This is a genomic window from Streptomyces sp. WMMC500, from assembly GCF_027497195.1.
GTDB lineage: Bacteria > Actinomycetota > Actinomycetes > Streptomycetales > Streptomycetaceae > Streptomyces.
On record NZ_CP114905.1, the window covers coordinates 6,850,512 to 6,965,854 of the forward strand.

Annotated in this window: 95 protein-coding genes, 1 other RNA gene, 4 pseudogenes and 1 riboswitch (2 of these 101 cut by a window edge); of the genes and pseudogenes, 47 read left to right on the top strand and 53 right to left on the bottom strand. The window is 72.7% G+C overall.

Annotated elements, in window-relative coordinates; all coding sequences use genetic code 11:
- The 3 genes in view from O7599_RS29510 to O7599_RS29520 are tightly spaced (at most 48 nt apart) and all read left to right on the top strand, a layout consistent with a single transcriptional unit that may run on beyond the window.
- A protein-coding gene (locus O7599_RS29510; protein ID WP_281618648.1) for an MFS transporter crosses the window boundary here: on the top strand, positions 1-327 show its final stretch. It extends 846 nt beyond the left edge of the window; the window shows 327 of its 1,173 coding nt (coding positions 847-1,173); the start codon falls outside the window, past its left edge; the stop codon is at positions 325-327.
- A 48-nt stretch (positions 328-375) separates the two neighbouring features.
- Positions 376-1,272, top strand: a complete 897-nt coding sequence (locus O7599_RS29515; protein WP_281618649.1) for an NAD(P)-binding domain-containing protein — start codon at positions 376-378, stop codon at positions 1,270-1,272.
- A 25-nt stretch (positions 1,273-1,297) separates the two neighbouring features.
- Positions 1,298-1,882: a histidine phosphatase family protein gene (locus O7599_RS29520; protein WP_281618650.1), complete on the top strand. Its 585-nt coding sequence runs from the start codon at positions 1,298-1,300 to the stop codon at positions 1,880-1,882.
- A 251-nt stretch (positions 1,883-2,133) separates the two neighbouring features.
- Here O7599_RS29520 and O7599_RS29525 read toward each other — a convergent pair whose 3' ends face one another.
- A complete protein-coding gene (locus O7599_RS29525; protein WP_281618651.1) occupies positions 2,134-2,544 on the bottom strand; it encodes a DUF2000 domain-containing protein in 411 nt (136 codons plus the stop codon).
- Positions 2,545-2,598: 54 nt separating this feature from the next.
- Here O7599_RS29525 and O7599_RS29530 point away from each other — a divergent pair, with 54 nt between their 5' ends.
- A complete protein-coding gene (locus O7599_RS29530) occupies positions 2,599-3,447 on the top strand; it encodes an AraC family ligand binding domain-containing protein (RefSeq protein ID WP_281618652.1) in 849 nt (282 codons plus the stop codon).
- Between the two features lie 70 nt (positions 3,448-3,517).
- Here the strand turns inward: O7599_RS29530 and O7599_RS29535 are convergent, their stop codons facing one another.
- The 9 genes from O7599_RS29535 to O7599_RS29575 all read right to left on the bottom strand — a co-directional run bounded on the left by O7599_RS29535 (position 3,518) and on the right by O7599_RS29575 (position 15,401).
- A complete protein-coding gene (locus O7599_RS29535; RefSeq protein WP_281618653.1) occupies positions 3,518-5,047 on the bottom strand; it encodes a UDP-N-acetylglucosamine 1-carboxyvinyltransferase in 1,530 nt (509 codons plus the stop codon).
- 47 nt (positions 5,048-5,094) lie between these two features.
- Complete coding sequence (locus O7599_RS29540) at positions 5,095-5,850, bottom strand: ECF transporter S component (protein WP_281623568.1); 756 nt, start codon at positions 5,848-5,850, stop codon at positions 5,095-5,097.
- A 317-nt stretch (positions 5,851-6,167) separates the two neighbouring features.
- A complete protein-coding gene (locus tag O7599_RS29545; protein ID WP_281618654.1) occupies positions 6,168-8,078 on the bottom strand; it encodes an ABC transporter ATP-binding protein in 1,911 nt (636 codons plus the stop codon).
- Positions 8,075-9,496 carry a CbiQ family ECF transporter T component gene (locus O7599_RS29550; protein ID WP_281618655.1) on the bottom strand — a complete coding sequence of 474 codons (1,422 nt, stop codon included), beginning with the start codon at positions 9,494-9,496 and terminating at the stop codon, positions 8,075-8,077. Before O7599_RS29550 ends, O7599_RS29545 begins: the two co-directional genes overlap by 4 nt.
- Positions 9,493-10,242 carry an SCO2322 family protein gene (locus O7599_RS29555; protein WP_281618656.1) on the bottom strand — a complete coding sequence of 250 codons (750 nt, stop codon included), beginning with the start codon at positions 10,240-10,242 and terminating at the stop codon, positions 9,493-9,495. The genes O7599_RS29550 and O7599_RS29555 overlap by 4 nt, the downstream gene beginning before the upstream one ends.
- On the bottom strand, positions 10,239-11,567 hold the full coding sequence (locus tag O7599_RS29560; protein WP_281618657.1) for a prenyltransferase/squalene oxidase repeat-containing protein: 1,329 nt from the start codon (positions 11,565-11,567) through the stop codon (positions 10,239-10,241). Before O7599_RS29560 ends, O7599_RS29555 begins: the two co-directional genes overlap by 4 nt.
- A gap of 167 nt (positions 11,568-11,734) precedes the next feature.
- Positions 11,735-11,810: riboswitch (cobalamin riboswitch) on the bottom strand.
- Positions 11,811-11,978: 168 nt separating this feature from the next.
- A complete protein-coding gene (locus tag O7599_RS29565) occupies positions 11,979-13,049 on the bottom strand; it encodes a prenyltransferase (RefSeq protein ID WP_281618658.1) in 1,071 nt (356 codons plus the stop codon).
- Positions 13,046-13,771: a methyltransferase domain-containing protein gene (locus tag O7599_RS29570; protein WP_281618659.1), complete on the bottom strand. Its 726-nt coding sequence runs from the start codon at positions 13,769-13,771 to the stop codon at positions 13,046-13,048. The genes O7599_RS29565 and O7599_RS29570 overlap by 4 nt, the downstream gene beginning before the upstream one ends.
- Positions 13,772-14,066: 295 nt before the next feature.
- The gene (locus tag O7599_RS29575) at positions 14,067-15,401 is read right to left on the bottom strand and encodes a glycosyltransferase family 4 protein (protein ID WP_281618660.1); all 1,335 of its coding nucleotides are present in this window, start codon (positions 15,399-15,401) and stop codon (positions 14,067-14,069) included.
- Between the two features lie 161 nt (positions 15,402-15,562).
- On the opposite strand from O7599_RS29575, the gene O7599_RS29580 reads away from it, so the two are divergent.
- Both O7599_RS29580 and O7599_RS29585 read left to right on the top strand, forming a co-directional pair.
- Positions 15,563-16,228 carry a TetR family transcriptional regulator gene (locus O7599_RS29580; protein ID WP_281618661.1) on the top strand — a complete coding sequence of 222 codons (666 nt, stop codon included), beginning with the start codon at positions 15,563-15,565 and terminating at the stop codon, positions 16,226-16,228.
- 100 nt (positions 16,229-16,328) lie between these two features.
- The gene (locus O7599_RS29585; protein WP_281618662.1) at positions 16,329-17,123 is read left to right on the top strand and encodes a maleylpyruvate isomerase family mycothiol-dependent enzyme; all 795 of its coding nucleotides are present in this window, start codon (positions 16,329-16,331) and stop codon (positions 17,121-17,123) included.
- Positions 17,124-17,238: 115 nt separating this feature from the next.
- Here O7599_RS29585 and O7599_RS29590 read toward each other — a convergent pair whose 3' ends face one another.
- From O7599_RS29590 to O7599_RS29600, 3 genes are all read right to left on the bottom strand, one after another.
- Positions 17,239-18,144: a hypothetical protein gene (locus O7599_RS29590; RefSeq protein WP_281618663.1), complete on the bottom strand. Its 906-nt coding sequence runs from the start codon at positions 18,142-18,144 to the stop codon at positions 17,239-17,241.
- 175 nt (positions 18,145-18,319) lie between these two features.
- Positions 18,320-19,237, bottom strand: a complete 918-nt coding sequence (locus O7599_RS29595) for an N-acetylmuramoyl-L-alanine amidase (protein WP_281618664.1) — start codon at positions 19,235-19,237, stop codon at positions 18,320-18,322.
- A gap of 30 nt (positions 19,238-19,267) precedes the next feature.
- Positions 19,268-19,864, bottom strand: coding sequence for a class I SAM-dependent methyltransferase (locus tag O7599_RS29600; RefSeq protein ID WP_281623569.1), 597 nt, complete (start codon positions 19,862-19,864; stop codon positions 19,268-19,270).
- Positions 19,865-20,142: 278 nt separating this feature from the next.
- On the opposite strand from O7599_RS29600, the gene O7599_RS29605 reads away from it, so the two are divergent.
- The gene (locus tag O7599_RS29605; RefSeq protein WP_281618665.1) at positions 20,143-21,585 is read left to right on the top strand and encodes an MFS transporter; all 1,443 of its coding nucleotides are present in this window, start codon (positions 20,143-20,145) and stop codon (positions 21,583-21,585) included.
- Positions 21,586-21,699: 114 nt separating this feature from the next.
- Here O7599_RS29605 and O7599_RS29610 read toward each other — a convergent pair whose 3' ends face one another.
- Entirely contained in the window at positions 21,700-22,890 is a 1,191-nt protein-coding gene (locus O7599_RS29610; protein ID WP_281618666.1) for a CapA family protein, read from the bottom strand.
- 309 nt (positions 22,891-23,199) lie between these two features.
- Here O7599_RS29610 and O7599_RS29615 point away from each other — a divergent pair, with 309 nt between their 5' ends.
- Complete coding sequence (locus O7599_RS29615) at positions 23,200-24,096, top strand: MaoC/PaaZ C-terminal domain-containing protein (protein ID WP_281618667.1); 897 nt, start codon at positions 23,200-23,202, stop codon at positions 24,094-24,096.
- A 69-nt stretch (positions 24,097-24,165) separates the two neighbouring features.
- Here O7599_RS29615 and O7599_RS29620 read toward each other — a convergent pair whose 3' ends face one another.
- Positions 24,166-25,479, bottom strand: a complete 1,314-nt coding sequence (locus O7599_RS29620) for a hypothetical protein (RefSeq protein WP_281623570.1) — start codon at positions 25,477-25,479, stop codon at positions 24,166-24,168.
- A 429-nt stretch (positions 25,480-25,908) separates the two neighbouring features.
- Here O7599_RS29620 and O7599_RS29625 point away from each other — a divergent pair, with 429 nt between their 5' ends.
- The 5 genes from O7599_RS29625 to O7599_RS29645 all read left to right on the top strand — a co-directional run bounded on the left by O7599_RS29625 (position 25,909) and on the right by O7599_RS29645 (position 31,060).
- Entirely contained in the window at positions 25,909-26,832 is a 924-nt protein-coding gene (locus tag O7599_RS29625) for a Nif3-like dinuclear metal center hexameric protein (RefSeq protein ID WP_281618668.1), read from the top strand.
- Entirely contained in the window at positions 26,829-27,572 is a 744-nt protein-coding gene (locus tag O7599_RS29630) for a C4-type zinc ribbon domain-containing protein (RefSeq protein ID WP_281618669.1), read from the top strand. Before O7599_RS29625 ends, O7599_RS29630 begins: the two co-directional genes overlap by 4 nt.
- Positions 27,572-28,789 (top strand): bifunctional RNase H/acid phosphatase, encoded by a 1,218-nt coding sequence (locus tag O7599_RS29635; protein ID WP_281618670.1) that lies wholly within the window; start codon positions 27,572-27,574, stop codon positions 28,787-28,789. The genes O7599_RS29630 and O7599_RS29635 overlap by 1 nt, the downstream gene beginning before the upstream one ends.
- Positions 28,790-28,922: 133 nt before the next feature.
- On the top strand, positions 28,923-29,522 hold the full coding sequence (locus tag O7599_RS29640) for a TetR family transcriptional regulator (protein ID WP_281618671.1): 600 nt from the start codon (positions 28,923-28,925) through the stop codon (positions 29,520-29,522).
- Positions 29,519-31,060, top strand: coding sequence for an MFS transporter (locus O7599_RS29645; RefSeq protein WP_348652572.1), 1,542 nt, complete (start codon positions 29,519-29,521; stop codon positions 31,058-31,060). Before O7599_RS29640 ends, O7599_RS29645 begins: the two co-directional genes overlap by 4 nt.
- Positions 31,061-31,096: 36 nt before the next feature.
- Here the strand turns inward: O7599_RS29645 and O7599_RS29650 are convergent, their stop codons facing one another.
- Positions 31,097-31,705, bottom strand: a complete 609-nt coding sequence (locus O7599_RS29650) for an XRE family transcriptional regulator (protein WP_281618672.1) — start codon at positions 31,703-31,705, stop codon at positions 31,097-31,099.
- 89 nt (positions 31,706-31,794) lie between these two features.
- On the opposite strand from O7599_RS29650, the pseudogene O7599_RS29655 reads away from it, so the two are divergent.
- A pseudogene (locus O7599_RS29655) lies at positions 31,795-33,321 on the top strand (MFS transporter); the annotation flags it as partial.
- A gap of 13 nt (positions 33,322-33,334) precedes the next feature.
- Here O7599_RS29655 and eda read toward each other — a convergent pair.
- Both eda and yaaA read right to left on the bottom strand, forming a co-directional pair.
- Positions 33,335-33,976, bottom strand: coding sequence for a bifunctional 4-hydroxy-2-oxoglutarate aldolase/2-dehydro-3-deoxy-phosphogluconate aldolase (gene eda / locus O7599_RS29660; protein WP_281618673.1), 642 nt, complete (start codon positions 33,974-33,976; stop codon positions 33,335-33,337).
- Positions 33,977-34,129: 153 nt separating this feature from the next.
- Positions 34,130-34,927, bottom strand: coding sequence for a peroxide stress protein YaaA (gene yaaA, locus O7599_RS29665; protein ID WP_281618674.1), 798 nt, complete (start codon positions 34,925-34,927; stop codon positions 34,130-34,132).
- 232 nt (positions 34,928-35,159) lie between these two features.
- On the opposite strand from yaaA, the gene O7599_RS29670 reads away from it, so the two are divergent.
- Positions 35,160-37,106, top strand: coding sequence for a right-handed parallel beta-helix repeat-containing protein (locus tag O7599_RS29670; protein WP_281618675.1), 1,947 nt, complete (start codon positions 35,160-35,162; stop codon positions 37,104-37,106).
- 109 nt (positions 37,107-37,215) lie between these two features.
- On the opposite strand, the gene O7599_RS29675 is transcribed toward O7599_RS29670, so the two are convergent.
- A complete protein-coding gene (locus tag O7599_RS29675) occupies positions 37,216-38,238 on the bottom strand; it encodes a chitinase (RefSeq protein WP_281618676.1) in 1,023 nt (340 codons plus the stop codon).
- Positions 38,239-38,366: 128 nt separating this feature from the next.
- The gene (locus tag O7599_RS29680) at positions 38,367-39,122 is read right to left on the bottom strand and encodes a chitinase (RefSeq protein WP_281618677.1); all 756 of its coding nucleotides are present in this window, start codon (positions 39,120-39,122) and stop codon (positions 38,367-38,369) included.
- 646 nt (positions 39,123-39,768) lie between these two features.
- Between O7599_RS29680 and O7599_RS29685 the strand changes: the two genes are divergently transcribed.
- A complete protein-coding gene (locus O7599_RS29685; protein ID WP_281618678.1) occupies positions 39,769-42,009 on the top strand; it encodes a hypothetical protein in 2,241 nt (746 codons plus the stop codon).
- A gap of 441 nt (positions 42,010-42,450) precedes the next feature.
- Here O7599_RS29685 and O7599_RS29690 read toward each other — a convergent pair whose 3' ends face one another.
- Positions 42,451-43,527, bottom strand: a complete 1,077-nt coding sequence (locus tag O7599_RS29690) for a LacI family DNA-binding transcriptional regulator (protein WP_281618679.1) — start codon at positions 43,525-43,527, stop codon at positions 42,451-42,453.
- A 210-nt stretch (positions 43,528-43,737) separates the two neighbouring features.
- On the opposite strand from O7599_RS29690, the gene O7599_RS29695 reads away from it, so the two are divergent.
- The 5 genes from O7599_RS29695 (at position 43,738) to O7599_RS29715 (ending at position 52,093) form a co-directional block, all read left to right on the top strand.
- The gene (locus O7599_RS29695; protein WP_281618680.1) at positions 43,738-44,901 is read left to right on the top strand and encodes an extracellular solute-binding protein; all 1,164 of its coding nucleotides are present in this window, start codon (positions 43,738-43,740) and stop codon (positions 44,899-44,901) included.
- Positions 44,902-44,981: 80 nt separating this feature from the next.
- Positions 44,982-45,872, top strand: coding sequence for a sugar ABC transporter permease (locus tag O7599_RS29700; RefSeq protein WP_281618681.1), 891 nt, complete (start codon positions 44,982-44,984; stop codon positions 45,870-45,872).
- Positions 45,869-46,759, top strand: a complete 891-nt coding sequence (locus O7599_RS29705; protein WP_281618682.1) for a carbohydrate ABC transporter permease — start codon at positions 45,869-45,871, stop codon at positions 46,757-46,759. Before O7599_RS29700 ends, O7599_RS29705 begins: the two co-directional genes overlap by 4 nt.
- Entirely contained in the window at positions 46,756-49,164 is a 2,409-nt protein-coding gene (locus O7599_RS29710) for a hypothetical protein (RefSeq protein WP_281618683.1), read from the top strand. Before O7599_RS29705 ends, O7599_RS29710 begins: the two co-directional genes overlap by 4 nt.
- 64 nt (positions 49,165-49,228) lie before the next feature.
- On the top strand, positions 49,229-52,093 hold the full coding sequence (locus O7599_RS29715; protein WP_281618684.1) for a discoidin domain-containing protein: 2,865 nt from the start codon (positions 49,229-49,231) through the stop codon (positions 52,091-52,093).
- Positions 52,094-52,151: 58 nt separating this feature from the next.
- On the opposite strand, the gene O7599_RS29720 is transcribed toward O7599_RS29715, so the two are convergent.
- The 3 genes from O7599_RS29720 to mdlC all read right to left on the bottom strand — a co-directional run bounded on the left by O7599_RS29720 (position 52,152) and on the right by mdlC (position 55,072).
- Positions 52,152-52,556: a tautomerase family protein gene (locus O7599_RS29720; RefSeq protein WP_281618685.1), complete on the bottom strand. Its 405-nt coding sequence runs from the start codon at positions 52,554-52,556 to the stop codon at positions 52,152-52,154.
- A gap of 106 nt (positions 52,557-52,662) precedes the next feature.
- The gene (locus tag O7599_RS29725) at positions 52,663-53,424 is read right to left on the bottom strand and encodes an SDR family oxidoreductase (RefSeq protein ID WP_281618686.1); all 762 of its coding nucleotides are present in this window, start codon (positions 53,422-53,424) and stop codon (positions 52,663-52,665) included.
- A 37-nt stretch (positions 53,425-53,461) separates the two neighbouring features.
- Positions 53,462-55,072 carry a benzoylformate decarboxylase gene (gene mdlC / locus O7599_RS29730; protein WP_281618687.1) on the bottom strand — a complete coding sequence of 537 codons (1,611 nt, stop codon included), beginning with the start codon at positions 55,070-55,072 and terminating at the stop codon, positions 53,462-53,464.
- A 702-nt stretch (positions 55,073-55,774) separates the two neighbouring features.
- On the opposite strand from mdlC, the gene O7599_RS29735 reads away from it, so the two are divergent.
- Positions 55,775-56,323, top strand: a complete 549-nt coding sequence (locus O7599_RS29735; protein ID WP_281618688.1) for a hypothetical protein — start codon at positions 55,775-55,777, stop codon at positions 56,321-56,323.
- A 302-nt stretch (positions 56,324-56,625) separates the two neighbouring features.
- The gene (locus tag O7599_RS29740; protein ID WP_281623572.1) at positions 56,626-58,014 is read left to right on the top strand and encodes a CoA transferase; all 1,389 of its coding nucleotides are present in this window, start codon (positions 56,626-56,628) and stop codon (positions 58,012-58,014) included.
- Between the two features lie 302 nt (positions 58,015-58,316).
- Here O7599_RS29740 and O7599_RS29745 read toward each other — a convergent pair whose 3' ends face one another.
- The 6 genes from O7599_RS29745 to O7599_RS29770 form a co-directional block, all read right to left on the bottom strand.
- Positions 58,317-58,982: an ATP-binding cassette domain-containing protein gene (locus O7599_RS29745; RefSeq protein WP_281618689.1), complete on the bottom strand. Its 666-nt coding sequence runs from the start codon at positions 58,980-58,982 to the stop codon at positions 58,317-58,319.
- Positions 58,970-60,667: a phosphate ABC transporter permease subunit PstC gene (gene pstC / locus O7599_RS29750; protein WP_281618690.1), complete on the bottom strand. Its 1,698-nt coding sequence runs from the start codon at positions 60,665-60,667 to the stop codon at positions 58,970-58,972. The genes O7599_RS29745 and pstC overlap by 13 nt, the downstream gene beginning before the upstream one ends.
- A 111-nt stretch (positions 60,668-60,778) precedes the next feature.
- The gene (locus tag O7599_RS29755; RefSeq protein WP_281618691.1) at positions 60,779-61,651 is read right to left on the bottom strand and encodes a phosphate ABC transporter substrate-binding protein; all 873 of its coding nucleotides are present in this window, start codon (positions 61,649-61,651) and stop codon (positions 60,779-60,781) included.
- A 770-nt stretch (positions 61,652-62,421) separates the two neighbouring features.
- Positions 62,422-62,934 carry an RICIN domain-containing protein gene (locus O7599_RS29760; RefSeq protein WP_281618692.1) on the bottom strand — a complete coding sequence of 171 codons (513 nt, stop codon included), beginning with the start codon at positions 62,932-62,934 and terminating at the stop codon, positions 62,422-62,424.
- A gap of 134 nt (positions 62,935-63,068) precedes the next feature.
- Positions 63,069-66,116 carry a BTAD domain-containing putative transcriptional regulator gene (locus tag O7599_RS29765; RefSeq protein ID WP_281618693.1) on the bottom strand — a complete coding sequence of 1,016 codons (3,048 nt, stop codon included), beginning with the start codon at positions 66,114-66,116 and terminating at the stop codon, positions 63,069-63,071.
- Positions 66,117-66,260: 144 nt separating this feature from the next.
- Complete coding sequence (locus O7599_RS29770; protein WP_281618694.1) at positions 66,261-66,821, bottom strand: hypothetical protein; 561 nt, start codon at positions 66,819-66,821, stop codon at positions 66,261-66,263.
- 505 nt (positions 66,822-67,326) lie between these two features.
- Between O7599_RS29770 and O7599_RS29775 the strand changes: the two are divergent.
- Positions 67,327-68,771 (top strand): annotated as a pseudogene (locus O7599_RS29775) (alpha-amylase family glycosyl hydrolase).
- Positions 68,772-68,875: 104 nt separating this feature from the next.
- The gene (locus O7599_RS29780; RefSeq protein ID WP_281618695.1) at positions 68,876-69,310 is read left to right on the top strand and encodes a DUF5959 family protein; all 435 of its coding nucleotides are present in this window, start codon (positions 68,876-68,878) and stop codon (positions 69,308-69,310) included.
- Positions 69,311-69,677: 367 nt separating this feature from the next.
- Here the strand turns inward: O7599_RS29780 and O7599_RS29785 are convergent, their stop codons facing one another.
- On the bottom strand, positions 69,678-70,472 hold the full coding sequence (locus O7599_RS29785) for an SAM-dependent methyltransferase (RefSeq protein ID WP_281618696.1): 795 nt from the start codon (positions 70,470-70,472) through the stop codon (positions 69,678-69,680).
- Between the two features lie 74 nt (positions 70,473-70,546).
- On the opposite strand from O7599_RS29785, the gene O7599_RS36925 reads away from it, so the two are divergent.
- A complete protein-coding gene (locus tag O7599_RS36925) occupies positions 70,547-70,996 on the top strand; it encodes an SAM-dependent methyltransferase (protein ID WP_348652573.1) in 450 nt (149 codons plus the stop codon).
- 178 nt (positions 70,997-71,174) lie between these two features.
- Here O7599_RS36925 and O7599_RS29800 read toward each other — a convergent pair whose 3' ends face one another.
- Positions 71,175-72,644, bottom strand: coding sequence for an ATP-binding protein (locus O7599_RS29800; RefSeq protein WP_281618697.1), 1,470 nt, complete (start codon positions 72,642-72,644; stop codon positions 71,175-71,177).
- Positions 72,645-72,772: 128 nt separating this feature from the next.
- Here O7599_RS29800 and O7599_RS29805 point away from each other — a divergent pair, with 128 nt between their 5' ends.
- Together O7599_RS29805 and O7599_RS29810 are read left to right on the top strand one after the other, a co-directional pair.
- Entirely contained in the window at positions 72,773-72,925 is a 153-nt protein-coding gene (locus O7599_RS29805) for a hypothetical protein (protein ID WP_281618698.1), read from the top strand.
- Between the two features lie 75 nt (positions 72,926-73,000).
- Positions 73,001-73,528: a hypothetical protein gene (locus O7599_RS29810; RefSeq protein ID WP_281618699.1), complete on the top strand. Its 528-nt coding sequence runs from the start codon at positions 73,001-73,003 to the stop codon at positions 73,526-73,528.
- Positions 73,529-73,711: 183 nt separating this feature from the next.
- Here the strand turns inward: O7599_RS29810 and rnpB are convergent.
- The 3 genes and pseudogenes from rnpB to O7599_RS29825 form a co-directional block, all read right to left on the bottom strand.
- An RNA gene (gene rnpB / locus O7599_RS29815) (RNase P RNA component class A) lies at positions 73,712-74,111 on the bottom strand.
- A gap of 155 nt (positions 74,112-74,266) precedes the next feature.
- Positions 74,267-75,046 (bottom strand): annotated as a pseudogene (locus tag O7599_RS29820) (DMT family transporter); the annotation flags it as partial.
- Positions 75,047-75,113: 67 nt separating this feature from the next.
- Positions 75,114-75,944: an AraC family transcriptional regulator gene (locus O7599_RS29825; RefSeq protein WP_281618700.1), complete on the bottom strand. Its 831-nt coding sequence runs from the start codon at positions 75,942-75,944 to the stop codon at positions 75,114-75,116.
- Between the two features lie 68 nt (positions 75,945-76,012).
- Between O7599_RS29825 and O7599_RS29830 the strand changes: the two genes are divergently transcribed.
- Positions 76,013-77,488 (top strand): pyridoxal-dependent decarboxylase, encoded by a 1,476-nt coding sequence (locus O7599_RS29830; RefSeq protein WP_281618701.1) that lies wholly within the window; start codon positions 76,013-76,015, stop codon positions 77,486-77,488.
- Between the two features lie 75 nt (positions 77,489-77,563).
- Complete coding sequence (locus tag O7599_RS29835) at positions 77,564-78,442, top strand: MerR family transcriptional regulator (protein WP_281618702.1); 879 nt, start codon at positions 77,564-77,566, stop codon at positions 78,440-78,442.
- Between the two features lie 922 nt (positions 78,443-79,364).
- Here the strand turns inward: O7599_RS29835 and O7599_RS29840 are convergent.
- The gene (locus O7599_RS29840) at positions 79,365-80,837 is read right to left on the bottom strand and encodes an RNB domain-containing ribonuclease (RefSeq protein ID WP_281618703.1); all 1,473 of its coding nucleotides are present in this window, start codon (positions 80,835-80,837) and stop codon (positions 79,365-79,367) included.
- Positions 80,838-80,920: 83 nt separating this feature from the next.
- Positions 80,921-81,463: an MOSC domain-containing protein gene (locus O7599_RS29845; RefSeq protein ID WP_281618704.1), complete on the bottom strand. Its 543-nt coding sequence runs from the start codon at positions 81,461-81,463 to the stop codon at positions 80,921-80,923.
- Between the two features lie 140 nt (positions 81,464-81,603).
- On the opposite strand from O7599_RS29845, the gene leuE reads away from it, so the two are divergent.
- A complete protein-coding gene (gene leuE / locus O7599_RS29850; protein WP_281618705.1) occupies positions 81,604-82,275 on the top strand; it encodes a leucine efflux protein LeuE in 672 nt (223 codons plus the stop codon).
- 184 nt (positions 82,276-82,459) lie between these two features.
- Here the strand turns inward: leuE and O7599_RS29855 are convergent, their stop codons facing one another.
- Complete coding sequence (locus O7599_RS29855; RefSeq protein WP_281618706.1) at positions 82,460-83,617, bottom strand: beta-1,3-glucanase family protein; 1,158 nt, start codon at positions 83,615-83,617, stop codon at positions 82,460-82,462.
- Complete coding sequence (locus O7599_RS29860) at positions 83,614-84,567, bottom strand: glycoside hydrolase family 16 protein (protein WP_281618707.1); 954 nt, start codon at positions 84,565-84,567, stop codon at positions 83,614-83,616. Before O7599_RS29860 ends, O7599_RS29855 begins: the two co-directional genes overlap by 4 nt.
- A 143-nt stretch (positions 84,568-84,710) precedes the next feature.
- On the opposite strand from O7599_RS29860, the gene O7599_RS29865 reads away from it, so the two are divergent.
- Positions 84,711-85,817: a LacI family DNA-binding transcriptional regulator gene (locus tag O7599_RS29865; RefSeq protein ID WP_281618708.1), complete on the top strand. Its 1,107-nt coding sequence runs from the start codon at positions 84,711-84,713 to the stop codon at positions 85,815-85,817.
- A gap of 153 nt (positions 85,818-85,970) precedes the next feature.
- On the opposite strand, the gene O7599_RS29870 is transcribed toward O7599_RS29865, so the two are convergent.
- The gene (locus O7599_RS29870; protein WP_281618709.1) at positions 85,971-86,444 is read right to left on the bottom strand and encodes a DUF3574 domain-containing protein; all 474 of its coding nucleotides are present in this window, start codon (positions 86,442-86,444) and stop codon (positions 85,971-85,973) included.
- Between the two features lie 177 nt (positions 86,445-86,621).
- Between O7599_RS29870 and O7599_RS29875 the strand changes: the two genes are divergently transcribed.
- The 3 genes from O7599_RS29875 (at position 86,622) to O7599_RS29885 (ending at position 89,609) form a co-directional block, all read left to right on the top strand.
- Entirely contained in the window at positions 86,622-87,803 is a 1,182-nt protein-coding gene (locus tag O7599_RS29875; protein WP_281618710.1) for a hypothetical protein, read from the top strand.
- 668 nt (positions 87,804-88,471) lie between these two features.
- On the top strand, positions 88,472-88,732 hold the full coding sequence (locus O7599_RS29880; protein ID WP_281618711.1) for a hypothetical protein: 261 nt from the start codon (positions 88,472-88,474) through the stop codon (positions 88,730-88,732).
- Between the two features lie 136 nt (positions 88,733-88,868).
- The gene (locus O7599_RS29885) at positions 88,869-89,609 is read left to right on the top strand and encodes a DUF2382 domain-containing protein (RefSeq protein ID WP_281618712.1); all 741 of its coding nucleotides are present in this window, start codon (positions 88,869-88,871) and stop codon (positions 89,607-89,609) included.
- Positions 89,610-89,787: 178 nt separating this feature from the next.
- On the opposite strand, the gene O7599_RS29890 is transcribed toward O7599_RS29885, so the two are convergent.
- The gene (locus tag O7599_RS29890; RefSeq protein ID WP_281618713.1) at positions 89,788-90,738 is read right to left on the bottom strand and encodes a Ku protein; all 951 of its coding nucleotides are present in this window, start codon (positions 90,736-90,738) and stop codon (positions 89,788-89,790) included.
- A gap of 31 nt (positions 90,739-90,769) precedes the next feature.
- On the opposite strand from O7599_RS29890, the gene ligD (O7599_RS29895) reads away from it, so the two are divergent.
- Together ligD (O7599_RS29895) and O7599_RS29900 are read left to right on the top strand one after the other, a co-directional pair.
- Positions 90,770-91,696 (top strand): non-homologous end-joining DNA ligase, encoded by a 927-nt coding sequence (ligD, locus tag O7599_RS29895; protein ID WP_281618714.1) that lies wholly within the window; start codon positions 90,770-90,772, stop codon positions 91,694-91,696.
- A gap of 45 nt (positions 91,697-91,741) precedes the next feature.
- Positions 91,742-91,945 carry a hypothetical protein gene (locus tag O7599_RS29900; RefSeq protein WP_281618715.1) on the top strand — a complete coding sequence of 68 codons (204 nt, stop codon included), beginning with the start codon at positions 91,742-91,744 and terminating at the stop codon, positions 91,943-91,945.
- Between the two features lie 167 nt (positions 91,946-92,112).
- Here the strand turns inward: O7599_RS29900 and ligD (O7599_RS29905) are convergent, their stop codons facing one another.
- The 3 genes from ligD (O7599_RS29905) to O7599_RS29915 all read right to left on the bottom strand — a co-directional run bounded on the left by ligD (O7599_RS29905) (position 92,113) and on the right by O7599_RS29915 (position 94,609).
- Positions 92,113-93,117: a non-homologous end-joining DNA ligase gene (gene ligD / locus O7599_RS29905; RefSeq protein WP_281618716.1), complete on the bottom strand. Its 1,005-nt coding sequence runs from the start codon at positions 93,115-93,117 to the stop codon at positions 92,113-92,115.
- A 27-nt stretch (positions 93,118-93,144) separates the two neighbouring features.
- A complete protein-coding gene (locus O7599_RS29910) occupies positions 93,145-93,501 on the bottom strand; it encodes a group 1 truncated hemoglobin (RefSeq protein WP_281618717.1) in 357 nt (118 codons plus the stop codon).
- A 100-nt stretch (positions 93,502-93,601) separates the two neighbouring features.
- Positions 93,602-94,609: a DUF4429 domain-containing protein gene (locus O7599_RS29915; protein WP_281618718.1), complete on the bottom strand. Its 1,008-nt coding sequence runs from the start codon at positions 94,607-94,609 to the stop codon at positions 93,602-93,604.
- A 130-nt stretch (positions 94,610-94,739) separates the two neighbouring features.
- On the opposite strand from O7599_RS29915, the gene O7599_RS29920 reads away from it, so the two are divergent.
- A complete protein-coding gene (locus O7599_RS29920; protein WP_281618719.1) occupies positions 94,740-96,362 on the top strand; it encodes an alkaline phosphatase D family protein in 1,623 nt (540 codons plus the stop codon).
- Here the strand turns inward: O7599_RS29920 and O7599_RS29925 are convergent.
- The 3 genes from O7599_RS29925 to O7599_RS29935 are packed head-to-tail and all read right to left on the bottom strand — an operon-like array spanning position 96,283 to position 100,874.
- Positions 96,283-97,764, bottom strand: a complete 1,482-nt coding sequence (locus tag O7599_RS29925) for a hypothetical protein (protein ID WP_281618720.1) — start codon at positions 97,762-97,764, stop codon at positions 96,283-96,285. The two genes, O7599_RS29920 and O7599_RS29925, sit on opposite strands and share 80 nt — an antisense overlap.
- The gene (locus O7599_RS29930) at positions 97,765-99,444 is read right to left on the bottom strand and encodes a lipopolysaccharide biosynthesis protein (protein WP_348652636.1); all 1,680 of its coding nucleotides are present in this window, start codon (positions 99,442-99,444) and stop codon (positions 97,765-97,767) included. It abuts the gene before it with no gap.
- 47 nt (positions 99,445-99,491) lie between these two features.
- Positions 99,492-100,874 carry a glycosyltransferase family 4 protein gene (locus tag O7599_RS29935; RefSeq protein WP_281618722.1) on the bottom strand — a complete coding sequence of 461 codons (1,383 nt, stop codon included), beginning with the start codon at positions 100,872-100,874 and terminating at the stop codon, positions 99,492-99,494.
- 121 nt (positions 100,875-100,995) lie between these two features.
- Here O7599_RS29935 and O7599_RS29940 point away from each other — a divergent pair, with 121 nt between their 5' ends.
- Positions 100,996-101,499 carry an adenylyltransferase/cytidyltransferase family protein gene (locus O7599_RS29940; RefSeq protein WP_281618723.1) on the top strand — a complete coding sequence of 168 codons (504 nt, stop codon included), beginning with the start codon at positions 100,996-100,998 and terminating at the stop codon, positions 101,497-101,499.
- Here the strand turns inward: O7599_RS29940 and O7599_RS29945 are convergent.
- The gene (locus tag O7599_RS29945) at positions 101,459-102,187 is read right to left on the bottom strand and encodes a CDP-alcohol phosphatidyltransferase family protein (protein WP_281618724.1); all 729 of its coding nucleotides are present in this window, start codon (positions 102,185-102,187) and stop codon (positions 101,459-101,461) included. The two genes, O7599_RS29940 and O7599_RS29945, sit on opposite strands and share 41 nt — an antisense overlap.
- 179 nt (positions 102,188-102,366) lie before the next feature.
- Between O7599_RS29945 and O7599_RS29950 the strand changes: the two genes are divergently transcribed.
- Positions 102,367-103,347: a hypothetical protein gene (locus O7599_RS29950; RefSeq protein WP_281618725.1), complete on the top strand. Its 981-nt coding sequence runs from the start codon at positions 102,367-102,369 to the stop codon at positions 103,345-103,347.
- An 87-nt stretch (positions 103,348-103,434) separates the two neighbouring features.
- Here the strand turns inward: O7599_RS29950 and O7599_RS29955 are convergent, their stop codons facing one another.
- A complete protein-coding gene (locus O7599_RS29955) occupies positions 103,435-104,175 on the bottom strand; it encodes a bifunctional DNA primase/polymerase (protein WP_281618726.1) in 741 nt (246 codons plus the stop codon).
- Positions 104,176-104,631: 456 nt separating this feature from the next.
- On the opposite strand from O7599_RS29955, the gene ddaH reads away from it, so the two are divergent.
- Entirely contained in the window at positions 104,632-105,450 is an 819-nt protein-coding gene (gene ddaH / locus O7599_RS29960; protein WP_348652574.1) for a dimethylargininase, read from the top strand.
- A gap of 129 nt (positions 105,451-105,579) precedes the next feature.
- Here ddaH and O7599_RS29965 read toward each other — a convergent pair whose 3' ends face one another.
- Both O7599_RS29965 and O7599_RS29970 read right to left on the bottom strand, forming a co-directional pair.
- A complete protein-coding gene (locus tag O7599_RS29965; protein WP_281623575.1) occupies positions 105,580-106,551 on the bottom strand; it encodes a small ribosomal subunit Rsm22 family protein in 972 nt (323 codons plus the stop codon).
- A 93-nt stretch (positions 106,552-106,644) separates the two neighbouring features.
- Complete coding sequence (locus tag O7599_RS29970; protein ID WP_281618727.1) at positions 106,645-108,291, bottom strand: hypothetical protein; 1,647 nt, start codon at positions 108,289-108,291, stop codon at positions 106,645-106,647.
- 140 nt (positions 108,292-108,431) lie between these two features.
- On the opposite strand from O7599_RS29970, the gene O7599_RS29975 reads away from it, so the two are divergent.
- The gene (locus tag O7599_RS29975) at positions 108,432-109,574 is read left to right on the top strand and encodes a glycosyltransferase (RefSeq protein WP_281618728.1); all 1,143 of its coding nucleotides are present in this window, start codon (positions 108,432-108,434) and stop codon (positions 109,572-109,574) included.
- 18 nt (positions 109,575-109,592) lie between these two features.
- Here the strand turns inward: O7599_RS29975 and O7599_RS29980 are convergent, their stop codons facing one another.
- Complete coding sequence (locus tag O7599_RS29980) at positions 109,593-109,973, bottom strand: MmpS family transport accessory protein (RefSeq protein WP_281618729.1); 381 nt, start codon at positions 109,971-109,973, stop codon at positions 109,593-109,595.
- A 289-nt stretch (positions 109,974-110,262) separates the two neighbouring features.
- Positions 110,263-110,676, bottom strand: coding sequence for a MerR family transcriptional regulator (locus O7599_RS29985; protein ID WP_281618730.1), 414 nt, complete (start codon positions 110,674-110,676; stop codon positions 110,263-110,265).
- Between the two features lie 80 nt (positions 110,677-110,756).
- Between O7599_RS29985 and O7599_RS29990 the strand changes: the two genes are divergently transcribed.
- From O7599_RS29990 to O7599_RS30010, 5 genes and pseudogenes are all read left to right on the top strand, one after another.
- Positions 110,757-111,941, top strand: a complete 1,185-nt coding sequence (locus tag O7599_RS29990; RefSeq protein ID WP_281618731.1) for an MFS transporter — start codon at positions 110,757-110,759, stop codon at positions 111,939-111,941.
- A gap of 37 nt (positions 111,942-111,978) precedes the next feature.
- Entirely contained in the window at positions 111,979-112,593 is a 615-nt protein-coding gene (locus O7599_RS29995) for a zinc-binding dehydrogenase (RefSeq protein ID WP_281618732.1), read from the top strand.
- A 107-nt stretch (positions 112,594-112,700) separates the two neighbouring features.
- Positions 112,701-113,697: pseudogene (locus tag O7599_RS30000) on the top strand (IS481 family transposase).
- 394 nt (positions 113,698-114,091) lie between these two features.
- Positions 114,092-114,295 carry a hypothetical protein gene (locus O7599_RS30005; protein WP_281618733.1) on the top strand — a complete coding sequence of 68 codons (204 nt, stop codon included), beginning with the start codon at positions 114,092-114,094 and terminating at the stop codon, positions 114,293-114,295.
- 291 nt (positions 114,296-114,586) lie between these two features.
- On the top strand, positions 114,587-115,343 hold the 5' portion of the coding sequence (locus O7599_RS30010) for an FG-GAP-like repeat-containing protein (RefSeq protein ID WP_281618734.1). It continues 677 nt past the right edge of the window; the window shows 757 of its 1,434 coding nt (coding positions 1-757); it begins with the start codon at positions 114,587-114,589; its stop codon lies off the right edge, out of view.

Below are 115,343 nucleotides of genomic sequence, written 5' to 3' on the forward strand. Positions count from 1 at the left end.
ATCCCCTATGTGACCGGCGGTGCGGTTTCCGCCGCGCTCGTCGCGGCGTCCGTACGCCTGCGCTGGCCGCTACTGACGGGATCGCTGGCCGCCGGAGCCGCCGCGGCACTCCTGTCGATCACGTGCGGCGGCTCTGCGACCCCGCTGCTCTTCGCGGGGATGCTGCTCGGCTCCCTGGCCGCCTCCACCGGCCAGGGAGCACTCGGCCACCGCGCGGCGGCTGCCGTGCCCCTCTCCGCCCGGGCCACCGCCCTGGGCCTGTTCAGTGTGTGCTTTCTCCTCGGCGCCGCCTTCGGGCCCGCCATCGCGACGACGACCACTTCGTGACGCACGGCCGACACCCCGGCTCGGGGGTCCGGCAAGGAAAGGAACGTCATGACGCAGGCAAACCACCGTCCTGCCGGTACGGCAGGCCGTATCACCGTGCTCGGTCTCGGCGACATGGGATCGGCGATCACCAGGGTCTTCCTCGACCACGGGTATCGCACGACGGGCTGGAACAGGACCGCGAGCAAGAGCGCCCCCCTGGCCGCTGCCGGCGCCACGGTGGCCGCGACGGCCACCGAGGGAGTCGCGGCGAGCCCGCTCGTCGTGATCTGCCTGCTCGACGGCACGGCCGTCGACGAGGTCATGGGTTCGGTCGAGGCCGCGGTCGCGGGCAAGGTGCTGGTGAACCTCACCAGCGGCTCCCCCGGACAGGCGCGGGCGAACGAGCGCTGGGCGAACGAGCACGGCGCCGAGTACCTCGACGGCAAGATCATGGGTGATCCGCCCTACGTGGGCACGCCGCATGTCGTGCTCCCGTTCAGCGGATCCCGCAGCGCCTTCGCCACCCACGAGCAGACGCTGCAGGTGCTCGGCAGCATCGCCTACCACGGCACGGATGCCGGCATGGCCGCCGTGGAGTTCATGGCCCAGGTTGCGGTCGCGTACGAACTTCTCATCGGTTTTCTGCACGTGCTCCGCCTCGTGCAGGCGGAAGGAGGCGACGTGGCGGAGTTCGCCGAGCGGATCGCCGGCTCCGCGGCGGCCTACCCCCCGCTGCTGACCTCGATGGGCAAGGCGGTCAGGACCGGCGACCACCCCCCGGACCTCGGCTCGCTCGACGTCCAGGCCGCGCTGATGGACGACATGATCGGCCACCGCGAATCCGTCGGCGTGGAGGCGGTGCGGATGCGGGAGGTGAAGGAGCTGATGGAGCGCCGCATCGCGGGCGGGCACGGCGCACAGGGATTCTCCAGCCTGTTCGAGCTGCTCGCCGGGCGATCGTGACGTCTGCCCCCGCCTCCGACGCGCCATGACCGTAGAGATCGTCTACGAGACCCACGCCACCACCACGGACAACGAGGCCGGCATCGCCACCGGCCGGCTGCCGGGCCGCCTCTCCGCCCGGGGCCGCCGCGAGGCCCGCGAACTCGGCGAACGGCGCCGTGGCCAGGACATCGCCGCCGTGTTCACCTCCGACCTGCACCGCGCCGTGGAAACCGCCCGTCTCGCCTTCCCGGACGGCCGGCCCCCGATCCACCGGGACCGCCGCCTGCGCGAGTGCGACTACGGCGACCTCAACGGGCACCCGGCCCGCCTCCTCGCCGCCTGGCGCACCCGGCACATCGACACCCCCTTCCCCGGCGGCCAGAGCTACCGGCAGGTCCTGGCCGCCACCGACGCCTTGCTCCGCGATCTGGCCCGGCAGTGGAACGGCACCCGCATCCTGCTGATCGCCCACACGGCGAACCGGTGGGCGCTGGACTGCCTCCTCACGGGGGCGTCCCTGCACGACCTGCTCGGGGAACCCTTCGCCTGGCAGGCGGGCTGGTACTACACGCTCCCCGCAGGCTGGGGCGCCGCCCGCCCCGGCGACGCCCCTGCCCACCCTCGGTGACGCGCGCATCCCACCGTGGGCACCGCCATGTCAGGCGCCGGAGGGCTGCCGGGTTCCCGGGACTCCGTGCAAACCGACTGCCGGGGGGACCGGGTCGCCTTGCGCCCGGCTTGTACCTGACGCGATCGTGAGGTTCTGTCGTGGCGACCACTTCAGCCCGCCCAGCGCGCGGTGGCCCGGGGCGCCACCGTCATCGGGACGGCCGGCAGGATCGTGGTCCGCATCTGAGCCGCCGGCGCGGGGGGCGTGGCTCAGGTGTGCAGGGACAGGCCCTTGACCGTGCGGTCGACGGCGTTCCTCGGCCCGTAGACCGCGAGCCCGGCCAGGGTCAGGTCGTCGGCGGCGACGTCGCGCACGGCGGCGCGGTTGTCGTCGTCGTTGCCCGTGGCGAACAGCTCGTCGGTGTAGACGGCGGTGGCCAGGCCGCGGGAGAGGGCGCGGGTGTGCGTGCGGGTCAGGCCGGCGGCGTCGGCGGCGAAGACGAGGACGGGCTCGCGGAACATCGGCAGGTAGGTGTTGCCTGAGGCGTCCTCGTACGGCTTGCCCATGACGTCGTCGGCGGCGTGGGCGACGCCGCTGCACAGGAAGGCGGTGACGTTCAGCCGCTGCCAGGCGGCCAGGTCGTGCCGTACGATCACGGCGATCTTGGTCTCGAAGCGCATGCCGCCAGCGTCCCCCGCCCGGGCCGCGCCGGTCTTGAACGCTCGTGCGGCACCATGGAGGGCGTGAGCGACTGGGTTTCCTACTGGCGGGACGCGCAGCGGCCGGTCGAGGCCATGCGCGCCCACTTCGAGGAGCACGTCTTCCACCGCCACAGCCACGACGCGTACTCCTTCGGCCTCACCGAGACCGGCGCCCAGCGTTTCGTCTGCCGCGGCGGCTCGCACACCTCCGCCGCGGGCCTCGTCATGGCCTTCAACCCCGACGACCCGCACGACGGCGAGTCGGCGACCGAGCTGGGGTTCACGTACCGGATGGTGCACATCGGCCCCGACGTCGTCAGGGAAGTCCTCGCTGACGCCGGCACGCGCCCGGGCGCCCCGGTCGCCCTCCCGCTGTTCACCGACCCCGTGCACCGCGACCCGCCGCTGTGGCGCGCCCTGCTGCGGCTGCACGCCGCGCTCACGGAGGACGCGGGCCCGCTGGTACGCGACGAACGGCTGACCGCCGCCGTGACGGCGATGGTCCGCCGCGCGTCGACGGCCCCGCCGCGCGCCCGCACGCTGCGCCCCGGCGGCCCCCGGTCCGGCGCCGCGCGACGGGCGCGGGCGGTGCTCCGGGAGCGCTTCGCCGAGGAGGTCCCGGCGGCGGAGCTGGCGGCGGCGGCGGGCTGCAGCCGCTACGCGCTGTACCGGGCGTTCCAGGCGGAGTACGGCATGTCCCCCAGTGACCTCCAGCGCCTCCTCCGCCTCCGCGACGCACGCCGCCGCCTGACGGCGGGGGAGAGCGGCGCCGAGGCCGCCGCGGCGGCGGGCTTCGCGGACCAGAGCCACCTGCACCGCTGGTTCGTCCGCAGCTACGGCATCACACCCGGCGAGTTCGCCCACGCCGCCCGGCGGCGGTGAGCCCGGAGTCACCGCGGGAGCACACCCGCGCCCCTCGACGTGCCCGGCCCTCGCGGCAGAGGTACCGGAGTCAGATGTCGCGGAAGGTTTCGATGCGGGCGCCCACCGAGTTGAGGCGGTCGGCGAGGGACTCGTAGCCGCGGTTGATGACGTAGACGTTGCGGAGCACCGACGTGCCTTCCGCCGCCATCATCCCCAGCAGCACCACCACCGCGGGGCGCAGCGCCGGCGGGCACATCATCTCCGTCTCGCGCCAGCGCGTCGGGCCCTCGACCAGGACGCGGTGCGGGTCGAGGAGCTTGACGCCGGCGCCCAGGCGGGTCAGTTCCGTGAGGTAGATGGCCCGGTTGTCGTAGACCCAGTCGTGGATGAGGGTCGAGCCCTGGGCGGAGGCGGCGATGGCCGCGAAGAACGGGACGTTGTCGATGTTGACGCCGGGGAACGGCATCGGGTGGATCTTGTCGATCGGCGCCTGCAGCTTCGAGGGGCGTACGGTCAGATCCACCAGCCGCGTACGGCCGTTGTCGGCGGTGTACTCCGGGGTGCGGTCGAGGTCGAGGCCCATCTCCTCCAGCACCGACAGCTCGATCTCCAGGAACTCCACCGGCGCCCGGCGCACCGTCAGTTCCGACGACGTGACGACCGCCGCCGCCAGCAGGCTCATCGCCTCCACCGGGTCCTCGGAGGGGGAGAAGTCGACGTCCCGGTCGATGTCCGGCACGCCGTGCACGCGCAGCGTGGTGGTGCCCACGCCGTCCACGCGCACGCCCAGGTGGTCCAGGAAGAAGCACAGGTCCTGGACCATGTAGTTGGAGCTGGCGTTGCGGATCATGGTCACGCCGGGGTGCCGGGCGGCGGCCAGCAGCGCGTTCTCGGTCACGGTGTCGCCGCGCTCGGTCAGCACGATGGCCCGGTCGGGGGCGGCGTCCGGGACGACCTCGCAGTGGTAGACGCCCTCGGTCGCCGTCACGTCCAGGCCGAAGCGGCGCAGCACGGCCATGTGCGGCTGTACGGTCCTGGTGCCGAGGTCGCAGCCGCCCGCGTACGGGAGTTTGAAGCGCTCCGTGCGGTGCAGCAGCGGGCCGAGGAACATGATCACGCTGCGGGTGCGGCGCGCCGCGTCGTGGTCCATGGAGTCGAGGTCCAGCTCGGCCGGCGGTACGACCTCCAGGTCGGCGCCGTCGTTGATCCAGCGGGTCCGCACGCCGATGCTGTTCAGCACCTCCAGGATGCGGAAGACCTCCTCGATCCGCGCCACCCGGCGCAGCACCGTGCGCCCGGAGTTCAGCAGGGTGGCGCACAGCAGCGCGACGCAGGCGTTCTTGCTGGTCTTCACGTCGAGTGCGCCGGACAGCCGGCGGCCTCCGCGGACCCGCAGATGCATCGGTCCCGCGGTGCCCAGGGCGACGATCTCGCTGTCCAGCGCCTCGCCGATGCGTGCGATCATCTCCAGGCTGATGTTCTGGTGACCGCGCTCGATGCGGTTGACGGCACTCTGACTGGTGCCCAGCGCGGCGGCGAGCTGACTCTGCGACCATCCCCGGTGCTGCCGGGCGTCACGGATGAGTCTGCCGATGCGCTCGAGGTAGTCGTCTGCCATGACTTTGACGCTATCTCACATATGAGATGTACGCGCATTCAGGGGGTTCACGTCCTGAATGTGACTGGTGTATCGAATGCGGCCTTTCGGGTGGCCCGGCGCAGCGCCGCCAGCACGGCCCGGCCCAGCGTGAGCGTGCAGACCGCGGTCACCACCGCGCGCGGCAGGTCCCAACCCAGCGAGGTGGCCAGGCAGTACGCGACGAACCGGGCGAGGTTCTCCGGCAGCGGGTCGCCCGCCACGAACGACACGCCCGACGACATGCCGCTCAGATACGGCCACCCCTGGAGGTTCATGATCGTGCCGTAGAGAACCGAGGCGATTGCTCCATACGAGGCAAGCAGCCACAACTCCCGCCGCCCCCGCAGCCGCTCCGCCCCCGGCAGCAGCCCGGCGCCCATGGCGACCCAGCCCATGGCCAGCATCTGGAACGGCATCCAGGGCCCGACCCCGCCCGTGAGCAGGGCGGACGCGAACATCGTCACGGCCCCGAGGACGAACCCGAAGCCCGGCCCCAGCACGCGGCCGGAGAGCACCATGAGGAAGAACATCGGTTCGATCCCCGCCGTCCCGGCCCCCAGGGGCCGCAGTGCGGCGCCCACGGCGGCCAGCACGCCGAGCATGGCGACGGCCTTGGCGTCGAGTCCGGAGTCGGCGATGGTCGCGCCGACCACGGCGACGAGGAGCGGGAGGAGCGCGGCGAAGAGCCAGGGGGCGTCGCCGGAGTGGGCGAGGCCGGAGTCGGGGGCGGCGAGCAGCGGCCAGCCGAAGGCGGCGCCGCCGATGGCGGAGACGAGGAGCAGGGCGGCGGCGGAGACGGGACCGAGGCGGACGGCGCGGAGGGCCTGCGGCCGGCGGAGCGGGGTGGGGCGCGCGGAGTTGCTGCTCGTGCGGCGGGGGGTGGGGCGCGCGGGGTCTTCGGGCGGGGTGTCGTCCTGCGGGCGGCTCGCGTCCGGCTTGCCGGAGTTGTCTGCGTCGGTGGCGTCGGTGGCGTCGGTGGCGTCGGTGGCGTCGGTGGCCGGGGCGCGCGCGCCTTCCCGGTTCGCGGCGTCGGCGTTCTGGTGCGCGCCGCCGGGTACGCCGGCGTCGCCCGCGGGCGCGCTGCCGGGCTCGTCCGCGCTCATGCCGCCGCCTCCAGCGCGTGCCGGACCTGGCTGACCGTCAGCCACGTCGTACCCTCCGCCGGCTCGCCCGCCGGGCTCAGGATCTTCGCCACCTGCGGTGCGAACGACGGCGAGGCGACGACGACCTCGGCGGTCGGCCCGTCGGCGACCACCTCGCCGTCCGCCAGGATCACGACCCGGTGCGCCAGCTCGGCGGCCAGCTCCACGTCGTGCGTCGCCAGCACGATGGCGTGGCCCGCCGCCGCCAGCCCGCGCAGCACGCCGACGAGGCGGGCCTTCGCGGCGTAGTCGAGGCCGCGGGTCGGCTCGTCGAGCAGCAGCAGCCGGGGGCGGGCGGTGAGGATCACGGCGAGGGCGAGCGCGAGCCGCTGGCCCTCCGACAGGTCGCGCGGGTGGGCGTCGTCCGGCACGCCGGGCAGCAGCTCGGCGACCAGGGCCCGGCAGGTGCCCGCCGCGGCCCGCGCGTCACCGTCGGCGGCGGCGCACTCCGCGGCGACGGTGTCCGCGTACAGCAGGTCCCGCGGATCCTGCGGTACGAGCCCGGCGTGCCGCAGGAGTTCGGCCGGGCGGGTGCGGTGCGGCGCGAGGTCCCCGAGCCGTACGGACCCGGCGGCCGGCCGGTGCATGCCGGTGAACGCGGCCAGCAGCGTGGACTTGCCGGCGCCGTTGCGGCCCATGACGGCGACGGTCTCACCCCCCGCGACGGACAGCGACACCCCGCGCAGCACGTCGGCCCGCCCGCGGCGCACGGTGAGCCGCTCGGCGACGGCGGCGGGGCCGGCGGTGGGTTCGAGGGCGGCCCGGGCCGGTGCCGGTGCGGGGGCCCGGTCCGCGGCCGGCGGGCGGGCGGCGTCGGGCCCGGGGGAGAGAGGGGCCGGGGCCGGGAGACCGGCGGGCGGGGGCGCGGTCGTGGACTCGGGTGCGTCGGCGGGCGGTGTAGGGGCCGGCACCGGGAGACCGGTGGGCGCGGTCGCGGTCGTGGGCGGGGACTCGGGCGCGGGCGAAGGAGCGGACACAGGCGCGTCGGCGGACGGCGTACGGGTCGGCGCCCCGCCCGGCCCCGGCAGCCCGCCCGGCGTTCCCGGCGCCAGGCCGACCAGGCGCTCCCGCAGCGGCGCCGCGCGCCGCCGCGCGTCCCGTACGGTCAGCGGCAGCGGGGACCAGCCCGCCAGCCGGCCGAGCGCGACCACCGGCGGCCGTACCGGCGAGACCGCCATCATCTCCGCCGGCGCGCCCGCCGCCGGCGCCGCGCCCGGGGACGGCAGGACGATGACCTGGTCCGCGTACTGCACCACCCGCTCCAGCCGGTGCTCCGCCAGCAGCACCGTCGTACCCAGGTCGTGCACCAGCCGCTGCAGCACCGCCAGCACCTCCTCCGCCGCCGCCGGGTCCAGCGCCGACGTCGGCTCGTCCAGGACCAGCACGCGCGGGTGCGGCGTCAGCACCGAGCCGATCGCCACCCGCTGCTGCTGGCCGCCGGAGAGCGAGGCGATCGGCCGGTCGCGCAGTTCGGTGAGGCCCAGCAGGTCGAGCGTCTCCTCCACCCGCCGCCGCATCGTGTCGCGCGGCAGGCCCAGCGACTCCATGCCGTACGCGAGTTCGTCCTCGACGGTGTCGGTGACGAAGTGGGCCAGCGGGTCCTGGCCCACCGTGCCGACGACGTCGGCCAGTTCGCGCGGCGGGTGCGTGCGCGTGTCGCGGCCGTCGACGGTGACGCGGCCGCGGAGGGTGCCGCCGGTGAAGTGGGGCACGAGCCCGCAGACGGCGTTCAGCAGTGTCGACTTGCCGACTCCCGAAGGGCCGACGAGCAGCGCGAGTTCGCCCTCGGGGACGGTCAGGTCCACGCCCCGGATCGCGGGCTCCGCGGCGCCGTCGTAGACGACGGACACGTCCTCGAAACGGATCACTGGGCGGTCTCCTCGGCGGTTCTCGGATACGGCAGTTCTTTCTGAGCCCGCTGTGCTTGCCGGGCCGGGCCCGGCCGCCGCGGTACGGGCGCGACGAGCGCCGGCAGCAGGCCGAGCAGGCAGCTCGCGGCCGGCCACAGCGGCAGCCCGGGCGCGGTCAGCGGGACGACCGTGGGGTGCAGGGCGTCGGGCCCGTACGAGTTGGCGTAGATCATCAGGCCCCCGACGGCCGCGCCGGAGGCCGCGACCAGCCAGGCGCGCGGGCCGAAGCGGTCGGGCCGGTAGCGGCTGCGCACCGCGCGGCGCCCGCCGAGCCACAGTCCGCCGGCCGCGGCGGCGGCGCCGAGCGCCAGCACGGGCGCTCCGTAGCCCGCGCCGGAGGCGGCGAGCAGCCCGTACGCGCCGGCGCAGACGCCGAGGAGCCCGCCGAGGGTCAGCGCCGCGGTGGTGACCCGGACGGCGCGGGGGAGTTCGGCCGTACGGCCGTAGCCGCGGGCGTCCATCGCGGCGGCCAGCGCCACCGAACGCTCCAACGCGCCCTCCAGCACGGGCAGCCCGACCTGGAGGAGCGCCCGCGGCCCGCGGTCGTCCCGGCCGCGCAGCCGGCGGGCGCGGCGCAGCCGGGCGACGTCGGCGACGAAGTGCGGGGCGAAGGTCATCGCGACGACGACGGCGACGCCGAGCTCGTACAGCGCTGCGGGCAGGGACTTCAGCAGGCGGGCGGGGTTGGCGAGGGCGTTGGCGGCGCCGACGCAGATGAGGAGCGCGGCGAGCTTCATGCCGTCGTAGAAGGCGAACGTGAGCTGCTCGGCGGTGACCCGGCCGCCGAGGCGGACGCCCTGCGCCCACTCGGGGAGGGGGACTTCGGGGAGGGTGAAGAGCGTGTGGGTGCCGGGGATCGGCGAGCCGAGGAACGTCGCGAAGAGGAGGCGGATGACGATGACGAGGAGGCCGAGCTTGAGGAAGAGGCCGTAGGAGCGGGCCCACGGCGCGTCGGTGCGGCGGGCGGCGACGACGTAGCCGGCGACGGCGACGAGGAGGGCGAGGAGAAGGGGGTTGGTGGTACGGGAGGCGGCGGTGGCGAGCCCGAGTGCCCACAGCCACCAGGCCCCGGCGTGCAGGGCGTTGGCGCGGTCGGCGAGCGGTGGCCGCAGGGCGCCGGGGACGCCGGGGGCGGCGGCGGGGTGGACCGGCTTGTGCCGCCGGCCGGCGGGCGGCGGGGCGCCGGCCGTGGTCGGCGCGGTGGCTTCGCGGTCTGCCGCGTCACTCCCGAGGGCCGGCGGTGCGGCGGGGGTGTCCGCCGGGGCGGTACGGGACCGGGGGTCCCCCGCGCCGGGGCCGTCGGCCGCCGCCGCGGGCGTGCCCCGCGCCTCGGTGGCGCGCGGGCGGTCGGGGCGGTCGGGGGCGGCGGGGGTCATGTGCGGCGGCGGCGCAACTGCCAGACCGCGAGGCCGGCGAGGACCGCGACCACGGCGATGCCGCCGACCGTGCCCGTGGACGGGCCGGAGTCGCCGTCGTCGGCGGCTTCGTCGGCCGGGACGGCGTCGACGGTGATCTCGGCGCGCGGCTCGCCCCCCGCGTCGCCGTCGCCGCCCCCGCTGCCGGAGGCCGGCTCGGCGCAGCCGGTGCGCGGGTAGCCGTCGATGGCGCAGAGCAGGCCGTCGGAGTCGTAGCGCAGCGGCTCCGCGACGGCGGCGAGGGCGTCGCCGAGGGTGGCGTCCTCGGGGACCGAGGCGCACTCCGTACGGGCGGGGGGCGGCGTCTGGCCGTCGGGGGCGTGCGCCGCGGTGCCGAAGTCGAGGACGAGGGCGACGCGTTTGCCGCCGTCGCCGGGCTCGGTGCCGCCGCAGATGGCGGCGAAGCCGGCCGCCCCGCGGGGGCGCGGCCCGCCGCCGGACTCCTCGCTGACGGCGAACCGCACGCCGTGCACGTCGCCGTCCGCGGGCCGCTCGATCCCGGGGCCTTTCGTCGCGTAGACCCACGCGTCACCGTCCCGGTCCCAGAAGGACCAGTACCGGTACCCGTCCGCCGCCGGCCCGGCCTGCGCCGCGGGCGCGGCCACCCCGAGGGCCAGCAGCGCACCCGCGGCACCGCCGACGAGCGCCCGCCGTACGGCCCTTCGCGGCGCCGGCCGTCCCCTGCGCGGCGCGGCGGCGCGGGTCATGCGCTCTTCTTTCTGCGGGCGCTCACCAGCAGCCCGATGCCCGCACCCGCCGCGAGGCCCACGCCCAGCAGCGTCCACGTCGCCACGCCCGGGCCGTCGTCGTCCGACGACTCCTCGTCCGCCGCCGCGGTGTCCGCCACCGGCTTCTCCGCCGTCGGCTGCGGTCCTGTGGCGTTGAGGCGGGCCACCAGGTCCGTGTCGCCGGCGAAGGCGCTCGGGTCGGCGTCGACCGCGGCGGCGGCGAGGATGAGGGTGGCCAGGGCCGCGGGGTTCTCCTTCGACCAGGCCAGGGTGCTCTTGTCGCGCTCCAGCCAGCCGTACGGCTCGCGCGCCGCGCTGGCGTGGCCGCCGGCGGCCAGCGCGAGGGCGGCGACCGCGGTGGCGTTGTGGTCGGGACCGTCGCCGGTCATCGCCGGAAGGTGGGCGTCGCCGGCCGCGAGCTTCTGCGCCAGGTACGCCGCGCCCGCCTCCGCCGCCTGCGCGGGCGACGGGTCCTTCGTGCAGGCTCCCGCCTCGACCGGCTCGTCCTTGCCGTTCCCCGCACCGTCCTCCGCCAGGCTGAACCCGAGGCCGTTGCCCGTGCCGGCGAGGACGGCGGCGGCGGTGGCGTAGTCGTTGGGGAACAGCGCGCCGTCCTCCTCCGGCTGGTACGCGTACGCCCCCCGCTCCGCCTTCTTCGCGTCGCAGCCGAGTTGCAGCGCCGCCAGCGCGTCGTACGGATTGCCGCCGTCGGCCGTCGTCCGCTCCGGCCGCTGGCCGACCGCGGCCAGCGCGCCGACGACGACCGCGGTGGAGTTGGCGTCCGTGGGGCCGCCGGGGTTGAAGCCCCAGCCGCCGTCCTCGTTCTGGATCTTCTTCAGCCAGGCCACGCCCTTGTCGATCGCCTGGTGCTCCCCGCCCGCCGCGGTCAGCGCCTGCACCGCCGCCGCGGTGGCGTTGGTGTCCTCGGTGGCCTCGTCGCAGGGCTTGGCGACATCCGCGCGGTACGCGGCGAAGCCGCCGTCCGCGCACTGCTGGCCGGTGAGGAAGGCGACCGCCGCGGGCGCCGGGCGCAACCCCTGGGTGCGCTGGGCGAGGATGGCCAGCGACTGCCGCCAGACGCCGTCGAACTTGGGGTCCGCGGTGCCGTACAGCCCCTCGGGGAGCTTCTTCTGCGCGGGTGCGGCGTGCGAGGCAACGTGCGATGCGGTCTGCGGCGCGGTCTGCGCGGGGGCGGCCGGGGCCGCCGTCGCGGTCGCCGAGCCGGCGACGGTCAGGGGCAGCAGCACGGCGGCGGCGAGTGCGGCGCGCGTGCCGCGGGCGGCGGTCCGGCCTATGGGAGCCATGGCGGAGCGGGGGCCTTTCGTGACGGGGCGGCCGGCACAGCCGGCCGCGGCCGCCCGTCCGCGCGCCGTGCGCGCCGGGGGTGCCGGGCTCAGCTCCGCGTACCGCGACGGACGGGCCCGGGCCGGCGTGGGTGCCGGGCGGGGCCCATGAGCCTGCCGCGCCCCGCGGGTCCTCCGGCTCGCCCGGCCATGACGGCCGCACTCACGGTTGCGGGTCAGCGCCGGATTCGCACCGGCTTCCCCCGAGGGGCACGGTTGAAGTTGTCGCCGCTCACCTTACCGCCCCGTACCCGCGGAGGTCAGCGCCGGTCCCGGGCGGGGGGCGCCTGACGAGGGACGTTGCGTACGGGCCGGCGCTCCCGGATCCGGTGCGGACCTCCGGTACGCACCGCGCCCCCGGCCCGTACCCCCTCAGCAGCAGTCCGGGTCCAGCCCCCGCGGCAGCCCCGCCCCGCCGAAGACCGCCCCCGTCGCCTCCTCGCCGGCCAGGGCCGCGAGCGCGAGCAGCAGCGCCCCCGCCGTCCACGACGTCCGCTCCGCGGGCCAGATCGCGTCGTCCTCGAAGACGTACCCCGTCCAGTACATGCCGTCCTCCGCCCGCAGGTGCTTCAGCCAGCGCAGCACCTCCAGCGCCCGGTCGCCCTGGCCCGCCGCCCACAGCGCGAGCACCAGCTCCGCGCTCTCGCCGCCGGTCACCCACGGGCGGTCGCCGACGCAGCGCACGCCGAGCCCGGGGACGACGAAGCGGTCCCACTCGCGGTCGAGGCGCGCCACCGCGGCCGTGCCGGTGACCGCGCCGCCGAGCACGGGGTAGTACCAGTCCATCGAGAAGCGGTCCTTGTCGAGGAACCGCTCCGGGTGCCGGCGGATCGCGTGCGCGAGCCGGCCGAGGGCCAGCTCCCAGCCCGGCTGCGGCTCGCCGAGGTGCTCGGCGGCGGCCAGCGCGCAGCGCAGCGCGTGGTGGACGGACGACGAGCCGGTCAGCAGCGCGTCCGCGCGGACTTCCCCGTCCGCCGCCTCCCGCTTCCAGCCGACCTGCCCGCCCGGCTGCTGCAGCCGCAGCACGAACTCCGTCGCCCCCCGCACCACCGGCCACATCCGGCGCAGGAACGCCTCGTCGCCGGTGGCAAGATAGTGGTGCCAGACGCCGACCGCGGGGTACGCGCAGAAGTTCGTCTCCCGGCCCCGGTCGGTCGGCCGGTCCGCGTCCCCGTCCGCGTACGCCGCGTACCAGGAGCCGTCCGTGAGCTGGTGCCGGCGCAGCCACTCGTACGCCGCCTCCGCCCGCGCGTGCTCGCCCGCGGCGTCCAGCGCCATCGCCGCCTCGGTGTGGTCCCACGGGTCGAGGTGGTGCCCGCGGAACCACGGGATCGCCCCGTCGTCCCGCTGCACCGCGGCGATCCCGGCGACGGTCTGCGCCACCTCGGCGGCGTCCAGAACGCCGGGCAGGACGAGGAGTTCGGTGCGTTCGGAGCGCGTCACCGGCCGCCCTCGCGGGGCTTGGTCGCGTAGACGACGACGCTCTTGCCGATCACCGGGTCGAGCAGCCGCTCGGCGAGGCGGGTCGCCAGCGGCTTCTTCATGATGTCCCAGACGAGCAGTTTGTGGTACGCGCGCACGGCCGGCGACCGGTCGTTGTCGACGCCGACCGCGCACTTGATCCACCAGTACGGCGAGTGCAGCGCGTGCGCGTGGTGGAGGCCGTACGGCCTGAGGCCCGACTCGCGGATCCTGCCGACCAGTTCGTCCGCCTTGTAGATGCGGATGTGGCCGCCCTCGACCTCGTGGTACGCGTCCGAGAGCGCCCAGCAGACCTTCTCCGGGCCGTAGCGCGGGACGGTGACCGCTATCCGGCCGCCGGGGCGCAGCACGCGCACCACCTCGGCGAGCACGCCCTTGTCGTCGTGGATGTGCTCCATCACCTCGGAGACGATGACGACGTCGAAGGCGTCGTCGGGGAACGGCAGCGCGAGCGCGTCGCCTTCGAGGGCGGTGGCGGTGGCACCCGCCGGGGCCTCGCCCGCCTCTTTCATCGCCGCGAACCAGCGGGCGACTTCGCGGATCTCGCCGCCGTCGCGGTCGAGCGCGACGACGCGGGCGCCGCGCCGGTAGCACTCGAAGGCGTGCCGCCCCGCGCCGCAGCCCAGGTCGAGCACGCGGTCGCCGGGCGCGAGCGGGAAGCGGGTGAAGTCGACGGTCAGCAAGTCTCCTCCGGAGGGGTCGGCGGGAGGCGGCGGCGTGTTGGCGCGGGTGGAGAGGGGAGGGGAGTGCCGGGCGCGGCGACGTTGCCGCGGGGCGGGGGAGTACGGGGGGTGGGGCGGCGGCGCGGCGTCGCGGCGCGGCCGGACGCGGCCCGGCCGGGCGCGCCGCCGTCGCGGACCGATGACCGTAGCCCGCCGCGGCCCGGCGCGGGGGTGACGAGGTCATCCGGCCGTGTCCGGCGATGCGTTGGTGGTGGGTCCGGCCGCCGCGCGCGGTCGCGCGCCGAGGGCCCGGGTGTCACCTGTCACCGCCCGCGGTGGGCAGGCTCGCCCGGGCCGGGCCGGTTGCCGTCCGGGGGCGCCTGCCCGCCGCCGCGGCGTGCGCCGCGATCGCCTCCCGGTAGCGTTCCGCGGTCTGCTTCGCCGCCTGGGCCCAGGTGAAGCGCGTCAGCACCCGCTCCCGGCCCGCCGCCCCCAGGCGGTCGCGGAGGCGGGCGTCGGCGAGCAGCCGGGTGAGGGCCGTGGCCAGGGCGCCCGCGTCGCCCGGCGGGACCGCCAGGCACGTGTCGCCGTCCGGGCCCGCGACCTCCGGGATCGCGCCGCCGGTGGTGGCGACCAGGGGCGTGCCCGTCGCCATCGCCTCGGCGGCGGGCAGCGAGAAGCCCTCGTACAGCGAAGGCACGCACGCGACCTGCGCACTGCGCAGCAGGCCGACCAACTCCTCGTCGCTGACGCCGGTGACGAACCGGATCGCGCCGCCGAGCCCGAAGCGCTCGACGGCCTGCGCGACCGGCCCGTCCTCGGCCCGCTTGCCGACCACGACCACGTGCGCGTCCGGCTGTTCGGTACGGATCTTCGCCAGCGCCTCGACGAGGTGGACCAGCCCCTTCAGCGGCACGTCCGCGCTCGCCGTCGTGACGATCCGGCCCGGCACCCGCGGCACCGCGGGGTCGGGGGTGAAGAGCGAGGTGTCCGCGCCGATCGGCACCACGTGCACCCGCTCCGGCCGCACCCCGAGCTGGTCGGTGATCTGCGTACGGGACGAGCCGGATACCGTCAGCACCGCGGGCAGCCGGCGGGCGACGCGGCGCTGCATGCGCGTGAACCCGTACCAGCGGCGCACCGAGTAGCGCCGCCGCCGGTCGGGCGCGGCGGCCAGCTCCAGGTCGCGGTCGACGGTGACCGGGTGGTGCACGGTGGTGACGAGCGGGGCGCCGAGGGCGCGGGTGCCGCCGAGGAGGCCGTAGCCGAGGGTCTGGTTGTCGTGGACGACGTCGAAGTCGCCGCGCCGGGCGGCCAGATGGCGGCGGGCGCGGAGGCTGAAGGTCAGCGGCTCGGGGAAGCCGCCCGTCCACATCGTGCCGACTTCGAGGAGGTCGATCCAGTCGCGGTACTCGCCGCGCGCGGGGGTGCGGAAGGGGTCGGGCTGCCGGTACAGGTCGAGGCTGGGCAGCTCGGTCAGGGTGACGCCGGGGTCGAGTACGGGGTAGGGCTGGGCGCCGATCACCTCCACCCGGTGGCCGAGGCGGGCCAGTTCGCGCGAGAGGTGGCGGACGTAGACGCCCTGTCCACCGCAGTAGGGGTTGCCCTTGTAGCTGAGCAGAGCGATGCGCAGTGGCACCTCGGCGGTCACGTACGGCCCCCTTCTCACTGCAGTTTCGCCGGAGCGTAACCGCTCGCGCTAATCTAGAACAAGTTTCAGGCGGACGTGCGACGGCTTCGAATCTACCGGTTGGTAGCGACGCCTGTGCGCGCGGTCCGCCGTCGGGGGAAGCACGGCACAGATCGGGACACATGACGACAACATCGAGGGGCGGCGTCCCGGCCGGGCCCGGCCGGGGCCACGGCCGGCGCGGCCCGGGACGGTCGCAGCTCAGCGAGCGGCAGGAGGAGCGCCGCCGCCGCATCCTGAAGGCCACCGCGGAGCTGGCCGCCCACGGCGGCTTCGACGCGGTGCAGATGCGCGAGGTCGCGGAGCGGGCGGGCGTCGCGCTCGGCACGCTGTACCGCTACTTCCCGTCCAAGATCCACCTGCTCGTCGCCACCCTCCAGGACCAGTTGCGGCAGTTGCACGAGACGTTGCGCACGTGCCCGCCGACGGCCGCCGAACCGGGCGCCCGGGTGGCGCAGACGCTGACGCGTGCCCTCGGCGCGCTGCAGCGCGAGCCGCAGCTCGCGGACGCGATGGTGCGCGCGCTGGGCTTCGCCGACCGGTCGGTGCGCCCCGAGGTCGAGGCCGCCTCCCGGCTGACGTCGGCGATCATCCTGGACGCGATGGGCGCCGGGGGCCGGGCGACGCCGGAGCAGTTGTCGGTGGCGCGGGTGATCGAGCACACCTGGCACTCGGCGCTCACCACCTGGCTGTCGGGGCGCGCGTCGATCGCCCAGGTGCGCACCGACATCGAGACGGTCTGCCGGCTGGTCGACGCACCGGCGGACGGGGTGCGCGGCCAGGGCTAGCGACCGCGGCCGGCAACCGCGGAGCAGCGGTGGCCGGGCGGCGGACGGCGCGGGAAACGGGCGGCGGCGGGCGGGGTGTGCGCCCGTAGAGTGCGGCGGCATGAGACTCCCGTACGACCGCTACTGCGGCGAAGTCGTCGCGCAGACCGACCTGCTGCGCCGCACCGTGCGCGGCGCCGACCCCGGCACCCGCGTGCCCACCTGCCCCGACTGGGACGTGGGCGAGCTGGCCGTGCACGTCGGCGGCGCACACCGCTGGGCGGCCGAACTCGTCCGTACGCGCGCCACGGACGAACTCGCGGAGGAGGACGTGCCCGGCTTCACCGGCCCCCGGCCGCGCACGGCCGCCGCGCTCGACGGCTGGCTGGCCGAAGGTGCGGACCTGCTCGCCGCGGAACTGCGCGCGGCCGGGGCGGACGCCCGGGTGTGGACGTGGGCGGCGGAGCGGCGGGCCGCGTTCTGGGCGCGGCGGATGACGCACGAGACGGTGGTGCACCGGGCGGACGCGGAGGGGGCGGCCGGGGTGGAGTTCGCCGTCGCGGCGGACGTGGCCGCCGACGCGGTCGACGAGTGGCTGGAGATCCTGGAGTTCGCACAGCGCGGCGGTGACGCGGACCTGGCGGCGCTGCGCGCCCCGGAACTCGCGGGCTCGGACATCCACGTACACGCCACCGACACGCCGCCGGACGTGGCCGCGGAGTGGCTGATCGAGCTGGGGGCGGCGGGGTTCGGCTGGCGCAGGGAGCACGCGAAGGCGGCGGTGGCGCTGCGCGGGCCGCTGGCGGACCTGCTGCGGGTGCTCTACCGGCGGCTGCCGCCCGACAGCGACCGGGTGGAGGTGCTGGGGGAGCCGGAGCCGCTGAACAGGTGGCTGGCGGCGACGGCTTGGGGCTGAGCGGAGACGGCCGGGGCTGAGGCGGGGGGCCCGGGGCTGCGCGGGCGGCACATGCGGCGGCCCCCGCCCGAGGGTTCGGGCGGGGGCCGCCGGGGGACGTGCCGGGCGCGGCCGGTCAGGCGCCGCGCTGGATGCCCGTGGTGTCCTGCAGCACGCCGCGGCGGCCGTCCTGGGTCTGCGCGACCAGCGCGGGACCGCGCTGGTCCACCGCCAGGTACCAGATGCCCGGGGTCAGCTCGGCGATCTGGGCCGACGAGCCGTCCTCCGCGAACAGCGGCCGGGCCGCCGGCACCGCGAACCAGAACGGTGCGAACGAACCGCCGGCCGGCGCCTGCGGCGCGGCCTGCGCCTGCTGCGGCCGGGCATCCGCCCGCGGGCCGCCCGCGCCGGGACCGGCGCCGAACGGCTGCTGCTGACCGCCGAACGGGGCGCCGCCCTGCGGGCCGCCGGGCTGCGGGGCACCCGGGCCGGGCTGGCCGCCGCCGGGGTAGCCGTAACCGGGCTGCGGCTGACCGCCGCCGTACGGGGCGGCCGGCTGCGGGGCACCCGGGCTGGAGAGCAGGTTCGCCTTGAGCGCCGGGACGGTCTGGCCGAGGATCGCGCCCGCGGTCATCGCGAGGTTGGCGATGAGCCCGAGGATCAGGCCGAGGCCCATGCCGAAGACGTCCGTGCCAGCGGCGTCGTTGGCCAGGTTGCGCGCACCGCCGAAGAGCATGAAGACGGAGCTCAGGAGCGCGGCGGCGGACAGCGCGGTCCCCCACTGGTCGAGCCGGAGCCCGCCGAACTCGCGCTCGCCGGTCTTCGTCCGGCCGACGAAGATGAGCGCCGCGGCGATGATGCCGGTCAGGAATACCGCGGGCAGCAGGGGAAACTGGTCGGAGTCCCAGCCCGTGGGCACGTCCCCGCAGTCGGCCCCGCTGGGGCAGTCAACCGAGATGCTGCCGAGGAACGAGGCGATAATCAGCAGCAGCGCTGCTCCGATCACTACGCCGTCGCCCCGAGTGAGTGAGCGGATGTTCACGAAATGTCCCTTACGTATTGGTCGTTGTCGCTGTTGCCGGTGCAGATCCCTGCCCTGCGGGGCGCGAAATGCCGCCCCATCGTACGGGTCGGCGGATCGGCCGCATCGGGCCCCCTGGCCACGAGTCCCCCTTGTTCCCCCGGTGTGCGTTTCCCGGCCTGTCGGCGGCTTGCGCCTACCCTGCCAGGAAAGCCCCGATGCCGTTCGTGATTCCGAGCGCCGCCCGCTGCCGCCATGCGGCGTCCGTCAGCAGGGCGGCGTCCTTAGCGTCCCGCATGTTGCCGCATTCGATGAAGACTTTGGGCACAGTCGAGAGGTTCAGCCCGCCTAGATCGGTGCGTACCGTGAAGCCTGTGTCGTTGCCCACATAGTTGGAGGGCTTACTTCCGGTTGTCTTCGCGAAGTGCGACTTCACCTCTTCGCCCAGCTTTCGCGACGGCTTCACGATGGCGGTGGTGTCCGCCTTTCCCTCGTCCACCCGGCCCGGCAGGATCACGTGGAACCCGCGGGCGCCGGGACCGTTGCCGTCCGCATGGATGGAGACGACCGCGTCGGCCCCGGCCTTGTTGCCGGCCTCGGCGCGCTCGTCGATGCACGGCCCGTACGCGCGCGATCCGTCCTGCGTCAGCCGCACCTCCGCGCCTTGTGCGCGCAGCAGGGTGCGGGCGCGCCGGGCCACGTCCAGGGTGAAGTCGGCCTCGGCGTAACCGCCGTTGGTGGCGGTGCCGGTGGTGTCGCACTCCTTGCGCACGGTGCCGATGTCGACCTTGCGGTTGATGTCGGCGGCGTGGTCGCGGTTGTTCGGGTTGTGCCCGGGGTCCAGCACGATCACCTTTCCGGCCAGCGGCTTCTCGCCCACCTCCGGGTCCTTCGCATCCTTCGAGTTCTTCGAGTCGTTCGAATCCTCGGGATCCTCGGCGGTGGGCCGGGTCGGGGAGGAGGACGCCGGCGGGGCCCCGCCGGGTTCCCGCCCGTTCGCCGCGGAGCCGTCGCCGTCCACCGACTGCCACACCAGTACGCCGGCGAAGGCCAGCGGTGCCACGGGTGCGAGCAGAAGATAGGCGCGGAGAGGCCGACGGTTCTGGCTGGACATCCGTGCGACCGTAGCAGAATTATCGGGGGCTCAAATTCCGGTGCCGGTACGGCGCAGCACCCTGAGGCTCCCGTGGGCGGCGGTCTCCGCGAACGCCCCGGAGCCCAGCGCGCGCCGGTAGATCCGGTACGGTGCCTGCCCGCCGTCCGCCGGGTCGGGGAACACGTCGTGCACCGCCAGCAGGCCGCCCGGCGCGACGTGCGGGGCCCAGCCCTCGTAGTCGGCGCCGGCGTGCTCGTCGGTGTGCCCGCCGTCGACGAAGACCAGCCCCAGCGGCCGGTTCCACAGCGCGGCGACCCGCGGCGAGCGGCCGACGACGGCGACGACGTGGTCTTCGAGGCCGGCCGCGTACAGGGTGCGGCGGAACGTCGGCAGGGTGTCCGTCAGGCCCGTCGCCGGGTCGACGAGCGCGGGGTCGTGGTACTCCCAGCCGGGCTGCTGCTCCTCGCTGCCGCGGTGGTGGTCGACGGTGACGGCGACGACGCCGGGGCGGGCGGCGGCGCGGGCGGCGGCGGCGAGCAGGATCGTGGAGCGCCCGCAGTACGTGCCGACCTCCAGCAGCGGGAGCCCGAGCCCGGCGGCCTCGGCCGCGGCGGCGTGCAGGGCGAGGCCCTCGTCGCGGGGCATGAAGCCGGGGGCGGCCTCGAAGGCGGCCAGGTCCTCGGGAGACAGGACGCCGGGGGAGAGGACGCCGGGGGAGGGGACTGCGGGGGAGAGGACGTCGGGGGAGGGGTGGGCCGGCTCCATCGGCGGTGCCCTTCTTTCGGTCGGTGGTCGTGGCCGGGGCGGCGCCGCCGGTGCCGCGTACCCGCCCGATCCTCCCCCATCGGCCTACGACCCGAGTCGCATGGTCCGTACACCGATATGCCCGTGCGGGTGTCGGAGGCCGGTGGGATCATGACGCCATGCACCATTCACCACCCGCCACCCGGCCCTCCGCGGCGGGGCGCCGTGCCGCCGCACCGCTGTGGGTCGTCGTGCTCACGGCGTGCGCGGGGCAGTTCCTCGTCGTGCTCGACGTCTCCGTCGTCAACGTCGCGCTGCCGTCCATGCGCGCGGACCTGGGGATGAGCGCGACGGGCCTGCAGTGGGTGGTGAACCTGTACACGCTGGCCTTCGCCGGCCTCATGCTGCTCGGCGGCCGGGCCGGTGACATCTTCGGCCGCAAGCGCGTCTTCGTTCTCGGCCTCGCGCTGTTCACCGCCGCGAGCCTCGCCGGGGGCCTCGCGCAGGAGCCGTGGCAACTGCTCGCCGCGCGGGCGGCGCAGGGCGTCGGCGCCGCGGTGCTGGCGCCCTCCACCCTGACGCTGCTCACCTCGGCCGTGCCCGAGGGCCCCGCGCGGGTCCGCGCGATCGCGACGTGGTCGGCGACCGGCGCCGGCGGCGGGGCGGCCGGCTCGCTCGTCGGCGGGGTGCTGACGGACGCGCTCTCCTGGCGCTGGGTGCTGCTGATCAACGTGCCGGTCGGCGCCGCGGTCCTCGTCTGCGCGGTGCTGTGGCTGGCGGAGAGCCGCGGCGGGCCGCGGCGGCGGCTCGACATCCCCGGCGCGGTCCTGGTCACCGCCGGGATCGGCGCCGTGTCGTACGGGATCGTGCAGACCGAGAGCCGCGGGTGGACCTCGCCCGCCGCGCTGCTGCCGCTGGCCGGCGGGCTGGCGCTGGTCGCGGCCTTCCTGGCGGTGGAGGCCAGGACGCGGGCGCCGCTGATGCCGCTCGGGCTGTTCCGGCTGCGCTCGGTGTCCGCGGCCAACACGGCGATGTTCGTGACCGGCGCGGCGATGTTCTCGTCCTGGTACTTCCTGTCGCTCTACATGCAGAACGTCCTGGGCTACACGCCCATCGAGGCGGGCCTCGGCTTCGTGCCGCACTCGCTGACGATCGTGGCCGCTGCGAAGCTGGCACCGCGGGTGCTGGCCCGTACGGGCGCGAAGGCGCTGGCGATCGCCGGCGTGCTGCTGGCGGCCGGCGGTTATCTGTGGCAGAGCACGGCGGGCGTGGGCGGCGGGTACGTGACGGACGTCGCCGGGCCCGGGATCCTCATGATGGCGGGGGTGGGCTTCATGATCACGCCGCTGGCGCACCTGGCGACCTCCGGGGCACCCGCGGCCGACGCGGGACTGGTGTCCGGGGTGATGAACACGTCGCGGACGATGGGCGGTTCGCTGGGTCTCGCGGTGCTGTCGACGGTGGCCGCCACGCGCATCGGCGGCGAGTCCGGTCCCGCGGTGCTGGCCTCGGGGTACTCGCTGGCGTTCCAGACGGGCGTCGGGATCCTGCTGGGCTGCGCGGCGCTGATGCTCATATCCCTGCCCCGCCCGGCCGCCGTGCCGGAGCCGGCGCGGGCGTGATCCGGGCGGGGGTTCGGGGCGTGGCGGATGCCTTCCCGCGGGCTCGGTACTGCTCTGTGCCCCTCACTACGGCACCCCTGGGTGCGGCGCCCCCGCGTGCGGTGCGCCGCGGGTTCAGCGGGGCGTGATCAGCCCGTCGTCGCCCGCGCCGCGGCTGAGGACGACGTCGCTGATGCGGTCGCGCACGCTCCGGTAGCGCTCCGGGGCCTCGCCGTCGGCCATCTCCGCGTCGAGGTCGACGACCCTCGGCGGCCCCGCGCCGTCGTGGTCCATCAACTGCGGCAGGTACTCCGCCTTCGTCACCCGCCAGCGCGCGCTGTCCCGCGCGGGCGGGGTGAAGGTGAAGCGGGCGATCGTGCCCTGGTTGCCGCGGGGGTCGCGGGCGCCCGCGTGGTTGATCATGCGGCCGGCGATCTGGTCGCCCATGCCGTAGACGACCCAGGTGCCGTTGACCTTCTCGTACGCCTGCGGCACGTGCGCGTGCGTGCCGAGGATCAGGTCGACGTCGGGCGCCCCGGCCGAGCGCGAGGCGGTCAGCTCGCGGGCGAGCCGCCGCTGCGTGGCGTCCGGCGCGTCCTGCCACTCCGTGCCCCAGTGCAGGCTGACCACGACGATGTCGGCGCCCGCCCGGCGGGCGCGGCGCGCGTCCTCGACGATCCGCTCGGGGTCGGTGATGTTGACCGCCCACGGCTGGTCCGGCGGGGCGGGAATGCCGTTCGTGCCGTAGGTGTACGCGAGTTGCGCCACCGTCGCGCCGCCCGCCTCCAGCATCGCGGGCCGGCGCGCCTCGGCGGGGGTGCGCGCGGAGCCGGTGTGGGCGACGCCCGCGGCGTCGAGGGCGTCGAGGGTGCGGCTGACGCCGGGGAAGCCGGCGTCGAGGGTGTGGTTGGAGGCGGTGGAGCAGGAGTCGTAGCCGGTGGCCCGGGCGGCGGCGGCGAGTTCGGGCGGCGAGACGAAGGAGGGGTAGCCGGTGTACGGGCCGCCGGCCGGTCCGTAGACGGTCTCCATGTGGCAGATCGCCAGGTCGGCCCCGGAGATGACGGGCTTGACCCCGGCCAGCATGGGGCGGAAGTCGTGGCCGTCGCCGCCGGCGTCCAGCTTCGCCTGGGCGATGACCGAGTCGTGCGGGAGGATGTCGCCGGTGGCGACGAGGGTGAAGGGCGCCCGCGCCTCCTTGCCGGGGGCCCTGCCCTCGACGGGGGTGGTGCCGACGGGGCCGTGGGCGCAGGCGGTGGCGGCGGCGAGCAGGGCGGCGGTGAGCGCCAGCGCCGCGGTGGTCGTACTAGTCGTTTTATATCCGCGCATGGGTCGAATGCACAGGAGCGGAAAAGGGCATACAAGAAACCAGGCCGGGACTGTCCCCCGAACGGCGGCCCGGGATCGCGCGGATGCATCGCCGACCGCCCGTGCCCGACTGCTGACGGAGTGTCAGTAAGGGGGCCTTACGGTCTTCCCATCCGCGGGGGAGTGGGTTATACATGTATCCGACGGCTAGAACGTGTTCCTGTCGCGGTTCCGGCCGTCTGCCCCGAGAGCGACCCCGGCGTGCCGACTGGTGCGGACGGCACGCCGGGGTTTCTCGTGCTCTCGGCCGGTGAAGGAGCCAGCGCCGCCATGCCCCTCGACGCCGCCCGGGCCCTCGCCGCCGCCCCCCGCGAGACCCGGATCGCCTGGACCCCCAAGGACGTCCTCCTCTACCACCTGGGCATCGGCGCCGGCCGCGCCGCCACCGAACCCGCCGAACTCCGCTACGTCCTGGAGGACCGGCTGCGCGTGCTGCCCAGCTTCGTCACCGTCGCCGGTGACGGCGGCGTGGCCGGCGAGGGCGCCGGACTCGACGCCCCCGGCGTCGACGTCGACCTCACCGCCGTCCTCCACGGCGCCCAGCGCATCGCCCTGCACCGCCCGCTGCCGCCCGCCGGCGAGGCCGCCCGCACGTCGCGCATCGCCGCCGTGTACGACAAGGGCAAGGCCGCCGTGCTGGTGCTGCGCACCGAGGCGGCCGACGGGGACGGCCCGCTGTGGACGTCCGACACCCAGCTCTACGTGCGCGGTGAGGGCGGCTTCGGCGGCGAACGCGGCCCGTCGCCGCGCCTGCCCGCGCCCGCGGGGGCGCCGGCGCACGTCGTCGACCGCGGCATCCGCGAGGACCAGGCGCTGCTCTACCGGCTGTCCGGCGACTGGAACCCGCTGCACGCCGACCCGGACTTCGCCGCGCTCGCCGGGTTCGACCGGCCGATCCTGCACGGGTTGTGCTCGTACGGGATGGCGCTGAAGGCGGCGGTGGACACGGTGCTGGACGGGGACGCCGGGCGGGTGCGGTCGTATGCGGCGCGGTTCGCGGGGGTGGTGTACCCGGGCGAGACGCTGCGGATCCGGATGTGGCCGGAGCAGGGTGAGTCGGCGGGGCCGGCGGGGCCGGCGGGCGGCGGGCGGATCCGGCTGACCGCGAGCGCCGTGGAGCGGGACGAGGCGCCGGTACTGGCGGACACGGTGGTCGAGTTCGCCTGAGCGCGGGCCGGCCCGCGGGTGCGGGTGCCGGGTGCGGGTGTGGGGCGTCGCGTGTCGTTCGCCGGAGGGTCAGAGCGGGGCGTGCCGGAGCGGTACGGGGCGCGTGTGGGTGTCCTCCTCGCGGGCGCCGCCCGCGTCGTCCGGGGCGGGATCCGTCGCCGGGTACGCCCCGGTCCGTTCCTCCGCCGCCGTCGCCTCCGCGGGTTCCGCCGCCGGGTCGGGGACCGCCAGCCGGGCCAGGCCGCACGGCTGCGCCGGCGTCGCGTACGGCAGCCGCAGCTCGCCCCCCTGCGTCCACAGCCCGCTGCCGGTGATCCACCCCGGCAGCGGCGGCAGTTGGACGAGCCGCCGCGCCACCGGCCGCCACACCCCGAGCCGGCAGCCGCCGGGCCCGTCGAGCCGCAGCGCCACCCCGCACTGCTCCGGCGTCAGCACCTGACCCGGCTGCACCGCGAACGGCGTCACCGCCGTCTCCGGCGGGCACAGCGCCTCGGGGAACCGCACCGGCCGCCCGCTGCCCACCACCCCCCACCCCAGCCGGTCGTGCCCCGGGGCGTCCGAGCACAGGAGCAGCAGCCCGCTGTCGGGGTCGGCGAGCAGCAGGCGGTCGTTGCTCTCGGCGGTGAGCTGCAGCAGCGGGCTGACCTCCACCCCGTCGTGCAGCACCACCGTCACGGCCTTCGTCCGCCCCGCCAGCTCCTGGTCGACGGCCAGCACCCGGCCCGTACGGTCCAGCCAGCCGCGTGCCGCGCACCGCCCCGGCAACTCGCCGACCCGCTCCGGGCGTGCCGTGCCGGCGCCGGCGAACCCGCCCCCGTACACCCGCCACACGGCGGTGGTCTCGCCGCCGGGACCCGGGGGCGCCAGCGCGTACACCTCGGGGCTCTCCGGCGCGGGCGGCACGAGCGCGAGCCGGGGCGCGGTCACGGAACCGAGGGACTGCTCGGTGGTGTCGGGGCCCGAGGGGTGCAGGAGGGAGAACGTCTGCTCGGTGCAGCCGACGAGCCGGCGGATCAGCACGCGGCCGTCGGCCAGGGGCAGGACCGTGGTCCCCGGCTCCTCCGGCTGCGCGCAGGGGAGCGGGACGGTGTACGCCTCGGGGCCGTGGAGGGTCCAGCGTTCCGGGAACCAGTTGCCGTCGGCGTCGGTGGCGAGGCAGGCGCCGTACGTGCCGTCGGCGGTGAGGGTGAACCCGGCCCGGCCGACGGGGCGTCCGGGGGCGGCGGCGGGGAGCATCCGGGTGGCCGGGGCGGGCTCGCGCGGCGCGGCGGTGGAGGAGGCCGCGGTGGAGGAGGCCGCGCCGGGGGAAGCCGCGCTGAGGGAGGCCGCGCTGGGAGAGGCCGCGCCGGGGGAGGACGGTGGCGTCGCGGAGACGGCCACCATCGCGGGCGCCGCCCCCGCGGCGGCGGGCGCTTCCGCACCGGTCGGCACCGCCGTGTCCGCCGGCCCCTCGGAGCCCGCAGCCCCGGCGCCCCGGTCTCCCGCCCCCGCGCCCCGGTCTCCCTCCTCGGGGTCCGCTACCGCATCCGCCGCCGCCGTCGCACCAACCGTCGCATCCGCCGCGGCGGGCGCCGGGACGGTCGCCGCCCCCGCCCCCCTCGTCGCCGACGGAATCGATTCTGCACTGGGCCTCATCCGGTCCCCTCACCTCCGTACCCGAAGGTAGTTTTCGCACGTCAAAGCCATCGGCGCGGCGCCGGTGACTTCACACGTACGGGTGGCGGATCCGCCGTTCCGCTTCGCCGCCGCGCCCCGTTGTGCTTTCGAGCGGGCGCCGCGACCGGGCCGTGTCGGCGGGGGTAGCCTTGCCCCGTGCCCGCACTCGCCGACGTCGTCGCCGCGCTCGAAGCCCTCTGGCCCGCCGGCCGCGCCGAGCCGTGGGACGCGGTGGGCACGGTGTGCGGCGACCCGGACGCCCGGGTGCAGCGCGTGCTGTTCGCCGTCGATCCCGTCCGGGAGGTCGTCGCGGAGGCCGTCGAGTCGGACGCCGACCTGCTCGTCACGCACCACCCGCTCTACCTGCGCGGTACGTCGACCGTCTCGGCCGGGACGTTCAAGGGCCGCGTCGTGCACACGCTCATCAAGAACGACGTCGCGCTGCACGTCGCCCACACCAACGCCGACCGCGCCGACCCCGGCGTCTCCGACGCCCTGGCCGGCGCCCTCGGCCTGCGCGTCACCGGCCCGCTCGTGCCCGACCCCGACGACCCCGCGGGCCGCCGCGGCCTCGGCCGCCTCGGCGAGCTGGACGCCCCCGTGACGCTGCGGGAGTTCGCCGACCGCGCCGCCGCGTCCCTGCCCCGTACCGCCACCGGACTGCGCGTCGCCGGCGACCCGGCCGGCCAGGTCCGTACGGCCGCCGTCTGCGGCGGCTCCGGCGACGGGCTCTTCGACGCGGTGCGCGCCGCAGGGGTCGACGTCTACGTGACCGCCGACCTGCGCCACCACCCGGTCTCCGAGGCGCAGCAGCACGCCGCCCTCGCCGGCGAAGGCCGCCCGTACCTGATCGACGCCGGCCACTGGGCCACGGAGTGGCCCTGGTGCGAGCAGGCCGCCGCGCAGTTGGACGCCATCTCGGACCGGAACGGATGGGGTCTGCGCACGCGGGTGTCGCGTATCGTGACCGACCCCTGGACCACGCACTCGCCCGCCCCGGCCGCGCCGAACGGGCCGAGCCCGGGAGCCCCGGCCCCCCACGCCAGCCTTGCCCCTACGAGCCCGGAGCAGCCAGCTTGAACGCCGCCCCCGCCGACCAGATCCGCCTGCTGGACGTCCAGGCCCTCGACGTCCGCCTCACCCAGCTCCAGCACCGCCGCCGCACCCTCCCGGAACACGAGGAGGTCGCCTCCCTGGAGGCCGACCTCGCCCAGCACCGCGACCTGCTCGTCGCCGCCCAGACCGAGGAGGGCGACACCGGGCGCGAGCAGACCAAGGCGGAGAAGGACGTCGACCAGGTGCGCCAGCGCGCCGCGCGGGACCAGCAGCGGCTGGACTCCGGCGCGGTGACCTCGCCCAAGGACCTGGAGAACCTGCAGAGCGAGATCGCCTCGCTGGCGCGGCGCCAGAGCGACCTGGAGGACGTGGTCCTGGAGGTCATGGAGCGCCGCGAGACCGCGCAGGAGCGGGTGACCGAGCTGACCGGGCGGGTCGAGTCCGTACAGGCCAAGATCGCGGACGCCACGGCGCGGCGCGACGCGGCGGTGGGCGAGATCGACGCCGAGGCCGCCACGGTCACCAAGGAGCGCGCGGACGCCGCCGACGAGATCCCCGCCGACCTGCTGAAGCTCTACGACAAGCTGCGCGAGCAGCAGGGCGGCGTCGGCGCGGCCCGGCTCTACCAGCGGCGCTGCGAGGGCTGCCGGCTGGAGTTGAACATCACCGAGATCAACGAGGTACGGGCCGCGGCCCCCGACACCGTCGTACGGTGCGAGAACTGCCGCCGGATCCTGGTCCGTACACCCGAATCCGGCCTCTGATGCCCGGCCCGGCCCGGCGCGTGTTCGTCGTCGAGGCGGACGGCGGCTCGCGGGGGAACCCGGGGCCCGCGGGGTACGGGGCGGTGGTGCGCGACGCGGACGGCGGGGTGCTGGCCGAGGACGCGGCGTACGTGGGGGTGGCGAGCAACAACGTCGCGGAGTACCGGGGGCTGATCGCCGGGCTGCGGGCGGCGCGGCGGATCGATCCGGACGCGGAGGTCCGGGTGCGGATGGACTCCAAGCTCGTCGTCGAGCAGATGTCGGGGCGCTGGAAGATCAAGCACCCCGGGATGCGCGAACTCGCCGCCGAGGCGCGGGAGGTCTTCCCGCCGGGGCGGGTCTCGTACGAGTGGATCCCGCGGGAGAAGAACAAGCACGCGGACCGGCTCGCCAACGAGGCGATGGACGCGGGCAGACGGGGCGGGCGGTGGCGCCCCGAGACGTCCCGGGCGGAACAGGACGCGGCGGACGCCGCGTCCGCGGCCCGCGCGGGCGGCGCGGTACGGGCCGAGGGCGCGGCACGGTCCGCCACCCCCGCCGTGGGCTGGGGCGCCGGCCTCGGGACGCCCACCACGCTCCTCCTGCTCCGCCACGGCGAGACGGACCTCACCCCCCAGAAGCGCTTCTCCGGCACCGGCGGCAGCGACCCCGCGCTCTCCGCGACCGGCCGCGGCCAGGCCGCGGCGGCCGCCGGGCTCCTCGCCGCCCGCGGCGCCGGCCAGGCCACCGCCGGCCGGGACGCCGCCGCCGTCCAGGACATCGTCAGCTCCCCGCTGCGCCGCTGCCGCGAGACCGCGGAGGCGGTCGCCGGGCGGCTCGGGCTCGGCGTCCGGGTCGAGGACGGCCTGCGCGAGGCGGACTTCGGCGCGTGGGAGGGGCTGACGTTCGCGGAGGTGCAGGAGCGCCACCCCGACGACCTCGCCGCCTGGCTGCGTTCCACGAAGGCGGCGCCGAGCGGCGGCGGGGAGTCCTTCGCCGAGGTCAGCCGGCGCGTCGCGGTCGCCCGCGACAAGATCCTCGCCCGGTACGCCGGGCACACGGTGCTGCTCGTCACGCACGTGACGCCGGTCAAGACGCTGGTCCGGCTGGCGCTCGGCGCGCCGCCCGAGTCGCTGTTCCGGATGGAGCTGTCGCCGGCGGCGCTGTCGGAGGTCGCGTACTACGCGGACGGGCACGCGAGCGTACGCCTGCTGAACGACACGTCGCACCTGCGCTGAGCGACTCCCACCCCTTCCCCGGGCGACCCCTCCACGGGCGGGCACCGCCCGGGGTCCGTGCTGCCCGCCATCTGGTACGGATGTACATGTACACTCGTACTAGTACATGCGTACAGCTACGGGAGGGATCTCCATGGCAGCCTCGCCCGCGGAGAAGGAACAGCCGGCCGCGCGCACCCGCCGCGACCCCCGGGCGCGCCGCCGGGCGATCGTGCGCGCCGCCGCGGACCTGCTGGTGGAGGGCGGCGGCGGCGACATCACCCACCGCCGGGTCGCCGAGCGCGCCGGGGTGCCGCTGGGCGCGACCACGTACTACTTCGCCTCGCTCGACGAACTGCGCGAGGCCGGGCTGCAGGTCCTGGTGGACGAGATCGAGGAGTTCGTCGACTACGCCCGCCGCATCTCGGCCGGCGTGCCGCGCGAGCCGGAGGCCCTGGCCCGGCTCTTCCACGACTACTTCAGCGACCGCGACAAGATGCGCGCCGACCTCGCGCTCTACGGCGCCACGATCCACCGCCCGGAGCTGCACGCGCTCGCGCTGCGCTGGTTCGACGCGATGGTCGAGCTGCTGACCGACTGGACCGACCCGGCCACCGCGCGGCTGCTCGCCGCGTTCACGGACGGCATCGGCCTGCACGTGATGCTCCGCGGCGAGCCGGTCGAACTGGACGAGCTGACCCGGGCGATCACCGCCCTGATGCGTTCGGCTCCGGGCCGGGAGGAGGACGGGTGAAGACGGAGCAGGCAGTGGCGGACCGTGCCGCCGGGCTGAGCCGCGGGCGGCGCTGGGCCGCGCTGGCGGTGCTGTCCGCCAGCCTCCTCGTGATCGCCATGGATATGACGATCCTGAACGTCGCCCTCCCGCACATCACCGCCGACCTCGCCCCCTCGGCGGCGCAGCAGTTGTGGATGGTCGACGTCTACGCGCTGATCCTGGCCGGGCTGCTGGTCCCGGTCAGCGCCCTCGCCGACCGCTACGGGCGCAAGCGGATGCTGCTCACGGGGTACCTGTTCTTCGGCGGGTTCTCCCTGGCGATCCTGGCCGTCGACGGCGCGGCCGGGGTGATCCTCGTCCGCGCGCTGCTGGGCCTCGCCGGGGCCATGATCATGCCGACGACCCTGTCGATGGTCCGCGTGATCTTCACAGACCCGAAGGAGCGCGCCACCGCCCTGGGGATCTGGGCGGCGATCTCCGCCGTGGGCCTGGCGGTCGGGCCGGTCGTCGGCGGGCTCCTCCTGGAGCACGTCTCGTGGCACTCGGCGTTCCTCATCAACGTGCCGCTGATGGCCGTGGCGATCGTCGCGGGCCTCTTCCTGCTGCCGGAGTACCGCACGGCGGTCCGGCCGCGCTGGGACCTGCCGGGGACGCTCGCCACGATCGCGGGGATGGTCGCCCTGGTCTGGTCGATCAAGCACTTCGCGAAGGAGGGCTTCGGCGACGCGGCGTCGTGGGCGGCCCTCGGCGCGGCGGTGCTGCTGCTCGGCTGGTTCGTACGCCGCAGTCTGCGCCGCCCCGACCCGATGCTGGACCTCCGGCTCTTTGGCCGGGCGCCGTTCACGGCGGGGATCGTCGCGGCGCTGGCGTCGATGTTCGCGCTGGGCGCGCTGCTGCTGCTGGTCGCGCAGTGGCTCCAACTGGTCGACGGCCGCACCCCGTTGCAGGCCGGCGTCGCGCTGACGCCGGCGGCGATAGCCATGACCGTCGCGTCGCCGCTCGCGCCCGCGCTCGCGGCGCGTATCGGTGCGCGCGCGGTCCTGGCCGGGGGTCTGGCGATCGCGGGGGCGGGGTTCCTCGTCATCCACCTGGCGCCGAGCCCGATCGGCTACCCGTGGATGGCGGTGGCGCTGGTGCTGCTGGGCGGGGGCGGGAGCTCGCTGGCGGTCGCCTCGGGGATCATCATGGCGGGCACCCCGCAGGAGAAGGCGGGCAACGCCGCGGCGCTGGAGGAGACTTCCTACGAACTGGGCAGTGTGCTGGGGGTGGCGGTCCTCGGCAGCGTCGCCGGGGCAGCGTACCGGTCACACCTGGGGGAGGGGGTGCTGCGCGCGCTGACTCCGGCGCAGGCGCACGACGCGCGCGAGTCCCTGGCGGGGGCGCTGGAGGCGGCGGAGCACACGGGCTCGGGGCGGCTCGCCGCGCGAGCGGCGGACGCGTTCGTCGACTCACTCGCGCTGACGGGGCTGGTCGGCTTCCTCACGCTGCTGGGCGCGGCGGTGCTCACGGCGGTGCTGGTGCCGAAGGACCTGGACCTGACGAAGCAGGCGCACTGACGCGACGGCGCGCCAACCGGACCTCCTCCGAGGCGGTCATGCACCCGGGCCGTCCGTGTCGCGGTCGCCGGCGGGCCGCCCGGCACTGTCGCGCTGGTGGCTGCGGCGGGCGTCGCGGTCGAAGATGCCGAGGATCTCACAGGGGCCGCCTTCGGCGCCGAGTGCGTGCGGGAGCATGGTGGGGAACTCGGCGGCCTGGTGCGTCTCGACGCGAAAGCGGCGGTGGCCCAGCATGAGGCTCGCGGTGCCGGACAGCACGACGATCCATTCCCGCCCCGGGTGCGCGCGCATGCGTGCGGGGTCGTCCGGCGGCGGATCGGTGATCCGCTGACGCATGACCGTCAAACCGGGGTCGCCTTTGACGGGCCAGCGCATCAGCCCGTGCGCACTGTCGATCATCGGGCTGGTGACGACGTCGTCGGACGCCGTCTCCACGAGCTGGTCCAGCGAGGTGTCCAGGGCGCGGGCCAGGGTGACGAGCTGATCCAGCGCGAGGCGGCGCTGGCCGTTCTCGATTCGGGAGAGCGTGGACTGGCTGACGTTGGCGCGGCCGGCCAGCTCCTCCAGGGACCAGCCCTGCGCCACCCGCAGGGCGCGGATGCGCTTGCGTACGAGGCCGTCCAGATCGCCGTCGTTTTGCGTCATAGGCAAGATTGTATGCCCAGGATGCAAGTCAGGGTTAGCGTGCTGAGCAGAGCCCGGAACAGGGGGCCACGCCCTTCTGAGAGGATCCGATGAGCACGAACCCTCCCGTACCCACCGCCGGCCCCAGCGGTGCCGGGGTACCCGATGCGCGTCAGCTACGCGGCATCCTGATCGCCGTCTCCGTCGCCCTGATGGCCGTGATCGCGTCGGTGTCCGGGCTGGGCGTCGCGCAGACCCACATGGCGGTCGAGTTCGGCGCCTCGCAGAGCACCGTCCTGTGGATCATCAACATCTACACCCTCGCCCTGGCCGCGCTCCTGCTGCCGTTCGGCGCGATCGGTGACCGCCTGGGCCGCAAGCCCATGCTGATCGCCGGACTGATCGTGTTCGCCGCCGCGAGCATCCTGGCGGGCCTGGCCCCGACCGCGGCGGTCATGCTGGCCGCGCGCGTGGCCGCCGGGGTCAGCGCGGCGATGATCATGCCGATCACCCTGGCCGTCATCACCTCCACCTTCCCCGAGGAACGGCGCGGCAAGGCGATCGGCGTGTGGACCGGTGTCGCGGGCAGCGGCGGCGTCCTCGGCATGTTCCTCTCCGCGCTCCTGGTCGACGTCGCGGACTGGCGCTGGCTGTTCGTGCTGCCCGTCGTGCTGAGCGTCGTCGCCCTGGGCATGACGCTGAAGTCGGTTCCCGACTCCCGCGAGAAGCCGGCCCATCGCTTCGACACCGTCGGCGCACTGGTGTCCAGCGTCGCCGTGAGCGGCCTCGTCTTCGTCCTGCAGGAAGGCCCCGAACGCGGCTGGACGGCCCCCGCGACGGTGACCAGCCTCGCCGTCGGCCTGACGGCCGCCGCCGGCTTCGTGGCCTGGGAACTACGCCGCCGGGACGCCGCGCTCCTGGACGTACGGCTCTTCCGCGAGCGGGGTCTGGCGGGCGGCTCGCTCACACTGCTGGCCGTCTTCGGCGTCCAGGCGGGCATCGCCGTGGTCCTCTTCCCCTTCTTCCAGGCCGTCTTCGGCTGGTCGGGCCTGCTGTCCACACTGGCGCTGATGCCGATGGCACTCACGATGATGCTCGCCTCCGGCCTCGCTCCCAGGCTCGCCGTACGCGCCGGCTCCCGCGCGACCATGGCCGCGGGCGTTGCGCTGGCCGGGACCGGGCTGGCCCTGATGGCGCTGTTCGTCTCCGCCGACGGCTATCTGAACATCCTGCCCGGCCTGCTCGTCATGGGCATGGGCATGGGCCTGTCGATGACCCCCGCCACCGAGGCCATCACCGCCTCCCTGCCGCGCCGGAAGCAGGGCGTGGCCTCCGCGCTCAACGACGTCACCCGGGAGCTCGGCACCGCCCTCGGCGTCGCCATGCTCGGCGCGCTCCTGTCCGCCGGGTACCGCAACGCCATCGACGGCCGGCTGAACGGCATCCCCGAGGGCGCCGCGGACACCGCCCGGGAGGGCGTCGCCAACGCCGTCGAGGCGGCGGGCGGCGCCGGCCCGCACGCACCGGACCTGCTCCACGCCGCCCGGCAGTCCTTCGTCGACGGCTGGCAGCAGGCCATGTGGGCGGGCGTCGCCGTCATGGGAGTCCTGTTCCTTTACCTCCTGGCCCGCGGCCCCGGGAACACCGGCCCTACGGCGCCAGCGCCGCGGCCTCCGCGGCGAGCTTCTCCACCGTCGCCCAGTCCTTCGTCGCCAGCGCCGCCTTCGGCAGCATCCACGTGCCGCCCACGCAGCCGACGTTCGGCAGCGCGAGATACCCCGGCGCCGACTCCGCCGTGATGCCGCCCGTCGGGCAGAACCGGGCGCGCGGCAGCGGGGAGCCGAGGGACTTCAGGTACGCGATGCCGCCCGACGCCTCCGCCGGGAAGAACTTCATCTCCGTCACCCCGCGCTCCAGCAGGCCCATCGCCTCCGACACCGACGACACCCCCGGCAGGTGGGGCAGGCCCGAGGCGGCCATCGCGGTCAGCAGCCGGTCCGTGGTGCCGGGGCTGACGAGGAACCGGGCGCCCGCGGCGGCGGAGGCGTCCACCGCCGCCGCGTCCAGCACCGTGCCGGCGCCGACCACCGCATCCGGCACCTCGGCGGCGATGGCCCGGATCGCGTCGAGCGCCGCGGGCGTGCGCAGGGTCACCTCGACCGCCGGCAGCCCTCCGGCGACCAGCGCGCGCGCCAGCGGCACGGCGTCGGCGGCGTCGTCGAGGACGACGACGGGGATGACGGGCGCGAGGCCGAGGACGGAGGCGGGAACGGAGGCGGAGTCAGTGGTCACGCCGCCATCGTGCCTCTGCGGACAGGCGGGTGCAACGCCCGTTGCGTACCGTGCAACTGCCTGCGCGCGGGCACTCTCAGCCCTGCCCACGGGCGCTCCGGCTGGAACGGCGCGTACGGGCACCGGCCCCGGCGCCCGTACGCCGCGCCGGCTCTACAGCTCCGTGACCACCACGTCCAGCTCCCACGGCTGCCCCGCCCGCCGCGGCGCCTCCCCCTCCACCCGGTACCCCAGGTCGCGCAGCGCCGTGACCAATTGCTCGGGAGCGCGGGGCTTCGCGCCGGAGGTCAGCAGGTCGCGGAGCAGCCGGCCCTTCGTCGCCTTGTTGAAGTGGCTGACCACCGACCGCTTCTCCACCCCGTCCACCACCGTCGCGTGCAGGACCCGCACCGCCGCGGTGCGCGCCGCCAGTTCGCCGCGGGGCCGCCAGGCCGTCGCGTACGCCGACGAGCGCAGGTCGAGGACCAGCCCGCGCCCCGCCGCCGCCGGCAGGGCGGCGTCCAGCGGGCCGCGCCAGTACGCGCCGAGCGCGCCGGCCGCGGGCAGGCGGACGCCCATGGAGCAGCGGTACGCCGGGATGCGGTCGCCGATGCGCACGGCGCCCCACAGGCCGGAGAAGACCAGCAGCGACGCCGACGCGCGCCGCTTCGCCGCGGGATCGAGCGTGGCGAGGCCGAGGGCGTCGTAGAGCACGCCGGTGTAGACCTGCCCGGCGGGGCGGGTGGGCGCCGTCCGCAGCCGGGCGTTCCGCGCCACCTCGCCGCGCAGCCCTTCGGTGAGGCCGAGCACGTCGGCGGCCTTCTCCTCGTCGGCGGCGCAGAGTCCGACCAGCTCGTCGAGGACGGCCTCGCGGGCGGCGGTGAGGCCGGGCAGGGAGAGCGCGTCGAGCTTCAGCGGGGCCCCGCGCCTGCCCTCGGCCTTGCCCTCGGACGGTGGCAGCAGTACGAGCACGAATCCTCCCGCGGTGACGTATCGGTCCCCCTCCGCCCTCCGGCAGCCTACCCGCGCGGCGCCGGGGGTCCGGACAAGGCGCCGTGCGCGGACCATTGACAAACCCGCGACCTGCCTCAAAACTCTGACTGCCAATCAGCAAGACATCGACTCAGTTACGCAAACGTACGTTGATTTCTTGCAAGAGCACGGCATGCGCACTCTGTCAGCCCCCCACAGAACAGAGGACACCATGAAGTGGAAGCAGCTCAGACGGCGCGTGGCCGTCGGGATACCGGCGCTCGGCCTGGTCGCGATCGGGGTCCTCCCCCTCTCCGGCTCGGCCATCGCCGGCATCGCCCCCGAGGGCGGCAGCACCGGAAGCACCCGCTCCGCCGGCAACGCGGCGGTGGCGGCCGGCGCGGAACTGCCGTACGTCGCGTACGAGGCGGAGGCCGGCACGTACGACGGCACCCTGCTGGAGGCCGACGCGAAGCGGACCTTCGGGCACACGAACTTCGCGTCCGAGTCCTCGGGCCGCCAGTCGGTGCGGCTGGAGAACACCGGTCAGTACGTCGAGTTCACCTCGACCTCCCCGACCAACTCCATCGTCGTCCGCAACTCCATCCCCGACGCCCCGGGCGGCGGCGGCGCGGAGGCGACCATCAGCCTCTACGCGAACGGCGAGTTCGTGCAGAAGCTGGACCTGTCGTCCAAGCACAGTTGGCTCTACGGCAACACCGACGACCCCGAGGGCCTGACCAACAACCCGCAGACCGACGCCCGGCGGCTCTTCGACGAGTCCCACGCGCTGCTGGAGGAGAGCTACCCGGAGGGCACCACCTTCCGCCTCCAGCGCGACGCCGACGACAGCGCCGCGTTCTACATCATCGACCTGATCGACCTGGAGCAGGTCGCGCCGCCGGCCGAGAAGCCGGCCGCGTGCACGTCGATCACCGAGTACGGCGCCGTGCCCGACGACGGCAACGACGACACCGAGGCGCTGCAGGCGGCCGTCACCGCCGACCAGAACGGCGAGATCGAGTGCGTCTGGGTCCCGCCGGGCCAGTGGCGGCAGGAGCAGAAGATCCTGACCGAGGACCTCGCGGGCGGCCAGTACAACCAGGTCGGCATCAGCGATGTCGACATCCGCGGCGCCGGCATGTGGCACTCGCAGTTCTACACGCTGACCCCGCCGCACGAGGCGGGCGGCATCAACCACCCGCACGAGGGCAACTTCGGCTTCGACATCGACAAGAACACCAAGATCTCCGACCTCGCCATCTTCGGCTCCGGCACCATCCGCGGCGGCGACGGCGGCCACGAGGGCGGCGTGGGCCTCAACGGCCGGTTCGGCGTCGGCACGGAGATCTCGAACGTGTGGATCGAGCACGCCAACGTCGGGGTCTGGGTCGGCCGCGACTACTCCAACAGGCCCGAGCTGTGGGGCCCGGCCGACGGGCTGAAGTTCAGCGGCATGCGGATCCGCAACACCTACGCCGACGGCATCAACTTCACCAACGGCACCCGCAACTCCGAGGTCGTCAACTCGTCCTTCCGTACCACGGGCGACGACTCGCTCGCGGTCTGGGCCAGCAAGTACGTGAAGGACCCCGCCACCGACATCGGCCACGACAACCACTTCCGCAACAACACCATCCAGTTGCCCTGGCGTGCGAACGGGGTCGCGATCTACGGCGGCTACGGCAACACCGTCGAGAACAACCTGATCTCCGACACGGCGAACTACCCGGGCATCATGCTCGCCACCGACCACGACCCCGTGCCGTTCTCGGGCGAGACGACGATCTCGGGCAACTCGCTGTACCGCTGCGGCGGCGCGTTCTGGGGCGAGGCGCAGGAGTTCGGCGCGATCACGCTCTTCCCCGCGGGCCAGCCGATCCCGGGCGTGACGATCAAGGACACCGACATCCACGACTCGACGTACGACGGGATCCAGTTCAAGACGGGCGGCGGCGAGATGCCGAACGTGAACATCTCGAACGTGTCGATCGAGAAGTCCAACAACGGCGCCGGCATCCTCGCCATGGGCGGCGCCCGCGGCAGCGCGAACCTCACGAACGTCACCATCACCGACTCGGCGGAGGGCGACGTCGTCATCGAGCCGGGTTCGCAGTTCGTGATCAACGGCTGGCCGGGCGCGGAGAACGGCACCCCGGCCCGTAGCAAGGAGGGCTGACACCGGCACCACCCTCATGCCATCCCCGAGGCGGGGCCGGCCGGGACGTCACGTCCCGGCCGGCCCCGCCGCCTTGCCCCTGCTCTTGTCCTTGCCCTTGCCGGAACGGTTACGGCAGCCCGTCGACGTGCGGGCCCACCGTGTTCGACCACCCGTTGCCGTTGCTGGCGTCCCAGTTGGTCGACCAGGTCATCGCACCGCGCAGACCCGGGTAGGTCTTGTCCGGCGTGAACGAGCCGCAGCCGGTGCCCCGCGTCAGGCAGTCGAGCGCGTCGGTCACCACACCCGGATCCACGTACCCGCCGCCCGCCGCCTGCGGCGAGGCGGGCAGTCCGAGGCCGACCTGCGAGGGGTCGAGCCCGTTCTCCAACTGGATGCAGGCCAGCGCGGTGAGGAAGTCGACCGTGCCCTGGGAGTAGACCTGGCCGTCGCAGCCCAGCATGGAACCGCTGTTGTAGTACTGCATGTTGACGACGGTGAGGAAGTCCTTGATGTTCAGCGCCGTCTTGAAGTACTCGTTGGACGGCGACTGCATGTCGATGGTCTGCGGCGCCATCGTCACCACCAGGCCGTCGCCCGCGCCCGCGTGGATCGCCTCCAGGGCCTGCGTCATGTACGTGGAGTTGAGCCCGTTCTCCAGGTCGATGTCGACGCCGTCGAACCCGTACTCCTCCATGAGCGACAGGATGCTGGTGGCGAAGGCGTCCGCGGACGCCGCGTCGTTGACGGAGACCGCGCCGCGCTCGCCGCCGACGGAGACGACGACGGACTTGCCGCTCTCCTGCTTCGCGGCGATGTCGGCCTTGAAGGCGTCCTCGCCGTAGTTCAGCGCCGGGTCGAGGGTGAAGTCGACCTGGCCGGGGGTGCCCGTCGCGTCGGCGAAGGCGACGGCGATGATGTCGTACGCCTCCGGCACGTCGGCGATGGTCTGGACCGTCGCGCCGTTGTCGAAGTTCTGCCAGTAGCCGGTGACCGCGTGCGCGGGCACGGCGGCGGTGTCGGCGGCCGGCTCGGGGTCGGCGGCGGCCTCGCTGACGGCCACGGCGGCGAGCCCGCCGGCGGTGAGCGTCGCGGCGGCCACGGCGCTGACGAGGCGTGTGCGTGTCTTCCGGAACTTGTGTGTACGTGCCACAACTGCCTCCGGGTGGGGGGTGGTCGTTTCGGGGTACGGCCGGGCGCGGCACCCGCCCCGGGAAGGGCGGAACGGGCCCGCGCCCGGCCGGGTCGGCCGGGTCGCTCAGGTTGCGTGGCCGACCCGGGTCAGCAGCTCAGGTTGTCGCCGGGGGTCGTGCCGAGGATCCCGGTGAACTGCGTGTACTTGTCGATCCGGCTCTGCACCTGGGCGGGGTTGCCGCCGTTGCACTCGATCGACCCGTTGATGGCCCGGATGGTCTCGCCGAAGCCGTGCCCGCCGACGATCGCGTCGTGCGCGGGCATCGACCCGGGACCGGACTGCGTCATCCAGTACCAGATGCCGGTCTTCCACGCGACGGCCGCGTTCCGCTCCACCTGCCAGGGGTCGTTCAGCAGGTCGATGCCCAGCGCGTCGCCGGCGGCCTTGTAGTTGAAGTTCCAACTGAGCTGGATGGGCCCGCGCCCGTAGTACGCGGCCTGCCCGGCGGGACAGCCGTACGGCTGCGACGCGTCGCAGTAGTGCGGGTAGTTGTCCTGGTTCTGCTCGACGATGTGCACGAGCCCGCCGGTCTCGTGGCTGACGTTCGCCAGGAAGGCGGCGGCCTCGCGCTTCTTGGTGGTCTCGTCGCCGGTGTTGGCGAACGCGGGGTACGCGCTGAGCGCGTCGGTCAGCCCCTGGTACGTGTAGAAGGCGTTCCGCCCCGGGAACATCTGGTTGAACTGCGCCTCACTGACGATGAACTCCGCAGCCACCGCCTTGTCCGCGCCTCCCTCGCTCTCCTCGCCCGCCGACGCGGTCACGGGCAACACGACGGCGAGCGCCGCGGCGAGTGCGCCGATCGCGAGCAGGGCCTTGACCTTTGTTCCGAGTTTCCTCAGCACCTCATCACTCTCCTGGTGGGGGGTCACCGGCGCGAACGCCGACGTTGGAGTTTGACGCGCCGCAGTCAATCACCTTGGTCTGCACCAAGACAAGGTGTAGACCAATGTCTTCCGATCAGGTCGACTTGTCGGCATCCCCCGGGCCTCGCCCGCCTCGTCGACTGCCGGAAGTCGTGGTGCACCGCCCCCTCCACCGACGCCGCCCGCGTCCGGTCCAGCCGCTCCAACTCCGCCCGCTCCCGCGCGGGCTCCCCCCGCCCCGCCGACCGAGCCACCCGTCCCCGCAGCCCGTTCCACGCATCGGTCCCGGCGGCCTGCACCACGGCCGCGCCACCGGCCCCGGCAAGCACGGCCGTCCGGGTCGACGGCCGCTTCGGGGAGTGTGGCGAGAATCCGCGTGACCCGGCCGAGGAGAAAACGTTGTTCCGCGTGCTTTGCGTGGTCGCCCCAGGTTCTGCGCGGATCGAGTGGGCCGTAGTCAAGGGGGAGACGGGAACCAGACCTTGACACGCCGTCACGCTCGCCAGCATTCTCTCGAATAACGTTATCGGTGGTCTTCGGCAGCCGCCGGTCTCTCTCGGCACCCCCACCCTTGTGAACTGAGAGGTCCGGATCCATGGTTCTTCCCGCACGGTTCCCGCGAGCCTTGAGCGTCGCGACCGCGGTCGCGCTCGCCTGCACCGCACTCCCCGTCCTGACCGTCCCGGCGCCGGCCGCGCCGGCCGCATCCGCCGGCTCCGTGTCCGCGGTGGCCTCGTCTGCCACCGCCGACGAGGCGTGGCGCATCGTCCAGCAGTACACCGGCACCTGGACCAGCCCTCCCAGCAGGCTGACCGGCGGGGGAGCGGTCGACGCACCCCTGCTCGGCAATGGCGACGTGGGTGTCGCGATCGGCGGGGAGATCTCCCAACAGACCCTGTACCTGGGCAAGAACGACTTCTTCTCCGGCCAGAGCCATGCCATCAGACCGCTGGGCCGGATCGTGTTCGACGCCCCCGGGCTGGCTGGCGCGTCGTACCGGACGGAGCAGGACATCGCGGAGGCGGAGGTCCGCGGCACGTACACCCTCGGCGACCAGACGCTCACCACCACGAGCTGGGTGGACGCCAACAGGGGCATGGTCGTGACCTCGTTCACGCTGAACGGGGGCGGCGCCCAGACCATCGACATCCGCCTGCAGGACGGCGCCGGCCGCACACCGGGCGTGTCCACGACGGGCCACACCCTCAACGCCGACGTCGCCGCCGACACCGGGACCGGGTCCGATCCGCGGGCGCGGATCGCGGCCCGCACCGTCGGGCAGAGCCAGCAGCTCACCGGCAACACCATCCGGCTGACGCTGTCCCCCGGGGGCACCTCCACCCTCGTCGCGGGGGTCGTCTCCAGCATCGACAGCGGGAGCTGGCGGGAGGACGCCACCGCGGCCGTGGCGAACCTCGACGAGCAGGACATAGCCGGTCACCTGGAGTCGCACCGGAACTGGTGGCGTGACTTCTGGTCGAAGTCGTACGTCGAGATCCCCGACAAGGCCGTCGAGAAGGGCTGGTACGGCTCGCTCTACCTGCTCGCCTGCGCGGCACGGGAGGGCAAGTACGCCCCCGGACTCTGGGGTAACTGGATCACCGGGCCGATGAACTGGAACGGTGACTACCACACCAACTACAACTACCAGGCGCCGTTCTACGCAGGTATGTCCTCCAACCGCGTCGGGCAACTGGAGCCGTACGACCAGCCCGTCCTCGACTGGCAGTCCCGCGCCGAGCAACTCGCCGCGGAACACGGCTTCACCGGCGTGCTGTACCCGGTGGGCCTGTCACCCAAGGGCACGAGCGCGGACCTGAACCTGCACAACCAGAAGTCCAACGCGGCCAACCTCGCCAGCGTCATGGTCATGCGGTTCCAGTACACCCGGGACGCGGCCTACGCGGCCAAGGTCTACCCGTGGCTCAAGCAGGTCGGCCGGTTCTGGCAGGACTACCTGGTCTGGGACGAGGCCGGCAACCGGTACGTCATCACCAACGACGCCCCGCACGAAGGCCAGCCGTACCCCCAGACCAACAGCGGCATGTCCCTCGGCCTGGTGAACCTGCTCTTTCGTGGCCTCGTCGACATCAGCGCGACCCTCGGCCAGGACTCCGAACTCCGCGACACCTGGCAGCACATCCTCACCCACCTCAGCGACCTGCCGACGATGACCCTCGACGGCAAGCGGGTGCTGCGCGAGACCGAGGTCGGCAGCGACTTCCACAACGACGGAAACGACATCGTCGCGCAGCCGATATTCCCCGGGAACATGATCGGCCTCGACAGTGACCCGGACCGGATCCAGACCGCCCGCAACACGATCGACGCCCTGACCAACGCCTGGCACGGCGGCAACGCCCCCGCGACGTTCTACGCCGCCGCGGCCCGGGTGGGCTACGACCCCGCGAAGATACTTGCGAACCTCCACGAGGAGGCCACCGGCCAGAGCTATCCCAACATGGCCGTCCACCACAACGGCGGCGGAATGGAGAACGTCAACGTCCTCACCTCGGGGGTGAACGAGATGCTGCTCCAGTCGTTCCAGAACGACGTCAAGGTGTTCCCGACCTGGCCCACCGGCACGGACGGGAAGTTCGGCGACCTGCTCGCCTACGGGAACTTCCTGGTCTCCAGCAGCAAGGAGTCCGGCAGCGTCCAGTACGTGCAGGCCGTCAGCCGCAGCGGCCGTGAGTTCACCTTCACCAACCCCTGGCCGGGAAGCGTCCAGGTCTTCCGCAACGGCGCCGACGAAGGCACCGTGTCCGGGGCGAAGATCACCATCCCGACCTCGGCGGGAGACACCCTCCAGCTCGCCCCGGCCGGGACACCGCTTTCGAAGATCCGGTCCCAGCTCGTCGAATAGGCGGGCGCCGGCAGATCAGTCCACCCGACTGCCGGCGACGTCTTCCGTCCCTGACCGGCACACACGGCCCCTCGAACCCCCCGCCCCTGGAGCAGGACGCGAGCCGTCCGGCCCCCGGGGGGCCGTTCGTCGAATACGCGACCGCGGCCGGCACGGACGACATCGGTGAATCCGTACAGAAGTGGCTCCAGGAGTGGAGCGACAAGGCACGGGCAGGCGGCGGGCAGCACCACCAGGGCGACTGCGGCCTCGACGTGCCCCGACCGGAAAGTGACCACACCGATCTCGCCAGGACCAACGCCGAAGGGCGGCTTCCTCAGCTCGGGGCCGCGGGTGAAGCGCGCACCCGAAAGGGTTAGATAACGTTATCGTGGCTCGCCGGCTCCATGGACACCTCTCCTCTGACGGAGAGCCCGGAGTGGAGGGCGCGGGCCCGCGGACTCAGGGGCGGATCTCGCCCGAACCGCGGATCGTCATCGACACCGGGACGACGACGCTCTGCACCGGTCGCGCAGGGTCCGCAATCCGGGCACGAAGCAGCTCGACGGCCGTCGCACCGATGCGGGCGGTGTCCTGTGCGACGACGGTGAGGGCGGGGCTCAGCAGGTCGGCCAGGGGCACGTCGTCGAATCCGACGATCGGCAGCCGGGCAGCCTCGGGGCCGAGCCGCCGCAACACCGCCAAGGTGGTGTCCATGTTGCCTGTGACCAGCGCCGTCGCAGGGTCGGGACCGTGGAGTGCCGCGTCCAGTGCCGCCCCGACCCGTTCGGCGGTGAGCTCACCGGGGTGGATCAGGCCGTCAGTCGGCCCTCCGTGGGCGAGGAGGCATGCCCGGAAGGCGGCGGCGCGCTCATGCCCGGAGAAGACACGCTCGTCGTCGCCGATGTAGGCGACGCGCTTGTGCCCGTGCTTGCGAAGGTGATGGAAGGCCATGCCGATTCCTCCGGCATTGTCTGACATCACCGTGTCCACCGAGACGCCGCTCATGGGCCGGTCCATGGCGACCAGGGGCATCCCCGCGGCAAGCTCCGACTCCAGGTAGGAGTGGCTCTCGCCGATCGGTTCGACGATGACTCCGTCCAGCCGCTGGCGGCACATGGAGATCAGGATGTCGTGCTCGCGCTGTTCGTCGAAATCCGTGGAGGAGGCCAGCAGGGTGAGTCCGGCGGCGCGGGCCGTCTGCTCGATGGCGGCGAGTGCGGGGTTCGTCTCGGCGATCCGTCGCACCGCGGCGCCGATGGTGTCGCTGACACCGGTGCGCAGTTGCCGGGCCCGTTCGTCCGGGCGGAAGTTCAGCGCCTTGATCGCGGACTGCACCCGCGCCACGTAGTCGGGGCCGACGGTCGGGTCGTTGTTGACCACGCGGGAGACGGTACGCAGTGCGACGCCGGCCTCCCGGGCCACGTCGATCATGGTCGGTCGTTTGGCCCTCGACCGGCCGTTGCCTCCCGGCGCTGTCCGCATCTGTCCTACTTCCCATCCGAGAAAACGTTGTTTCGACCCTTGACGCAGAGCCACACGCTGATCATACGCTTCGGGATAACGTTATTCCTGCGCTACCCCGGCGTCGAGCCCCCACCCTTGCCGGGGTCGCGCCGAACGTCTTGGAGAAGCTCCATGAGACGCAATCGTATGCTCGCGGCCTGCCTCGCATCCGGCCTCGCACTCCTCGCAGCGTGCTCCGCACCGTCCACCGGGGGACGGGACGGTGACACCTCTCTTACGTACATGGTCTTCGAGACGCCGCATCTGACGGCATCCTTCTGGGACGGCTCGATCGAAAGAGCCGAGAAGCAGGTCCCCGGCGTGGGGATCAGGAAGCTCACCGCTCCGAGCACCGACCGGGACGCGTACGCCAAGCAACTCCAGGCGTCGGGCCAGTTCCCCGACCTGCTTCAGTCGATCTCTCCGTCGACGTTCGCGTCCGCCGGACTGCTCCAGCCGTACGACCAGACCTGGGTGGACGCGAACTTCCTGCTACCACTCGGCAACGCCGTCAAGGGCAAGGTCTATATCCCGCCCACCAACTCACAGGTCATTCCCGAAGTCTTCTACAACAAGAAGCTGTTCGCGAAGGCCGGCATCACGGCTCCGCCGACGACATGGGCGGAGTTCACGGACGTCTGCGACAGGCTGAAGGCCGCCGGTATCACCCCGATCGAGCTGGGCGGCGGGGACCCTTTCGCCGCTTCCATGCCGCTGGTCGGCATCCTCTCGGCCGACGTGCTGGGCAAGAACCCGAACTGGCTCCAGGACCGCTACGCCGGCAAGGTCAAGTTCACGGACCCGGACGTGGTGGCCGCCGCGACCAAGTATCGCAAGATGGCGAAGAGCGGCTACTTCCAGGACGGTGCCCTGGGGGTCAAGTACGCGGACTCGATCACGAACTTCACCTCGGGGAAGGCCGCCATGTACGTCATGGGGAGCTGGTTCCTGGGCTCGGTACCGAAGGACCGTGCCGACGACTTCGCCGCGTTCCTCGTGCCCACCGAGGACGGTTCACCGGTGGTGCCGTTCGCGGTCGGCGGCTCGATGGCGGTCAGCAGCAAGGCGCCGGACAAGACGAAGGCGACGGAGTTCGCGAAGGCGTGGTCGCTGGACCCCGGCAACTACAAGGCGCTGATCGAGGGCGACGGGGCGTTCCCGATGCTCAAGGGCAAGACGCTCGACGACTACAACGTCGACGTCCCGCAGGTGTTCGAGGACTCCTACGCCTACGTCACCGACAAGAACACCAAGGTGTCGGCATTCGGCTGGGCCACCAACGACGACGCCATGCCTTCCGGGCTCAACGAGGCGTTCTACGCCGCAAGCCAGGCCCTGTTCACCTCCGACGACGTCCGGGGGCAGATGGCCAAGCTCGACTCCGCCTGGGACGCGGCCACCAAGTAACCACGATCTCTCGTGACGGGGGCCGCGGCCGCCCCCGTCACACGTCTGCCGCAAGCACCCGACCAGCAAGGAATGACGTCATGCCGACCCGATACCGCGGACTGCGTGGTGACCCAGGACTGACCGCAGTCGCCCTCACGGCGATCGCCCTCTACGCGTGCTTCATCATCCTGCCCGTACTGATGAGCGCGTGGCGCAGTCTCACGAACGAGAACCCCCTGCTGGCCCGGTCGGACTTCGTCGGACTGGCGAACTACCGGCAGATGCTGCATGACGACGCGCTCGGCTCCAGCCTGCTGTTCACCCTCACGCTGGCCTTCGCGGTCACCGTCGTCGCCAACGCCGCGGGCATCGGGTACGCGATGCTGCTCAATCGCACGTCGCTCAGCTACCGGACGATGCGTACCCTCGCGTTTCTGCCCCAGGTCGTGTCCGGGGTCATCGTCGGCTTCGTGTGGCGCACGATCCTGTCGCAGGACGGCCTGCTCAACAGCGTGCTGACGAGCGTCGGCCTGGTCGATGAGCCGATCACGTGGCTGGGCACCCCCGGCCTGGCGATGTTCTCCGTCGGTGTCGTCGTCGCCTGGGTGCTCACCGGTTTCACCACCGTGGTCCATCTCGCCGCGCTGCAGACCATCCCCACGGAGCTCTACCAGGCCGCCACCGTCGACGGTGCCGGGCGATGGCGCAAGTTCACCGCCATCACCTTCCCGATGCTGGCGCCCGGTACGACGATCAGCGTCACCATCTCGCTGATCACGGTGCTGAAGCTCTACGACGTGATCGTGCCCCTGACCTCCGGCGGGCCGGCCGACGCGACACAGTCCACCCCCCTCTACATCATCCGGCTCGCCTTCACCAACAACCAGTTCGGCTACGCCTCAGCCGTCGCGGTGCTCCTCCTGCTGGTGTCCGTACTGGTCTCCCTTGTCGTGACCGGGCTGCTGCGCCGCCGGGAGGTCGACCTGTGAGCGCCGCGCTGGAACGAAGCAGAACCCTCGCGACGCCGAAGCCCGTCGGCCGTTCGCTCCGCCGCTCCCGCGGCTCACGGCTGCGTCTGGCCGCGGCTGCTGTGCTCACCCTCGCCTTCGTGGCGCCCCTCTACCTGGCGCTGGTCAACGCCTTCAAGACGAACGACCAGATCAGCCAGAGCCCACTCGCGCCGCCGGCCCCGCCGACAGTGTCCAACCTGGGCGATGCGCTGAACCGCCCCGACCAGATCATCCAGGTCGGACTGGTCAACACCACCGTCACCGTCCTCGCCTCGGTCGCGCTGATCGTCCCGCTGGGCGCCGCGTTCAGCTTCTGGCTGTCACGGCGCGGGCCCCGTCTGCGCAGGGCACTGCTCGCGGTCTTCGCGGCAGGACTGATGATCCCGCCAACGGTCGTTCTGCTGCCGACCATCGAGATCCTCGAGGTGCTGGGCCTGAACCACAGTTACCCCGGACTGGTCCTGACCAACGTCGGCGGCGGATACCTCTCGTTCGCGGTCTTCGTCTACTCCGGCTTCCTCCGCGCCGTCCCCGCGGAGGTCATCGAGGCCGCCGAGATGGACGGCGCCACCGCGCTGCGCGCCTGGTGGACCATCGTCATGCCGCTGATGCGCCCGGCCACCGCCACGGTGACGATCTTCCTGTCCCTGTGGATCTGGAACGACTTCATGAACCCCCAGTTCATCCTCGGGCCTCTGCGCGGCCAGACGATCACCACCGGCCTCTATCTGTCCCTGGGGCAGTTCTCCACCAACTACGCACAGATGTTCGGGGTCATGTTCCTGGCCGCCGTCGTTCCGGTTGCCGGTTACCTCTTCCTGCAGAAGCAGTTCATCGCCGGCCTCACTTCGGGAGCCACCAAATGACGACGGGCAGCCGGCACATCGAGGAGATACTCGTTCTGCACCACAGCCATCTCGATATCGGCTACACCCACTCGCAGCCAGTGCTGTGGCGGTTGCAGAACGAGTTCATCGACCAGGCCCTCGACTGGCTGGAAGAGACCGCGGATCGCCCCGAGGACGCCCGGCCCACGTGGGTCTGCGAGGCGACCGAGCCCGTCCTCCGGTGGATGAAGGAGGCGTCGCCCCGGCAGATCGCCCGCTTCCGGGCACTGTGCGAACAGGACCGCATCGGGTTGGCGGCACTGCGCTGGCACGTGTCGGCTCTGGTGGACGCGCGGGGCATCCAGCGACTGCTGGACGGTAAGAGCCGCCTCGAAGACGTGGTCGGCAAGCCCGTCCGGATCGCGTGCCAGCACGACGTCAACGGTGTTCCGTGGCCGCTCGCGGACGCACTCCTCGACGCCGACGTGGACCTGTTCGTCATGGCGGTCAACGGCCACCTCGGAGGTCCCGTCCGACCACGTCCCGGACTCTTCCGGTGGGAAGCACCCTCCGGACGGGCCCTGCGCGTCTTCAACGGCAACCACTACACGATGTTCGACCAGATCTTCCACGCCTGGGACGACTCGGTCGGACGGATGCAGGAAGGCTGGCAGGAGTACGAGCAGCAGTTGCGCCAGATCGGATACGCACTGCCGTTCCTCTACCTCACCTCCACCTGTTCACCGATCATGTGGGACAACGCACCGCCCAACCCGTACATGCCGGACCTGATCCAGCGGTGGAACGACCGGCAAGCCGGCCCCGTGATCCGCTACGCGACCTTCGACGACCTGCGCGAACGCGTCCTCAAGGTACCCGAAGAGGACATCCCCCTCCTGCGCGGCGACTGGACCGACTACTGGAGCTTCGGCTACGGCAGCACCCCCGTGGCCACCGCGCTCAACCAGCGCTCCAAGCCGCTGCTGGTCACCGCGGAAGCCCTCGGGGCCGACGCCCACACTGTCCGAGAGGCCGCCGACCACGTCGACACGTTCGACGAGCACACGTGGAGCTACTGGAACACCGACCCCGCCAACCTCCAGGCCCAGTCCATCGAGGCCATCAAGCAGACCGCCGCCCACCTCGGCCACGAACTCGCCTCCCTGGCGGTGATGGACTCCCTGGAACAACTCGCCGGCAACCCGCCGGCCGACAAGGGCATCAAGGGAGTCCTGGTCTGCAACCCGACCCCGTACCGGATCGAAACGGCTCTCGACCTGCCCGCAGCCTGGTTCGACGACACGACACCCGCCACCGAGCGGACCTACCGGGCGAGCCGGATGATCCACGAGAACCGGCCCTGGCGGACACCGTCACCGGACGAGGAGCGACGCTTCATCGGAACCGTCGCCCTCGAACCCCGCTCGTGGCGGATCATCAGCAGTGCTGAACTGCCCGCACCGGGCTCCCTCGGTCAGCCCACCCACGAGATCATCGAGGAAACCGGCTCGGCCCGCGAACTGAACTTCGCGGCGGCGACGAGCCGGACCACCACGACCGGCCGGATCGACTCGCCGTTCCACACGCTCACCTACGCCCCGGACTCCGGCCGCATCACCTCCCTCGTCGATCGACGCACGGGGCGCGAGATCCTCTGCCCTCGCCCCGGCACGGACCTGCTCTCCCCTATCCGAGAACGCCCCGACCCGCTGATCGACGGCACGCGACGCGCGTACTACCAACGCAACCTCGACAAGGAGAAGATCGACGAGTCCTGCTGGCAGGACTGGGCGCGCACCTTCGACCACGCCACCCGCGTGACGGCCTGTGCGGTCAGGGAACAGCCCGGACGGCTCCGCTTCGAACGCCGCCTTCAGGCGCCCGGACTCAGCCATCTGGTCCAGCGGCTCACCTTCAACGCCGCGGATCCCGTCATCGGCGTCGAGACGGAGATCGAGTTCGCCGGAGACGCGTCGCCGGCGGGTGTCTACCTTGCCCTGCCGCTGGCGATGGACGGTGGCTGGAGAGCCGCATTCGACACGGCCGGCCGCAGGGTCGAGCTCGACGCCGACCAACTCCCGGGCGCCTCACGAGGGTGGGTGACCACGGAGTCGACGGCGACGATGTGGGACGAGCACGGCGCGGTTGCCCTGCTCACTCCCGACGTGCCGCTGGTCCAGTTCGGCGAGTTCTCCTTCGGCCCGCCACCCGGAGCCGTCCCCCGCCCCGGCAACCCCCTGCTGCTCAGTTGGGTGTCCAACAACTACTGGGACACCAACTACCCGCAGGTCCAGCGCGGCCGGATCACCCTCCGGCACGGGCTCCTCAGCCTCGCCACCCCGGACTTCGCCGCGATCGACGAGCAGTCGGCGAAGATCCGCAACCCCGTCCTCACCTGGCCGGTGACCACGGGCGGCCGTCGGCCGTCGGCAGGGACTCTCTGACGCGTCCGGGCACTGCCTCGTATCGCTTCACCACCCGCATCCGCCCTCCACTCGGGAGACACAGATGTCAGATCAGAACGCACTCGATCACCAGCGTCACCCCGGCAGACGCTCCGTCCTCGCCGGAGCGATCGCCGTCGCGGGCACGACCGCCCTGACGGCGATCCCGGCACCGGCGATCGCCGCACCCGCCGGAAGCAGCAGCCCCGGTGGAGCGGCCGGACCGCTCACCGAGGACGAACGCTGGCGGCGGCTGCGGGACAAGCTGTCGGAGATCACAGCAGAGTGGACGGACCAGACCTATCCCGGTGCGATCTCGACCGCCATGCCGAACACCGCCCTGCTCGGCAACGGCGATGTCGGTGTCACCTCTGGTGGCCAGAGCGGAGTCAAGACGTTCTACGTCTCCAAGGGCGACTTCTGGACCGCCGGCCCTGACATCCGCCCCCTGCCGATAGGTGGCGTGACCCTGAGGTCCACCAACGTGCCGCCCACCGCCGACCTCGCGCTGGGCGCGAACGCGACGGCGAGTTCGACGCACGAATCCTTCACCCCCGACCGCGCCGTGAACGGTCTGTGGACCTCCGGATACGAGGGCTGGGTCTCGACTGTGGGCAAGCCGCAGTGGATCGCGCTCGACCTCGGCACGGAGCAGACCATCGCCCGGTACGTCATCCGCAACGACGTGGCCGCCCGTGAGGGTACCGAGGCCAACACGACCAAGGGCCTCCGGATCCAGACCAGCGACGACGGCACCACGTGGACCGACGCGGACACCGTGACCGGCAACAGCGACGCCGTCATCGACCGCAACCTGTCCACCCCGCTGACCACCCGTCACGTCCGGCTGTACCTCACCGAACCGACCCAGGGCACCACGGAAGACTCCGTACAGAACCCCCGGGCACGCATCGGTCAGATCCAGCTCTTCGCCCAGCCCGGAAGTGCACAGGAGCAGGACGCCGTCTCCGAGGCGGAGCCCTTCCGCGAGGTCCAGCACGTCCTCGACGCCCGGATCACCACCGCGGTGGAGATGGACGGCGTTCCGCTGAACCTGGAAACCTGGCTGTCCGCGGAGGAGAACCTCCTGGTCACCACCGTCACGTCAGCGGGCGCGGAGCCGGTGGACCTGGTGGTGCAGACCTGGGCGGGTGCCGGGGGCGGGGCGAGCGCGGCCTACCCGTCAACCTCGGGCGTCAGCGCCGGCACCGCGTGGGCGAAGCGCTCCACCAGGCCCGGCGGCGCGTGGGTCTCGACCGGCGTGCTCGCCACCCGGGTGCTCGGCGCCGCAACGAAGCCCCCGACCTCGTCCGGCTCCACCGCGAGCACCGAGTTCACCCTTGCGGCCGGCGGCACCGCGACCATCGTCACCGTCGTCGCCGGCGGCGGACAGAACCCCACCGGCGTGCGGGCCGACGCCGTCCGTGCGGTCGACGCCGTGAAGGCGTCCGCGCTGGCCGGCCTCCGCAGCAGGCATGCCCGCTGGTGGAAGCGATACTGGCTGGCCTCCGGCATCGACATCGGCCGGCCGTTGCTCGAGCGCTACTACTACGCCGCCCAGTACTTCATCGGCGCCTCCAGCCGTGCCGGGAAGGTGGTCCCCGGTCTGTACGGGATCTGGACCACCACGGACCAGGCCCTGTTCCACGGCGACATCCATCTGAACTACAACGCCCAGTCCCCGTTCTACGGTGTGTACTCCAGCAACAGGCCCGAGCTGGCGCTGCCCTTCGTCGACGTCATCCTCGACTACGTGCCCGAGGCCAGGCGCCGTGCCCGGCAGGACCTGACGCGGGTCAAGCCCGACTACGTGTCGAAACGGTTCCCGGAGGGAGGTATGCCGGACGGCGTACTGTTCCCCGTCGGTATCGGACCGTTCGGATCCACCACCGACGACGGCTACTGGCAGCAGGTCGCGAACTCCCTCTTCTCGGCCACGCAGTTCTGTGCGTACTGGGAACACACACGGGACCTCGACTTCCTGCGGGACAAGGCGTACCCGTTCCTGAAGCTGGTGGCGACGTTCTTCGAGAACTGGCTGGAGTGGAACGCCGGTTCGGGGCACTACGAGCTGTGGGCCGGCCCTCACGAGGGCACCTGGGGCAAGAACTCCTCGCCGGACGTCAGCCTGCTCAAGCTGACGCTGCACACCCTGATCGAGGCCAGCCACGCGCTGGACACCGACGCCGGTGAGCGGCGCACATGGCAGCACATCCTGGACCGGCTGTCGCCGACGCCGACCACGGTCCACCAGGGCGTGAAGGTGTACGCGCTCGCCGAGCCGGGGTCGATGCAGGGAGACGACACACGTGAGATCCGGCCCGGCGACAACACGGTGAACCTGGAGTTCATCCACCCCGGAGAGGCGCTGGGGATCACGTCCCCGGCCGCTGAACGGAAGACCGCGGTGGACACCCTGGACGTGATGAACTCCTGGGCGCAGATCAACAGCTTCCCGAAGGTGTTCACGCAGGCCGCCCGGGTCGGCTATCCGGCAACGTCTCTGATCCAGCGCTTCGAGGAGGTCCTCGCGGACACGCTGGCGCCGAATCTGAGTGTCGACGACCTGTACCACGGCATCGAGAAGAGCGGCTCCACGGAGGCGGTGCACAGCATGCTCGTGCAGAGCTTCCGCGGCACTGTGGTGCTCTTCCCCGTGTGGCCGCTCGATCAGGACGCGTCCTTCGACAGGCTGCTGCTCCCCGGCGCCTTCGAGGTCTCCGCCGCACTGGCCGACGGAGCCGTGGCGTACGCCCACGTCACCAGCCGGGCCGGGGGCACCCTGCGCCTCAGGAACCCGTGGGGCCGGAAGGGCCCGAGGGTGACCACCGCCGACGGCCGGGCGGTCGAGTTCTCCCTCCGGGACGACACCATCTCCCTGCGCACCCGGCCGGGCACCGGTTATCGCTTCACCCCCGGCCCTCGCTGAAACCGGCACGACGGAGGACCCCGTCGCCCGACGGGGTCCTCCGTTTCCCAAGCGCCGTTCAGGCGGTTCCGTTCCTGCGCAACCACTCCTCTTCCTCACCCGGTTCGGGTAGCACGCGCCCTCCTTCGACGGCGGACCGGGCGGGGCCGTCCTGGAGCACCACCATGGTCTGGCTCTCGTCCATGCCGGAAATCCGCACGAGCGCCGAGGACAGTCCCCGGGCCAGTCGCGTCGCCTCCTCCTGCGGGTGACCCCGCCGCACCCAGCCGGTGAGGATCAGCGGTGTCGCCGGCTCGCCGCCCGCGAAGACGCTGTCCGCGGGCAGCTCGGAGAAGACCACGTTGACGTAGGCCGGTGGCACGTGGTTGATGTCCACGTGGATCCGGGTGATCTCGGCTGCCAGCAGGGCCTTCACCTCGCTGGTCAGCGATCCCTGGGCCGCCGTGCAGGTGTAAGTGGGCATGAGGGCTCCTCAACTGTGCGGGGAACATGGCTGATTGACGTGCGGGCGGTGAGCAGGGCAGTGGTCGTTGACGGCCCGGGCAAGGGCTGTCGGGCTGTGGTCCCTGTCAAAAGCTTCTGCGCACGCCGCCGTCGATCTGGACCATCGCCCCCGTCAGGTACGACGCGGTGGGCGACATGAGGAACGCGGCGACGCGGCCGAACTCGTCGGGGGCTCCGAAGCGCCGCAGCGGGATGCCGGCGCTCGCCCGCTCGAAGGCCGCTTCGGAGTCTCCGGAGCGTCCGTAGAGTTCGCGTGCCCGGTCAGTTGCGATGTGGGCGGGCACGAGGCCGACGACGCGGATGCCCGTGGGGCCCAGTTCGTCGGCGAGACCCTTCGCATAACCGGCGAGGGCCGGCCGGAGGGCATTGGAGGTGGCGAGGCCGGGAATCGGCTCGTACACGGACGTGGAGAGGACGAAGCCGATGACACCGCCCTCGCCCAGTTCCGCAGCGACGGCGCGGGAGAGGCGTACCGCACCGAGGAAGGCCGACTCGAACGCGGCGCGCCACTGGTCGTCGCCGATCGTGTCGGAGGTACCCGTCGGTGGCCCGCCGACACTGATCAGCGTCCCGTCGAGTCGGCCGAAAGCGTCGCGGGCCGCGCTGACGAGGCGGTCCGGCGTTCCGTCATCGGCGTTGTCGGCCACCACCCCGATCGCCTGTCCGGGACCGCCGAGCTCCTCCGCGGCAGCGGCGACCGATTCCTCGCCACGGCCGCTGACGACCACCCTCGCGCCCTCCGTCACCAGCTCGCGGGCGGCTGCCCTGCCCAGCCCGCGGGTGCCGCCGGTGACGATGTACACCCGGTCCCTCAGTCCGAAGTCCATGACTGCCGTTCCTCGTTGATGGTGTGGACCGTGCGCCTTACAGCGAGGCCTTCTGGGGTTGTGTTTCGACGACGATGACGGTGGGGGCGTCGGCGGTCAGGGCCGTCATGAACTCCCGCTCCAGGTCTTCGGTGGTCTTGACCTCGACGGCCCGGCAACCGAAGCCGCGGGCCACGGAGGCGATGTCGATTCCGGGCAGGTCCAGGCCGGGTACGCCCGGGGTCTCCTCCAGCACCGCGAACGATTTCAGGATCGAGTACTCGTGGTTGCGCATGACCACGTAGACGACCCGGAGGTTGTGCTGGGCCGCCGTGTAGAGGGCCTGCACGGAGTACTGGAGGGACCCGTCGCCGATCAGACCGACCACCGGCCGCTGCACGCCCCGCTCCCGGTCGCCGAGCGCGACGCCGACCGCGGCCGGGGTGCCCCAGCCGATACCGCCGCTGGCCGTGGCGAAGAACGATTGGGACCGCGTGGTGGGGAGCCACTCGATCTGCTCCGCCATCGTCGAGGTCGACTCGTTGACGAACACCGTGTCCGGCGGCCGGACCCTGCTCAGGGCGGCGTAGACCTCGGCCGGGGTGAGCGGGCTGTTCGGCTCCTTCGGCAGCGCGCGCGGTCGCGGCATCGGCTGCGGTGCGGTCCTCGCGGATCCCTCGGCGACCATGTCCAGGAGCAGCTCGATCGCCAGCCCGGGATCACCGAGCAGGCTGTCACCCATCCTCGCCGCAGCCGCGACATCGGGACTGCCGGTGATCTGCAGCAGCTCGGTGCCCTCGGGGAGGTACTCGCCGGGCACGTAGGGGTAGTAGCGGAACACCTCCGCGCCGATCACGACCACGAGGTCGTGCCCGCGCAGCCGGTCGCCGACGGACTTCACCGACATGCCCAACGGGCCGCCGAAGAGAGCATGATCCTCGGGGAAGGAGGCCCGGTCCAACAGCGGAGACCCGTAGACGACCGCGCGCAGCTTCTCCGCGAGGGCCACAGCCTGGTCCCAGCCGCCGGCGCGATCGACCTCGGGCCCGAAGACCAGAGCGGGACTGCGACTGGCGGAGACGCGCTCGGCGAAGGCGCGCAGCCGCGCTGTGTCAGGCGCCACCCGGTCGCTCAGCGTGCGCACCCGGTCGAAGCCGGCCAGCGGGTGGTTCCAGTCGTCCATGGGGATCGACATGTAGACCGGTCCCGCCGGCGGCTGCAGTGCCATCGCATAGGCGCGCATGAAGGCCTCGGGGACATCTTCCGCGCGGACCGGCTCGTAGGACCACTTCACCCACGGCTTCGGCAGCTCCGTGGCCTCCCGGTTGCCCAGGTACGGATCCCCGATCACCAACTCCCGGTGCTGCTGCCCGGAAGTGATGATCAGGGGCGTGTTCCCGTGGTAGGCCGCCACGAGGTTGCCCACCGCGTTGCCCACCCCGGCCGAGGAGTGCAGGTTGACCAGCGCAGGACGGCCGGTGACCTGTGCGAAAGTGTCGGCCATGGCGATGACGGACGCTTCCTGCAACCCCAGCACATAGGTGAAGTCCTTGGGGAAGTCCTGGAGAAACGTCTGCTCGGTGGAGCCGGGATTACCGAAGACGGTGGTGAGTTTGAGCGTGCGTAGCAGGTCGTAGGTCACGCTGTGCACGGTGGACTGCTCGGTCATGGCTGCTACCGACTTTCCTGAGGTGGCGGGCAGCAGGTCATGACCGCTGCCGGAGAGTTACGGAACTGTGGGAGAACCCGCGTACGTGTGTGTCCCCGGCAAGCTCGTTTTCCGGGGTCTCAGGGGGCGCAGGGGCGAGTCTCGGTCCAGTCGGCCAGTAGCCGGCACGGCGGTGTGGGAGAACATGTTTCTACCTGCTGCACAGATACTGGTCACATGCATAAGAGCATGTGCTCCGGCATGTCTGCAAGCGACACGAAGGGGGACGCAGAGGTTGATAAGACTGCGAGCGGAAATCACGTTCCCCGGCATCACCCGGATGGTCGCCGCCTTGCGGCAGGCCGTGGTGGAGATCGCCGCTCAGCAACCTGGCTCCGCCACTCGTCAATGAATTTCCGATGCGTTTCAGTTGCTGCTCGCATCTTGGCGGAGCGGAACTGAACCCGGGCAGAAGTGGAAAGCCTCGAATCCCGCAGGATGGACCTGGTGTCCTGGCTCAGACACCAGCCGCAAAGTAGGTTTCGGGTAGCTGGACGAGTCCCGTTTCCCCGTCCTGGGCGCCGTCGTTGGTCTGATCGAGTGATCGAGGCCAAAGGGGCGTGCGTGCGGCAAGAGTGGTCGCCGGAGGAGCTGTTGGCGAACTGGACGCTGGTCGGCCGGACTGCCGAGTACCACCGCAAGTAGATCCGTGAGGCCCCGGGGTTGAGGCCGTCGGCGGTTGCGGACGAGAAGGCGCCGGCCGAGTGGCCGGCCGTGGAGGTCTGTCCGGTCGAGCTGGTGGAGGACCGGCAGCGCGAGACCCTGCTGGTCGAGTGCCGGGCGCGGAAGATCCAGCCGCCAGGCCGTACCCGGGTCGAGAAGGTACTCGTCGCGGCGCGGGGCAAGTGGGAGAAGACGTTCTGCGCCCGCACGATCGGCCGCCTGGGCCAGGCGGGCACGGCCCGGCTGCTGTCGCTGGTAGCCGAGGACAACGAGGCGGGTACCGCCCTGGTGGCCGCGCTCAAGCACGACCCGGGCGCGGTCGGCCTGGACTCCTTGCTGACGGAAATCCGGGCACGTGCGATCAAGCTGTACCCCTCGGACTTCCGCGACACGAGCGAGGACGTACTACGGATCACCTGCTCGCGGCGCTGTGCTCGTCCCGGCAGGCGGAGATCACCGACGCGCTGGTCGACTTGCTGGTCGCTCTGGTCCACAAGATCAACGCACGCGCCGAGCGGCGGGTGGAGAAGCAGCTCACCGCCGAGTTGAAGAAGGTCCGCACCACCTTGCGCTCCTCCTGCAGCTCGTACTACCGGCAGATGCCGCCGCCTGCTGAACACCCGAGCTTCGAGTGCAACAACACCGCCTCCCGGCCGGTGATGGACGCGATGAAGCTGCTGAAGAAGTCCGCCGACGTCGACGGCAAGACTCGCTTCCACGACGCCGGCGACGACGTGCCCATGGACGGCCGTGGTGCGCAAGGACTGGCGCGAGGCGGGGCCAAGCCAGGTCCCGGGTGCGTGGCGCCCGGGACCCTTCCCGAAGATGGCACTCAGTGCCATATTGGGAGTGTGAACTCTCTAATCTCCGCAGGTACGTCGCAGGCTTGGGCAGCACTGGGTGCCGATTCTTCTCTGCTCGACCGGGTGACCTACGGCGGTCCCTCCGGAGGACTGCCGGCGCGGCTGCCCGTCATGGAGCTGGCGAGGGCCACCGTCGCGGTGTGCTCGCTCGCGGCCGCCGAGCTCACTTCAGTACGCACGGGGCGGCCCGTGCCCCGGATGCGGATCGACGACGAGTCGGTCGCGACGGCGTTCCTCAGCGACCGGCTGATGCGGGTCGACGGGCAAGCGTGGTCGACCTTCGCGCCGCTGTCCCGGTTCTGGCGGGCGGCCGATGGATGGGTTCGTACGCACGCCAATTACCCGCACCATCGGGCCCGATTGCTCGCCGCTCTCGGGGTGCCGGGCGACGCTGGCGAGCAGGCGGTGGACGCGGTGGCCCGGGCGATCGCGGGGCGTACCGCGTTGGAGGTGGAGGAGACCGTGTACGCGGTGGGCGGTCTGGCCGTCGCGGCACGCAGCCCCGAGGAGTGGGCCAAGAGCGAGCAGGGGGTCCTGGTCGCGGGGCAGCCGCTGCTGACGACGGCGCGCGTCGACGACGCCCCGAACCGCGTGCTCGGTGACGCCGCGCTGCCGTGCGCAGGGCTGCGCGTCCTGGATCTGACCCGGGTGCTCGCCGGACCGGTCGCCACCCGAACGCTGGCGCTGCTCGGGGCGGACGTGCTGCGGATCGACGCCCCCCAGCTACCGGAGAGTCAGGAAGCCCACAACGACACGGGGATCGGGAAACGCTCGACCACCCTGGACCTGGGTGACGCCACCGGCCGCCGGGTCTTCGAGGAGCTGCTCGACGAGGCGCACGTGGTGGTTACCGGTTACCGGCCGGGCGCGCTGGACCGGTTCGGGGTGACGCCCGAGGCGCTCGCCGGGCGTCGTCCGGGTCTCGTGATCGCCCAGCTCTCCGCGTGGGGCCGTTACGGGCCGTGGCACGAGCGGCGCGGCTTCGACAGCCTGGTCCAAGTGGCCACCGGCATCGCCGAACTGGAGGGCTCGCCGGACTCGCCCGGCGCGCTGCCCGCCCAGGCGCTCGACCACGGCACCGGCTACCTGCTGGCGGCCGGGGTGCTGCGCGCGCTCACCGAACAGCACCGCGCGGGCGGCACCCGCCTGGTCCGCCTGGCCCTGGCGCAGACCGCGCACTGGCTGGTCCACGAGCTGGCCCCCGCTCCGGGCGAGGACGACGGCTTCGACGCCGGTCGCTGGTTGACCGAGACCGACAGCCCCATGGGCCGGCTGCGGCACGCGCTGCCGCCGGTGTCGTACGAGGGAGGCCCGGTGAACTGGGCACGCCCGCCGGGCCTGTGGGGCACGGACGCCGCGGTCTGGAGCGGCGCCTGACGAGAACTCTTCGGGGCGGTGCGCCCGTCAGACCGATGCGTCTGTGTCCTGCTCGGGGATCAACGGAACCGTGGTTGGCGCTGAGATTGATCACGGTGCGGGCCTGGTGGCTGTTTCCTAGGTGGTCGCTCGTGAAGACGACTTCAAGCGCGTGGAATCGCACGACTGCCCGATGTCCACCTGCGCCGCCCCCGCGGGCTCCCCGTGCCGTACCATGCCGTCGCACCGTCCGTTGTGTTGCCCGGACGCTCCTGAGGTTCGCGCACGGTCCCGGCTCGTTCCACTTCTGCCCCGGACACGCCTCAGCTCCTTAGCAGGTCCAGGTGAACGGTCGTGTCGCACAGTCGCTCCACCTGTGCCGGATCGTGCGAGACCAGGAGGACCGTCCTGCGGCCGCGTAGCGCCGCGATGGACTGCTCGACCGTGTCCCTGCTGTGCTCGTCGAGCGCGCTGGTGGGCTCGTCGAGGAGCAGTCCGGCCGGTTCCAGGGCCAGCGCGCGGGCGAGGCAGAGTCGCTGCCGCTGTCCGGCGGACAGGGTCTGGGCCGGGGCGTCGAGCCGGTCGGAGACCTCCTTCCACAACCCGGCCTCGCGCAGTGCGCGTTCCGCTCGTTCGCGCAGCACCTCCCGGGACGCGCGCAGGACGTGGCGCAGGCCGAACAGGGCGTTGTCGAGGACGCTGCCGCCGAAGACGACCGGTGTCTGGGGTACGAGGACGACTCTGGCCCTGAGATCCGCGTCTCCCTTGCCGGGTGCCACGGTGCGGTCGAGTACCTTCACGTCGCCCTCTCGGACGAGCCCGTAGGGGAGCAGGTCCACCAGGGCGCGCAGGAGGGTGGACTTGCCGGCGCCCGAGGGTCCGCACAGGCCGGTGGTGGACCCGTGTTCCAGGCTGAAGGAGAGGGGGCCGACCAGGGTCCTGTCGCGGGTGCGTACGCGCAGCCGGTGCACGGCGATCACGTCGTCCATCGTTCTCCTTCGAAGCGGTTGCGCAGCGCCATCGCGGCGCCGAGGAGTACCGCGGTGATCAGGACCAGCACCAGGGCGCTTCCCCACGCCTGGTCGACGGCCGGCGAGTCACCCGCGTCCTGGGAGAGGGTGAAGATGTGCGTCGACAGCGCCTGCACCGGGGACTCTACGATGCCGTCCGGCACCGTGGGAGCGCCGAAGAAGACGGTGGCGGTGAACAGCAGAGGAGCGGTCTCTCCCGCCGCGCGCGCCAGGCCGAGGAGCAGGCCGGTGACGGTGGCGGGCCAGGTGTAGGGAACGACGACGGACCGGATGTACTGGGCGCGCGTCAGCCCCAGTGTCAGTGCGCTCTCCTTGAGTTCGGGCGGCAGGCTCCGGATGCGTGCCGCGGTGGTCAGGGCGACGACGGGCGCCACGACGGGGACCAGCACGATGGCGCCGGCGAGCCAGGACCTTCCCCAGCCCATGGCGGTGGACAGGATGACGAACCCGGCCAGCCCCAGCAGGATGGTCGGCACTCCCCCCAGCACGAGCGTCATGGTCCGCAGGACACGAGCGGTCCGGGCGGAGGCATGGGTACCGATCAGGATGCCCGCACCGAACCCCAGCGGCAGGGCGAGCAGCCCCGTGGTGACGACGAGCACAAGGGTGCCCGCGATCTGGTCACGTACGCCGCCGCCGGCCGCTCCCGTGGCCGACGTGAACCAGAACGCCGGACGGAACGCGGCGCTTCCTCGCGTCGCCAGGAGGGCGAGCATCCCGATCAGCAGAGCGCTGGGCAGCAGCAGGGCTCCCAGCCGCCATGCCGTCACCAGTTGGTCCCGCCGGCGGCGCAGCCGCGGTGCCGGCCGGTGCCGGGCCGGGCGCGTGCTCTGGCGTCGTTCTCGTGTGCCCCAGAGCGTGGCCGCGGCCACCAGTGCCAGGAGGACGACGCCCAGTGCGCACAGGGAGGCGAAGTACGGTCCTGAGGTGCCGGCGAGTACGGGCTCGGGGCCGACGAGCTTCGTGGTCAGGGTCTGGCCGGGGTGGGTCAGCGAGTCGAGGAACGCGCCGAAGCTGTGGGGCATGCGTCCGTCGGCCCTGCCCACGACCAGGAACACCGCAACGGCCTCCCCCAGCGCTCGGGCGAGGCCGAGCAGGACGGCGGCGTGCATACCGGAGCGCGCCCGTGGCAGGACCGCCGAGCGAATCACTTCCGCGCGGGTCAGACCGAGTGAGTAGGCGGCCTCGCGGTAGTGGTCGGGCACCGCGGCCAGGGCGTCGACGCTCACGGCCACGACCGTGGGGACGATCATGACGGCGAGGACGGTACCGGCTGCCGCGAGGCTGTCCCCGCCCGGTACGCCGGCGATCGCCGCGATGACCGGACGGACGACGACGATGCCGATGAGGCCGTAGACGATCGAGGGCACGGCGGCGAGCAACTCCACACACATGCGCATCGGCCGGCCGATGCGCGGCGGGAGGTACTCCGACAGGGCGATGGCCGCCGCCCAGCCGACGGGTACGGCGAGGACGAGGGCGAAGACGCAGACCACGGCTGTGCCGTAGATCATCGCCAGGCCGCCGAAGGCGGCGTCGGGCGGGTTCCACGTGTCCTCGGTCAGCAGACTCAGCCAGTCGACGCTCCCGCTGCCGACACCGGTGCCGAGATACCCGACGACGGTCAGCAGCAGGCCCGCCACGGCGAGGGCTCCGGCACAGACCCAACCCCACACCCACCTGGACGGACGGGGGCGTTTCCGCTCCACCGGCATGACGTGTCGTCGAGCCGGTGTCCTGGTGGAAGCCACCGGTTACTTCTTGAGTTCCTCGAGCGTGAGGTAGCGGTGCTTGGTCATCAGCTCCTGGCCTTCCGGGGAAAGGACGTAGTCGATGAACTTCTTCTCCGTACCCTCCGGTTCACCATCGGTGATCAAATACAGCGGCCGGTCCATGGGGTACTCACCGGTGGCGACGTTCTCGGGACTGGGTGCGACGCCGTCCAGCGTCACGACGGCCAGGTCGTCGTGCCCTTCGACGATGCCGGTGGACAGCGGTGCCACGGCGCCGGGGGTCGACTTCAGCTTGTCGCGCGTTTCGAGATCGCCGCCGACGGTGGCGTAGTTGCCCGAATCCGGCGGGGGCGGGGCCTCTTCTTCGCCGTAGACGTACCTGTCGAGTTCTTCGCGCGTTCCGCGTCCGGGTTCCTTGTTGTAGACGAAGACCTCAAGGTCCGGGCCGCCCAGCTCGGACCAGTTGGCGATTCTCCCCTCGAACAGGTCACGTACCTGTGCCTTGGTGAGGTTCTTCACGCCGCCCTCGGCGACTTCCCTGGTGACGATGACCCCGACCGCGTCCGCGCCGACCTGGGTGGGACGGAAGTCGGTGTCGGGGTGGGCGGACTCGTCCTCCACCGCTATCGGCTTCGAACTCATCGCGATGCCGATCTGGCCGGCCGCGAGTTGGGAGATGCCGCCGGCGGAGCCGCCCTGGGTGGCCACGACGATGTCGAGACCCTTCGCCTTGAGTGCCTCAGCCGCGTCGGCGGCCACGGGAGCCACGGTGGTGGAGCCGCTGACCTGCAGAGCACCCCCTGCTCCGGCACTGTCGTCGGCGCAGCCGGCCACGGACATGAACAGCACGGCGGTCGAGGCGAGACAGGCGGCACGGCGCGTGTGAGTGAACACGGTGGGGGCCCTTCCTTCTGCAGGCGTGCTTGTGAGGTGCGCGCTGGGTGTGGGGTCCAGGACGAACTCGGCCTCTTCGGGCGGTCACCGGCGCAACGGTCGGCGACGGCCCCGCTGGGTCGAGAGGTACCGCTCGGTTTCCCGGAGGGAGAACCGGACGGGACACGCATGGCCGCAGAAGGTGGCAGGAGAAGGCACGAATAATCGAACTGGCTGGTCCATTGTCAGATCCTTCGGGTCGGCCGTGCCCTGAAGAGAACGCGGGGCATCGACGCCTGAAAGGGAATGCCCCGTGCAGACTGTGCTGGATCTGGTGCCGGTGTGCCGACAGCGCGTCGCTGTCGCCTGGACGAATGGTACAGGCCCGGCACCACGGCAGGAGTGTGGTCGGCCGGCTCGCGTAACGACGACTTGATACCGTCGGTGTCCGGATCGCGGACGACGTCCTCTTCGGCGAATGCGGCCCCAACTACAGGTGTCCGGGCACCGGGTCATTTCAGGAATGTGAGTCCAGGTGGTTTGCGTGGCGGCCGAGGTTCATGTGCGGCCACGCTCGGTAATTCATCTGACCGTGAATGCGGCGAAACTCGGACCATCTCTGCCCCGACACCGAGATTGCGTTTAGAGGCGGACGAGCCGGCCCGTACGCCGGGGAGAGTAGCCCGCAGAGGAGTCTCGTTGGCCGCACGACTCAGGTGTGGCCGTCGCTCGTTACGTATCCGTCCGCCCATGGCCGGGCTCCCGGCCATGGGCGGACGGTGTGATCTGGACTACCGCTGTCGTTGCCAGCGCTGGAAGAGCCCGGAGTTGCACTGAAGGGTGTAGACCCTGCCGGAAGAATCGGCGTCCAGGCAGAGGTCGCTCACCCGGTGTTGCACCCGGTTTCCGTCGGCGTTGGGAAGCCACCGCCACGCCTGGAAGGTGTTGCCTTTCTCGCATGGGCGCGCATAGACATCGCCCCTGCCGTCGCTGCCCGGCAGGTTGCTGTCCAGGCAGAGGCCGCCGTGTGAACTGACGACCCTGCGCCAGGGCTCACCGAACTCTGAGCGGTGCACGTGCCACAACTGCGCGCCGTTGGTGCGGCTGCAGTTCACGACCGTGGTGATGCGACCGTTGCCGTTGTGGTGCAGGCACTGTTGCGTCGCGTGGTTGCGGACGAGTGACGGCGTGTCTGCCGATGCGGGGAGCGGGGCCGCGACGAGAGCGGACGCGGCACAGACGAGGAGCATCAGTATGCGGGCAGAGAGTCTTCGCACGGTGACCAGTTCCTTCCTGCGGTTCATGGCACCTCCTCATGGCCCGGCCCATGCTTCCCGGAGGGGCGCCCAGATCCCGCCCAGACCCTGCCCAGATCCGCCCCGTCCCGCCCAGCGGGAGAACGCCCCGACCTCGCGCACTCCGCCCGCCCCCTGCCCGGTTACCTGACCGGGCGGTTGCGCGCGGAGGAGGCTTCCCGGCGGTCGAGGGCGGCGAGACGAGCGCGGAGATCCGTGGTGCTGATCTCTTCGATCTGCGTGGTGTTGTGGTCGGTGAGGATGCTCAGGGCGCGCTGCCAGTGGTGGCGGGCCTCGTCGCCGCGCCCGAGGGCATGGTGGCTGTCGGCCATGGCGGCATGGACGCGGGCTTCGTCCAGGCGCTGCCCGAGGACATGGGCGAGTTCGAGGGCCTGCTCGCACTCGGTGAGCGCCTCGCGCGAGTGGCCGGTCGCCTGCCTGGTGAGGGCGAGGCCAAGCAGGCCCTCGAACTGGCCGTTGGGGTAGCCGCCGGCACGCGAGAGCTCAAGGACCTGCCGGAAGCAGTTGGTGGCCGGTACGTGTCTGCCCTGCCGGCGGTACACGTGGCCGAGTGCCCACAGCACGTTGTGCTCCAGCCACCCGTGACCCACCGACCGGGTGAGGGCCAACGCCTCGGTGAGGTAGTCGCTCGCCCGGTCCAGTGTCCCCTGGATCTGGTGGAGGTGGCCGAGTCCGGCGAGCGCGTCGGCCTCGCCCGTGCGTTCACCGGACTCGCGGGCGAGAGCGCGGGCCTCCTGGTAGCAGGCTTCGGACTGCCGCACCTGCCCCTGGGTGTAGAGGACGTGCCCCAGGCCGAGCAGCGCCAGGGTCTCGCCGAACCGGTCGTCGCTCTCGCGGGCGATGTCCAGGGCCGCTCGGAGGTGACCGGTCGTCAGATCGTGCTGGCCGGTTCCGAACCGGGCGTTGCCCAGACCCACCAGCGCGTCGACCTCGCCCACGCGGTTGCCGATCCTGCGGGCGACCGCCAGAGCCCGTTCGAAGGAGTCTATTGCGGGATCTCTCCGATCCTGGCGATCCAGTGTCCATCCCAGATGAACGAGGGCCCGTAGCTCGCCGAGGCCGTCCCCGGTGCGGCGCGCGGCGTGCAGCGCGCGGTTGTGCAGGGCTTGTGCGTCGGAGTGCCGTGAACGGGTCCGCAGGTGGCGGTACAGGACCTCGGACAGGAGCACGGTGTGGGCGGCGGTGTCGGGCTCTGCCGCGTAGGCCGTGGCGAGGACATTGGCCAGTTCGGTGTCGAGCCAGACGGCTGCCCGGTCCGGGGTGTCGACCGCGGGGTTCGGGGTGTCGGGCCCGGCATGGTGCCGGCGGCGGTCGGCGTCGTGGGGATAGAGCAGGTCCACGGCGGCCGAGGCTGTGGACGCGTAGTGGTCGCGCAGCCGGGAAAGCGCTCTGTGCCGATGCGGTGCCGCCTCCTCGGCGGCGAGCTGGCCGGCGTGGGCGCGGATGAGGTCGTGGAACTCGTAGCGATCCGGCTGGTGCTGTTCGAGCATGTGGGCGTCGAGGAGGCCCTCCAGCAGCCGTTCGGCCTGCTCGACGGTCACGCCCGTGAGCGCCGCCGCGGCGTGGGAGTCGATGTCGGTCCCGGGGTGGAGACCGAGCAACCGGAACAGGCGTTGCTGATCGGAGTCGAGGTGGACGTAGGAGAGCTGGAAGGCCGCGGCGACGCTGCGCTCCCCGGCGCGCAGCTCGGTCATCCGGCGCTGCTGGTCGCGTAACCGGTCCACGAGGTGAGCCAGCGTCCAGCCCTGCCGGGTGCGCAGTCGGGCCGCGGCCAGCCGGATCGCGAGCGGCAGGCGGCCGCACAGCTCGGCGACCTCGTCGACCAGGGTGGAGCGGACGGAGGTGGCGCCGGTGAGAGCGAGGAGGAGGGCGGTGGCGTCGGCCGCGGGCAGTGCGTCGAGCGTGAGCGGCCGGGCGTGGTCGAGGCCGCTGAGCCGGCGTCGGCTGGTGACGATGACGAAGCACCCCGCCGTGCCGGGCAGCAGCGGCGCGACCTGCGCCTCACTGATCGCGTTGTCCAGCACGATCAGCATCCGGCGGGCCGCGACGCGGCTGCGGTAGAGCGCGGCGCGGGCGTCGAGCTGGTGCGGGATGCTCTCCCCGGGGACGCCCAGGGCACGCAGCAACTGGTCCAGCGCATCGGACGCGTCGACGGGGTCGACGCCCAGCGTGTGCCCGTGCAGGTCGATGAAGAGCTGCCCGTCAGGGAACCGCGGAGACAGGTGGTGCGCGGCACGTATCGCGAGCGCGGTCTTGCCGCTGCCGGCCATGCCGTCGATCGAACTGATCAGCACGACCGGGGGAGCGTCGTCCTGCAGCGGCGCGAGCAGTTGCTCCAGCTCGCTGTCGCGGCCGACGAACGTGGGCAGGTCGGCAAGGAGTTGCGCGGGACGGACGGCGGGCTCGGCGGGCCTGCCGGGCCCGGGCTCCGGGTCGTCCCGCAGGATCTCGGTGTGGAGCTGACGCAGCCGGGCACCCGGCTCGACACCCAGGTCGTCGACGAGCCGCCGCCGTGCGGCGGGGTACACCTCCAGCGCCTCGGATCGCCGGCCCGACCGGTGCAGGGCGGTCATGAGCTGGGCCCACAACTCTTCGCGGAGCGGATGTTCCGTGACGAGCCGCTGAAGGTCGTCGATGGCCGCATCGTACTGACCGAGCTGGACGCGGGCGGCGGCGGACCGCTCGACGGCCCGCATCCGCCGCTCCCGCAGCCGGTCCAGGTCAGCCCGCAGAGCGGGCCCGAGCCAGCACCCGGCAAGTGGCTCTCCCCGCCACCGGTCGAGAGCCGCCCGCAGCAGATCGACGGCGGCGTGCGCGTCCCCCTCGGCGAGCGCCCTCTCTCCCGCGTCGAGGAGCTGGGCGAAGTCGGCGACGTCCAGCTCGTCGCGGTCGGCGACCAGCAGGTAGCCACCGTCCTTGGTGACGAGCCGAGGCGTTCCGTCCGGCCGTACTCCGAGACGACGCCGCAATCCGGCGACGTACGTCCGCAGGTTGGTCTCGGGCGAGGCGGGCGGCCGGTCCCAGACCGCGTCCACGAGGTAGCCGACACTGGCGAACCTCCCGGCCCGTAACAGGAGCGCCGCCAGCACGGCCCGCTCCCGCGGCCCTCCCAGCGTGATCAGGGCTCCGTCGGACTCGACCTCCAACGGGCCCAGCAGCCGGAACTCCACGGCGCCTCCCACAACACGGTGTGACGCGATGGCCCGGAGTATAACCAGTTGGGAGGGTTTCGCTCAGTGCATGCTCGCACCGGTATCCCACACAGGATCAGAACGCTGAAGGAATACGGCAGCTCCGTGTGTGCCGCGCCGGGTTCAGTCGGTGACGAACCAGTCGTCCTTGAGGTATTCCAGGGTGCTGCTGCCGATCTCGTCCTCGCTGAAGGTGACGGAGGCCCTGACCGCCGCGGCCGGGATCTCGACCTCGGCGGGCGTGAGCACCGAGACGCCCTGCGGGTCGACCGTCGCGGTTTTCAGGGCCTCCTTCTTCTCCGGCGGGATCATCTGGAACACGGTGACGAACGTCGACGTACACGGGCCGAACCCGTCGTCTTCCGCCTGTTGGGCGGCGGGCCCGGCCACCTCGCAGACCGTGTCGATGTCCTCGCGGCCCAGGGCGTGGAGGAACTCCTCGTACCGCTCGATCGCGCCCTCCTTCGTCTTCGGCGCGGGCTGGTCACCTGCCGGTTCGGCCGACGGCTTCTCGCTCGGGGCGGACGGGGACGGCGCAGCGGAAGACTCTTCGACCTGCGTGGACGCCGATGGCTCCGAAACCTTCGCGTCCGACTCCTCCTTCGATTTGTCCGGGCCGCACGCGCACGCCAGCATCGCCACACACCCCGACAACGCCACGCTCACCATCGTCCGAGTCCTCATTCGGTCCCCCTCGCCTTCTAGCCGGCAACACAGAGACGTCACGCAGCCTCCCGCAGAACGGTTCCGGTCCAGGCGGAGCAAAGTTCGGAATCTCGCGGATCGGGGGAGCGCGCGGCGGCCGTACCTTCCGGGGCGCCGCGCTCGTTCCTGCAATTTCTTGCGGCAGTGCGTGCAGTCCCACTCTCTGTGGGTGCGATTCGGGTGATATCTGCACGTTCAGGTGAGAAGGCGGCGGCTGGCTGACGCCCGGAAGTCTTCACCCGTGACCCCTTGACCGGCTCAGGGGGTGGCTCTACGTTCCTCCACGCAATCTCTTGCGGAAAGCCTGCAAGGGCGTGCCCCGGGCTGTCGGGCATGGCGCGTTGCCTTCGCGGCCTCAACCCGTCCACTCCCAGGAGGAGCCTTGTTCGCTCGTCGTCAGCGCAGACGCGGAACTCCAGGCTGGCAGAGGTCCATCGGCGCGTTCACGGCCGGACTGATCGCCGTCTCCGGCAGCGTCCTCTCGATGACCGCCACGACCTCCACTGCCCAGGCGGCACCGCCCGGGTCCAAGGACGTCACCGCGGTGATGTTCAACTGGAGATTCGACTCCATCGCCCGCGAATGTACCCAGCGCCTGGGCCCGGCCGGCTACGGCCACGTCCAGGTCTCCCCGCCCCAGGAGCAGATCCAGGGCGGCCAGTGGTGGACCGCCTACCAGCCGGTCAGCTACCGCATCGAAAGCCGCCTCGGCAACCGCGACCAGTTCCGCAACATGGTCGACACCTGCCGCAGCGCGGGGGTCGGCGTCGTGGTGGACGCGGTGATCAACCACATGTCCGCCGGCTCCGGCACCGGCACCGGAGGCTCGAACTACACCAAGTACGACTACCCCGCGGCGCCCTACAGCGACGGGGACTTCAACGGCTGCCGCCGCCCGATCGGCGACAACTACGGCGACCGCGGCAACGTGCAGAACTGCGAACTGGTGGGCCTGGCCGACCTCAACACCGGCAAGGACTACGTCCGGGGCCGTATCGCGGGCTACCTCAACGACCTGCTCTCACTGGGCGTGGCGGGCTTCCGCATCGACGCGGTCAAGCACATCCCGGCCGGCGACCTCGCCGCCATCAAATCCCGGCTCACCGACCCGAACGTCTACTGGAAGCAGGAAGCGATCTTCGGAGCCGGCGAGCCGATCCTGCCCGACGAGTACCGGGGCACCGGCGACGTCCAGGAGTTCCGCTACGGCCGTGACCTGAAGCGGGTCTTCGAGAACGAGAACCTCGCCTACCTGAAGAACTTCGGCGAGGGCTGGGGGTACATGCCCTCGGCGGGCAGCGCCGTCTTCGTCGACAACCACGACACCGAGCGCAACGGCTCCACCCTCAGCTACAAGAGCGGCGCCAACTACACCCTGGCCAACGTCTTCATGCTGGCCTGGCCCTACGGTTCTCCCGACGTCCACTCCGGCTACGAGTTCGGCAACAACGACGCCGGCCCGCCCAACAACGGCGCGGTCAACGCGTGCTACCAGGACGGCTGGAAGTGCCAGCACGCCTGGCCCGAGATCGAGTCCATGGTCGGATTCCGCAACGCCGCCCGCGGCCAAGGGGTCACCGACTGGTGGGACAACGGGGGCGACGCGATCGCCTTCGGCCGCGGCAGCCGGGCCTACGTGGCCCTCAACCACGAGTCCGGCTCCCTCACCCGTACCTTCCAGACCTCCCTGGCCGCCGGCACCTACTGTGACGTCCAGAGCGACCGCGCCGTGACCGTCAACGGCTCCGGTCAGTTCACCGCCACCCTGGGCGCGAACACGGCGCTGGCCCTGCACACCGGCGCCCGCGACTGCGGCGGCGGCAACCCTGGGACGGGCAGACCGGCGTGACGTGGGAGTCCGGCTCCAACCGCCAGGCCACGGTCCCCAGCGGCGGCTCCCTGACCCTCAACGACACCTGGCGCAACTGACCCCCCTCGACCGGCCGGTGCCCTCCTCCCCGAGGGCACCGGCGGCCCTCTGTCGGTGCCGGCCGTTAGCCTTCGGCGACATGCGCGAGCCGGAAGGGGCAGTCATGGCTGAGGATCCGATCGACCTGATCCGCCTGGAGGGAGACGGCAACAGCGTCGTTCTCCGGATCACCGGGAACGAGGAGCGGAAGCCTCCCGCCGAGGCTGAGGCCCTGGTCGGAGAGTTCGTGGTCGATACGCCCTTCGTCCGTGGCACGCTCAGGACCTGGGTCTTCCCCGAGGACCTGCGGGAGTGGCAGCAGGCTCTCGACTCGCTCGACGCGGGCCAGGACATCGCCTGGCGCGAGGGAGCAAGCGCTGCTCCGTGGCTGTTCATCGAACTCGACGAAGACGACGACCGCTGCCAGGTCACGATCAAGGACGCTTCCATATCCCTGACGACGGTGACAGTCACCGTCCCCCTGGCCGACGCCTGGTTCGATGACGCGTACAGCCGCCTGGACCTGGTCTGGGAGACGTGGCCCATGACCGAGGACTGATTTGCCGCGCCGCGGGATCACCGCTACTCGGGAGGCCGGCACCGATCCACCGGGACCGACGACGAGGGCGGCAGCACCAACCTGACGGAACGTCAGGTGCGCGGGTGGGCCCTGGGGGTGCGCCGCGGCATGTACCGCGGCGCACCCGGCAGCCTGGAGGTCCCCCGAGAACGCGCCGGCCACGGGGTCCACCAGGACAGCCCAGCCGTCGGCCAGGGCAGCGGCTTCGTCGAGCAGCGAGGTGCCGGGGCGGGCCGCGGCGTGCGTGAGCCGCTGCACCACCTGGTAGTGCGTCACCTTCACAGAGGAGGCGTGCGGGCGATCCCCGAGGTGCTGCCGCTGGTCCGCGCTGTTCGTCGTCATGGGATCACGGGATCCGTGCCACGCCACCCCACCCCGCGCGCTCGGTGGTGCGGCCGGTATTCGCGTCGGGCCGCCAGTTCGGCCAGGACACGAAGCCAGGTTCGACCAGATCAAGGCCCTCGAAGAAAGCCTTCGTCACCTCCGGTTCGCGCATGATGTAAGGAATGGCGCCAGAGTTGTTGTATTCCTCCTGCACCGCACGATGCTTGGCATCGCTGGCGGTGGAGTGGCTCAGGCACAGATAGCTCCCCGAGGGGACCCGGGCCACGAGGCGGCGTACCAGGCCCAGGGCTTCGTCCCAGTCTACGATGTGCCCCAGCACGTCATTGATGACCACGGCGATGGGCCGGCTCATGTCCAGAGTCTTCGCGGCGCCGTCCAGGACGAGGTCGGTGTCGCGCATATCCGCGAGCACGTAGTCCATAGCACCCTCTAAGGTGCTGTCGCCCATGGCGTGCACGTGCAGCAAGACGAGGGGGTCGTGGTCGACATAGACCACGCGGCTCTCGGGCGCGATGCGCTGAACGATTTCGTGCGTGTTGTTGGCCGTGGGCAGTCCGGCACCCACGTCGAGAAATTGGCGCATCCCGCACTCTCGGGCAAGGTGGGTGACGGTGCGTACCAGGAAGTGCCGTGATTCCCGGACCATATACTTCATGTCTGGGTACTTGGTGCAGTAGGCATCGCCGGCGGCCTTGTCGGCGGCGAACCAGTCCTTGCCGCCCAGCCAGTAGTTCCAGACACGCGCGCTGTGCGGGACGGACACATCGAGCTCGTCCGGCTTTGTCGGCTCAGTCATGGCAGTTCCTCTTTCCATTTGTAGGGATGGGATGCTGTGACGGACCCCTCGTCGTCGCCCACGCCCAGGCGCTGATGACCAGCAACGCCGCCGGTGCCGTCACCTGCATGCGAGCGGACCTGCGCAACCCGCGCGCCGTGCTGAACTCGACCGAGCTGCACCGCACACTGGACTTCACCCAACCGGTGGCTCTGGTGCTGACCGCCACCGTGTACGCAGCAACCGACATCGACGCCCCCCTGACGACGCGCACACGCGAAGAGATCGCGCTTCTTCACCGGCCTGGAGCTGCTCGATCCCGGCGTGGTCCGCCTGCCCTACTGGCGCCCACACATGCCCCTCCCACGGCGCCGGATCGCCCAGATCTGGACGCCCGTCAAGTCCCGACGGTGTGCCATGGATCTCACGAGCACGCACCCGACAGAGCGGTAGGCCAGCGGGATGCGCGGATACGCCATCCCCTGTGCCGCCACCACGTGTCACCCGGCCCGGGGCAGTGGGGGACGCTGACAGTTGACCGTTGAGCAGCGTGCAGGACTCGAACCTGCGACCAAGTAAGGGGACGGGATGGTCGAGCGGCTCAACCCAGTGGCCTACGCGGGCGCAACCGCGCGGGAACTAGCGATCTGACCTGCAGAGGTGCGGTGTTTCGACGACGGCGTTACACATCCCGTGCACGGTGTGACGAGGTCCGAGCGCTCATCAGTCGCCGTGGTAGAGGCGATGCGGATCGATCAGTTGGATGGTGGGGTCGCTTTCGGCGCGGAGGCGCAGGTCGTCGGTGAAGCCGGCGGCGCTGTAGCAGTGCAGCCTCGTGGCGTCGGTAGCTGTGCCGCGTGCCATGAGCAGGGAGCGGATGCGCTGGAGGCGGTCCAGATGTCTCTGCCCCATGACGTCGTTCCACTTGACTTCACCGATGGCCAAAAGTCCCTCGCCGCCGCTTTCGGTCTCCCCGTGGACGGCGACGTCGACCTCGTGGCTGGTCTTCGCGGCAGGGTCGTTGACGGTGCCGCTCGCCACTCTGGTGGCCACCCCGCCGTGGGTTTCGGCCGACGCGTGCCAACGGGCCCACTCGCGGCAGACCTGCTCGAAGTGCGGGCCGACGACTTTGCTGCGGAACGTGGACTGGGCGCGGTGCCACACTGCACCGGCGCGTCCGGGGCGCTCCAGGTCACCCCAGGCAGGACGCATGACCGCGTGGTAGAAGGCGATGAGGGGTTCGGCGATGCGGTAGGCGGAGCGGTTGCGGCGGAAGGCGTCAGCCTCGTGCGTGATCATGCCGACGTCCTGAAGGACGCTGAGCGGGTGGGCGAGATCGGTGGACTTACGGCCGAGGTAGTCGGCGATGCCGCCGCGGGCGGTGTTTCCGGCGGCGATGGCGGCCAGGACCGAGTGATAGAGGGCGGTGTCGTGGAGTTCTGGCTCTTCGGCGAGCAGATAGCGGGCTTCCCGGAAGAGCGGGCGGGCAGGATTGAGGACTGCGCGGACGACCCAGGCGTCGAAGTCGTCGGGGCCGACGGGGGCGTCACCCTGGGTGAACTCGCGGCGATAGGCGGGAGTACCGCCGACGATGGCGTGGGTGAGCAGCGCGGTGCGCGGGTCGGCGATCTCCCAGAAGTCGGCGGCGAGACGGAAGTCCAGAGTGGGGACGACAAGCTCCAGGCCGGCGCGGCCGCGCAACGGGGCGTTTCCGGCGAGGAGCCCCCCCATGAAGGACAGCGCGGAACCGCACAGCAGGAGCCGTACGGGGGTACTGATGCGCTGGGCCGTCGGATCGAGGGCACGCTGGATGATCGAAGGGAGAGCCGGGGACGCCTTCGCGACGAAGGGAAACTCATCGATGACCGCCGTGACGGGGCTGCCCCCGTCCGCGATACGCATGAGCTCGGTGACAGCTTCACCCCAGTCGGCGAAACGGAAAGGCGTTGGCTGATCGCGATAGTGAGCGAGAGCCGCGCCGAACTGACGCAAGGCGTCAGCTTCCGTGGTCTCCGTAGCGGTGAACATGAACCCGCCGCTCGCGCGGATAAGGGCGTCGAGCAGGAAGGTCTTGCCCTGGCGACGTCGTCCGGAGACCACGCCGAGGGTGGCCCGGGATCCTGGCAGGGCTGCGAAGCGAGCCAGTTCCGACCACTCGAAGTCGCGGTCGAACATCTCGGCGGGTCTGTCCATGGAAGCACGCACCTTCGGAAGAATAATTGCGCCTATTATAACTGCAACTATTACGAGGTCGTACAGACCACTGTGCAACCGGGGGTCGGGGCCGGTCAGCATGCCTGGCCAGAAAGGAGCGCCGGGGGGTGGAAGCGCTCTCGGTGCCGATGCTCTGGACCTCGGCGTGGTCCTTTTCCTCGGTGCTGGGTGGCGTTGGCCGGGGCGCCGCCATCACCAGCCTGCTCCGCAAGGCGCTCGGCCACGGCAACTGTAAGAAGTCATCCGGATTCCGAATGTGATGGCTGGGTTTCTATCGGTCGGGCATGAACGTCGCTTGGTGGCGGGAGGGTCCGGGCGTTCGGTGGAGGTGGCTGATGCCGTCGGTGCTCGGTCTGCTGGAGGTCCGGGAGAAGAAGGTCCGCGCGGAGGTGGCCCGGTTGCGTCAGGAGGCCGAGCGGATCACGGCCGCGCTCAGCGCGGCGGAAGCACATCTGGAGCGGCTTGGCCAGGCCCGCGAGACCGTCACCGAGGTGATGGCCGAGCCGGGCGCCGGGACGATGGGGCAGGTCCAGGCCGCCGCGGTGCCGGGGGCCACGCTGCCGCACCGCGCCGAGGGCGTCAGCACGGAGGCGCTCGCGCCGGAGTGCCAGCGCCTCCTGGCGGTCCTGGCCGCGCCGGAGGCCGGCGGTGTTCGACCACAGCCGCGCACGCCCGGAATGCAGATGGCTTCTCAGGCCCCCGCCTCTTTCGAAGAGCTCTATGGCATCCCCGGCCCCGTTGGCCTACCGGCGGCGGCGTTGCTGCCGCGGGCCCAACGGGAATGGGCGGGTACGGCGTCCCCGATCCCAGAAGTGCTCGTCCGACGCGCGGGCGTACACACCGTGCCTCGCCCCGGGCACTGACTCGCGACTGAGCGCTCTTCAGCCGTCATCCAGCCTCACTGCCGCCCCAACACCAAGATCGCGTTACCCATCCATGACGCAAACGCGCGGGAACTCCCGGGAAACCACAGGTAGAGACGTGAGGCACCTTGGCGTGGAAAACGGCCCTGATCCGGGTAAACACCCAGGTCAGGGCCGTGAAGGCGGACGAGTCGGCCTGTACGCCGGGTTCTGTCTCCCGGGGGCCTTGCGGTCCGCGGGGAGGCGGTCATCCATCTGGGACCGGTGTTGCCACCGGCCTCGTGCGGTCTACCCGCGGACTCGGGCGGGCCGCCCTCGGTCGTCCGCGCAGGGTCGCTTCCGCGGCCCCTCTTGACCTTGCTCCGGGTGGGGTTTACCGAGCCGCCCGGGTCACCCCGGGCGCTGGTGGTCTCTTACACCGCCGTTTCACCCTTACCGGGGGCCTGGCCCCCGGCGGTCTGTTTTCTGTGGCACTGTCCCGCGGGTCACCCCGGGTGGGCGTTACCCACCACCCTGCCCTGTGGAGCCCGGACGTTCCTCGGCGGTCCCTGGGTGGGACCGACGCGACCGCCCGGCCGGCTCGTCCGCCGTGGGGTCCATGGTAGTCGCAGCGAGCGGCCCCGTGCCGCCGCCCGGATCGGAGGCGGACGCGGAGGAGGCGGCAGAGGAGGCGGCGGTGGCCAGGAAGGAGCCGGCCAGGATGAGGACGAAGGCGGCGGCGATCGAGCCGGTCAGGGGTTCATCGAGGAAGGCGACGCCCGCGGCGACCGCGACCGCCGGGTTGATGTACGTGAAGACCACCGCGCGCGTCGGGCCCACCTCGCGGATCAGCTCCAGGAAGACCACGAACGCCAGCGCCGTGCACAGCACCCCCAGGCCCGCGAGCGACGCGAGCACCTTGCCCGACGGCGTGGTGTCCGGCCAGGAGGCGATGCCCGCCGGGGCGTAGACGATCGCGGCCAGCAGCAGGCAGGGGGCGATGAGCTGCAGCGTCGGTACGTCCTTCAGCCGTCGGGCGATGATCAGCGGGGCGGTGGCGTAGCCGAGGGCGGTGAGCATGACCTCCGTGATCGCCCACGCCGAGCCGCCGCTCAACTCCGGTGCCGCCAGCACCGCGACGCCCGCGAGGCCGAGCCCGAGGCCCAGCCAGCGGCGGCGGCCCAGGCGCTCCTCGTCGCCGAGGAGCCGGGCGAGGATCACGCCGATCGTCGGCACCGCGGCGATCAGCAGGCCGGCCATCGCGCTGGAGAGCTTGCGCTCGGCGTCGGTCAGGGTCCACCACGGGCCGATGATCTCGATGCACGCGAACGCCAGCATCGGCGCCCAGTGCGTCCGTACGGTACGGACCAGCCCCCCGCCGCGCAGCGCGAGCGGCAGCAGGATGAGCGCGCCCAGCGCGCACCGGACGAAGACGACCCCGGACGGCGGCACCGCGTCCACGGCCACCTTGATCATCAGGTACGGGACGCCCCAGATGACGCCCATGAGGAGGAAGAGGACCCAGCCGCGTGCAGTCATGCCGTCCAGCCTCCGGGGCGCGACGGCCCGCTGTCTTGAATGCCGTTGCGGGGGAGGGCCCGGGATCTCAGGGACGGACGCTGCGGCGGTACGCCGCCGGCGTCGCCCCCAGGACCCGCCGGAACCACCGCGTCAGATGCGCCTGGTCCGCGAACCCCACGAGACCCGCCACCTCCGCCGGCCGGTGCCCCGCCTCCAGCAGGCCGCGCGCCCGCTCCACCCGGTACTGCGCCAGCCAGGCGTACGGGGGCATGCCCATGCTGTCCCGGAACGCGCGCAGCACCTGGTAGCGGGAGAGCCCCAGGTCGCAGCCGATCGCCGCCAGCGACGGCGGGTCCGTCAGCTCGTCCGCCAGCCGGTCCCGTACCGCGCGGGCGACGCCGTCCCCCAGCGCCGCGCAGGCCGCCGGCCGGGCGCGGCCGTGGCGGCGGGCCAGGGCGGCGAGCAGCCACGGCAGCCGCGACTCCGTCTCCAGAGGCTCCGCGCCGCGGCCGACCGCGACGTGCGCGGCGCGCAGCGCGGCGGCCAGGGCCGGGTCGTCGATGACGGGCTCGGCGAAGTGGGCGTCGGTGCAGGCGCCGTCGGTGAGCAGCGCCATGGAGGGGTAGAACGCCCGGTAGGCGTAGCCCTCGTCGCCCGCCGGGCCGCCGGTGTGCGCCTCGCCGGGGGCGAGGACGACGATGCTGCCGGGCCGCGCCCGGATCCGGTCGCCGCGGTAGTCGATGACCTCGGCGCCGTGCGTGCACACCCCGACGGCGAACTCGTGGTGGGCGTGCGGCGCGTAGCGGTGCGCGGTGAAGCACGCCGTCATCAGGTACAGGGACTGGCCCGCGCCCAGCGGCGTCCGCGTCCAGCGCGCGTACTCGCCGGACCCCCGCCCGCCCCCGTTGCCGTTCATGCGTCGCATTGTGCGCGATGCCGTACGCCCCTTGCCAGCGGGATTCCGCCGCTGGCTACGATGCCCTGATGTCGCAGCGAGATCTGTCCCCGGAAGAGTTCCGCGAGCTGGGCCACGCCTACGTCGACTGGATCGCCGACTACCGCGCCCGCGTCGGCGACCTGCCCGTGCTCCCCGGCGTCGAGCCCGGCTGGGTGCGCGAGCGGCTGCCCGCGAAGCTGCCGGAGGAGGGCGAGCCGCTGACGGCGGTGCTGGCGGACATGGACCGCGTCGTGGTGCCCGCCACCACCCACTGGCAGCACCCCGGCTTCTTCGCGTACTTCCCCGCCAACGCCTCCCTCGCCTCCCTCCTCGGCGACATGCTCTCCACCGGCCTCGGCTCCCAGGGCATGCTCTGGTCGACGTCCCCCGCCGCCACGGAGCTGGAGCAGCACCTGCTCGACCAGCTCGCCGACGCCACGGGACTGCCCGCCGAGTTCACCTTCGCCGGCGGTGGCGGCGGCGTCATCCAGGACTCGGCGTCCTCCTCCTCGCTGGTCGCGCTCCTCGCCGCGCTGCACCGCACCTCCGGCGGCGCGTGGCGGACGGCCGGCCGGGACGGACGCGAGGTGCTGTACGTCTCGGCGCACACGCACTCCTCGCTGGAGAAGGCTGCCATCGCCGCGGGCCTGGGCGCGGACGCCGTACGGACCGTGCCCGCGGCGGCGGGCGGGCAGGCGATGTCCGCGGACGCCCTGGCCGCGGCGGTACGCGAGGACGTGGCCGCCGGCCGCCGCCCGGTGATGGTCTGCGCGACGATCGGCACCACCGGCACCGGCGCCGTCGACCCGGTGCGCGAGATCGCCGAGGTCTGCGCCGCGTACGGCACATGGCTGCACGTCGACGCCGCGTGGGCGGGCGCCGCCGCGTTCTGCCCCGAGCACCGCGGGCTCTTCGACGGCGCCGGGCTGGCCGACTCGTACAGCACCGACGGGCACAAGTGGCTGCTCACCGCCTTCGACTGCAACCTCTTCTGGACCCGCGACACCGCCACCCTCGTCGGCGCCCTGACCGTACTGCCGGAGTACCTGCGCAACGCCGCCAGCGAGTCCGGCGCCGTCGTCGACTACCGCGACTGGCACCTGCCGCTGGGCCGCCGCTTCCGCGCGCTGAAGCTGTGGACGGTGCTGCGCCGCTTCGGCCTCGCGGGCATACGCGACCACGTGCGCCGGCACGTCGGGCTCGCCGCGGAGCTGGAGTCGTGGGCGGCGGCCGACCCGCGGTTCGCGCCGGGGGTGCCGCGGAGCCTGGCGCTGGTGTGCCTGTACGTCGCCACCGGCCGCGGCACCGACGCCGACAACGCCGCGACGAAGGCGGTCCTGGAGCGGATCAACGCCGGCGGGCGGTCGTACGTCACGCACACCGTGGTCGACGGCCGCTACCTGCTGCGGGTCGCGATCGGCGGACTGGAGACCGAGGAGCGGCACGTACGGGCTCTGTGGGACGACCTGTGCGCCGCGGCCGACGCCGTGACCGGCGCGGACGAGGGGGCACCCGCGGGGTGATCCGCCGGGGGCGCCCGCGGGGTCCCGCGGCCCGTCGCTTGACCTTGTCGCGACGTCAACGTTTCTACTGAGGTCATGCGAATCGGAGAGCTCGCCGCGCTCGCCGGGGTCACCACCCGTACGGTGCGGCATTACCACCGCATCGGGCTGCTGCCCGAGCCCGCCCGCCGCGCCAACGGCTACCGCGTCTACACCCTGCGCGACACCGTCGAGCTGGCCCGCGTCCGCCGGCTGACCGAGCTGGGCCTCAGCCTCGACGAGGTCCGCGACGCGCTCGCCGACGACGCCGGCAAGGAACTGCACGAGATCCTCGCCGGGCTGGACGCCGACCTCGCCCGCCAGGAGGCGGCGATCCGGCAGCGCCGCGCGCGCCTCGCCGAGCTGCTGCGGCAGGCGGAGGGCGGCGGGCTGCCCGCCGAGGGGCCGGTGTCGCCGGAGCTGGCGGCGGTGTTCGCCGACATGTCACGGGCCTCCGCCCGGCTCGGCGTGCCCGAGCCGGCGAGCGCGGCGAAGGAGCGGGAGCTGCTCGCGCTGCTGGACACCACCGCGGACGACGCACACCGCGGCTGGCTCGGCGCGCTGGTGCACGCGCTCAGCGCCGATCCGGAGGCGATGACCCGCGCGTACGGCATCTACGCCCGGCTCGACGAACTGGCCGACGCCGACCCCGGCGACCCGCGCGTCGGGGAGCTGGCCCGGGACGTGGTCGCCGCCATGCCGGACGAGGCCGTGGAACTGGTCGCCGCCGGGTCCCACGCGACCGAGGGCGGGGCTGGAGACGGCGGCGACGAGCGCGGGGAGGCCTTCGCGGAGATGTTCTTCGCGGACTTCCCCCCGGCGCAGGCCGAGGTCGTGCGCCGGGCGATGGCCCTGCTCGGAGAGCGGACGGGCGGGGCCGGCGAGGCGGGCGGGGCCGGGCGCGCGGGCCGGCGGCGCGGGGAGAGCGCGTCGTGAACGCTCTGCGCCGCACGGTCCGCTGGGCCCTGGCCTCGCTCGTTCCCGGCGAGCTGGTGCTCGTGCTGTGCCTCGCCTCGGGCGTGCGTATCCCGGAGCCGGTGCTGCTCGCCGTCGAGGTTGCCGTCCTGCTGGTCACCGCGGCCCTGGTCACGCTGCTGGCCGCCGACTACCGCCGCCACCGCGGCGCCGGCCTCGCGCCCCGCGCGGCCGGTCTGGAGGCCGTACGGGACAGCGTCCCGGCCGCCGTGCGCAGGCTCACCGTGCACGAGGTGAAGCTCTTCACCGCCACCCTGCGCTGGCTCGCCCGCCGCCCGAAGCACGGCGTCGGCCCCGGCGACACCGCCGTCCCGTACGCCGCCGGGCAGTCGTTCACGTTCTACGGCTTCCTCTTCGTCTCGGTGGTCGAGACCGTGGCGCTGGCCCTCGTCATCCCCTGGCCGGTGGTGCACGCCGTACTGCTGGTGGTCGACCTGTGGGGCATCTACTTCATCCTCGCGCTCCAGGCCGCCTGCGTGGTCCGGCCGCACGTCGTCGGCGGGGACGGCTCGCTGCGCGTACGGTACGGGGTCCTCCTGGACATACCCGTACCGGCCGAGCTGATCGCGAACGCCCGGCTGGAGCGCCGCTTCCCGGACGGGGGCGGGCTGCTGCGGCTGGCCGACGACGGCACGGCGGACCTGGCCGTCGGAGGGCAGACGACGGTGACGGTCGAGCTGACGGAGCCGGTCTCGTTCGTCCGGCCGCTGGGCGGGCCGGCGCGGGCGCGGGTGCTGCGGTTCTACGCGGACGACCCGCGGCCGGTGGTCGACGCCCTGCGCGCGGCGCGGGACGAGGCGCGGGAGGCGGCGCGGGAGCGGGAGGCGGCGCGGGAGGAACAGGGGGTATGGGGGGAGTCCGGCGAGGCGCCGCCGCCGGACGCTCAGGGCGCCGGCACGAACCCCACCGGGGACACCCCGGGCTCCGCCGCCGTCAGCCGGACCCGCAGCCGGTGGCCGAGCGGCAACGGCTCGCCGGCCGCGGGGCCGGGCGCCGAGTCCGCCGACTCCACGCGGCCGATGACCGCCGGCTCGTAGAGCTGCACCGTGCCCCGCGTCGGCCGGTCCTCGTCGACCTTCACCACGTGCCCGTCGAAGACCTCCCCGATCCGCCCGCTCATGAGCGCCGCCTCGACCAGGTCCACGCACTCCCGCTCCAGCCGGGCCGCCCGCGCCGCGCCCGCGGCCATCAGCTCCGGGATGCCGCCCAGCGCCTCGCGCACCCACTCCGGCGCGGGCTCGTCCGCCACCGCCGCCAGGCACAGCTCCCCGGCGTACCGGTCGGCCAGCCGGCGCAGCGGTGCCGTGCAGTGCGCGTACTCGTCGGCCACCGCGACGTGCACCGCGTCCTGGCGGGCAGGCGGCGCGCCGTCGAAGACGGTGTACCCGGCGCCGCGCAGCAGCGCGGTGCACTCCTGGAGGAACGCCGCGTGGTTGGCCATCTGCGGGTTGAGCGAGCGGATCAGCTCGGGGTAGTCCAGGCCCTCGGGCCAGTCGATGTCCAGCGCGCGGGCCACCCGGTGCAGATACGTCAGCGCGCCGCGCCGCGCGGGCGGCAGCGTACGCAGGATGCCGGTGCCGGCGGCGAGCATCAGGTCCGCGGCGGCCATGCCGGTGAGCAGGGACACCTGCGCGTTCCAGCCGTGGGCGGGCAGCGGGGCGCGGTACTCCAGCGCGTAGCCGCCGTCCCGCCGCGCCACCTCCTGCTCCGGTACGCCCAGCGAGATCCCGCCCCGCTCGCGCTCCAGCTCCTCGCGCAGCAGCCCGACGTCGCGCAGCAGCGCCACCGGCTCCTCGGCGGTGCCCTCGTCGATGGTCTGCTGTACGCCGCCGTAGTCGAGCCGCGCCCGGCTGCGTACCAGCGCGCGGGCGACCCTGGCCTCGGCGGTCTGCCCGCTGGAGTCGAGGTCGATCTCCCAGAGCAGGGCGGGGGCGGTCTGGTCGGGCAGCAGGCTGGCGGCGCCCTCGCAGAGCTGCTCGGGGTGCAGGGGAACGCGGGTGTCGGGGAAGTACAGCGTCGTCACGCGGCGGCGCGCCTCGGCGTCGAGGGCTCCGCCGGGCGTCACGAAGGCGGCGACGTCGGCGATGGCGTAGTGGATGCGGAAGCCGCCGCCGCCCCGGCGGGCGATGTGGACGGCCTGGTCCAGATCGCGGGAGCCGGGCGGGTCGACGGTGTAGAGCGGGATGTCGGTCGCGTCCCGTTCCGGCAGCCGGGGCGCCTTCGCGGCGCGGTCGGCCTCGGCGAGCACCTCGGGCGGGAAAGCGGCGGGTACGTCCTCGGCGGCGCGCAGCCGGCGGAGGGCGGCGCGGAGCGGGGCGTCCTCGGCGTCGACGGCGTACAGGATGCGTTGTGGCACGCATATCACCATAATTCGGACGACCGTCCCGGGCGCGCCACCGCGGCCGGATCAGCCCCCCGCGCCGCGGGCGGGCGGCGCGCTCAGACCTGCTGCAACGGGCGGTGCGGGGCGTCCGGCAGCACGACGACGACCGGGTCTCCGGGACGTACCACACCGCCCGTCAGCACCACGCTCATCACGCCCGCCCTGCGCACCACGTTCCCCGCCGCGTCGCGGCCCACGACCTGCTTGAGCAGCCCACCCTGGAACCCGTCGATCTGACTGCAGGGGTTGCGCAGCCCGGTGACCTCGACGACCGCCTCGGCACCGAGGTGCAGCAGCGTGCCGGTGGGCAGGCGGAGGAGGTCGACGCCGCGGGTCGTGACGTTCTCGCCCATCTCCCCGGGGCGTACCCGAAAGCCCGCCGCGGCGACCTCCGCGAACAACTCCTCGTGGATCAGGTGCACCTGCCGCAGGTTCGGCTGGGAGGGGTCGCGGGCGACCCGGGAGCGGTGCCTGACCGTGACCCCGGCGTGTACGTCGCCCTCGACGCCGAGGCCGGCGAGGAGGGTGATGGCCTCGCGGGCCGGTTTGGTGAAGGTGTACTCGCCGCTGCTGCAGACCGCCGTGACCGTGCCGTTCATGAGGTACGGACCCCCTCCGCCGTGACCGCTGCTCCGCTACGAGCCTAACCGGCGGGTGGACGGGGCGGCATCTGTCCGGCATGCGGGACCGCGGCATATTGATTCGTACGGACGGGTGGGCGCATGGCAGCCTGGCCCGCATGCTTGGAGTCACCGATCTGTCGACGTACCTCGCCGGACTGGCCCTGATCATCCTGCTCCCGGGGCCCAACTCCCTCTACGTCGTCTCCGTCGCCGCCCGCCGCGGCGCCCGGGCCGGCTACCGCGCGGCCGGCGGCGTGATGTGCGGCGACATGGTGCTCATGGTGCTCTCCGCGGGCGGCGTGGCCTCCCTGTTGCAGGCCAGCCCGACGGCGTTCGCCGTGGTCAAGTTCGCGGGCGCCGGCTATCTGACGTGGCTGGCGGTCGGGATGCTGCGCGGCGCGTGGCGGATGTGGCGCGAACGGGAGGCGCGGGCCGTCGCCCGGGCGGAGGGTGAACCGGCGGGGGCGGAGCAGGCGCGGGGGGAGATGGAGCGGCCGTACCGCCGGGCGTTCGTCGTCAGCCTGCTCAACCCGAAGGCGATACTGTTCTTCGTCTCGTTCTTCGTGCAGTTCATCGACCCGGCGTACGCGCACCCGGAGTTGACGTTCCTCGTGCTGGCGGCCTGGGCGCAGTTGTTCAGCATCACGTACCTGACGGCCCTGATCTTCAGCGGCACGCACCTCGCCGCGCTCTTCCGCCGCCGGCGGCGGCTGACGGCCGGGATGTCCGCGGCGGCGGGCACGGCGTTCCTCGGCTTCGCCGCCAAGCTGTCGATGAGCAGCGCGTAGGTCCGGCATTGCGGTCCGCGCGGCCTTCAGCGCGGCGGTCCGCCCGGCGGGCCGCGTCGCCGCGTCGCCGCGCGGGCCGTGGGCTGCCCGGCCCTGACCACCGGACAGCCCCGGCACCCCGCGGATCCCGCGGCCCCTCGGGATCCGGCGGGCTCCCGCTGCCCCCCGCCGGCTCCCGTGGGTGTCAGAAGGGCGTCAGCGTCAGCGTGAGCTGCTGCGGAGCCCCGTCCTCGATGTACGACGCGAAGCCGGAGACGTCGTCGAAGGCGAACCCGTACGCCCGGCCGTCCTCGGACACCTCGTGCATCACCCGTGCGTAGTGGTTTGAGATGTCGGTGCCGTAGAAGGCGGACGCGTCGGTGACCGGCTGGTCGGCGTGGTCGCGCAGCGTGGTGCGGTTCAGCGCCGCGCCCAGGACCGCGGCGACCGGCCCCGTCGTGCCGTCGTTCGGCGCGGCGAGCTTGCCGTCGCAGAACAGCACGTCACGGGTGGGCGGCCGGTCGAAGGCCACGTCGGCGGGGCCGGTGAAGGACAGCCGGTCACCGGCGACGCGACCGGTGAAGGTACCGGCGTTCGTCGTGACCTTCAGGTCCTTGCCCGCGTACGCCGACCAGACCTCGTCCACGTACCCGTCGAGATACGCGCCGTCGAACAGCCCGGCGTCCAGGCCGTGCCCGGGGGCGATGACGCGCAGCCCGTCCGCGTCCACCAGCCGGTCGAAGCCCTCGGTGCCGGCCAGGGTGTCGAACACCTGCTTGCGGGCGCCGTCCTTGAGCGTCCCGGTCGTCTGGTCCTTCGCGCCCGTCAGGTGGATCGACATCGGGACGCTGAACATGTCGACCATGGTGGTGTTGCAGAACATGCCGGCGTCGTTGAGCGTGAACTCCATGCAGTCGTGCACCACGGCGTAGTTGGGGTCGGTCGACACCCAGCCCGCGGGATACGCGAGCGCCGCGTTGCCGGCGCCGTCCGTGACCGCCTTCATCTTCAGCTTGCCGCCGAGGGCGACGTACAGCCGTCCCGACATGTTCGGCAGGGTCAGAGCCGTGTCGCCGCTGCCGGCGAAGGGGATGGCGTAGTCCGTGTAGCCGTCGGGGCCGTTGTCGTCGAGCGAGATCGGCGCGAGCGTCCCGTCCGGCGTGAGGCGGACCTGCCGGCCGCCCTCGTTGCCGACGACGTAGATGCTGACGGAGGAGTTCTCGTACGCCCCGGTCTTGTTGACGACGGTCACGTCGAGGGCCGCGGCGGCGCCGCCCGCCCGCGCCGCGGAGAGCACCAGAGGTGTCCCCGCGGCGGCGGACGCGACGGCAAGGCCACCCAGCAGCCTGCGTCGCGAGATCACTTGGCGGCACCTCCGGACTGCTCGACGGACACGTAGTCGACGACCATCGGCACGCCGGGCCGGGTGGCGTCGACGGGGGTGGCGTGCCCGGCGACGCCGTCGGGGAAGGCCCCGCCCATGGCGACGTTGAGGAGGAGGAAGTGGCCGTGGTGGGCGAGGTTCGCCCAGGTCTCGGCGCCCACCTGGTCGGCGTTGACGGAGTGGTACTGCTGGCCGTCCACGTACCAGCGCAGCTCCTCGACGGAGCCGGAGCGGTCCAGCTCCAGCGCGTACTCGTGGAAGCCGGACTGGCAACTGCCGCCCGGGCAGGCGCGGGAGGCGCCGAGGCCGTTGTTCTCGTTGCACGGGCCGCCGGGGGCGGTGCCGCAGTGCAGGACGCCCCAGACGCTGTCGATGCCGTTGACGTTCTCCATGATGTCGAACTCGCCGATGCCCGGCCAGTTCCAGTAGTTGCCGCGGTAGGCGTCGCCGAGCGTCCAGAACGCGGGCCAGTAGCCGAGGGCTTCCTCGCCGGTGATGTTCGGCATCTGGATACGGGCCTCGATGCGCATCACGCCGCCCGCGGGGGCCTGGAAGTCGGTGCGCTGGGTCTCGATCCGGGCGGACGTCCAGCCGCCGGAGCCGTTGCGGCGGGGGGTGATGGTGAGGTGCCCGTTGCCGTCCTTCTGGAGGTTCTCGGGGCTGTCGGTGTACGTCTGGATCTCGCCGGTGCCCCAGTTGGCGGGGCCGCCGGGGTAGGAAGTGCCGGTGTCGATGATCCAGTTGGCTGCGTCCGGCGGGGAGCCGGCGGCGCCGTCGAAGTCGTCGCGGAAGACCTCGGCGAGGGGCGCCGGGGCGTTGCCGTCGTCCTCGCCGGCCGTCGCGGAGGGCAGGGTCAGGGCGCTGACCGCGGCCAGCGTCGCGACCGCGCAGAGCAGTATCCTGCGCCACCGTCGTCGTATCGCGTGCATGTCTGGCAGCTCCTCGGGGTGTGGGGGATGAGGAGGTTCTCCCCTGGGGATGCGCCCGTTTGAGAGCGCTCTCAGGTTGTGTTGAGGCACACTGCCGAGTGGGCGGGCTACTGTCAAGGCCCACCGAGTGAAGAGGAGTTGAGGTGTCCGGGAACCGCCCCACGCTGGAGGCCGTCGCCGCCCGCGCCGGAGTGTCGCGGGCCACGGTGTCGCGCGTGGTCAACGGGGGCGCGGGGGTGCGGGAGTCGCTGCGCGAACGGGTGCACCGCGCCGTGGCCGAACTCGGCTACGTACCGAACCAGGCCGCGCGCACCCTCGTCACCCGGCGCACCGGCGCGGTCGCCGTCGTCATCGCGGAGCCCGAGAGCCGGGTCTTCGCCGACCCGTTCTTCGCCCGGCAGTTGCGCGGGATCAGCGGCGCGCTGGCCGCGGCGGACACGCAGTTGGTGCTGCTGTACGTCGCCGACCGCGAGGACTACCCGCGCATCGGCCGGTTCCTGTCGGGCGGGCACGTGGACGGCGCGCTGATGTTCTCGCTGCACCGCGACGACCCGCTGCCGGGCATGGCCGCGGCGGCGGGCCTCCCGGTGGTCTACGGCGGCCGGCCCGGCTGGCCGGGGGCCGCGGGGGAGCGGGGGCTGCTGTACGTGGACACGGACAACCGGGCGGGCGCGGAGCTGGCGGTGCGGCACCTGCTGGAGCGGGGGAGGCGGCGGATCGGGCACATCGCGGGGCCGCTGGACCAGACGTCGGCGGTGGACCGCCTGGCGGGGTACAGGGCGGCGCTGGCGGAGGGCGGGGGGACCGGGGGCGGGGGGACGGACGACGGTGCGACGGAGGGCGGGCCGGTCAGGGCCGGGGGAGGGGGCCCGTACGACGGCGGGCGCCACCCGGAGCTGGTCGCGGAGGGTGACTTCACCCCGGCCGGCGGCGAGCGGGCGATGGCCGAGCTGCTGGCCAGGGCCCCGGACCTCGACGCCGTGTTCGCCGCCTCCGATCTCATGGCCACCGGCGCCCTGCGCACCCTGCGCGCGCACGGCCGCCGCGTCCCCGCCGACGTCGCGGTCGTCGGCTACGACGACCTGGAGCCGGCGACCTGGACGGAGCCGCCGCTGACGACGGTGCACCAGGACGTCGAGGGGATGGGCGGCGTGATGGCCCGGATGCTGCTCACCAACCTGGGGGGCGGCCAGGGACACCAGGAGCCGGTGGTGACGACGCCGCGGCTGGTGGTGAGGGAGTCCGGGTGAGGTCGGGTGGCCGGGGGCCCGGCTGAGACCGGGTGGTGGTCAGGGCATCCGGTAGAGGCCCGGTGGCGGCCAGGGCATCCGGCTGAGGCATGGTGGTCAGGGCATCCGGTAGAGGCCCGGTGGCGGCCAGGGCATCCGGCTGAGGCGGCCGTCTCAGAAGCCGGCGCGGGCGGGCTCGTCGACCCGGGCCACGGACTCCTGCGCGAACCGGCGGGTGTACGCCTCCCGGATCTCCTCGATCCGGCCGTCCTGCTCTCCCGCCTCGGTCAGCGGATAGAGCAGGTAGACCTCGTACGAGCGCTCCCGCTCGATGGTGCCGTGCCGGTCGCGGTACTGGCCCCGCACCTCGTCCACCGTCAGCCCCGCCGGGAAGCGCGGCGTGACGACCCGGTCCACGAACGCGCGGAACTGCCGGTCGGTGACGTCCGGGCCGCCGTCGGGCCGTACCGTGCCGAACATCAGGTGCGTCTGCACGTACGGGTCGAGGTCCGCGGCCTGCGGCGGGGCGGCCGGCGCGGTGGTCTCGCCGTCCGCGAGGGCGGCGGGGGCGGTGGCCGCGGCGGCGCCGGCGAGCGCTGCGGCGAGGGTCAGGGCGACGAGGCGGAGGCGTGGCTTTGTAAGGTTCACGACGGGGAAACGACCGCCGGGACCGAAAGTTTCGCGGGGACCGCGGGGGTGGGGCCGCGGGGGTGTCGGGGCGCCGCGGGGGTTGTTTGTTTGCCTGTTGTTCGGCTTCACCTCACCGACGGGTGGTCATGCCGTTGCAGAATCGAGGCTCTCCTCCGGACCACGAAAGGTTCTTCCATGCGGGAAGAGCGATTCACCGAGCCCACCCCACCGGGCACGCGACTGCTCCACATCGGCCCTCACAAAACGGGCACCACCGCCCTCCAGGGCGCCTTCCACAAGGCACGACCCGCCCTCCGGAAGCACGGGGTCGTCTACGCCGGACCGGGCCGCCAGGCGAAGGACCCGGCGGTCGCGATCGCCAGGAAGGACCCGACGCCGGCGGAGCGGGAGCCGTGGGAGACGTTCTGTACGGAGGCGGCGGAGGCGGGGGACAAGCGGTTCTTCGCGAGCAGCGAGTTCTTCGCGACGGCCTCCGCGGACGCCGCGGTGCGGGCGGTGAAGGAACTGGCGGGTGAGTTCTCCGTACACGTCGTCGTGACGCTGCGCCCGCTGCGGAAGATCATGCCGTCGCACTGGCAGCAGTACGTCAAGCACGGCCTCTGCGAGTCGTACGAGACCTGGCTCGACGCCATGCTGCGCAAGCCCCCGTACGAGGAGCCGACCCCGGACTTCTGGCATCTGCAGCGGCACCACGAACTGATCGAGCGGTGGGCGGCGGCCGCGGGCCCGGAGAACGTGACCGCGGTCGTGGTCGACGAGGCCAGGCCGCTGTGGCAGTTCCGCGTCTTCGAGCAGTTGCTCGACCTCCCGGACGGGGTGATCGAACCGCAGGAGAGCGGCGGCAACTCGTCGCTGACGCAGAGCGAGGCGGAGCTGCTGCTGCAGCTCAACCGCAAGCTCCGGGACCGTAACTGGAGCACGTGGCGGCAGAGCAAGGTGATCCGCGAGGGCGTGGTCCCGAGGTTGCAGTCGTACGAACCGGCGCCGGACGAACCCCGCATCACCACCCCGCCGTGGGCGGAGACGGCGGTGGCGGAGGTCGCGGAGCGCGTGACCGCGGGCATCGCGGCGTCGGGAGTACGGGTCGTCGGCGACCTGGACGCCCTGTCCCGCCGCCCGAGCACACCGGCGGAGCCGGCGCCGGCGAGGGAGATCCCCACGGAGGCGGCGACGGAGGCGGTGCTGGGCGGAATACTGGCGTCGGCCGCCTTGGCGGCGAAGACCACGCCGCAGGCACCGGCACCGGAGGTGCCGGCGGCGCGGGGGGCGGTGGAGGACAAGGCGGTGCGGGAAGTGCCGGTGAAGGACCTGATGCGGGTGGTGGCCCGCAGGGCGGTGCGACGGATGCGGGGGTGAGGGGCGGGTGTGGGGCGGTTGGTGTGACCGTCTCTACAGGCGCGTGAACCACCGTTCATCCGGAGCGCGACCACGTACGAGCCGGACCGCGCGGGCTCTGAGGGGATCACCCCGGCTGCGCGGGGTCCATCCCGCCCGCTCGGCGCCCACCTGAGGCGACCACCCGGCACCGCCGGGGACCACCCCGGCTGCTCCGCGGCTCTCCCGCCCGCCGGGGGACCCTCCGCCCCCGCGGGGAACCACGGGCCGCGCGGGAATCATCCCGGCTGTTCGGCGACTGTCCCGCCCGGCGTCCGCCCAGTTCCCATGCCCCCGCACGCCCGCCCAAGGGTATGCGCCCGCTCTGACAGTGAGGATGGGTGATGGCGCTGCCCGGGGGTCTGGCTCTTGCTCTGACTGACGCTTCGGCTGTCTTTGTGTTGAATCGTCGGCTTGCCGGGCGGTGCCGTCCCGGCGTGTGGCCGGTCGGGCTTCTGTGACTTCATAGGAGCCCGGCCAAAGGTCCCATCACTGTCTTGTCCGTCTGCCCGACCGGTCCCACCCCCGCGCCTCGCCTCCTCCACTCGACACGCCCATCTCAGCGCGTTTTCATGGAACTGCCGGACTTCCTCTGGTTTGTACCTCCAGGGAAGGTTGCGAGTACACCTACGCGCCGGCGGGAGGCATCCGTGCACACCGACAAGCGTCCGACCGGCGGCTCCGATCGCGATGACGACGGAGGGCGCGGCGGTCATGGGCGTCGTGACGGCGTGGGGCGCGGGCGTGAGGGTTCGCGGCCCGGGTCCGATGCCGCGCGGGATGCGTACGACGACGAGCAGGATCAGGCCATCGACGCCGATCCCCAACTTCGCGAGGTCGGGCGCGCCCGGTTGCGCAAGCGTGCGAGCCGGCGGGCCGGGGGTGACCAGGGCGGTGAGGCGCGTCGTTGAGCGGCGTGCGGGCCGCTGATTACTCCCTCCGGTCGACACCTGAACGGAGGAGGCGTTACATGGTGATATGACGGTTTCGTCGCTTGAGTCGGCGGACCGCTTCTATCCCTGCACGCACCATCCAGCGGGAGGAACAGTGCAGACCGACAGGAACACAGCCAGTGGCGGAAGTGGCAAGGCCGCGCAAGCCGCGGGGGTAGGGCGCGAGACCGACGCCGCCGCTGCGGCGGGCGGCGGCGGCCAGGGCGAGCAGATGGGCCGGCGCGGTCAGCAGCCCGAGAACGCACAGCGCGGCGGTGCGGCGGAGGACCAGCGTGTCGTCGCGTATCGCGAGCGGCTGCAGGTCGAGCCCGTCGACCGGCGGCAGCCCATGGGCGAGGCCGAGGTCACGGTCCGGGTGCGGGAGACCCCGCAGCGGTTCGAGGTCACCCGCGGCCACGACGAGTGCGTCGTACGGCGCAGTGACGTCGACGGCAAGGACGGCAATCTGGTCGCCGGCGATCACCACGAGTTCGTGGAGCGCAGCGTGAAGGTGCCGCTCTACGGCGAGGACGCCGAGGTCGTCGTCCACAAGGTGTCCGAGCCCTACGCCGTCGCCGACATCGGCACCAGGCGCATCGAGGACACCCAGACCTTCGAGACCGTCCTCAAGACCGAGGAGATCGTCGAGAACGTGCCGGCCGGACAGGGCTCGTCGATGAGCGTCCGCGAGGTGCAGGAGGGTTACGACCTGCGCGAAGGCGCCCGCCGCGAGCAGCGCGAGCAGCGCGAGGAGAGCACCGGCACCTCCGGCCGGGCCGCCGCGCCCGAGAGCGCCGACACCCCCGGCGCCGCCGAGGACATCGGGGAGGGCAAGGGGCGTGGTCGCTGGTTCTGACCGCGTGCCCACCCTTCCTCCAGCGCGGGGGTCCGCCAGGGTGCGGGCCCCCGCTCGTCTGACTCCCCTCCTTGGGTCCCCCTTGCCCCTGTAGTTCCCTCGTCGGTTCCCTCGTCCTTCCTGGGTCTGATCTGGTCTGGTGCTCCGGCTGCTCCGGGCCCCGCCCGGCCCCGTCCCCTCAGGCTGCCTTGCCCGGCTTCTTCGTCGTCTTCTTCGCGGTCTTCTTGCTCGCCGTCTTCTTGCCCGCGCTCTTCTTCCCCGCGGTCTTCTTCGCCGCCGTCTTCTCCCCCGCCGCCTTCTTGCCCGCCGTCTTCTTCGCCGCCGCCTTCTTCCGCGGCGCCGTCGCCCCGCGCTTGTCCCTCGCCGCCTGCACGCTCGCCTCCAGCGCCGACATCAGGTCGATGACCTGCCCCTTCTCCTCGCCCACCGCCTCCTTCGGCAGCGGCGCGATCCCCTCCTTGCTCGCGACGAGTGCCTCGACCGCTTCGCGGTACTCGTCCGTGAACTCGTCCGGGTCATAGCCGCCCAGCGCGTCCATGAGGGAGTCGACCATGTCCAGTTCCTGCCGGCGCACCGTCACCTTCTCGTCCGGTGCCACGCTCTGCGCCGAGCGCACCTCGTCCGGCCACAGCATCGTGTGCAGGACGAGCACGTCCTCCTCCGTCAGCACCCGCACCAGCGCCGGCGCCTCGCGGTTGCGGAGCGCGACCTTGACCACCGCCACCCGCCCCGAGCGCTTCAGTGCCTCGCGGAGCAGGACGTACGGCTTGGCCGCCGCGGCGTCGACGGGTTTGACGTAGTACGCGCGGGAGAACTGGATGGGGTCGAAGTAGCCGGCGTCCTCGAAGCCCACCACATCGATGATCTTCTTGCTGGGCAGCGGCAACTGGGCGAGATCCTCCGGGGAGAGCACGACGAGTTCGCCGTCGGCCGTCTCGTACGCCCTGGTGATCTCCGCGTACTGCACCTCGCGGTCCTCCAGCTCGCAGAACCGCCGGTAGCGGATCCGGCCGCCGTCCTCGGCGTGCACCTGCTTGAAGGACACGCCGTGTTCCTCGGTGGCGGAGTAGAGCTGGACGGGAATGCTGACCAACCCGAAGGAGATCGCACCCTTCCATATAGATTTCATCCATATGTCCTCTCTCCCGGAGGTTCAGCATATGCCGGTCACCGAGGTCGAAGGACGCCGCCTGAAGCTCAGCAACCTCGACAAGGTGCTGTGGCCCGAGCACGGATTCACCAAGGGCGAGGCGCTCCACTACTACGCCCAAGTCGCCGACGTCCTCCTGCCGCACGTACACGACCGAGCCGTGTCCTTCCTGCGCTTCCCGGACGGCGTGGACGGGGAGCGGTTCTTCGCCAAGAACGCCCCCGCGGGCACGCCTGAATGGGTGAGGGTCGCCGATGTCGAGCTGACCCGGTCCACCGTGCACCACGTGCTCGTCCAGGACCTGCCGACGCTGCTGTGGGCCGCGAACCTCGCCGCGCTGGAGCTGCACGTACCGCAGTGGAAGGCGCTGGACGGCAGGGCAGGAAAGGCGAAGGTGCGGGTCAGGGCCGACGAGCGGCCCGCCGACCGGATCGTCTTCGACCTCGACCCCGGCCCGCCCGCCACCGTCGTCGAGTGCTGCCGCGCCGCCCTGCTGGTGCGCGAGGCGCTGCGCGCGGACGGGCTCGACGCCTGGCCGAAGACCTCCGGCTCGAAGGGCCTGCATCTGTACGTGCCCCTCGCGCCCGCCTCCGCCGACGCCACCAGCGCGTACGCCAAGGCCCTGGCCCGGCGGCTGGAGGAGGAGCATCCGAAGCTGATCCTGCACCGGATGGCACGTAAGCTGCGCCCGCGGAAGGTCTTCGTCGACTGGAGCCAGAACTCGCGGGCGAAGACCACCGTCGCCCCGTACGTGCTGCGCGCCAAGGCCCGGCCGACCGTCTCCACCCCGCTGACCTGGGACGAAGTGGAGGCTTGCGCCGACCCCGACGAGCTGGTCTTCCTCCCCGGCGACGTACTGGAGCGCATCGGCACGCACGGTGACCTGCTGGAGTCACTGCTGACCGAGCACTTTGACCTGCCGGATATGACTGATTAGTCCATTCGTGGGACAGTGGAGTGTGACCACGAGGAGGCGTCGGTCATGGCCAAGCACCACAAGCACGACTCCACCCGGCACCGGCAGGGCGGCAACCCCGCGTTCCAGGAGGCGATGAACGCCCGGAACGAGCGCGTCACGGAATCCAGGCGGGAAGCCTCGATGGCGGCGCACGACGACGCCAAGTCCCGGAGCAGCAGGATGACTCCGCAGGTCGAGCGGCGCGGTGCGCGCCGGAACCGCGGATAGCGAACGATCCCTGCTGCCCCGCCCGCGGGCGCGACGCGCACCGCCCCGCCGGAGGTGCGGGCGCGCCCGGCCGCGTGCCCGGCGTGCTCGGGGCGCCGGGCACGCGGCGGTGTGGGGTGGTACGCGGCCGGTGCGGCCCCGGGCGTGCTGGGGTCGGCGGTACGGGGCTACTCCTCCGGCGCGCGTGCCTCCTCCGGGCCCTTGTCCGGGCGCAGCCCGCGCCACACCGGGTGCCGGAGCACGCCCGTCGCCGTCCACTCCCCGTACGTCACCTCGCCCACCAGCTCCGGCTCCACCCAGTGCACCGCGCCCGCCGCCCGGACGTGCCGGTCCGCGACCGGGCCCGCGAAGGGGCTCGTGTCCCGGGCCAGGCCCGCCAGCCGCTCCCGCAGCACCTCCAGCGCGTGCCGGGAGAAGCCGCTGCCCACCGTGCCGGCGTAGGCCAGGCCGCCGTCCTTCGTCCACACGCCCATCAGCAGCCCGCCGACCGCGTCCGACCTGCTGCCCGCGCCCTCCGTCCAGCCGCCGACGACGACCTCCTGCGTACGGACGTTCTTGATCTTCAGCCAGAGGTCGCTGCGCCGGCCCGGCAGATACGGTGACGACAGCCGCTTCGCGAGCAGCCCCTCCAGCCCGTACCGCCTGGTCATCTCCGATGCCTCGCTGCCGTGGCCCTCCCAGTGCGGGGGAGTGCGCCAGTGCGCGCCTTCGACGCGCAGCTCTGCGAGCAGCGCGCGGCGTTCGCGGTACGGGAGGCGCAGTGTGGGCCCGCCGTCGAGGTGCAGCACGTCGAACGCCATGTAGTCGACCGGCACCTCGGCGGCGAGGCGGGCGATCACCGCGCCGCGGGTGAGGTTCATGCGGCGCTGCAACGCACCGAAGGAGGGGCGGCCGTCGGGGGCCAGCGCGACGATCTCGCCGTCGAGCACGCAGGCGTGCCCCGCGGCGGCGAGGGCCTCGCCGAGCGGGGTCAGCTCGGGGTAGCGGGCGGTGACGTCGTTGTCGTTGCGCGTGAGCAGCGTCAGCGAGCCGTCGCCCGGGGCGTACGCGACGGCGCGGATGCCGTCCCACTTCAGCTCGTACGCCCAGGAGGGGTCCGCGGCGGCCGTCGGCAGGCTGCCGGAGACCGCCAGCATGGGCGTGACGTGCGGCAGCCCGCCGAGGTCGGTCATGCGGGCAGAGTAAGTTCCCGGCCTGCGCTACGCCTCCTGGGCGATGTCCGCGCGCAGCGGCTCCAGGGTGCCGCCGATGGTCTTCACGGTCTCGTCCGGTACGCCGAGGCCGACGAGGGTGGCGGTCAGGTGGTCGACGACCCGCTCGAAGTGGGCCGGCGTGATGCCCAGCCCTTCGTGCGCCTTCCGCATGCCGCGGCCGTTGTAGGCGGCGGGGCCGCCGAGGGCGGCGCCTATGAAGGCGCGCTGGTGGCGCTTGAGGCGCGGGACGTCGATGCCGTCGAAGAACGGCTTCAGCTCCGGGTCGTCGAGCACTCGGTCGTAGAAGTTGTCCACGGCGGTCGCGACCGCCGTCTCCCCGCCGATCGAGTCGTAAATAGTCATGGGGCCCGATTATTGGGGCCAGTGGGGCTGGAGTGAAGAGCGTAGAACATTTAATTCCGGCCCAAGTTTTCGCCAACTACGGGCCGGGGGCCACACGTTGTCAGCCGTTACCGCCCATGCGCTGCAGGATTGCCCGCTTTGCGGCTGCGAACTCATCGTCCGTCAGCACCCCGGCGGCGTGCAACTCGCCCAGCTCGCGCAGCCGGCGCAGCACCGCGTCGTGGTCGTCGCCCGGAACCGCGGCCTCCGGAGCCGGCGTTCCCGGCTCCTTGCCAAGCTCCACCGGAGCCGGGCCCACCGGTCCCGGGCCCGTCGGCGCCGCGTCCGCGGGCCTCGCGTCCGCCGGCACCGCGTCCGCCGGCTCCGCCCCGGACGCCGGCAGCGCCGCGGGCCCCGCCGCCGGCGCGTGCGGGTGCGGCAGTCGTACGGTCACCGCCGCCGCCAGCAGCACCGCCGCGCCCGTCTCCTTCTTCGTGCCCCACAGCGCCAGCGTGTGCGGGTCCTTGTCCGGATCGAGGAAGACCGCCGTCCCGTGCGGCCGGAACCGCAGGCCGCCCGCCTCCAGGCCCGCGCCGCCCACCCACTCCACGCCCGCCAGCTCGGCGAGCGGGAACAGCCGGTTCCCCACGCGCTTCTTCACATCCTCGACCAGCCAGTTCCACTCCAGCCTGACCTGCTCGCCGTCGAACGTCGCGGTGCCGTCCAGCCCGCCCGCCGTCAGCGGCACCCCCGGCCCCGGCAGCAGATAGCGCTCGACGGGTCCCTCCGGCACCTCGTCCAGCAGCAGCGCCCTGCGCACCTCCTCGGCGAAGTACTCCGCCACCCCGCCACGGTCGCGTTCCGGGCGCAGCAGGTACGGGCTCGCCGCCTCCGGCAGCCGGCCCCCCGCCGCGCGGAGCAGCGGGCACGCGCCGTCGCGCAGCCGCAGCCGCAACAGCCCGCCCTTGCGCCCCGGTTCGTACGCGATCCCCGCCACCGCCGGCAGCGGCACGGCGACCTCGCCGAGCAACTGCCGCAGCTTGTGCACCCCCCGGTCGCGGCCGGGGACGATCCGTATGATGTCGCCGTCGAAATCCCAGGTTCCGTCTTTCGCGATCACCTCGGCCATACGGCGAGTCTATGGCGCGGTCACGTGAACGTCAGTTCGCCGGCCGTCCGCACGAGACGTCAACGCTCCGTCACCTGACCGACGCACAGGGTATGGACAGCGGTTGCTCCAGGCAACTGCAATACGGCGCATGACCCCTCCCCACCCGCAGGACGCCCTGCGCGCCGCCGCGGCGCACGTCACCCGCCGCCGCTTCCTCACCGTCACCGGTGCCGCCGCCGCCCTAGCCTTCTCCGTCGGCCTGCCGCAGGCCCACGCGGACGAGCCGGCGGACCCGGGGAAGATCCGTCAGGAGCCCTTCACCCTCGGCGTCGCCTCCGGCGACCCGGCGCCCGACGGCGTGGTGTTGTGGACCCGGCTCGCGCCCGCGGCGTTCGAGCCCGACGGCGGCATGCCGCCGGCCCCGTTCCTGGTCGACTGGGAGATCGCCCACGACGAAAGGTTCCGCCGGGTCGCCCGGCGCGGGCGCGAGTTGGCCCACCCCGAGTTCCACCACACCGTGCACGCCGAGGTCGACGGGCTCGCGCCGGGCCGCCCGTACTACTACCGCTTCCGGGTCGGCCGCTGGACCAGCCCCGTCGGCCGTACGAGCACCGCGCCGGCCTACGGCGCGCGCAACTCCGCCATGCGCTTCGGCATGGTCGCCTGCCAGAACTACCCGGGCGGCTACTACACCGCGTTCAAGCACCTCGCGAACGAGGACCTCGACGCCGTCTTCCACCTCGGCGACTGGATCTACGAGGGCGCCGTCGCCTCCACCGGCGGCAGCCGCGCGTACCCCGCCGGCACGCTCCCGGACGTCTTCAACCACGAGATCGTCACGCTGGACGACTACCGGCTGCGCTACGCCCTCTACCGCAGCGACGCCGACCTGCGCGCCGCCCAGGCCGCCCACCCCTGGATCCTCACCTGGGACGACCACGAGGTGGAGAACAACTACGCGGGCGCGATCTCCCAGGACAACCTGCCGCCCGAGGAGTTCCTCGTCCGCCGGGCCGCCGCCTACCGTGCGTACTGGGAGAACCAGCCGCTGCGCAGGCCGCAGCGCCCGCGCGGCGCCGACCTGCGGCTGTACCGGCGGCTGCACTACGGCACGCTGGCGCAGTTCGACGTCCTCGACGGCCGGCAGTACCGCACCGACCAGGCGTACGGCGGCGTCTGGGCGCCGCCGGGGCCGGAGGCGGACGACCCGGCGCGCACGATGCTCGGCGAGCGGCAGGAGCACTGGCTGGCGGACGGGTGGCGCGACTCGCGCGCGCTGTGGAACGTCGTCCCGCAGCAGGTCGTGCTGGCCGAGCGGCGCAGCGAACCGATCGAGGCGTACCACGTCAGCATGGACTCCTGGGACGGCTACACCGCCGCCCGCACCCGGTTCCTGGACGCGGCCGAGGCGGCGGGCGTGGAGAACCTCGTCGTTCTCACGGGCGACGTACACGTGCACTACGCGATGGACGTCAAGCGCGACTACACCGACCCCGACGCCCCCGCCGTCGCCAGTGAGATCGTCGCCACCTCGATCAGCAGCGGCGGCAACGGCGCGGAGCGCCCGGCGAACTACGACCGGCTCACGCAGGCCAACCCGCACCTGCGGTTCTACGACGGCCGCCGCGGCTACGTGACCGTGGAGCTGGACCGCGAGCGGTGCCGCGCGGACTTCCGCGTCGTGCCGCACGTCACCACCGAAGGCGCCCCCGTCGCGACCGCGGCTTCCTATGCGACGGAGGCCGGGCGGCCGGGACTGCACCGGGTGTGACGGGCCCGCCGGCCGGGACGCCGGGTTCGGCTGAGCCGCCCGAGCCGCCCGAGCCGGCCGGGCCCGACGATCTGCTGACGGCCGCGACCCTGAGCCACAGGGCCGCGGCCTTCAGCGCCGAACCGGCGCACAGGCCCCAGGCGGCGCCGAGCACGCCGCCGGCGGCGTAGCCGGTGAGCATGCAGCCGACCGAGAGCAGCGAGAACACCACCTGGATCGGCAGCGTGCTCTCCGGCCGCAGCACCCGCAGCGTGAGCAGCGCGCTGGTGCCCAGGGCTATGCCCGCGTACTGGCTGCCGGTGGCGGGCAGCAGCGAGGACGTCGACGCCCAGGTATCGCCGAGGAGTTCGCGGCCGGCGGAGTCCGGGAGGAGGACGAGCACGGTCGTCCAGGCGGCGGCGGTGCCGGCGAGCAGGGCGGCGAGGGCGGCGGCGGAGCGGAGCTTGCTGCGCAGGTTCGGGATGCGGTTCATCACCGGCGGCCCGAAGGAAGTCGCCGAGTTGTAGAGGACGTTCATGGGCCCGTACAGGGTGGTGGCGCCGCGCAGCGCGCCGACCGCGAGCTGGCTGGCGCCGAGCCCGAGGCCGATGACCGACAACTGCGTCGCGCCGTTGCCCACCGCGAACTCCACCACGAACCGGCGGCCGAGATGCCCCCGGCGCAGATAGCGCCGCCAGTCGCCGCGGGCACCGCGGAGCCGGTACCCGGCCAGGGCCAGGCAGAGCAGCAGCGCGGGCAGCGCGGAGGCCCCCCACACGGCGATGAGCCGGGCCGGGGACGCGCCGTCCGGCTGCAGCACGAGCGCCGGGACGGCGACGACGAGCCGCAGCAGGTCGGCCAGGAGCGCGTGGTGCGGCAGCCGGAGCGCGGCGAAGCAGTAGCGCAGCACGTCGTGCAGCAGCACGGCGGGCAGCACCACGCCGAGCATGGCCAGCCCGTGCGCCAACTCGCCGGGCACCAGCGCGAGCAGCAGCGCCGACGTCCCGCCGACCGCCGTGGCCGACAGCGCCGAGAACGTCACCGCCGACCGGCAGGCGGACGCGACACCGGTGGGGGGCGGGCGCGGCGCGTCGGGGTCCGGCTCCGCCCAGGACGGGATGACGGGCCCCTCCGGCCCGGTGGCGTCGGCCCCGTCGGGCCTCATGCCCGCGCCGGCCCCGTCTGCTCTGCCCCCCTTGCCCCCTGCCCTGTTCGTGCCGCCCTCGCGCTCCAGCACCAGCGCCTGGCCCACGAAGCTGCTCTGCACGCCCAGCACGACGGTGAACGTCATGTAGACGATCGAGAAGACCGCGAAGCCCTCCGCCGACGACTCCCGCGCCGCGACCACCAGCACCGCGATGTTCGTCAGCGCCGCCACGCCCTGGTCGGCGACGGAGGAGGCGATGGCCCAGCGGGCGCGCATCTACCGCCGCGAGGAGCGCACGGCCCGGCTGTCGGCCGGGTAGTCCGCCCCCGTCGCCCCGGCCGGCGGCGCCGGCGCCGCCGTGCCGGAACCCGCCTCGGCGTCGCGCCCGTCGCCCCGGGCGCCGTCGCGGCCGGTGCCTCTGCCGGACCGCCCGCGCCCGCCCGCGTCGGGCTCGCCGCTGCCGTGCGCGTGCAGCACCGCGCCGAGCACCGTGCCGCCCGCGCCGGCTATCAGCTCGCGGATCCGCGCCAGGTCCTCGCGGTGCACCTGCCGCGGGTCGCAGACGACGAGCACGCCGTCGACCCGGTCGGCGAGCGCCAGCGCGTCCGCGTACGACAGCACGGCCGGCGCCAGCACCACCACGACCGACCCCGGCGCGTCCGCCTCCGCGATCAACTGCGTGGCCGGCGCGGACGTCAGCGCCCGCGCGGCGTTGCGCACCCGGGTGCCCGGGATGAGGTCGAACGCGCCGGACTCGCCCGCGTCGATCGGTATCTGCAGGCCCGTCGGCCAGCCGCCGTCACCGCGCGCCGGCGTACGGGCCCAGCCGGGCCGCACCCCGTCGGCCGCGCTGAGCCGCGCCGACAGGCTCGGCGTACGCAAGTCGGCTTCGACGAGCAGCACCTCGTGCCCCATCTCCACGAACGACGCGGCCAGGTTGACCGACACCGCGGCGGGGATGTCTATGCTGCCGCGCGGCGCGACCACCAGCAGCCGCCGCCGGTCGGCGAAGCGCTGGTCGTACGCCAGCCGGAAGGCCATCGAGCGGTACTCCTCGGCGACCCTGCCGGTGGCCAGCAGCCCGCCGGGCCGGCGGGTGCGCGGCAGGGTGCCGAGCACCGGGGCGTGCAGCGCCCGTACGACGTCGCTCTCCGAGCGCGCCGTGGGGTCGAAGACCAGCCGCACCCAGGCGACGAGCAGCCCCAGGCCCACGCCGAACGCGGCGCCGAGGCCGAGCAGCATGAGGATGCCGGGACCCGCGGGCTCTGCGGGCGCGGTGGCGTCCCGCACGACGTGCCCCGGCGTGGTGTCGAGGGCCTGGAGCTTGGCGCGGTCGGCGGTGATCTGGCCGATGCTCTGGCTGAGGGAGGAGCGGGCGGACAGCGCCGACTCCAGCGCGCTGCCGTCGCCGAGGGACTCGATCTCCTCGTCGAGCACGTCCCGCTCCGCGATCAGGGGTTTGACCTGTTCGTCGTACGCCTCGACCATGTTGTCGATCGTGCGCTTGCTCTTGTCCTCGCGGTACGCGAGGTAGGCGGCGGCGAAGGCGTTGGAGCGCTCGGCGGCGGTGTCGGGGTCGTCCGCGCTGTAGTCGAAGCGGAGCACCAGCGTGTTCGGCGGGTTGGTGACCTGGAGGCCGTGCTGCAGCTTCTCGCCGTCCTCGGGCTGCCCGACCTCCTTGGCGACGATCCTCGCCACCGCGTTGCTCGCGGCGGTCTGGCGCTCGGTGCCGATGTTCTCCTTGATGGCCGTGGCGTCGCTGCCGGAGGCGAAGGGGTCGAGGCTGACCTGGCGGAGCGTGACCTCGCTGGACGCGATGTACTCCTCGCCGGAGGCGAGGGCGATCCAGCCGCCGCCGAGCAGCCCGAGGACGACGCCCAGGACGATCATCCCGCGGTAGCGCAGCAGTTGCCGGAACTGGTCGCGCAGCAGGTCTGGCTCGTCCTGCGGCTGCATGGCCTGGCTGTCGCCCGGAACGTGCTGTGACATGGTCTCGGCCCCCCTCAACCGGTCTTCTCAGTATGCGGGACAGGCCCCCCGGCCTGCTCCCCGGCCGCCTTCCGCCTGTGGAAAACCGACCGGTTGTGGACAACCGGCCCCTCGGCTGCGTCCAGTGCCCCGGCCGCGGGCCCGGCCGCGACCGCGGCCCCGGGACGGGCCCCGTCCAGAGCCCTGTCCAAAGCCTCGTCCAGCAGCGCGGTGATCCGGCCCAGACCCGCCTCGCTGCTCAGGTGCTCCCGCACGTACACCGGCCCCCGGGCGCCCAGCGCGTCGGCCGCCTCCGGATCCCCGGCCAGCGAACGCACCGCCGTCAGCAGCGCCTCCGGGTCCTCCGGCGGCACCACCGTGCCCGCGCCCGCGCGCCGTACTTCCGCCGCAGTGCCGCCGCCGTCGGCGACCGAGGCGACCACGGGCCGCCCGGCGGCGAAGTACGAGGTGAGCTTCGACGGCACGCTCATGTCCAGCACGGACGAGCGCTGGGTGACCGCCAGCACGTCCGCCGCCGCCAGCACGTCGGTGAACTCCGCGGCGTCCGCGGGCGGCAGGAAGTCCAGGTTCGGCAGCCCCCCGCCCAGCGCGGCCAGGTGCTCGCGCTGGTTGCCGTCGCCCATCAGCACGACCCGCAGCGAGGGGTCGGTACGGGCCGCCTCGACGAGCACCTCCAGGCCCTGCTTCAGGCCCATGTTGCCGGCGTGCAGCAGCACCGTCTGCCCGTCGCGCCACCCCAGCCGGGCGCGCATCTCGGCGCGCGGCCGGGTGGGTCCGGCCACGTGGGACCAGTTGGGCACGACACGTATGAGCCGCTCGTCCACGCCCATCGCGGCCACCCGCGGGACGAACGTCTCGTGGATCACCCCGACCAGCGACGCCCGCCGCAGCACCCGGGACTCCACCGCGCGGGCCGCCGCCGCCGCGCGCCCCCCGCCGCGGATGCCGCTCTGCGCCGCGGCGGCGCCCATCAGGTCCTGCACGACGGGTATGTACGGCACCCCGTGGCGGCGCGCGAGGCGGGCGCCGAGCACGCCCCCCGCCAGGCTCGGCAACTGCGCGACGACCGCGTCCGGGGCGGCCATGCGGGGCGGCGCGACGACCCCGTGGGCGAGGATCGACGCCTCGTACAGCGCGCGCCGCACGGCGCTCTGCCGCGCGGGCACGGAGTGCCGGCGGCGGTGCAGGCGGACGCCGCCGCGCTCCTCCTCCGTGCGCCACACGCCGCGGTAGCCGTCGGCGACGCGCCAGTTCGGGTAGTGCGGCATGCCGGCCAGCACATGCACCTCGGCACGGCCGGTCCCGGCCCAGTGCTCCGCGATCTGCGTCGCGTATGGTCCGATTCCTGCCTGTTCCGGCGCATAGTTGGTCGAAACCAGCAGTACCCGCGTCACCACGCCACCCCTCGTTTGCCTTCCGGAAGCCCGGGTTGCACCTTATCCGCACCTGCCCGTTATGGTTGACACTCCTGGCGCGCCGGGGGTTGCGCCACTATCAGGGGGAATATTGGGGGGTGCCGTGGCGCACACGGTCGGCTATGCACCGGGGGTCTACGACCTCTTTCACGTCGGACACCTGAACATCCTCCGGCACGCCCGGAGCCGCTGCGACTATCTCGTCGCGGGCGTGGTCTCCGACGAGATGGCGCGGTTGGCGAAGGGCCGTGCCCCGGTCGTGCCGCTCGTCGAGCGGCTGGAGATCGTCCGCAGCATCCGGCACGTGGACGCCGCGTTCGTCGAGACCGTGCCCGACAAGCTGGAGACCTGGCAGCAGGTCCGGTTCGACGTGATCTTCAAGGGCGACGACTGGCGGGGCACGCCCAAGGGGGAGAAGCTGGAGGCCGACTTCAGGACGGTGGGCGTGGAAGTGGTCTACTTCCCGTACACCGTGCACACGTCGAGCACGCAACTGCGCCGCGCGCTCGACACCTTGGCCGACCGCGGCCCCCACGCCCCCCGCGGCTCACGCGGCGACGCGCCGGTCAGCTCGCCGCAGACAGCTCCCGGAACCATTTCGCCATAAAGGCGATCAGGAACAGCGCCGCCGCCACGGCCAGCGCCGTGTACCCGGCGAGGAACGCGCCTTCGCTGCCCAGCAGCAGGAACACCACGCAGAAGACGCCGTAGTCCACGGGCAGCAGCGCCACCGCCCGCAGCCGCGACGGCGGCGCGGCGGGCGCGGGCGCCGGGCTCCCGGGGGCGGGCTTCGGCTTCAGCTTGTCGGCCAGCAGCCCGCCGCAGAAGATCAGCACAGCGGCGAGCTGGAAGCCGAGCGGCAGCAGCAGCCAGGCGTCCGAGGAGAGGTCGAAGAAGCGGTAGAACGAGACGAGGACGGCGGCGTGCACCGCGGTGACCTTCGCGCAGTCGACGACGTGGTCCAGCCACTCGCCGGCCGCGCTCGACTCCCGGCGCAGCCGCGCCAACTGGCCGTCGGCGGAGTCGAGGGCGAAGCCGACGACGAGCAGCGCGTACACCGCGACGGCCAGCGCCCAGCCGGGGCGCACCAGCGCGACGGCGGCGATCCCGCCGCCGGTGAACGCCGCGCTGAGCAGCGTCACATGGTTCGGCCGCAGCCCCAGGACGTACGCGCCGGCCGCGCACACCCGCCCCAGCGGCCGGTTGACGTAGCGCGAGTAGAGCGAGACGCCCTTCGACGTTTTCTGAGCTTTGCGCAACTCGCTCAGTGCCGCCCCGAATGTCATGCGCAGCATGATGATCGCTCGGACCCGTCCCGGGGAAGGGCTTCGGCCCTCCGGAGGCGAATGAGAGCCGAATCACTGCGCGCCCGGCCCCCCGCCGCGGCGTATCCGGTCCCGCTCCGATACCCCGCCCCGGAACCGGTAAGGTGACGCCGTTCCCAGGCCCCGCGCAGGAGTCGGAGAAAAAGATCATGCCGATACGCCGCTTCCGGGTGACCGTCGCCGCGGTGCCGATGCTGGCGGCGCTGCTGACGCTCACGGGCTGCGTCACGGTCCACGGCGAGGAGGTGCTCCAGCCGGCCGTGCACGAGGACGAGGCGGGCCGCATCCTCGACCGGTTCGGGGAGCTGAACAACAAGGCCAACGAGGAGTACGACCTCGACGTCAACTCCCGTATCGAGGCGGGCGGGCTCCGCGAGATCGACCAGGCGGGGCTGCGGGTGCGCAAGGCGGACTACCCGGAGGGCAACCCCGACTACCAGCCGCTGGAGTTCAGCGACACCCGGTACCTGATCCCCCAGCAGCGCGGCTGGCCGCGCTGGTTCGTCGCCGACACCCTCACCAACCGCAACGAGCTGCGCTGGCTCCTGGTCTTCGTGAAGGAGGGGCCGGAGGCGCGCTGGCACGCGACCCACCTGTCGCTGCTCGACGAGAGCGAGATCACCGAGATCGGCGAGTTCGCCGAGGACGGGGACGGCCACGTCCGCCGCGTGCCGCTCGGCGCGTCCGCCGGACTGACCGTCGCGCCGGGGCAGTTGGGCAAGACGTACGCGGCGTATCTGAAGGACGGCGCCGGCGACGACTTCGCGCCGGGGCAGCACACCTCCGAGCGGGTCGGCGCGCGCGATCAGTACCGGCGCACGCCCGAGTACGTCACGCAGTACGTAGACGAGGCCACCCCCGAGTACCCGCCGGTCGGCCTGCGGCTGGCCGACGGCGGCGCGCTGGTGCTGTTCTCCAGCCGGCACTTCGTCAAGCAGACGGTGGCGGAAGGCCGCGAGGTCGAGGTGCCGTCGGCGGCCGAGCCCCTGATGAAGGGCACGCCGGAGAAGTCACTGACGATGGAGCGGGTCTCGCAGCAGGCGGTGGTGGTGCCGCCGCGCGACGACAAGGGCGACGGGATCGTCTTCTACAACCGCCTGGAAGGGCTGGTGGGCGCCGGGGGGAGCTGAGCGACGCGGTCCCGCGTACGCGTACGGGCGGTCGGCCCGGGGCGTACGCCCCCCGCGTGCGACTCCGGCCCGGCGCGCGGACTCAGGTCAGCGCGGCCACGCCGCCTCGCGCTCCCGCTCCGCGCCCGCGTAGACGGCGCACGCGTCCGTCAGCGCCTCCAGCAGCGTCAGCGGGTCCGGCAGCGGATGCTCGGGCCCGCGCAGCCACGTCACACCCTCGTCCCCCGGCAGCCGCGCCGGCGGCACCAGCACGTAGCTGCCGCGGCAGTGCCAGCGCAGCCCCGGGTGCTCGTCCATGGTCTCCGGCCGGCAGTCCAGCTCGCACGGCCACCACTCGTCCTCGTCGTCCGGCGTACCGCGCGTGGAGGTGAAGAACAGCATCCGCCCGGGACCCGGCGCCTCCGGACTGACCGCCACGGGACCGACCGCGACCCCCTCCGCCTCCAGCCGCGCCAGCGCCCGCGTGCCCGCCTCCAGCGGCACGTCGAGCACGTCGTGGCTGCGGCCCGTGGCGGTGACGAAATTGGCCTCCGGCTGGGCGGCGAGCCACCGCTCGACGCGCTGCGCGTCGGCGCTGGCCTGCGTCTGCCAGGCGAAGGAGACGGGATGGCGGCCGGGGGTGGGACAGCCGATACGGTCACAGGAACAGCCGTAGCCCTCCGGGTACGCGGCGGGCGCCAGCGGCAGGCCCGCGTCGGCGGCGGCGAGCAGCAGTTCCCTGCGCTCCGCGGCGGCCGCCTCCAGGCGCTCCGCCGCGGCGGCACCGCCGCGCGTCCGGCCGCGCCGGGTGCCGGGAAGCCACTGCGGAAGCCTGCGTACCCGTGCCATGCGTCCCCTCACCTCGGCCCGTCGTCCCTCCAGGGACCCTGTCCTCATGCTGCCACCGGAGCGGGTGCCTGTAGGCCGATACTGTGCCACGGTATGGCATCCCGACCGCCGACCGCCCTGCGGTACCGAGGCGCCGGGATCCGGCCCCGCCGCCGGCCCCGGCCCGGCCCGTACGCCCGGACCTGCGCGGATGCGGCCGATCGGACGCCACGGCGGCGCCGCGCGCCCGGGACCGTAGCGATGAAAACGTTACCGCCGCTCACCTGTGCGTATCGCGCTAAATGCGCCTTTGGCGGCCCCCGCCCCTCGCACGCGCTCCCGTGCCCCCGGAACGACCCCGGCCACCCGTGCCGCACTACTGCGCACGCGGCCGTTCACCGGGCACCATTCGGTTACGTGCGTCGGCGCGCGCGATCCGCGGGCCGGCGCTTGGACGTCAGCAGTGAGGAGCCCTCGTTGTTGCGCACAGCCTCGGCGCGCCGGTACCTGATGTGCCCACCGGCACACTTCGCCGTCACGTACTCCATCAACCCGTGGATGGACCCCGCCAAACCCGTCGACCTCCAGCTCGCGCTCGCGCAGTGGGAGGACCTGGTCGCCCGTCAGCGCTCCCTCGGCCACACCGTCGAGCTGCTGGAACCCGACCCCGCCCTGCCGGACATGGTCTTCGCCGCCAACGGCGCGCTCGTCGTCGACGGCCGCGTGCTGGGCGCGCGCTTCGCGTACCCGCAGCGCAGCGGCGAGGCCGCCGCCCAGCGCCGCTGGTTCCGCGCGCACGGCTTCGCCGACTACCACCTGCCGGAGTTCGTCAACGAGGGCGAGGGCGACTTCGCCGTCACCCGCTCCTGGATCCTGGCCGGCCGGGGCTTCCGCAGCAGCCCGGAGTCACACGCCGAGGCGCAGGAGTACCTGGGCCGCCCGGTCGTCGGCCTCGACCTGGTCGACCCGCGCTTCTACCACCTCGACACCGCGCTGTGCGTCCTGGACGACTCCACCGACGCCGACGTCATGTACTACCCGGCCGCCTTCTCGCCGGGCAGCCGCGACGTCCTCGCCCGGCTCTTCCCCGACGCCCTCCTGGCGGGCGAGGAGGACGCGCTCGCGCTGGGCCTGAACGCCGTCAGCGACGGCCGGCACGTGCTGTTCCCGCAGGCGGCGGCCGGGCTGGTCGCGCCGCTGCGGGCGCGGGGCTTCGAGCCGGTCCCGATGGATCTGACGGAGCTGCTCAAGGGGGGTGGCAGCGTGAAGTGCTGCACGCTGGAGCTGCGCGCGTAGGGGTACGGCGCGGGACGACGGCATCCGGCCGGCTTCGGGGACGACCGGGGCGGGGCGCGGTGCCGTCGTGCCGCCCCGGCCGCCCCGGCCGGAAGCCGCAGGCCGACGCGGTGCGGGGCGTCCGCGCGGTCAGTCCCCCGGCGCCGGCGGCCACGCGTCGCCCCACCGCACGTCGCGGGCGGCGCGGTAGCGGGGGCCCTGCCGCTTGGACACCGTCGTACGGGCCAGCCCCTCGTCCGCCGTGCACAGCTCCAGCAGCACCTGCCCCTTGCGGAGCTGCGGATGCCGTACGACGCGCGCCGGGGCCGGGCCCGGGCCTGGGGAAGCGGCGGCGGAGCGTACCGCCGCCACGTACGCGAACTTCTCGTCCTCGTGCCCGAGCTCCCCGCCCTTGACCCGGCGGTGCAGCGCCGAGCGCTGCACCCGGGCGGCGAAGTGGCACCAGTCCGCGGTCCCCTCCATGGGACACGCCGCGCTGTGCGGGCAGGGCGCGAGCACGGTGAACCCGGCGTCGACGAGCTGCCGCCGGGCCTCGAGCACCCGGCGGTACCCCTCGGGCGTCCCGGGTTCCACGACCACGACGCCGCCGCCCGCGCCGCGCGCCGCCTCCGCGACGACCACGCGCCGGACGTCGCCGGACAGCTCCCCGAGCACGTACGACACGGTCACGAGCCCGGCCCTGCCAGGTCCTGGGTCCGCCGGGGCGGCACCGAGCGGGTGGCGGCGCCACTCGGCGCCGCGTACCGCCGGGGCCGCGGCGCCGGCCGCCAGCTCGCGGCCGAGCGCCAGGGCCGGTTCCGCGTGGTCGAGGACGACGGTCGGGCGCGCCCGGTCCGGCCAGACGGCCGCCGCCGCCCACACCGCGGCGCCGGTCCCGCCGCCCACGTCGAGGTGGCCGTCCGGCTCCCAGCCGGGCGCGGCGCCGGCCAGCGCGCCCAGGGCGGCCCGCACGGCCCGGAACGTGGCGGGCATACGGTACGCGGCGTACGCCGCCACGTCGTCCCGGTCCCGCAGCGCGGGGGCGGGGCCGCCGCCCCGGTACCCGGCGACGAGCCGCTCCACCGCCGCGGCGGTGCGCCGCGCGCCCGCCCCGTCGAGCAGCCGCCCGAGCCCGGCGCGGAGATCATCCTCGGCATTCACGGCCCCGAGCCTACGGCCCGCGCCGCCGTAGCGCCGCGCCTGCGGGCCGGCCGCTCAGCGCAGCCGCTTGTGCGCGTCCGGCCGGAACGTCGACACCAGCGCCAGACAGAGCACCGCGATCCCGATCCGCCCGGTGGCCTGCAGCAGCGGCCCGCGCAGCAGGATGAAGGAGTACCCGGCGATCAGCGGGACCACCGTCGCCATCACGTTCCCCGGGTCCCGCGACATGTGCCCGGACTCCGCGAACCTCCGGTCCGTACGCGCCGCCCCGTACCCCACCAGCAGCATCCCGCCCGCCATGCCCAGCGGCCCGAAGTCGAGCCACAGCTCCGTCCACAGCGGCGAGGAGAGGTTGACGTTCGTCATCCCCATCCACGTGCCCACCTTGACGCCGGAGTCGCGCTGCTTGCCGTCCCACACCGAGCGGGGCACGAAGAAGAACGCAGACGACGCCAGTTGCTTGCCGTACGTGTGACCCGCACCGGCGTCCGCGTACGAGATGGTGTTCGCGAACATCACCGTCTGGTCGTAGTCCTTCACCACCAGCGGCTCCAGCACCGAGCCCGACTGCGTCTGCCTCCGCGCGCTCTCGTCGTAGCGGAACTTGTCCGCGAACGGGAACAGCAGCACCGCCATCGCCACGCCCCCCGCGAGCGCCGCCCGGTAGACCACGGGGCTGCGCGGGAACGCGGTGAACAGCAGCGCGAAGGCGACGGTGAGGAACCAGTACCGCGGGTTGGAGATCGGGTTGTTGACGATCACGTTGATCAGGACGAGACCCGCCCACGGCAGCACCACGGCCGGCTGCCGCCTGGCCCGCCGCGACATCACCAGCCAGCGCGTCATCATCAGCAGCGCCAGCAGCGCGGGCACCGTCCCGAAGCCGCGCAGGAACGCCGAGCCGACCTGCGAGCCGGACGTGCCGCCGCCGGTCAGCTCGTCGCTGATCGCCTGGCGGCTGCCGAAGAACGGCGCCGGGCCGCCGAAGGAGGCGATGAGCAGGGCGCTGCCCGCGTACGCGACGATCACCAGCAGGTACAGGCGGCGCTTGTTGACCGACGCCACCGGGCGCGGCCGGCTCACCCGCGCCGCCGAGGCGTGCCGCGACAGCAGCGCGCCGACGTCGAAGGCGACGAAGCCGGCGAGGACCAGGGCCACCGCCCTCGTGAAGTCGCCCCGGGTGCCGACGGCGGGCGTCGGCGTCTGCTCCAGCACGATCTGCGCCAGCGGCGCCAGCCCCATCGCGACGTAGCAGAAGAGCCAGACCGTGCCCTGGATGAGCCGCCGCCGGGTGGTGAGGATCATCGCGGACAGCCGGGCGCCCGCGTAGCAGGTGGTGGCGAGCTGGAGCCAGAACACCGCGTCGCGGACGTCGGGCTGGGAGCGGCCGGCGACCGCCAGCGGCAGCACGAAGACGAGCAGGACGACGAGCGGGACGGCCAGCGCGCGGGAGAGCACAGCGCGCGGGGCGGGGCTCTTCGGGATGACGAACGGCGTGAACGGGCGGCGGGCCGGGGCGCCGGTACGGGTATCGGTGCCGGTACCCGCGCCGGGGCTCGTGCCCGCCGCGGCCCGCGCGCGGCGCGCGGCCTTCGCGGCCAGCGGCGCCATCCGGATCTGGACGGTCTCGTCGAGCGGCGCGCGGGCGTCGCCTTCGCCCTCACCCTCGCCGGGCCGCCGCCCGCCCGGTTGGTCCGCCATCGCCCGAACTGCCCCCGCCCCGTATCGCCCCGTACAACCGTCTTGCAACCCAAGACAGTCTAAGGAGGCGCGGGGTTGTGCGCCGGGTAGGCTCCGGGAACGTACGTACGGTACCGGGGGGTGCCGGGGAGGGGACCGTCTTGCGAATTCTGCATGTCGTCACGTTGCACACGCCCACGAACGACTTCGGCGGGCCGACGCGGGTCGCGCTCAACCTGTCCAAGGGGCTGCGGGCCCGGGGCGTCGACTCGCGCATCGCCACCCTCGGCGACGGCTTCGACGGCCCGCTGCCCCGCGACATCGACGGCGTGCCCACGTGGATGTACCAGGCCAAGCACGTCCTGCCGCGGTTCGAGGTCAGCGGCATCACCTCGCCGGCGCTGCTGGCCCGCGCCCGCCGCCTGGTCCGCTCCGCGGACGTCGTCCACGTCCACCTCATGCGGGACCTCATCACCCTGCCGTTCGCCCTCATCGCGCAGCAGGCCGGGGTGCCGGTGGTGCTGCAGACGCACGGCATGATCGACCCCACCGAGAAGCCGGTGGCCCGCGCCGTCGACGTGCTCGGGCTGCGCCGCGCGCTGCGCAGGGCGGACGCGACGCTGTATCTGACGGAGTTCGAGCACGGCGAGATCCAGGCCGTCATCCCGGACACGGCCCTCACCCGGCCGCGCCGCCTCGTCAACGGCGTGCTGCCGCAGGAGCGCAGGCCCGCGCGGACCGAGGGGCCGCCCACCGTCGTCTACGTCGCGCGGGTGCAGGAGCGCAAGCGGCCGGAGGACTTCATCCGGGCGATCCCCGTGGTGCTGGCGAAGTACCCGGACGCCCGCTTCGTCCTCGCCGGACCGGACACCGGCGCGCTCGCCGAGCCGATGATGCGGCTCGCCGCCGACCTGCGGGTGGCGGACTCGGTGTCGTACGTCGGCTCCCTCACCCCCGACGAGGTGCTGGCGCAGCACCGTGCCGCCGACGTCTACGTGCTGCCGTCGGTCGTCGAGCCGTTCCCCGTCTCCGTACTGGAGGCCATGTCGGTCGGCGTCCCCGTCGTGATCACCCGCACCTGCGGCCTCGGCCCCGACGTGGCGGAGGCCGGCGCGGGCCGCGTTCTCGACAGCCGCGCCGGCGCGGACAACGGCCCGCTGGTCGGCCAGGCCGTGCTGGAACTGCTGGACCCTGCCGCCAACGAGGAGGCGTCGCGGGCCGCCTGGCGGCTCATCAACGATCGCTTCGCGATCGACGGCGTGGTGGACACCCTGCTGGGCGTCTACGACGAGGTGCGCCGCTGAGCCGCCCGGGCGCGCGGTTCACTTCCGCGCTCCCTCATGTGCCGGCCGGGGCAGTTCGGCGGCGCAGGTGGCTCGGCCGTGGGGGCCGGTGGCGGTGGCGCGTTGGCGGTGTTCGCCGGCGACGGTGAGGGTGCAGGTGGCGCTCGTGCCGTCGGCGGGGAGGACGACGGTGAGGGTCGCCTCCTCGCTCAGCGGCACGTCGACGGAAGCCGTCCAGGGCAGCTCGGCGTTGGGCAGGACGGTGGCGGTGCCCTTCTCGCCGTTCCCGAGGTAGGTGAGATGGGCCTTGCCGCTGCCTTCGACCGCGTAGGTGACCGGGGCGGTGGGCACGTGGCGTTCGGGGGGCGCGGGGTCGTCGCCGTGAGCCACGCCGTAGGCGAGGAGTCCGACCGCGGCCATGGCCGAGAGCGCGAGAGCGAGGGTGAAGGTTCGGCGGTGTCGGGGTGGGTGTGGGTGGGATTCCCATTCTGTGGCCTGGGGAATCGATGGAGAGCGTAGCGGGCGTCGGGTCCGAATGTCATTGGTGAGGCGAGGGTTGTGGGGTTCTCTGGTTCCTTTCTGCCTCGGCGATGAGTTCCGCCGGGTTGGGGGTTTGCGGGCCCGGTCTAGGTGTTGCTGGCCAGCATGTTGTTGACGGCGGTTAGCCACCAATGCTCCTGCCCATAGGCGGGAGCTCTGTACGCAGGCGTCACGCCCTCGTCGTGGGTGTGGCGTGAGTCGTTGCGGCGATGGCGGCGCGTTCGGCGACGTCTGTGGGTGCAGCGGCGATGACGTCGTCGAGCGCGGAACGGGAGGTCTGCAGATCGGTGATGGCCTGGGAGATCCGTTTGCGTTCGGAGAGCAGGTCGGCGAGGAGGTTGGCGCAGGTGGGCACCAGGCGCTCCTCCTCCTCGCGCAGGCAGGGCAGGATCGTCGCGATGGTGGCGGTGGAGAGGCCGGCGGCGAGGAGGCTGCGGATGCGGCGCACGGTCGTGACGTCGTCCTCGCGGTATTCGCGGTAGCCGCTGGGCCGTCGCTCGGGGGAGAGCAGGTGCTGCTCTTCGTAGTAGCGCAGCAGCCGTTCGTGGACGCCGGTCCTGCGGGACAGCTCACCGATCCGCACGTGATCCTCCTCGCGGGTGCCTTGAGGCTGGGCAGTGCTACTTGACTCTAACATCCATGTGAGACTTTAGCGTCCGGGGTATGGACAAGACCTTTGCCAGGCTCGCCGCCTTGTGCGCGAGCGTCTTCGTTGTCGGTACGTCGGAATACCTGGTCGCGGGCCTGCTGCCCGAGGTCGGTGCGGATCTGGAGGTGTCGCAGGGCACCGCCGGGCAGGCGGTGACCGCGTACGCGCTCGGCGTGGTGATCGGCGGACCGGTGGTGACCATGCTGACCGCACGCCTGCCCCGTAAAGGTCTGGCGATCGGGCTGATGCTGCTGTTCGCCGCGGGCAGCGCGGTGAGCGCCCTGGCGCCGACGTTCACGGTGCTGCTGGCCGGGCGGGTGGTCTCCTCGCTCAGCCACGCCGCATTCCTGGCGCTGGCGTTGGTGATGGCCACCGGTCTGGTGGACGAGGACAAGACCGGCTCCGCCATCGCCACCGTGGCGTCCGGCTTCACCGTGGCCACGTTGCTCGGGGTACCGCTGGGGTCGCTGCTGGGGCATGCTGCCGGGTGGCGCGCCCCGTTCTGGGTGCTCACCGCGCTCACCCTGGTCGCCATCGCGCTGCTGGCGCCGGTGCTGCCCAGGCAGCAGGCGCCGGCCACCCGCCCGCGGGACGAGATCGGGGTGATGCTGCAAAAGCCGGTGCTGCTGGCGGTCGCCACCACCGCGGTCGGCTTCTCCGGCGTCGCCGTCGTCTACACCTACATCACACCGCTGCTCACCCGCGTCGCGGACTTCTCCCCGACCGCCGTGTCCGCCCTGCTGCTCGCCTACGGCGCCGGCAGCTTCCTGGGCAACCTGATCGCCGGCAGGCTCACCGACAAGGCCATGTCCCAGACCGTGCGCGGGGTGTTCGGCGGGCTGACCGGCGTGCTCGCCGCGATCCCGCTCGCCGTCGCATGGCAGCCCACCGCGGTGCTTGCCGTCCTGGTCCTGGGGCTCCTCGCCACCGCCACGATCGCCCCGCTGCAGGGGCTGATCATGCGCCACGCCGGGGCCGCCCCGAACCTGGCCACCGCCGTCAACGTCGGCGCGTTCAATCTCGGCGTCGCCGCCGGCTCCGCCCTGGGCGGGCTCATCGTGGCCGCCGGGGCGCTGCGCTTCACCGGCCTGGCCGGGGCGGCGCTGAGCCTGCTCGGCCTGGCCCTGACCTACCTGGTCCTGCCCCGCACACGGACCGGCGAGCACCCGGACAACCCGGCGGTTCCCACCGCTGCTTGATCACCACATCCTCAACTTTGGAAGGACCCCTTTGATCATGCGTGCGGTCCAGATCGACCGCCACGGCGGCCCCGACGCCCTGATCGTCCGCGAAATAGCGGAACCCGCCCTCGCCCCGGGCGAGGTCATCATCCGCGCGGCGGCCAGCAGCCTCAACCCGGTGGACTGGAAGACCCGCGCCTGGCAGGTCGGACCGCGGCTGCCGGCCACCCTCGGCCGGGACCTGGCCGGCCGCGTCGTCGCCGCCAACGACACCGCCCAAGAGGGGGGCGCCCCGGTGATTGCGATGTCCGCGCAGATCGCCACCGGCCGCGGCACCTGGTCCGACCTGGTCACCCTGCCCGGCCACCTGCTCGCCCCCGCGCCGAGCAGCATCGCGCTGGCCGATTCTGCGTCCCTGCCTCTGACAGGGACGACCGCCCTGCAGGCGCTGCGCAGCGCAAGAACGGTGGCCGGCGAGCGCATCCTGGTCATCGGCGCCGCCGGGGCGGTCGGCGGTCTGGCCGTCCAACTCGCCCACCTCGCCAAGCTCATCGACACTCACGAGCTGCGCCTGCGCGTCGCTGAGTGCTACCCGCTCGACGACATCCGCTCTGCCTACGAGCGCTTCGAGGCCGGCGGCCTGATCGGCAAGGTCCTCATCACCTTCTGATGCTCATCCCGCCCGGCGGCTGTGGATACGCCGCCACTCGTACGCAGCTCAACGGGCAGGGGCATCTGCTGGCCCTGCCCCAACCATTCACTGACGGAAGAATCCTCTTGCCACACGCCAACGCACCACTATCTGTCGAAGGGCGCCGTCGCCTCATCGAACGATGCGAGAGCCGCCCGATCACTCACGGCGCTTCCGAGATGGGCATCTCCCGCGCCTGCGCATCGAAGTGGGTGAACCGCTTGCCAGCACGGCGAACTCGGTCTGCTGGACCGTTCCTCAACACCACGACGCCAGCCGACCGCCACCAACGCCGATGGAGTCGCCGGGATCGATGTGCTGCGCCGGTCCGCGAAGTGGTCGGCGACGCGGATCGCCTTCGAGCTTCAGACCGAGGGCATCTCGATCAGTCGCCGCACGGTGTCGCGTCATCTGCTCGCGCTGGGGCTGCACCGCCGCAGGTTCATCGACCCCCCGGGGACACGAACCGGGAGCCACGGAAGATCACCGCCCGCTGGCCTGGCCATATGGTCCACATCGACGTCAAGAAGGTCGGCCGGATGCCGGACGGCGGTGGCTGGCGGGCCCGGGGACGCGGCAGCCGCCAGGCTAAGGCCGTCGAGCGTCGCAAGAATAAGAGGGAACGCGGCGGCTACGTCTACCTTCACTCCGCCGTCGACGGATTCAGCCGGCTCGCCTACACCGAAGCCTTGCCCGACGAGAAGGCCGCCACCGCCATCGCGTTCCTGCATCGAGCCAGAGCCTGGTTCGAAGCCCATGGCATCACCCGGATCGAACGCATCGTCACAGACAACGGCGCCTGCTACCGCTCCAGCGTGTTCTCCCGGGCCCTGTTCGGCACACGTCACCAGCGCATAACCCCTACACGCCTCGCCACAACGGCAAAGTGGAGCGCTATAACCGGATCATCGCCGAAGATTCCTCTACGCCCGAACCCGGCTGCCCGAAGACCAGCGCCGTGAGGCTCTCGGCATCTGGAACATCCATGACAACTACCACCGATCCCACAGCGGAGCAGGAGATCAACCACCAGCCCGGAGACTATGCGAAGGCGTAACGAACGTCCTGGCCTCCTACATCTAGGGGTGGAGCGGATGTCACGTCTCCCACTTGGCGGGAATTAGCCATCTGTGGCTGAACGTCGGCGTGCGGTGGGTGCGTGGGCGGTGGGTGGGGTGTTCTGGTGGGTTGACCAGGGCGGTTATGGGTGTCGTTGGGTGTGCTGGGCGCTACGGTGCGTTGCTGCTTGAGGAGATTTTGTCAGAGTTTCGTTGTGTATCGGTGTGTGGTTGACAGGTGCATTGCGGTCCGTTGAGGATCGCGTTGCCCCCCACGTGTTGTGTGCGCTGTGCTGGCCGGGCACAAGCCCGTCCGGTTGTTCTGCATGCCGTTTTCCGCGTGTCTTGGTGCGCGTGGAATGTGTTGTGGGGGGCGTGGGATGCGGGCTCGGCTGGCGCGGTTAGTTTCGTCGGTGGTTATGGCGACGCTTTTGGAGGCGTTGCTGCCGCAGCCGGCTTTTGCGGCGGGTTCCACTCCCGGGCTGGGCGGGACGGTGAACGCGGTCACCGGCTGGTTCACCGCAGACGATGACGACGAAGGCTTTGCCGGCGGCGAAGCCGGTGAAGAAGCTGCTTGGTCGGCGCACGCCCGAGGCGCGGTTCTGGCGGATGTCGGACGGTAGAACTACGCCTACCCCGCAGCCGCACTTGCGTGCAACACGGGTCCGGCAACCGTCACACCGGACACCACCGCTGCCGCCCGGACGGGGCAGCCCGCGTGCACCGCCCGGACTGTCAGCGGCCGGCACATGGTGCCGCGATGCCCACCGATCACATGCCCGTATGAGATCCGAGTTCGCACAAGGAGACCTTGCATGACAGTGCCATCCAGACCGGGAAGACGCCGCTCGCCCAGGAGCCACCGCCGTACGGCCACAACTCGTGTTCTCGCAGCGCTGGCAGGTGGCCTGCTGGTGATCACCTTCGGGGGCAGTGCCTCAGCGGTGACCGGCGAACCTGCCTCAGTATCCGGCCGCGACGGGGACTTCAACGGCGACGGCTACACCGATCTCGCCGCCTCCGCCCCCAATGCCACGGTCGACGGCGTGGTCGAGGCAGGGGCCGTCACCGTTGCCTACGGTTCCGTCAGCGGTGCGGGCGCCGTCCAAGCCGACCGTGTCACGATCAGCCAAAACACCCATCGTGTTGACGGAGTGGCACAGGCCGACGACCACTTCGGATTTTCCGTGGCCATCGCCGACTTCAACAACGACGGCTATGACGATCTCGCCGTCGGCACCCCGGGCGAGGACGTTGGGGTGGCTCAGGACACCGGCACCGTTCAGATCCTGTGGGGCTCGCCGATCGGTCTCTCAGGCAGCACCATGCTCACCGATCCCACCAGCACTGACCAGGACGCACACGGGCGGACTCTGGCCGCTGGTGACTTCAACGGCGACAGCAAAAGCGACCTGGCTGTCGGCAACACTTCGGCGCAAGCCTGGCTGTACGAGGGTGGTATCACCAAGTCCGGTGTTGCCAGGGGTACCTATCCGCTGGGCAACCTCAATACCTGGGGCGGTGAGGTCGTCGCCCTGACTGCCGGTGACGCCAACGGCGACGGAGCGGACGACTTGCTGTTCAACCACTATCTGCTCTATGAGAGCGGAGGTGACGCGAGCACGTTGGGCCTCAAGTCGACGCCCATCGAAGTCGGCTACAGAGGTGGCT

Bases quoted from the DNA above. Each gene is read 5' to 3' on its own strand.
- O7599_RS29515 (WP_281618649.1), top strand. From the start codon at position 376: ATGACGCAGGCAAACCACCGTCCTGCCGGTACGGCAGGCCGTATCACC.
- O7599_RS29520 (WP_281618650.1), top strand. From the start codon at position 1,298: ATGACCGTAGAGATCGTCTACGAGACCCACGCCACCACCACGGACAAC.
- O7599_RS29525 (WP_281618651.1), bottom strand. From the start codon at position 2,544: ATGCGCTTCGAGACCAAGATCGCCGTGATCGTACGGCACGACCTGGCC.
- O7599_RS29530 (WP_281618652.1), top strand. From the start codon at position 2,599: ATGGAGGGCGTGAGCGACTGGGTTTCCTACTGGCGGGACGCGCAGCGG.
- O7599_RS29535 (WP_281618653.1), bottom strand. From the start codon at position 5,047: ATGGCAGACGACTACCTCGAGCGCATCGGCAGACTCATCCGTGACGCC.
- O7599_RS29550 (WP_281618655.1), bottom strand. From the start codon at position 9,496: ATGACCCCCGCCGCCCCCGACCGCCCCGACCGCCCGCGCGCCACCGAG.
- O7599_RS29555 (WP_281618656.1), bottom strand. From the start codon at position 10,242: ATGACCCGCGCCGCCGCGCCGCGCAGGGGACGGCCGGCGCCGCGAAGG.
- O7599_RS29560 (WP_281618657.1), bottom strand. From the start codon at position 11,567: ATGGCTCCCATAGGCCGGACCGCCGCCCGCGGCACGCGCGCCGCACTC.
- O7599_RS29580 (WP_281618661.1), top strand. From the start codon at position 15,563: ATGACGACAACATCGAGGGGCGGCGTCCCGGCCGGGCCCGGCCGGGGC.
- O7599_RS29585 (WP_281618662.1), top strand. From the start codon at position 16,329: ATGAGACTCCCGTACGACCGCTACTGCGGCGAAGTCGTCGCGCAGACC.
- O7599_RS29595 (WP_281618664.1), bottom strand. From the start codon at position 19,237: ATGTCCAGCCAGAACCGTCGGCCTCTCCGCGCCTATCTTCTGCTCGCA.
- O7599_RS29600 (WP_281623569.1), bottom strand. From the start codon at position 19,864: ATGCCCCGCGACGAGGGCCTCGCCCTGCACGCCGCCGCGGCCGAGGCC.
- O7599_RS29605 (WP_281618665.1), top strand. From the start codon at position 20,143: ATGCACCATTCACCACCCGCCACCCGGCCCTCCGCGGCGGGGCGCCGT.
- O7599_RS29610 (WP_281618666.1), bottom strand. From the start codon at position 22,890: ATGCGCGGATATAAAACGACTAGTACGACCACCGCGGCGCTGGCGCTC.
- O7599_RS29615 (WP_281618667.1), top strand. From the start codon at position 23,200: ATGCCCCTCGACGCCGCCCGGGCCCTCGCCGCCGCCCCCCGCGAGACC.
- O7599_RS29620 (WP_281623570.1), bottom strand. From the start codon at position 25,479: ATGGTGGCCGTCTCCGCGACGCCACCGTCCTCCCCCGGCGCGGCCTCT.
- O7599_RS29635 (WP_281618670.1), top strand. From the start codon at position 27,572: ATGCCCGGCCCGGCCCGGCGCGTGTTCGTCGTCGAGGCGGACGGCGGC.
- O7599_RS29640 (WP_281618671.1), top strand. From the start codon at position 28,923: ATGGCAGCCTCGCCCGCGGAGAAGGAACAGCCGGCCGCGCGCACCCGC.
- O7599_RS29650 (WP_281618672.1), bottom strand. From the start codon at position 31,705: ATGACGCAAAACGACGGCGATCTGGACGGCCTCGTACGCAAGCGCATC.
- O7599_RS29670 (WP_281618675.1), top strand. From the start codon at position 35,160: ATGAAGTGGAAGCAGCTCAGACGGCGCGTGGCCGTCGGGATACCGGCG.
- O7599_RS29695 (WP_281618680.1), top strand. From the start codon at position 43,738: ATGGTCTTCGAGACGCCGCATCTGACGGCATCCTTCTGGGACGGCTCG.
- O7599_RS29700 (WP_281618681.1), top strand. From the start codon at position 44,982: ATGCCGACCCGATACCGCGGACTGCGTGGTGACCCAGGACTGACCGCA.
- O7599_RS29710 (WP_281618683.1), top strand. From the start codon at position 46,756: ATGACGACGGGCAGCCGGCACATCGAGGAGATACTCGTTCTGCACCAC.
- O7599_RS29715 (WP_281618684.1), top strand. From the start codon at position 49,229: ATGTCAGATCAGAACGCACTCGATCACCAGCGTCACCCCGGCAGACGC.
- O7599_RS29720 (WP_281618685.1), bottom strand. From the start codon at position 52,556: ATGCCCACTTACACCTGCACGGCGGCCCAGGGATCGCTGACCAGCGAG.
- O7599_RS29725 (WP_281618686.1), bottom strand. From the start codon at position 53,424: ATGGACTTCGGACTGAGGGACCGGGTGTACATCGTCACCGGCGGCACC.
- mdlC (WP_281618687.1), bottom strand. From the start codon at position 55,072: ATGACCGAGCAGTCCACCGTGCACAGCGTGACCTACGACCTGCTACGC.
- O7599_RS29745 (WP_281618689.1), bottom strand. From the start codon at position 58,982: ATGGACGACGTGATCGCCGTGCACCGGCTGCGCGTACGCACCCGCGAC.
- O7599_RS29760 (WP_281618692.1), bottom strand. From the start codon at position 62,934: ATGAACCGCAGGAAGGAACTGGTCACCGTGCGAAGACTCTCTGCCCGC.
- O7599_RS29770 (WP_281618694.1), bottom strand. From the start codon at position 66,821: ATGAGGACTCGGACGATGGTGAGCGTGGCGTTGTCGGGGTGTGTGGCG.
- O7599_RS29780 (WP_281618695.1), top strand. From the start codon at position 68,876: ATGGCTGAGGATCCGATCGACCTGATCCGCCTGGAGGGAGACGGCAAC.
- O7599_RS29785 (WP_281618696.1), bottom strand. From the start codon at position 70,472: ATGACTGAGCCGACAAAGCCGGACGAGCTCGATGTGTCCGTCCCGCAC.
- O7599_RS36925 (WP_348652573.1), top strand. From the start codon at position 70,547: ATGACCAGCAACGCCGCCGGTGCCGTCACCTGCATGCGAGCGGACCTG.
- O7599_RS29800 (WP_281618697.1), bottom strand. From the start codon at position 72,644: ATGGACAGACCCGCCGAGATGTTCGACCGCGACTTCGAGTGGTCGGAA.
- O7599_RS29810 (WP_281618699.1), top strand. From the start codon at position 73,001: ATGCCGTCGGTGCTCGGTCTGCTGGAGGTCCGGGAGAAGAAGGTCCGC.
- O7599_RS29825 (WP_281618700.1), bottom strand. From the start codon at position 75,944: ATGAACGGCAACGGGGGCGGGCGGGGGTCCGGCGAGTACGCGCGCTGG.
- O7599_RS29830 (WP_281618701.1), top strand. From the start codon at position 76,013: ATGTCGCAGCGAGATCTGTCCCCGGAAGAGTTCCGCGAGCTGGGCCAC.
- O7599_RS29835 (WP_281618702.1), top strand. From the start codon at position 77,564: ATGCGAATCGGAGAGCTCGCCGCGCTCGCCGGGGTCACCACCCGTACG.
- O7599_RS29845 (WP_281618704.1), bottom strand. From the start codon at position 81,463: ATGAACGGCACGGTCACGGCGGTCTGCAGCAGCGGCGAGTACACCTTC.
- leuE (WP_281618705.1), top strand. From the start codon at position 81,604: ATGCTTGGAGTCACCGATCTGTCGACGTACCTCGCCGGACTGGCCCTG.
- O7599_RS29860 (WP_281618707.1), bottom strand. From the start codon at position 84,567: ATGCACGCGATACGACGACGGTGGCGCAGGATACTGCTCTGCGCGGTC.
- O7599_RS29875 (WP_281618710.1), top strand. From the start codon at position 86,622: ATGCGGGAAGAGCGATTCACCGAGCCCACCCCACCGGGCACGCGACTG.
- O7599_RS29890 (WP_281618713.1), bottom strand. From the start codon at position 90,738: ATGAAATCTATATGGAAGGGTGCGATCTCCTTCGGGTTGGTCAGCATT.
- ligD (WP_281618714.1), top strand. From the start codon at position 90,770: ATGCCGGTCACCGAGGTCGAAGGACGCCGCCTGAAGCTCAGCAACCTC.
- O7599_RS29900 (WP_281618715.1), top strand. From the start codon at position 91,742: ATGGCCAAGCACCACAAGCACGACTCCACCCGGCACCGGCAGGGCGGC.
- ligD (WP_281618716.1), bottom strand. From the start codon at position 93,117: ATGACCGACCTCGGCGGGCTGCCGCACGTCACGCCCATGCTGGCGGTC.
- O7599_RS29910 (WP_281618717.1), bottom strand. From the start codon at position 93,501: ATGACTATTTACGACTCGATCGGCGGGGAGACGGCGGTCGCGACCGCC.
- O7599_RS29915 (WP_281618718.1), bottom strand. From the start codon at position 94,609: ATGGCCGAGGTGATCGCGAAAGACGGAACCTGGGATTTCGACGGCGAC.
- O7599_RS29920 (WP_281618719.1), top strand. From the start codon at position 94,740: ATGACCCCTCCCCACCCGCAGGACGCCCTGCGCGCCGCCGCGGCGCAC.
- O7599_RS29925 (WP_281618720.1), bottom strand. From the start codon at position 97,764: ATGCGCGCCCGCTGGGCCATCGCCTCCTCCGTCGCCGACCAGGGCGTG.
- O7599_RS29930 (WP_348652636.1), bottom strand. From the start codon at position 99,444: ATGCAGCCGCAGGACGAGCCAGACCTGCTGCGCGACCAGTTCCGGCAA.
- O7599_RS29945 (WP_281618724.1), bottom strand. From the start codon at position 102,187: ATGCTGCGCATGACATTCGGGGCGGCACTGAGCGAGTTGCGCAAAGCT.
- O7599_RS29950 (WP_281618725.1), top strand. From the start codon at position 102,367: ATGCCGATACGCCGCTTCCGGGTGACCGTCGCCGCGGTGCCGATGCTG.
- O7599_RS29955 (WP_281618726.1), bottom strand. From the start codon at position 104,175: ATGGCACGGGTACGCAGGCTTCCGCAGTGGCTTCCCGGCACCCGGCGC.
- O7599_RS29970 (WP_281618727.1), bottom strand. From the start codon at position 108,291: ATGGCGGACCAACCGGGCGGGCGGCGGCCCGGCGAGGGTGAGGGCGAA.
- O7599_RS29980 (WP_281618729.1), bottom strand. From the start codon at position 109,973: ATGGCCGCGGTCGGACTCCTCGCCTACGGCGTGGCTCACGGCGACGAC.
- O7599_RS29990 (WP_281618731.1), top strand. From the start codon at position 110,757: ATGGACAAGACCTTTGCCAGGCTCGCCGCCTTGTGCGCGAGCGTCTTC.
- O7599_RS29995 (WP_281618732.1), top strand. From the start codon at position 111,979: ATGCGTGCGGTCCAGATCGACCGCCACGGCGGCCCCGACGCCCTGATC.
- O7599_RS30005 (WP_281618733.1), top strand. From the start codon at position 114,092: ATGGCGACGCTTTTGGAGGCGTTGCTGCCGCAGCCGGCTTTTGCGGCG.